This is a genomic window from Sulfurospirillum sp. (assembly GCF_036802865.1).
Taxonomy (GTDB): Bacteria; Campylobacterota; Campylobacteria; order Campylobacterales; family Sulfurospirillaceae; genus Sulfurospirillum.
Genome location: NZ_DAIRVK010000004.1, coordinates 171,589 through 282,893 on the forward strand (window position 1 = coordinate 171,589; position 111,305 = coordinate 282,893).

Genomic DNA, 111,305 nt, shown 5'->3' on the forward strand with positions numbered 1-111,305 from the left:
TAGAATTAAATAAAAATGCTACATGGCATCGTATCTTAGAAGTGGGGCAATGCCCCACCGTGTTTAGCATCACGAGTTTAGTGGATAAGGATCTTAGTCTATGATCATCAATACAGGAACCAAAACAGATATTCCCGCTTTTTTCAGTCAATGGTTTTACCGCAGAATTGAAGAGGGTTTTGTTTATGTACGCAATACCTACAATCCATCCTTGGTAAAAAAATATCTCTTGCATCCACACAGTGTTGACTGTCTGACTTTTTGTACGAAAAATCCTGCGCCCATGCTCCCAAAGCTTCATCAACTAGAACCTTTTGGTCAATTTTGGTTTGTGAGTATTACTCCTTATGGCAAAGAGATAGAACCATATGTGCCATCTGTTCATGATGTGATTGCAAGCTTTCAGTCTCTTTCAAAAAGCCTAGGCTCACACAAGGTGATTTGGCGTTATGATCCTATTTTTATCAATGACGTCTATACGGTTGAACATCATATAAAACGGTTTGATGCCATAGCGTCTTCTTTGGCAGGATATACACATACATGTGTTATTAGTTTTATTGATCTTTATGCCAAGCATATCTCCAGTGGTTTAGCTATCTCTATGGTGCATAAAAACGAACGTATCCAATTGGCGCAAGCTTTTTTTAAAATTGCTCAAAAATACGATATGTCTCTTAAAACATGTGTGGAAGGAAAAGAACTCACATTATATGGGGTTGATTGTTCGGGGTGCATGACACAAAGTGTGATTGAAAAAGCCATTGGGCAGGCCATGAGTATTCCTAAAAAATCTACTTCCAGAAAAGGGTGTTCATGCGTGCTTGAAAATGATATTGGCATGTATAATTCGTGTTTACACGGATGTGTTTATTGTTATGCCAATACATCACTCAACGCAGTCAGAAATAATGTCAAACTTCACAATCCTGCATCACCGCTCTTATTAGGCGAGCTCTTACCTACCGATACGCTGCAAGAGGTTTCCCAAATGAGTTATAAAAGTAGGCAAGCTCGTCTGTTTGATTGAAAAAGCTTATACGATAAGCGTTGCTTTGGTAATGGATAGGGTCGCTGTATTTTCGAGGACTTTAACAACATGTTGTAAATAAGGCATGCTAAATGGTGTTCAAGTGCCTCTTCACTCTCCCATGTTTCGATAAGAATAAATGTATGGTTTTGATGTCAGCCTTATTATGAATACAAAGTGTTGCGATAATTTTTAATGCCATAGGTCTTATCCTATTAGCGCACAAAGAAATCAGTGTAAATGGGCGTCATTATTACTTTGCTTATGCTAAAGAGTTATTGGATGATTAAGAGTGATGTTTTGTAAAGGAGTAAGATAGAGTCTGTCTTATTTCTTTACAAGCCCCTGACGCCACGCATACACAGCAACTTTGGTTCGGTCTGTTAAATAGAGTTTGCTTAAAATATTGCTGACATGTGATTTTACAGTTTTTTCTGAGATATTAAGACGCGTTGCAATATCCATATTTGACAATCCTTCTGCAATATAATGCAACACTTCCATTTCGCGACTTGTTAAATCCTCATGGAACTGTTCATCTTCCATATTTATTGAGACAACTTTTTCCAGTGCTTTAGCGACACGCGGACTTATGACACTTTCTCCTCGTGCTGCTTTTCGCACGGCACGAATAAGGTCTTCAGGCGTTGTATCTTTGAGTATATACGAAATAGCTCCTGCTTGTGTTGTTGGCACCACATATTCATCGCCTTCGTGTGAAGTTACCATGATAATCTGGCTACGAGGGCTCACTTTTTTAATCTGCCGTATTGTTTCAACGGCTGGTTTATCTGGCATAAATAGGTCAAGCAATACAACATCAGGAGCATAGTGCATCGCAGCACTCACCGCTTCCATACCAGATTCCACAACGGCCATCACTTGAATATCCTCAGCGGTGGAAAGAAAGGCCGTTAGCCCTTTGCGCACCATGGCATGGTCATCAGCAAGAATAAGTGTGATTTTTTCAGTCATGATTCATTTCTCCATGAAAGTGTGATTTGAGTTCCCACACCTACGGTACTTTGAATGTCAAGTGTTCCATCTGGAAGTTCTTGTATGCGTTCGTGCATGGAAATAAGCCCAAGTCCTCCTGTTTTTTGCTTAGTCATAAAGCCTACTCCGTTATCAGTGATTGTAAGAGTAATAGTATCGTCGTGTCTTGCACATGCAATCACGATCTTAGATGCCTTACCATGGCGCACTGCATTGATGAGTGATTCTTGAACAATGCGTAAAATATGATGCTCTATATATGCATTGCATTGAAGAAGTTCAGCATACTTTAGTTCTATGCTTATGCCGAAACGGCGCTTGAAATCTTCGGCAATCATAACGATACGTTCAGAAAATGAAGTGTTATTGCCTTCTGTGGGGTGCAGTTGCGTGATAATTTCCATGAGATCATGCTGTGCTTCACGCGTGATAGCTTCCGCCTCTAAAATATGTTCGCCAGCAAATTTCATTGCCACAGGCTTGGTTTTGATGGTTGCCAATTGTAAACCCAAAGCAAAGAGCTTCTGTTTTACCGTATCATGAAGTTCACGCGCCAGACGATTTCGCTCATCACTTATGGCAAGATTTTGTTTCAAATTCAGATACATCTCCAAATCTCGTGCCATGTTATTAAGGTGTTCACTATGCCGCATCAGGACATCATCATTTGGCAGAGAAATTTTCTTTTTAAAGTTACCTTGCCGCCAACTTTCAGTAATTTCATTCATTTTTTGTAATTGCTTCGTTACATAACGAGATGCAATGAGTCCACATACAATACCTATCGGCACCGAAAGCAATAAAACCTTACCCCATATGTGAAACAGAAAAACCATGACACTTTTAAACTGTATCCATGGATCAAACTCTGCAATATACACAATGCGTAAATGTCCAACGAGTTCTTCATTGTCATGCTTTATGAGTAGTTCCTTATCCGCTAATATAAGTCCATCTTTTGCTAGCCATTGAACACTGTTTTTTACTGCGTACTGACTTTTTATTTTACTAAGATAAGGTGATATTTTGTTTGAAAAATTATCAAAATCCGACAATACGAGAGAACCATTTTTATCGATAATCTCGATATAAACTTCAGGAGAACTAGAGCTCGTAATACGATAAATTGAAGAACCGCTACCCTGCTCCAAGTTTATCAATTTTTCACGGATATTATTGCGCGCTTTGTTCAACCATTCGACGTTATTTGTATCAAGGATTGCTTGTGTAACAATAAGCTCTTCACTGTCTATTATCTTTTCAATATTTTCAAGCGTAATAGTAGTATGAAAATTAGTGTAATTGTTTATGCTGTTTAGCATTATAGCAATTAAGATTATGGCAAAAAAAGAAAGCAACGCGTAGCTTATCGCAAGCTGACACCACAAACGATTCATAAAAGTCAGATAATAGTTGAATAAATTTTTCATATCTTCATTATAAAATAATTTTCAAAAAAATACATCAGTCTAAAGTCTGATGCATCATTATTGGTTGTATCTCATACTTTAGACCGATGTGCAAAATATAATAATCAGCTATATTTCCAAGTATGTAAATCACACTTAAAAGGAGCTATACTATGCCATACAATTCACGTTCAATCTCATTAAAGAGTCTGGCTATACTTACAATGTTAACCATCAATGCCTTTGGTACAAGCATTCCAAGCCGTCCTGAGCCTATACAGACAAATCAGGCTACTTCTGCACTATTTGCAGAGGAAAACTGGGCTTTTGCACTTGGTGGTGGCGTGATGTATAGAGCAAAATATGAAGGTTCGGACAATTACCATGCTGTATTTATCCCTGATATCTCAGCTCGGTATAAAGACGGTTTGATTTTTGCAAATTGGAATGGGATTGGAAGCTATCCTATTTACGGAGAAAACTATAAAATCGGTGCTTCAATAAGCCCCTCTTTTGGTAGAAAAGAAAAGGATGATAGAGAAAATCTACGAGGTATGGGCGATATTGATACGGGAATAGTAGTCAATCTTCTTGGAGAATATGATTATGGTCCTATGAAACTTTCAGGCAAAATCTCAAAGGGAGATAAAGAATATGGCACAACGGCAAAATTAGAAATAGGCAAGGTATTCGCACTGACAGAAAAGCTTAAGCTAAAGGTTGCTGCGGGTAATACATGGGCGGATGAAGAGCATATGCAAAGTTATTTTGGCGTTTCTCCAGTACAATCAATGCGTTCAGGATATACCCCATATGAGGCAAAATCAGGAATTAAATCTGCTGGAGTTTCGATCGCTACATTCTATTCAATAACTAAAAGTTGGGAAGCAAAAGTTATACTTACAGCAGATAAATTGTTAGATGATGCCGCGGATAGTCCACTCACAAAAAAAGATTTGAACACAGCTACAATGGCTACACTCAGTTATAAATTTTAACCTGAGAATAACTACGTTTTCCACTATAAAGTAGAGAACTTCTACCAAAGATATTAAGAGTAATGCTTTTTATTTTATAGTCACGATAGAAGACTTACACGGAAGTCTTCTATCTCATTGTATTAGGCAATTAAATGAGCTTTTGTAATTGAAAGTGTCGCAACACCCTCAAGTGCTTGAGCAAACTGTTTTAAATGGGGTGTTGCAAAATGAATCGCTAAAGCATCTTCATTTTCCCAAGTTTCAATCATAATCAACACATCTTCTTGTTCACTGTTTTGTAGGAGAAAATACTCCAAACAGCCTACTTCTTTGCGTGTTGGCACAATTAATTTTAATGCTTCTTGTTTAATCATTTCTATATGATCTTGTTTTATTTGTATGGTTGCAATGATTTTTAAAGCCATTGGTCCTCCTTTGTGATATTTTTATAAACTTTTGACACTTTGGCGAAATCGCCTCAGTTGACTTTCTTCTACAGTATTGATAACATTTTGAAGAACTTGAATCATTTTTTCTTTATCATTTGGAATACTCCCTGATAATGGAACAGCAATAGAAGAATGTACCGCTTGAAATATTGTCGGAATAGTCAAGGTGTTGATAAATTCTTTCATCTCTTCAAGTTTTTCAATCTCTGTTGCCTCTTCGTAATCCCCAGTTTTAGCTTGCTCAAAGAGTAAAGAGCCTGGCATAAGCGTCAAGGAGGAAGCATAGACCAATGTTGGCTTTAGCTGATTAAGAATTTTGGCTGAATCATGAGCATGTTTAAAACCATATCCATGACCACCCAATCCATTGAGAAAATTGGCAACATAGAGAAATCCTGCTTCATCCATTTTTAAACACTGTTCAAGAACCAGTGATGAAGAGTATCCTTTACCCATACGCTCCAAAATCACATCATCCCCAGACTCAATCCCAAAATAGGGATTGCTGTATCCAATATCACGCAGATCTTTCAACTGTGATACGGTTTTATTGGCCATATTATTAATGCGCGCATACCCACCAATGGACTCAACTGAGGGAAGATACGACTTGATCTGTTCGGCAATTTTCATCAATTTGTCGTAACTGAGCACAAATGGATCAGCACCTTGCAAAAAGATTCGTTTAGGAGCAATACGATAACTTCTCAGTTCGTTTAAGTCACTAAGAATTTCCTCCATTGAGGATGTTTTAAAATGACTCTCCTGATAAAAGGTACAAAATGCACACTGATTGTGTGTGCTACAGCCTGAAGTTACTTGTAAAAAAGCAGAATCTGCCTCATAAGGTGGTCGATTGATACCACTAGAAAAATGCATAGAGATGTACTCCTTATTTGAATGCGAAGAGGGATGTCCTATCATCATGATAAGACATCACAGTTATTAATTTAAAAATGTGTTTTGAAGATGTTTGAGGAAGCGTTGTTTCTCTGATTCAAGGTCTAAATCACCTTTAAAGATATCGTGAACAGAAAAGGTTGGTAAAGGTTGTGCACCACAAAACTGAAATGTCTTATGTACAGCGACATGTGTTTCATCCAGTGTCATACCTTCAAAAAATCCCTCTTTATCATTAAATTCAGATGCTGGACAATTGTAGGTTAAAGAGAGCATATACTCTTTAGCTTGCATCAAACCTCCACTACCATAATGTTTAGTTGCATCACTACGCGTACGACCATCATTTATATAGGTTACACTGCCTTGTCCCATTGAGAAAATCTCATCCATATATTTTTTTGCAAGCCATGGAACGCTCATCCAGTACACCGGATATTGAAACAAAATAATGTCTGCCCATGCAAATTTATCTACTTCGTCTTGAATAGAGTAATCACTCTCTACCACGCTGTGTTGAACACTAAATCCATTCGATTGGAAAAACTCTGTAGCCTGTTCGATATAAAATCGTGTTAAGTTGCCCTCAGCAATAGCTGGATAGCGTTGATGACCATTGATAATTAAAACATTTTTCATATTAATCCTTTAAAAGTAATTTTTTTAATGAGCGCGTACGCTGGGATTAGCGTCTTTATTGTGATTGATAAAATTCGTGAAAATTCGTGATTCGTTTTGAGGAATATTGACGCCATTATTTTTGCCTATTTCAATACACTTAAGAAGCCATGCCATATTTTTCCCTAATAAGCTGAGTGTTTGTTGTCCTTCTAAATCATATTCTAAATCTTCAGGGTGTTTTGCATAAATATTATTCCAATATTGACTAGAAACAATAGGCATATTATTGATTGTGAAATACTTATTTAGAACATCAAAACTGGAGGTTGTACCAGAACGTCGAGCAACAACGACTGCACTACCTGGCTTATAAGCAAATGCGTGGCGACCTGCAAAAAAAAGCCTATCAAGTAACGATAATATTCTTCCTGTTGGATGGGCATAATAAACAGGTGAGCCAAAAATAAACCCATCGCTCTTTTCTGCCTTATAAATAATGTCATTAATCATGTCATCTTTAAAAACGCACAGACCAGGCGTTTGAGTATAACATCCCATGCAGCCACTACAATCTCGAATTGGTGTATTACCTACTTGAATAACCTCACTCTCAATTCCTTCAGTTTTCAACGATTTTTCAACCATACTAAGGGCATTAAAAGTACTGCCTTTTTTATTGGAACTTCCATTGACTAAAAGAACTTTCATAATTTCCCTCGATATTTTTCGAAAATTATAATCGCAACACTCTTAATATATCCTTACGATACAAAAATATCGTAAGGATATATTAATCTCTATTTGTGCTATACTATAAACCAAAATAATTAGAGTTATGAAAAAAAGGCCACAAATGTATGTTGTAAATAACAAAGAGTACACCTGTGCAATCACTATTGCACAAGATATTTTCAATGATCGATGGAAATTGTGTATCATATGGCATCTTTTAGAGGGCGAAAAGCGCTACAAAGATCTTTTTGAGAGTGTGGGTGAAATTACACAAAAAACATTAACATCTAAACTGAGAGAGCTGGAAGAGAAGCATCTTATCTCTAGACAAATATTTCCTGAGATTCCTCCTAAAGTAGTATATGCACTGACCCCTATTGGGGAAAAATTACGGCCTATTTTAAATGAAATGTTTGATTGGGGCATCGATTACGTTCAAGAGCATGGGACACTCAAGGATGGTGTTGTATGTGAACCAAAATTTTCCTCAAAGATTGATAAATAGATATTAAAATTCGTATTGACTAATTTTGGCCAATATCTATTATACTCGAGCCATTGCTATGTATATTGTAGTCTCTGTTACTATAATTCACTGTTTAGTGATTTTACTAAACAGCTATTGAGCTAAACAATTTATTTAGTGAAATCACTAAAAAATAATACAAAAGGATAGCAAATGATAGATTTTATTGTACGCTTTATCGCACTTTTTAGTCTATTGACACTTGTCGTGATTATTTGTATGAAATTTATTGGGGCTATGAGAATAGAAAAAAGCAACAATAATCCGATACACTTTACCACAGAGTTAATTCATTCTGGCATTGCTAGTTTATCATTAGCGTATTGGTTGTCATTTATGCAATAATGGCTTTCATCCATTATTGCTTGAGTTAAATTGCCACTATCAAAATATAACTTTTTGATGATTTTTATCTTTTTATATCAAAAAAAGAGGTAAAATGATAAGTTTTGTACAAATTCTTATCATTTAGATGAAAAATAGTAGTTACCTACTTTAATAAAAAACGTGTTTTTGAATGGCTTTTTGTATAGCGTTTCGCAGTTGCTTATCTGTTGGAATAGTCGCAAAATGTTTATAAGTAATACTAGGTTGAACAGGTAAGGGAAGTTTTGTTAATTTACCTTTTTGTTTTGGCTTACTTGTGTCTTTTTTAACGTATTTTGAATAGTTCCCTTTATTGGATACTATAGTACACAATAAATCTAAGATAATTGTTGGAGAAAGCATTTTATCAGGAGTATTGAAAAAAAGCCTAGAAAAGCCTTCATTGTTTTTTTCTTGTATTTCAAGAAGATAAGCACTGCTATTATCTTTCAAATAAATGTGAATAATTAAAAATTTGCGAAGTATCGTTTTTTTCTCTCCGTTGATCCCTTTGATCTTCTTTAGAATATGCCATCTATTCAATACAGATTTTTGTAACAATTGACTTGATTTGATGCTACAGTATTCAGGAAAACTTGACTCTATTCCTTCTAAGGTGATATATGAGAATCCCGATACAAGATCTTCATCATTTTTCGTAAGTAAAGCTAACGCATCTTCAATAGCTTTGAAACCTTGGAATTGTGTAGGTTGATTATGCTCTATGTGTGCTTGTTTTATTTGAGCGGTTTCTTCAGAATCTTTTTGATTATTGGTTTCTCCCGATGACAAATGAAGAGGATTTTTGTCAGACTCTCCTTTTTCATAAGAGGGGCTTTCTATTTCAATAATTTTATTGTGTTCTATAATAGTAGGTGGGGTACCAATTGTTTCAACTTGTGAATATGCACGAACAAAACCGGTAGTTGTATGTGGATTATGTTTGTGCGTGATGTCTTGACCATCATCTTCATTGTCTTCTGATAACTCATGGGGACGAGGGATATATTGTACAGTTTCTTTTTTCGGCTTAATGTCGTATTTAATATCTTCTGAAATAATTTTATGGTCTATTGGTAATGATGCTTGATTAATTCGCAACATGAGAAACGTTGAGTTATCAATCCACACTCCATCTCCTACCAATGTTAAGTTAGTCGGATGATATGGTAGTACAACAGGATTCATATACCCTTTAGAATGGTCTTGTTGAATTGAGGCCCACACATGGCTTAGTCTGCTTCGAGAAGTTTGATTTAATTTTAGGTAGCTAAGAAGAATAATATTTTCGTCTGTTTTACCTTCATTGAGTTCAATCTCATAGTCGCCTGATTCATTTATAAAAGCACTTTTGATATACTTTTCTATGGCTACATCAATAGTGTCTAAAATTAATTTCGTACGAATTTGCTTATGTCCTGGAGCAATTGCACTGGTTAGAAATTCCAAAGAAGGGATATAGACAGTTATATCATTTGTTGAGATAATTTTAGTTAGGCGAGATTTGCAGAAAGCAACAAAATCATTTGAGTTTTCTGGAAATTTACCTATATCATATTTGAATTTTGAAATATGCCAATAAGTTTTATCGGGAATTTTATGGTCTAATGTCACTGATGTAGGTTGTAATCTTTGGTCTGAGAACACAAAATCGAATTGCTTATTATATGAAAAGTACTTATGGTTTTTCCAAATTGCAGATGTTGAATTCTGTCCTTTCCATATTGTACCTAGTCTAGTTTGGTCTAATTCGGCAACGGTAGCATAAAGAATATCATTGACATCAGAAAGTGTTTTACCATCTTCTAAAATTTGTTTCGCAGCAATTTTTACCAAAGGTAAAGATAAATTTTGAGTATTTTCTATAATAGGACCATACCACCAAATAACTCGTTTAATATTATCTTTTGGAAATGAAGAAATAGGATGGTTAGCTTCCATAAGAGAGCTCTTTGTTTTTGTAGCATATTTTGTTGGAATGTAGTACTTTTAATTGGAAATGACAACCCCCGCCAAAGATAGAAGGGCGAGATGAGGTGTGATGAGGCGACCTAAAAGGTCTTAGGGGGCTTAGTTCAACGTCTTCTTCTTGGAGCGATTGGTAGGCATTGGATTCGAGTATCTCTTCGATGCTTTGAGGCGGTAAAATGTAGCGAAGGCGTTTAATACTCATGCTTTTGCCACATCCAGGACTTCCTTCCATCAAAAGGTTGTGCATACCCGCTGCTGCAATGAGCATAGCTCGCTTAGCTCTTTGTTGCCCTAGTACATCGCCAAAATCAAGCGGAAAATGAGTAGTGTAAAAATAATTTTTGGCTTCAATTTCTAAGCAATTTTCACAAAAATTTTGTTTTGGAGTTGCTACTTCTGTATTAAAACGTTTTTCTTTAAAAAAAAGCAGGGCATCATGCAGTGTTTCAACCCCATATACTTCGATATTTGGGATTTGTTGCACTTTGGAAAGAAGCTCGCTGGGTACTAAGACACGAAGGTTTTTAACGTACGAAGCCAATGATAGAATGATGGGAAACATGGTGTTTGTTTTCTTGATTTTACCATCAAGCCCTAATTCTCCAAAAATGAAAAAATCATTACAGGTAAAGCGCTCTTTTTGAATAGCAATAAGTAACGCAATACCAAGATCAAAGTGGCTGCCTTCTTTTTTAAGATCAGAAGGAGAGAGGTTTATAGTGATTTTTTGAGCGGGGAATTGGAAGTTAATACTTGAAAGGGCCGATTTTATTCTCTCACGAGACTCTTGGATAGATTGATCGGCCATCCCTACAATGCTAAAGCCAGGAAGCGCTCGAACAAGTGTGGATTCTACATTGACTTCATAGGCTTTGTTGCCATATAATGTTGCACATTTGGCATGTTTAACCTTAGAAAGGGCAATAGCTTCTTCCACGGTTATTTACCTGCTTTTTGCTTTTTTTTCCACTCTTTTTCAAATTTTTTACGTTTTAGGTAAGAGAGTTTTTCGATAAATAGACGACCTTTCAGATGATCCATTTCGTGTTGTACCGCGATAGCCATCAGATCAGTAAATTCTTCTTCATGTCGGTTACCCTCTCGATCAAAATAAGCAACTTTGATATGTGCAGCGCGTTCTACTTCATCATAGTACCCAGGAACGCTCAAACAGCCCTCTTGATAAATAGTGACGCCATCTTTTTCAAGAATAACCGGATTGATTATTTCGTAGAGGTTTTCATTTTTTTGGCAACCTTCATCATCGACAAGGTTAATAATGACTACATTTAAAGGCTCACCAATTTGAACAGCAGCAAGCCCAATGCCTTCACTATGAACCATCGTATCGAACATATCTTGCAAAAGAGTATGCAGGTACGCATCAAAATGCATAACATCTTTAGACGTTTCGCGTAGAAGCTTATTGGGATAAACTAATACCTCTCTAATCATAGTTCCTCGCTTGGTAGGGAAGGCGTACAAACGATGTATGGAACATATTTTTTGCCAGTATGAGGCAACTCTTCAAGGGTTGCTGCAAGAAATTCTTCGGAATTATGATCGGGATCGAGTGCTACAATGGTGAGTTCAATATCGGTTTCAACTTCGCCCGTTCCAACAAAAAAGCTAGTTTGGTAGACAAGTTCGCTGATACGGTCACATGCTTTTTTAGCACCTACAATATCTGTATGTTTCAGAATCATTGCAAAAATACCATCACCAAAATGAGCAACAACATCACTTCTTCGAGAAGTTTTTAGAAGTAATTTGGCAATGTTACGAACAACAATATCTTTATCTTTTTTATTGACAATTTTTTCTAATGTATCTTCTTTAACGCGTGCCAAGACCAAAGAGCTTGGATGCGCATAGTTTTTAATGAGTTTAATTTCATCTTGAAGGGATTTTATCAGGTACCGACGGTTATAAACGCCATACTTGACATCAAAAATAGATTGGTTATCGACCTCTTGCAAAATAGTTGTTGTTTTTTGATAATACTCTTTTAAAAGATCAATTTGTTTGGTTGTGAGGCCAAACATTTTGTTAAGGTCTTCGCTGAGGGAAGAGATAATATTTTGAATAGATAGTGGATTTGAGTTAGTTTCTAGCTGAGCAGAACGCTTTTTAACAATCTCTTGCATCACATTAAGGTTACGGTAAACAGTAGAGACGACTTGCATGATATTTTTAATCTGCGCAAAACCCTCTTTGACTTCACGCTCAATGCGTGCATGATTTTCATCATTGTTGGTATTTTCAAGCTCTAAAAAGTCATTGATACGCTTTTTAAAAGCAGTAGGTTTGCTTTCTAAAAGCTTGTCGAAATAGATTTGAAAATTGGTAGGTGTGGGAGGGATGTTCTCATCTCCCAACACCTTAAGTACCAATGCGGCAAATTTTTCAAGCTCTTGGTTAGATGCTTGGGTTACAATAGGCTCTTTTGGAGATGGTGGCGGGGTTTGTTCGATCACATCTTCTTTAGTATCGATATTATAAACACCCGTTGCACCTTTGTCTTTATTAAAACGAACCATTGTTTGCCTTCTTTACTATCATAAATTATTTAAAACTTTTATCGAGTACTTTATCGATTAACCCGTATTCACACGACTCTTCAGCACTCATGAAAAAATCACGTTCTGTATCTTTGATGATTTTTGGAAGTTTCTGTGAACAGTTTTTTGCCAAAATTTCATTGAGTACTTGTTTCATACGTAAAATTTCTTTCGCCTGAATTTCAATATCGGTTGCTTGTCCTTGTGCACCGCCCAATGGTTGGTGAATCATAATACGTGCATTAGGAAGAGCGTAACGTTTACCTTTGGTACCAGCACTAAGTAAAAATGCTCCCATCGATGCTGCTTGACCAATACAGATGGTACTAATATCTGGTTTAATATAGTTCATAGTATCGTAAATACTAAAACCACTGGTAATAACGCCACCAGGAGAGTTAATATAAAGATAGATATCTTTTTCAGGATCTTCCGCTTCAAGGAACAGTAGCTGTGCTACAATCGAAGAAGCAACAACATCATTGATCTCACCGCTGAGCATAATGATACGATCTTTTAAAAGGCGAGAGTAGATATCGTAACTTCTCTCACCGCGACCCGTTTTTTCAATAACGACAGGAACGTAATAGCTCATTATTTACCTTTAGTAAAAAGCTTTGTGAAGAGTCTCTCTTCGATAATAGACATTTTAATCGCTGGAAGAACGCCTTGTTTCTCATAGAACTCTAGGTATTCTTTAGGGTTTGCACCTTGTTGCATTGCTTCAAAGTAGATCATTTGAAGGACTTCTTGGTCACTTACATTGATGCTCTCTTGTTTTGCTAATTCATCAACAATAAATGTGAGTTTAACACTTTTTTCTGATTCTGCTCTAAACTCTTCTCTTTTTTCTTTAATTTTATCAGGATTTCCTGCAAATTCTTTGATTTCATCTTCACTGAGTTTTCCAAAAACACTTCTCATTTGAAGGTCAATCTCTTGGTCAACGATGTTTTCTGGAAGATCAAAGGCAATTTTTTCTAAAACGTTTTCAACAAATTTAGGTTTAACTTCGTCATTGAAAAGTTTTGCTAATTTTTCATTACGAATTTCGTCTTCAATTTGACCTTCAAGCGTCTCTAGTGTTGGGTTTTCAACACCTGGAAGAAGTTTTTTGATCATCTCTTCGCTTGGTGTTTCAGGGATGTCTTTAACTTTAATCTCTTTTAGGGTTACTTTAAAGGTGGTTGGTTTTCCTGCAAGATCTTTATTACCATATGTTTCTGGGAATGTAACAGCGATCTCTTTCGCTTTATTGCTTACTTTCATACCAATAATGCCATCTTCAAATCCTGGAATAAATGAGTTACTTCCGATTTCAAGCGTATAGCCTTCTGCTTTACCGCCTTCAAAAGCAACATCTTCTAAAAAGCCTTCAAAATCGATCACAACAAAGTCGCCAGATTTAACAGCGCGTTTTTCTTCAACGGTTTTAAGATCTGCAACCAATGACAAAGTTTTCTCAAGTCTCTCAGAAATCTCTTTTTTAGCCACTTTTGGTGCTTTGTATTCAGGTACACACTCTTTGTAGCCTTCGATAATAATAGTTGGTTTGAATGAAAGTTTCATAACAAGCTCTAAACCACCATCTTTCTCTTCAAATTTTGAGAAACTAGGCTCACCGACAACGAGGTCTGCTTTGATATTGAGTTCAGCTAATGCTTTTGTGTAAAGCTCTCTAAGTGCTTCAGTTTGTGCATCTTCTTTGAGTTGTTTGCCGTAGCGTGCTTTAACGATATGTGCAGGTACTTTTCCTTTTCTAAAACCATCAACTTTCATATTTGAAGAAGCCGATGCAACCATCTTCTCTTCTTTTTTTTGTAAAAGTGCAGGTGAAATGGTTGCCTCAACTGCAGCATTAGCACTATTTGTACGGTTAACTTTAATTTGCATAAAATCCCTTTTCGATATAAAATTTTGCTCAAATATACCAAAAAATTGCTTTTAAGTCGCTTTTTATCCATTAAAAAGCAAAATAGAGATAAAATATCTCGTCTTAATTTTAACAGAAGTGAATCACAATGCAACGAAGAGAAGAGTTTGAACAAGCCGTCAAAACGATGCTTGAAATTATTGGTGAAAATACTGGGCGTGAAGGGCTTTTAAAGACACCAACACGCGTTTTTAAAGCCTATGAGCATATGACACAAGGCTATCACCAAAGTCCTAATGAAGTGCTAGGTGAAGCACTTTTTGAGAGTGACAATAATCAAATGGTACTGATTAAAGATATAGAATTTTATTCGATGTGCGAACATCACCTTTTACCGATTATTGGGCGCGCTCATGTTGCTTACATTCCGAACGGGAAAGTCGTTGGACTTTCTAAAATTCCTCGTATGGTTGATATTTTTGCACGTCGCCTTCAAATACAAGAACAACTGACCGAACAAATTGCCAAAGCGATTGATGATGTTATCGCTCCCAAAGGTGTGGGTGTGGTTATCCAAGCGCGTCACATGTGCATGGAAATGCGAGGTGTTGAAAAAACACATTCAAACACCACCACATCTTCGCTTCGTGGGCTTTTTTTAAAGGCAGATACACGAAAAGAGTTTTTTGACATCATCAACGCACCTCAGGCTAATCGCTACTAATGCCACTCGAGCGCCTCAGAAAAAAACTTCACGGTAAAAGCCTCTCTCCTATGTTTGGCACCATCACCAAAATTAGCTCTACAACCATCGAGGCGTGTGGGCTACGACCTAGCATTGGTGATATTGTCAAAATGATCTCACTCGATGGTCATAAAAGTGAACTTGGTATGATTACAGAAGTAGATCGGAATGCTTTTTTTATCTCACCGTTTGGTTTTATCGAAGGCTTTAAGATAGGCGATAAAGTTTTTATCAGTGAGCAAGGCATGATGATCCCTGTGGGGGAAGAACTTTTAGGACGCGTGGTTGATCCATTTATTCGCCCCAAAGATGGCAAAGGAACGATAGGTGCATCATCTATGGCACCGATTATGAGAGCGCCTTTGGATCCGATGAAAAGAGGACTTATCAATGAGCCATTTCGTGTAGGTGTCAAGACTATTGATGGACTTTTAACCTGCGGAAAAGGCCAGAAAATGGGCATCTTCGCAGGAAGTGGTGTTGGTAAATCAACCCTCATGGGTATGATTGTTCGTGGATCAGAAGCACCGATTAAAGTGGTTGCTCTTATTGGTGAGCGTGGTCGTGAGGTCCCTGAGTTTATTGAAAAAAACTTGGGTGGCAATCTTGACAACACAGTCATTGTTGTTGCAACCAGCGATGATTCGCCTTTGATGCGAAAATACGGGGCATTTAGTGCCATGAGTATTGCGGAGTACTTTAAAAATACAGGTAGAGATGTTCTGTTTATGATGGATTCCGTCACACGTTTTGCGATGGCACAGCGCGAGATTGGGTTAGCTTTGGGTGAGCCTCCAACATCAAAAGGCTATCCACCTTCTGTTTTGGCACTTTTACCACAGCTCATGGAGCGTGCGGGAAAAGAAGAGGGCAAAGGCTCTATTACCGCGTTCTTTACCGTACTTGTTGAAGGGGATGATCTGAGTGATCCGATTGCCGATCAATCCAGAAGTATTTTGGATGGTCACATTGTTCTAAGTCGCGAGCTTACAGACTATGGTATTTACCCTCCGATTAGTATTCAAAACAGTGCGTCAAGGGTTATGGGAGATGTTATTGAGGGTGAGCATAAAAAAGCTGCCATGCGTTTTAAACGCTTAAACTCTATTTTAAAAGAGAATGAGGTTCTCATTCGTATCGGTGCGTATGAAAAAGGTAACGATAAAGAGTTGGATATCGCTATTAGTAAAAAAGAGAAGATGAATGGCTTTTTACAGCAAGATCCCGATGAAGTTTTTGAATTTGAAGCAACGGTTGCTGAGTTAAAACAGATCATTGCCTAAATTTCTTTAGTATTTTTTAAACTAGAAAGTAATAGTATTCAAAAATTAATTAGGATAAAGTTTATCCTATATAGAATGGAGCAATAAGACGATGAGAGTCTATTTAGATAATAACGCAACAACCATAGTTGATCCTAAAGTTTTTGCTGAGATGGAACCCTACTTTTGTCAAATGTACGGTAATCCAAATTCTTTACATCAATTTGGCAGTGAAAGTCATCCAGCACTAAGAGCTGCGATGGATCAGCTTTATGCTGGTATCAATGCAAGCGATGACGATGACATTGTCATTACTTCCTGTGCGACTGAGAGCAATAACTGGGTCATTAAAAGTATTTATAATGACTATATTTTAAACGGTGATAAAGATCATATTATTACCAGTGAAGTCGAACACCCTGCTGTTGGCGCTTCGTGTAAATTTTTAGAAGGTCTTGGTGTTAAAGTAACGTACCTTCCTGTCAATACCGATGGTGTTATCAATGTGGAAGATCTGAAAAATGCCATTACGGATAAAACAGCACTGGTCTCCATTATGTGGGCAAACAACGAAACAGGTATGATTTTCCCAATCGAAGAAATTGGTGCAATTTGTAAAGAAAGAGGTGTTTTATTTCATACCGATGCTGTTCAAGCTGTGGGTAAAATTCCTGTTGATGTTAAAAAAGCCAATGTTGACTTTTTAAGCTTCTCTGCGCATAAATTCCATGGTCCAAAGGGCATTGGTGGTCTTTATATTCGTGGTGGTCAACAATTATCACCTTTCTTTCACGGTGGTGAACACATGGGTGGACGCCGTAGCGGAACGCTTAATGTTGCTGGTATTGTAGGTATGGGTAAAGCAATGGAGCTTGCCGTTGAAGCACTTGATTTTGAAAAAAACAATGTCAGACGTTTACGCGATAAATTGGAAGATGCGCTTTTACAAATTCCTGAAATGATGGTAGTCGGAACAAAAGAACAAAGAGTTCCAAATACAATTTTAGTCAGTGTAAAAGGAATTGAAGGTGAAGCGATGCTTTGGGATCTTAACCAAAGTGGGATAGGCGCTAGTACAGGAAGTGCCTGTGCAAGTGAAGCATTAGAGTCTAACCCTGTTATGGAAGCCATTGGTGCAGAAGCCGACTTGGCACACACTGCACTTCGTCTTTCACTTTCACGTTTTACAACAGAAGCTGAGATTGATTTTGCGATTGAAGTGATTCAAAAAGCGGTTGTGAGACTTCGTGCAATTTCAAGTACCTACGCATATGCGCCAGAATGGCACGTAAGTAAATTATAATTTAATAATGAATAGAGGATAAAAAAATGGCAAAAAATAGTTTAATTGGCGGCTCCATCTGGGAGGAATACAGCCAAAAAGTACAAGATTTGATGAACCATCCACAAAATATGGGTGAATTGACAGAAGAAGATGCAAAACGTGAGGGTGGAAAGCTCATTATCGCTGATTTTGGTGCTGAGAGCTGTGGCGATGCGGTAAGACTTTACTGGATCGTTGATGAAGCAACAGAAGTGATTAAAGAAGCAAAATTTAAAAGTTTTGGTTGTGGTACAGCCATCGCAAGTTCTGACACAATGGCGGAACTTTGTAAAGGTAAAACCGTTTCTGAAGCGGTAAAAATTACCAACATTGATGTTGAAAAAGCAATGCGCGATACGCCAGATACTCCTGCTGTTCCACCTCAAAAAATGCACTGTTCTGTTATGGCGTACGATGTTATTAAAGCAGCAGCAGCTTCGTTTAAAGGTGTTGATGCGGCAAGTTTTGAAGATGACATCATCGTGTGCGAATGTGCACGTGTAAGCCTTGGAACGATTAAAGAGGTCATCAAAATCAACAACCTCAAAACCGTTGAAGAGATTACGAATTACACCAAAGCAGGTGCATTTTGTAAATCCTGTATAAAACCTGGTGGTCATGAAGCACGAGAGTATTATCTTGTGGATATTTTACGTGATACCAGAGCTGAGATGGAACATGACCATTTACTGGCTATCTCTAATTCAAAAATAGATGGTAGTAACACGGTTAGTTTTGAAGAGTTGACTGTTGTTAAAAAACTCAAAGAGATTGAAGCAATTATCGATGAAAACATTCGTCCTATGCTTGTTATGGATGGCGGTAACTTGGAAATTCTAGACATTAAAGATGGCAGTGATGGCATGATTGATGTTTACATTCGTTATCTTGGCGCATGTAGTGGTTGTGCAAGTAGCTCTACAGGCACGCTTTACGCGATTGAAGCAGTTCTACAAGAGAAATTAAGTAAAAATATACGAATATTACCTATCTGATTTAATAATGTCTTTTGAGTAAAGCCCAAAAGACGTTATGAGCCACTGGAAGACTAATGCTAGCTTTATGCGCGGCAGAAGTTTTCTGATGGCTCAATCTTATATCTCATAAGGAACATTCGTGGCAAAAGTCGAATTTTTGGGACCACTCGGACGCCCAAGCATTGAAGTAGATATCTCAAATTTACAAGAACTCAAATCATTTTTCCAAGAAGATCAAGAGCTTCAAGATTGGCTCGCTATTTGCGCTGTCGCTGTGAATGACACGTTGGTATGTGAACTTAATATGCCTATTTCTAAAGAGGATAAAATCTCACTTCTCCCCCCTGTTTGCGGAGGTTGATTTATGCTTGAATTGCACGATGGACCTTTAGCGGTCAACACGATTTTAGCTTCGTGGTATGACCATGTTTGTGACAAAAATTATGGTGCATTTATTCCTTTTGTGGGTATCGTTCGTGATGAAGATGGCATTGATGGGCTTAGTTTTGACATTTATGAGCCTATCTTAAATAGCTGGTTTAACGCGTGGCAAGAAAAAGCCAGAGAGCAAAACGCCTATCTTCTTATGGCGCATTCTCGTGGTGATGTCCTCAATCACACTTCAAGTTATATTGCCGCTGTTGTTTCTCCAAAACGTAAAGTAGCCCTAAAAATGATTAACGATTTTGTTGAAGATTTCAAAGCCAATGCTCCTATTTGGAAGTATGACCTCATGGATGGCAAACGTGTCTATGCCAAAGAGCGTTCGCACGTACTGAGTGGATCAGGGCTCTTAAAGGCAGATGCATGAGCAAGACTTTCCTTCCGTTTAATGAAACCCTCGAAGCCCTTGAAAACTCTATAAAAACAGAAATTGGCATTGAAAATATTTTCATTGGTGACGCCCTTGGGCGCTTTTTGGCTGTTGACATCATAGCTTTGGAAAACAATCCAACCCATACCACTTCTTCAATGGATGGCTATGCCATTCGTTTTGAAGACCAGCAATTAGGCTCTCTTATCATTAGCGATTTTATCCCTGCAGGGACTGAAACACATGGTGTCGTACATAAAGGTGAGTGTGTGAAAACCTTTACAGGTACGCTAATGAGTGAAGGTAGCGATACGCTGATTCCCATTGAGAATGTTGACGTGAAAGAGGGAAAAATTCACATCACTTCAGCAGTTTCCAAAGGCTTTGCCGTTCGTCCTGTGGGAGAGAACTATAAAGCGGGTGAAATACTCATCAAAAAAGGCACGAAGATCGGTTTTGCCGAAATTGGTGTGATGGCAGAGGTGAGTATGGTTCAAGTCGAAGTCTTTATGAAGCCTCGTGTTGCCATTCTCTCCACAGGCAACGAAATTTTAGACTTTGGTGAGCCAAAAATTTCGAATGCCCAAATACGCAGTTCCAACCACGTCACCGTTGAAGCCATTTTACGCCAATTGGGCTGTGAATGTATGCGTTTTAAACTCATCAAAGATGATCGTGACTTAATCGAACAGCAACTCAGACAAGCGCTGATGTGGAGTGACATCGTCATCACCACGGGTGGCGGTAGTGTTGGTGACTTTGACTTTTTGCAGAGCATTCTCACCGACATGAAAATTGAAAATATTATCGATGGCTCCTACATGAAACCAGGGCGTCACATCCGTGTTGTTAAAACAGGACACAAATACATCTATGCACTCCCAGGCTTCCCGTACAGCGCTTCGGTGTGTACGTTTTTATTTATTGCACCACTTTTACGCAAGTTACGAGCACAAACGTTTGCACTTCCTAGCATTAAAGCGTTTATGGGTGAACTCTATAAAAAACGCTCCAAATTTGTAGAATTTACCGCGTGTAATCTTCGCTTTTGCGAAGGACAACTCATCGTTGACTTGGAAGGCAAAAAAGAAGGCAGTAGCGCCATCCTAAATAATCTCTTAGACAATCCTGTTCTTTTACGCGTTGAAAAAGATGTCCAAAAAATCGAAAAAGGCGAGATGGTTGAGGTGGTATTGCTGGATTTGTAAAAATCCGGCAATACCGATAAATCAAGTTTCCCCATGTAAATGTTAAAATCCGCGCAGGAGGTTGATATGTTCAACACAAAGAAAATATTTTTTATTATTCTTGCCTTGGTTGCTATGCTTTCCATGATTTATCTTACGCCTGAAATGGCAGGGTTAAATTTTAAAGGAAAAGTGGCTTTGGGTGTTGGTATATTTGCCATTATTGTCTGGATCACACAAGCCCTTGATGATGCGCAAAGTGGTTTTTTAATTATTACTTTTTTGGTTCTTTTTGGCGCAGGTAAAATCGGCGAAGCATTGATTGGATACTCTTCAACGGGTGTTTGGATTGTGGTGTTGGGTATGATTATGGCAGCGTGTATGGGCGACAGTGGACTTTCAAAAAGACTCGCTCTAATCATCGTTAGCAAAATTGGTAAATCAGCCATCAATTTATATTGGGCTATCTCGTTAGTCACGCTTTTGATGACCTTTTTTATTCCTTCTCTTGCGGCTAAAACCCTTTTGGTTTTACCGATCATTACGTCGATGGGGTTGGCTTTCGGGCGGGAAAAAGGGCAAAGTACCTTAGTTAAAGGGTTGATTTACATTGTCACCATTGCTGGAACAATGTATTGTATGGGCATTATGACCTCTCATGCTGCAAATCCTATCTCGGTAAGTCTCTTGAAAAATGCCACAGGGATTACCGTAAGTTGGATGGAATGGTTTAAAATTGGTATGCCTCCTGCTCTTGTAATGGGTCTCATTGCCACGTACATGATTATTAAAATGTTCCCACCGGATGTTAAAGACATATCGGCGGGTCGTGACATTATGAAGCAACAACTAAACGATATGGGAAAAATGAGTTCCAAAGAGATTTATGCTTTCGTCATTTTCTTAGTGACACTGCTTCTTTGGGCAACCGATAAACTTCATGGACTCGACACAGCCCTTGTCGCAATGCTTGCCGTAGCGGCTATGATCGCTCCTGTTCCTTCTCAGGTGATGACATGGAAAGAGGCTGAGAAAAAAGTGCCTTGGAATATTTTCATTGTTTACGGCGCAGGTTTGTCAATGGGCTCTTTACTTGTTAAAACGGGAGCTGCCGCATGGCTCGCAAGTACGTTTTTTCATCCGCTTCTAAACATAGATGTAAGATTGCAAGTGGTGATTTTTATTTGGCTTATGCTTGCTCTTCAGGTGTTATTTACCGGAGCAGGTCCAAAAACAACAGCACTCACACCTGTGGTGATTGCCCATGCGATTGCCGTTGCCACACTTCCTGCTAATGCTGCGATGCAAGTCAGCGCATTTGCTATTTTGGTGAGTATGAATATGTTACATCAGTATTTACTTCCTGTCTCCAATCTTCCCAACATCATCGGTCTTGCAACGGAAGAAATTACAGCACATGAATTGATTAAAGTCGGCGCTATTATGAGTCTGTTTGGTGCTGCATTTAGTACGCTTATGGTTTATACGTATTGGAGCTGGATAGGCTTATTTTGATAGGATGAAAGAGCATTATGAATAACACACTTTACGACAAAACCATCACATGCCCATACTGTTGGGAAAGCTTTTCCATAGGCATTGAGCCTAGTATTGAAGTAGGGGAGTGTTATATTGAGGACTGTTATATCTGTTGTCGACCGATAGAAATTTGTCTTGTCTCTAAAAGCGATGAGGTCGCAGATGTGCGCATCAACCGTGTCGAAGGAAATGAGTTTTAATCCGTTATGGCGATAACACTCATAGCAGCACACAAATCGCTTTATCAGGTTCTTACCGATATATCGCCTCTTTCAGAATCTCTATGGGAAGAGGCAAAAAGCTACTTTACGCTCAAAACCTTTCCAAAAGGTGCACATCTTTTTGATATTGGGGATAAGGTCAAAGATTTTTATTTTCTGATTGAAGGGCTTGCGCGTTACTACTATATCAGTGAGAGTGGCAAAGAGTTCAACAAATCGTTTGCAGAAAAACCAGGCCATCTTCTCAGTAGCATCTCTTCGGTTTCAATGCCTGATGAAGTGTCTCCTTTTTGTGTCGAAACCCTTTCTGATTTTACAGTACTGTGCATTTCGTATGAACATTTTAGAGCCCTTGGTGCAAAACATAAAGAGTGGAACGACTTGATGCTTCGTATTTACGAACGGTTGATTGTCAAAAAAGAGCGCAGGGAAGCAGACTTCTTACTGTTGAGTGCGAAAGAGCGTTATCAAAAATTTTTAAACGACTACTCGATGATCGAGCGGATGGTTGCTAATTATCATATTGCTTCGTATCTTGGTATCACCGAAGTGGCACTTTCCCGCATACGAAAAGAGATGAAATTAACCTAGGTTAATGACAGCGCGTTCATTTGCCACTATAATGTGGCATTGTTTCTAGGAGGACCCTTATGCAACTTAAACTTGCGCAGATTAGCGATATTGATGGTATTTATGCGCTTCATTCCAAGTACCAAATCGCTTCGATTCAAGAAGAAGACAAAAAAGATGGTTTTGTAACCACAGCGTTTAGTAAGGAAGAGCTCAAAGCGATTATCGAAAAAGAGCAAGGTATTTTTATCGCACAAGATGGCAATGAGGTTGTGGGTTATGTTATGTCTGCTTCGTGGCAGTACTGGTCAGCGTGGCCTATTTTTGCTGTGATGATGGAGGATTTGCCGCATTTAACTTTTCAAGGTCAACCGCTTAGTGTACACAACTCGTATCAGTACGGACCTGTCTGCATCGACAAGCGTGTGAGAGGTAGTGGAGTTTTGGAAAAACTCTTTGACTTTGCGCTTGATCGTATGGAAAAAAAATACCCCATTCTTGTCACCTTCATCAATAAAATCAATCATCGTTCCTACGCGGCACACACGCGAAAACTGGGGCTTCAAGTCATTCATGAGTTTTCGTTTAACAATAATGAGTATTTTGAATTGGTTTTTGAAACATCCAAAAGAGTGTCTCTTTCATAAATAAAAGCCTATTTATAAAGACGAAATGCCTTACATTAGAAGAGAATGCACGAGGCATTCTCTTTTTATTCTTACACTTCAGCCAGTGTTTCAAGTAAATCAAACGTAGGCACAAAAAACAAAGAACCCGTGGTAGCAGTACTAAAGTCTAAAAGTCGGTCATAATTTCCTTTTGGCTCACCGATGAACATATTTTCAAGCATCTTACGTGTAGTACTAAAGGTGCTTGCATAGCCTATAAAGTAGGTACCAAACTCATTTTTACTTGGGTTCGCAAATGGCATATTGGCACGAATGATTTTAAGTTCATTGCCTTCTTCGTCGGCAATATTTGTTACAACATTGTGTGCATTTTCTGGTTTTTCGTCATCACTCAGCTCAACATCGTTAAATTTTCGTCTGCCCACAACTTTTTCTTGCTCTTCAATCGAAAGCGCATTCCATTGTGTCATGTTATGAAGGTATTTTTGTACAAATGCGTAACTGCCCCCATTAAAAGTCTCTTCATCTGCGATGATAGCCGCTTCATCCGCTTCACGATTTTCAGGATTTTCCGTACCATCGACAAAGCCTATCATCGCTCTTCCATCAAAATAGCGAAACCCATGCACTTCATCAAGAGGCTGAACCGCCCCTTGTAGTTTTTCATTGATAATTGTAGCGATTTCTAAACATGCGGCAACTCTTTTGGCTCGAATATGAAAAAAGAGATCGCCTTTGGTCGAAACAGCGGTATGCTTGTCACCTTTGATCTCTTCAAAATTGCAAAGTTCTTTGGGTTTGTCAAAATCACTAAAAAGCATATCCCATGCATTTGAGCCAAAGCCCATAACACCGCTGATTTCAAGTTCGGGGTATCTGCCTTTCATGCTTCTCACAATGGCAGAAAAGCTACCGCATAGATCTTTTACTTTTTCAAAGCTTTCTTGCGTATCGCGTAAACCGTAGACAATAAATAATGCACTTTCACCGGGTTTGTCTGTCACGGCTTGATGATTGATTGTGTTAAAATCCATCTTTTCTCCTTAAATTTTCCATAGCGTGGATTGTACAAAAAGAAAGATAATGGAAAGTAAAAGGTAGCGGATTTGATGTGTAAGAGGTATGCCAATGCCTAAAACAAGGGTTTAAATCTTTACATAGAAAGATTTAAACATCAAATAATCGGTTGCTGTCGCTTGGTATAGTACATCGAAGGTAAAACCAGCCCAAAAGCAATGGCAAATAAAATGCTCACAGCGTGTAAGCCATTTTCGATAAAGCTTGAAAGTAGGGCATTTGTGACACCGTCTGTGTTCATGGAAACAAGGCTTATCATCATTTCGTAGGCGTATTTTCCTGGGATCATTGGGATGATGGAAGGAACCGTGTAAATGGGACGAGGCATGACGTAACGGCGTGACCAAAAGACACCGATAATGCCGATGGTTGTTGCGGCGATGAACGTGGAAAGTTCGATGGAGAGGTGCTGATACAACAAGACTTCTCTCAGCCCATAGGTCAATGCACCACCCAGTGCGCACAATGGCAAGGCGGAACGCGGAACATTAAAAATCATACCAAACCCAATAGCGGGAATCGCTGCCCACAGAGCATCCAATAAAATCGAAAACCATTCAAGCATTACCATCCTTTCACTCCTAAAAGACCAATAGCAAGCATAATCCCCAGAGAGGTCATCAGCGTAAGTAAGGTCGCTTGCGCCCAACGTCCCCACCCCATGCTGATGTAGCCTTTAAAGGCATCAAGCATGGCATTGATGTAGGGAAAACCAGGAACAAGAAGCAAGACGCTGGAAGAGAAAACGATGCTTTCCGTTTGACTCAATCCATGGTAGAGTGAAAGACTGGCGATGAGCGTACAGACAAAAGCCGTAAAAGCAAAGACAATGAGCATGGAGTACTTGCGAGAAGAGAGTTCCATGCGTACGCTCATACCCACTGCAGAAGCCAAAAAAGTGATCCAAAACCCTGCCCAGTCCGCACCGTGTAAGTGGCTAAATGCCGCACACGAAAGCCCTATAACAGGGATAAGTACCCACTTAGGGTAAGGGTTGGCATGGATGTCTCCAATTTTTCGCTCGATGAGTACGATGTCCCTCGAATTTTGTTCTGCCAAAATGCAAATGGAGACAATTTGATGGACGATGGACATGTTAATGGGCTGATCGTAAGCGCGTCTCGTGGTGGTAACAGAAGAGTCACCGATGAGTGTTGTGAGAACAATGGCCGAGGGGATGAGTGAAATTTCAATAGACGTACAGCCCATGGCTCTGCCTAAACGGGAGGAGAGTTGTTCTATCAAACGGCTTTCTGCACCGTATTCCAAAAGCATGGATGCTACACGAATGACAATGGAGGTGATTCGTGTCTGTTCTTCGCGCGAGATCGTGGGTGATCCTTTATGAGACTTTTTTCAAGGGGTCTAAAAAAAGTTTATTGATTTATGTGTAAAATCATAGTTGAAATTTGGTTAAAGTTCAAACTGAGAGGATTTTTTAACCATAATCTATGCTAAATTTTGAACAGAGTCTCTGTCAGTAAAGCGTTCAGTCCTCTTTATGCTTTTTACCATTAAATGAAAAAATCGTTTGAAGGTTGATCTTTTGTCCGCCGTGCAAAATCAAAAATTCTTCATACTCTATCATGGAAAGTTCTTGAACAACGCCCTTAATGCTGAGCTTTTGCGCATTTTCTTCGTAAACAATGGTAGAGGGAATTTTGCGTTCTATGGCGACCATCAGTTGGTCGTAAAATTCGCAAGAGATGGGCGTGTTCATACGTGCCTTTCTAAAAATATAGGAATTAGGTGATGGCTAAAAAGCCGAGATAAACAAAAACATACCGAGCCAGTTTCGCAAAACAGACGATGAGAAGAAACTTCCACCACGCATAACGCACGATGCCCGCAACAAACGTCAAAGGATCACCAATAATGGGAAGCCATGAAAAGAGTAAACTCCATGCACCGTATTTTTCAAAAAGAAGCGTTGCTTTTGTAAGGTGCTTTTCTTTCATATAGCCCTTGGATAGGGCAAAGTCAGTGGCATATTTCCCTAAAATATAATTGGTAAATGAGCCTAATGTATTGCCCAGTGTTGCGATGATAAGCAGTAAAATAGGGCTTAAATGTTCACTAAGAAGATAGACAAAAAGCGCTTCGCTTCCACCGGGTAAAAGCGTGGCAGACGCGAAGCTGGTGAGAAAAAGAGAGAGATAACTCACAGATTAGGAGATGACTGCTAAAATTGTCTCTTTGTTGGTGACATTTGAGTCGTATTTAACGACTAAAATTTGCTCACTTTCGTTGCGATACCACTCAACAACACCCATAACATGGTGCAAGTGTTCAGCCCGTGCGAGATCAAAGCTGTCGTAAGGAAGGTAGATGTTTTTATTGTGGCTAGGGTTTTTAAGGGTGGCTATAAGCAAGAGCCAGAGAATACAGGTAATAAAGATAACCCATGCAATTTCTTTAATGCCAAAGTGTTGTAAGAAGTAACCACCAAAAACACCACCGATAAAGGTACCTGCATAACCAAAGGTATTGAAAACACCCAGTGCTGCGCCTTTTTGATGCACTTTCGCGTATTTACTTGCCATGGATTGCATAAGTGGTTCGTGCATGTTAAAGCCGATGAAGAAGATGACCACACCCACGATAAACCATGGTGCAGCATGCGCATAGCCCATCATAACGTAGCTAATCGCAAAGAGCGACACACCGATCATCAACATCTCTTTGGAGCGGTGTTTTTTCTCACCCAAGATCGCAGAAGGTCCCATAGCAAGCACACCACAAATCATCGCTGGCAGATAAACCATCCAAAGCTCTTTCTTGGCAAAACCAAACTCTTGAACCATGATGATAGGAATAACCATAAAAGCGAGTGTCATCATCCCTTTTTGAAGCATGTTGGTGATGTTCATATTCATAAGATTTTTGTCTTTTAAAATATGTCTCAGTTCTGTTTCATCCGCACCGTAATGGTGAACGATTTTTGGAGGATTAGGTACTTTTGTGTAGAGCACGATGATAGCAAAGATGGAGAGTGCTGCAGTGATGAAAAAGAGTTTATCTACACCATAATAACCACCGATTACAGAGCCTAACATCATGGAAATGGCAAAACTCGCAGCAATACAGCCACCCATAATCGCCATAGCATGACCTCGTACCTCTTCTTTAACCATATCGCTGATCATGGCAGTTCCAACAGCACCAATAGCCGCAGCACCTTGTAAGAATCGACCAATCATCAAGCCATAAATGGTTTCACTGTACGCACAGACGAGCGAGCCAATTAAAAAGATAACCAAACCAATAAAAATAGTGATCTTGCGCCCAATTTTATCGGACATGATACCAAAAGGAATTTGGAGTAGCATCTGTGTTGCAGCGTATCCACCGATGGTAATACCTACGAGTAATTCGTTTGAACCCTCCAGATGAAGCGCGTAAACAGAGAGGACAGGTAAGACGATAAAGAGACCTAAAAAGCGAAGCGAAATAATAAGGCTAAGGGGAAAAATAGTTTTAAACATGGAAATGACATTCCTCGAAATTTAATCAGGACAAATTTTACCCTTGTTAAACTTTGAAAATTCTATAGATTTTCTAGGGTGAATTTAGCCCAAGGTTGTTTTATGTTATAATTTTTACATACTTTATTGAGTTTAATGCGCTGCAAGCGACTTTCTCTAAGCTCAAAAATGTTGAATAAATGCTGAGATACCTTTGGGTAGCTCTTTTAATGGATCATAATGCGCTATAGTCTCTCTCTCCTTATCTGTCTCTTGTTTGTGTTGAGTGGTTGTACTTCTAAGTCCGCTCTTTCTCCTTCCGATGAATCTTTTGTAACATCGCTTAAACAACATAATGAACGTTTTGAAGCGGTGAGTCAAAACGAGAATTTTGATGAGTTACTCTTTTTGTTTAAACAAAATTGTACCGCTCCTCAAACGAAAAAAGTGTATGCCAATGTGTGTGAACAATCGTTACATGTCAAAGATGCCAAAGCCTTTTTTCTCAATTCGTTTGAGCTTAAAAAAATTGAACCTAACGAGCAACGCTCAATGCTTACGGGCTACTATGAACCATTACTTCATGGAAGTTTGAAAAAAACGGATCGCTTTAAGTATCCGGTTTACGCTAAGCCAAAAGATCTTTTGATGATTGTGGGCGAAAATGACAAAAAAATGCGTGGACGTTCTGTAAAAGGCAAAATGGTTCCTTACTACACACGTGAAGAGATTAGCAAGCGAAAGCTTAATGCTGAAGTCCTTTGTTACGTTGATGATAAAATCGATCTTTTCTTTATGGAAGTACAAGGCTCAGGCAGGGTAGAACTGAGCGATGGCAGAGTCCTTTTTATAGGCTATTCCGATGCGAATGGACACGCGTACAAATCTCTAGGGCGTGAGATGATGAACCGTGGTATTTTTGCAAGTGTTGAAGAAATTTCATTGCAGAGTATTAGAGCGTGGTTAGTTGCACACCCCAATCAAATCGACACCCTTCTTAATACCAACCCAAGCTACGTCTTTTTCCGCAAAATGGAACAAAAAGCAACGGGAAGTTTAGGGCTGGTTTTGACGCCTGAGCGTTCTGTGGCGGTTGATAGAAGTTATATTCCTCTGGGTTCACTTTTAGCGGTTAAAAGCGAATCTGCTAACTATAAAGTTGAGAAATTTGTTTTTGCGCAAGATACGGGTGGTGCGATTAAAGGACCGAATAGAGCTGATATGTTTATGGGCTATGGTGAGCGGGCACAGTGGATAGCAGGTGAGCTTAAAGCGCCTCTTGAAGTATGGATAATGCAACCGAAGTTTTAAACAAAACTAGGTAAAATAAAAGATTCATTTGAGTTAGGGGAGTAACGTTTGAGAATAGTTCTAGCCACATCGAATCAAGGCAAAGTGAAAGAGTTCCAATCGTGGATCAGCGAGTATGAAGTGGTTGCTTACAGCGACATAATGGAGCCTTTTGAAATTGATGAAACAGGGACAACATTTAAAGAAAACGCCCTTATTAAGGCACGTGCTGTCTATGAAAAATTAGACACTAAAAACGACATTGTCCTTAGTGATGATAGCGGTATCAGCGTGCCCCTTTTAGGCGGAGCGCCTGGCATTTACAGTGCGCGCTATGCAGGTGTCAATGCAAATGCAAAAGACAATTTACATAAACTCATTGCGGCACTCAAAGAAAAAAATGTGCAAAGAACACCCGCATTTTACACGGCGGCAATAGCACTTGTTTGTCAAAAGGGTGAATTTTGTGTTCACGGCTGGATGCATGGTGAAGCCATTGCGGAAGAGCGAGGAAACAATGGTTTTGGGTATGATCCGATGTTTATTCCGTGTGGGTATAACCAAACATTGGGTGAACTGAATGAGAGTGTGAAAAAGGTTTTTTCACACCGAGCACGTGCGTTGGAACTCGCGTACATCGTCATCAACAGCTTGAAATAAAAACGTAATCAAAACAGATTAAAATGTAGACTAGGCTTTTTTGATAATGGCTATGGTGCATAGCGCTTATTAAAGAAGCCTCATTATGAAACCTTAAAGGATAGAAATGGCAACAGTATTAATTATTGGTGCGGGTGGCGTCAGTCGTGTGGTCACCAAAAAATGTGCGATGAATAAAGAAGTGTTTTCACATATTGTTTTGGCAAGCCGTACAAAATCAAAATGCGATCAAATCGCAAGCGAGATTAAAGAGTCTTTAGGTATTACCATCGATACAGCTTCTATTGATGCAGACAACGTCGATGCGCTTGTGGCGTTAATTCAAAAAGTAAAACCAGCGTTAGTCATGAACATTGCGCTTCCATACCAAGATTTAACCATTATGGATGCCTGTGTGAAAACCAATGTTCCTTACCTTGATACCGCAAATTATGAGCATCCTGACCTCGCAAAATTTGAGTACAAAGAGCAATGGGCACGCGATAAAGCGTTTAAAGATGCCGGAATTATGGCGCTTTTAGGTAGCGGATTTGACCCAGGTGTTACCAATGTTTTTTGTGCGTATGCACAACAATACCTCTTTGATGAGATCAATTCTATCGACATTTTAGACTGTAATGCTGGCGATCATGGTTATGCGTTTGCAACCAACTTTAACCCAGAGATCAACCTTCGTGAAGTAAGCTCCAAAGGACGTTACTGGGAAGAGGGCAAGTGGATAGAGACTGAGCCAGTGTCTGTAAAAATGGTATGGGATTACCCCGAAGTTGGTCCAAAAGACAGCTACCTTCTTTACCATGAAGAGTTAGAATCACTTGTTCAAAACATCAAAGGGCTTAAACGTATTCGTTTCTTTATGACCTTTGGTCAAAGCTACCTAACACACATGAAATGTTTGGAAAACGTGGGTATGCTTCGCATCGATGAGGTTGAAGTGGATGGCGTGAAAATCGTGCCGATTCAGCTTTTAAAAGCACTGCTTCCAGATCCTGCAAGCTTGGGACCAAGAACGGTTGGCTTTACCAACATCGGTTGTGTGTTTGAAGGTCTTAAAGATGGTCAAAAACGTAAAGTCTACATCTACAATGTCTGCGATCACCAAGAGTGTTTCCGTGAGACGGGTGCGCAAGCGGTTAGTTATACCACGGGTGTGCCTGCGATGATCGGAGCAAAGATGATGTTAGAGGGTAAATGGTCTGGTAAGGGTGTGTTCAATATGGAACAATTCGATGCAAAACCCTTTATGGACGAGCTAAACACACAAGGGCTTCCTTGGAAAATCATCGAAATGAAACCAGACGAGACTTACGAAGTTAAATAATGCCTATTTTGGGGCTTTGCATGCAAAGCCCCAACTCCTCTTTTCTTTACATGTAAAGGATTACTATGACAAAAAAAGCAAAAATTTTATGGACAACCGACAATAAAGAAACCGCATTACATATGGTATGCCTCTATGCGCACAATGCCCTATTGAAGGGCTGGATGGATGAAGTTGAAGTACTCGTTTGGGGTGCGTCACAACGTTTGATCGCAGAAGATGCAGACGTGAGAGCTAAAGTCGAAGCGATGATAAGAGATGGCGTCAAAGTGGTGGCATGTCTAAAATGTGCCGACACGATGGACATTACCAAACCTTTGCAAACGTGTGGCATCGATGTTCATTATACGGGTGAGTTACTCAGTTCGTGGATCAACTCTGGTGAGACTGTCATTAGCGTATGAAAACAGTTCTTATCACAGGGTGTTCTTCGGGCATTGGTTATACCTGCGCGCATGGACTTGCAAAACAAGGTTATAGCGTTTTTGCAACCTGTCGCAATGATGCCGATGTCAAACGTTTGCAAGATGAAGGCTTAAATGCTTTTAAGCTCGATTTGTGCGATAGTGCAAGCCTACATGTAGCCCTTGCATGGATGCTCTCGCAAACAGAAGGTCGTATTGATGTGCTTTTTAACAATGCCGCCTATGGACAACCTGGTGCGGTGGAAGATCTCAAACGAAATGTTCTTAGAGAACAGTTTGAGACCAATGTTTTTGGCACACAAGAGCTTACCAACCTCGTACTTCCTTACATGCGCAAACAAAAAAGTGGAAAAATTATCTACAATAGCTCCATCTTAGGCTTTGTGGCGATGAGTTACCGAGGAGCGTACAACGCTTCAAAATTTGCCATCGAAGGACTCGCCGATACTTTGCGACTGGAGCTTCACGACACGGGAATTGATGTTGTTTTGATAGAGCCAGGACCCATTCGAAGCAATTTTCGTAAAAATGCCCTTGCAAAATTTTTAACCAACATCGACCAAGAGCGCTCAGCGCATAAAGAAATTTATGCTAAGACATTAGAGCGACTTCAAAAAAGTGGTGATAGTGCTTTTACGTTGGGTGCTGAGGCTGTTTTGGAGGTTTTGGTTCATGCTATTGAGGTAAAAAAGCCAAAGTTTCGTTATCCTGTTACATTTCCAACGAAGTTATTTGTGTGGTTAAAACGTATGCTCCCCACTTCATGGATGGATACGATTGCACGAAAAGCAGGAGATTAAAACTTAATGCTTTATTGACAAAATATTTTTTGTTAACTATAATGACAAAAAATTTATTGTCAAAGGCTTTTAATGAAAAATGTCGTTGGTCAAGCAGTACGTGGTAAGGATTTTTGGGATAGAAAAAGTGAACTAGCCAAGATTTGGCAAGCCATTGAAAATGGCACGCATCCTTTACTTGTAGCGCCTCGACGTGTGGGTAAAACCTCTATTATGTATAAAATTTTAGATGAGCCAAAAGACGACTATGCAGTTGTGTATGTTAATACTGAGTCCGCTGACAGTGAAAATGATTTTTGGCATAAACTTTTTAATGCGTTAATGGATGAAGAGTTTAAGAACAAGAATAAGCTCGTACTAAAATCTTTTTATGCTCGTATTAAGACTATTTCGATTAAAAAAATTAGCACATCTGGTATCGAATTTGATGATGGAAAAGTATTAGATTATGCAGAAGCTTTTGAAGAGTTAATTAAAGAGATAGACAGCGATAAAAAGCTCATTATTATGATGGATGAGTTTGCCCAAACGATTGAAAATATCATAAAATATGCAAGTATTCGCGAAGCAGAATCTCTGTTAAAAACACATCGCTCCCTTCGTCAAAACCCTAAAATAAGCTCTAAAGTTACTTTTATTTATGCAGGCTCGATTGGTTTGGAAAGCGTTGTTGCAAAATTAGATGCGATGAAGTTTATTAACGACTTAAATTCCATTAAAGTAACGCCTTTATCGAAAGATGAAGCCGTAGAGTTTTCTCGTTCTTTGTATCCTTCAATAGGAGATGATGAGGTTTCTTATCTTCTTGGGTGCATAGAGTGGCTTATTCCCTTTTATATTCAACTTATTATTCAAGAGATTCACACTATCTGCCTTGAAAAATCTTTACATGGAATCTCCAAAGAGACTATTGATCAAGCGATAGAACGAGCCCTTGATCATCGAAATCACTTTGAACATTGGCTAGCACGCATTAAAAGTGCTTTTGAAAAAGATGAGTTTAAATTTGCGAAGGAAATTCTAAATAGTCTTAGTGATCAAGGCACATTAGAGTCTAAAGAGATTAGTAATCTTGCTGTAAAACATGCACTTGAAGATGATCAAGCCAAAGAGATTATCCATGCGCTAGTGTATGATGGCTACATCAACAATGATCATAACCCTAAAATTTATCGCTTTAACTCTCCTATCTTAAAACTATGGTGGTATAAAAATGTCGCAAATTAACTATTCACGGTATAAATACACCCCCGACGAGATGAACGCAGAGGAGTTTTTAGCACGATTTGCCGTGCGCAATGAGATTGTAGAAACTATATTTAACGACCTTAAAACATCTGATTATAGCGTTGCCAATCAGAATTATCTGATCATCGGTCAACGAGGGCAAGGAAAGACAACATTGCTTCGCAAACTTCAACTCGATGTTAAAAACGATGTATTTCTTTCAACATTTTTACTACCTGTAAAATTTGCCGAAGAACAGTACCAGATTCGCTCTTTGTGTCGGTTGTGGGAAGAGGTGGCGGAGTACCTGCAAGTCATTTACCCAGAGATTTTCCCTACCATTTCGGATGATATGGAAGTACATTACGACGATGACGATTATGAACTCAAATGTTTTGATCTTATAGATAAAGCCATCAGAGCGCAATCCAAAAAGCTTCTTTTGCTCATCGATAACATCGATGAACTGCTTGAAAAACTGAGCAAAAAAGAGCAACACAGACTTAGAGAAATTTTGCTCAGTTCTTCAACGCTTCGCATTATCGGTGGATCGACGAAGATGATCGAGCAGCATTTTGACTATAGCTCACCCTTTTACCAATTTTTTAAGATCATCAAATTAAAGGGATTGAGCTTTGAAGAGAGTAAGCACTTTTTGCTTGCCATTGCCAAAGAAAATCAAAAAGAGAGAATCACAGCAGTTTTGGAAAAAACACCCGAACGACTGGAGACGCTGAGACGATTGACAGGAGGTGTGCCTCGAACACTCGTGATGCTTTTTGATATTTTTTTAGATGAAGAGGGCAATGCTTTTGAAGACCTTTTAAAAATTCTTGATGAGGCAACCCCACTTTACAAGCACCGAATGGATGACTTGCCTGCACAACTTCAAGACATCGTTCATACTATAGCGATGAATTGGGATGGTATGTTCACGAATGAAATTGCCAAAAAAACAAAGCTAGAGAGCAAAGCCGTCTCGTCTCAGCTCAAACAGCTTGAAAAGTACGAAATTGTCGAGTCAGAATCCGCAGGCAAAAATAAAATCTACAAAATCAGAGAGCGCTTTTTTAACATCTGGTATTTGATGCGTTATGGTCGTAAAAAAGATAGACAACGAGTTGAGTGGTTAGTCAAGTTTTTTGTTTCGTGGTATAGCCAGGAAGAGTTGGAAAATAGAGCTCATAGCTTTATTGAAAATATGGAGATCGGGAATGTGAAAGCACCTTTTGCACATCTTATGACAGAGGCATTGAGTTATGCAGGACTAGAATTGGAAACGGAGTATAGACTCAAACAAACGGCTAAAGAGTGTTTGGAAAAACAAAATTCTGAACTTAGTAAAGAGCTATCAGAATCTGATGCAGAGATACTATATAGAGCGATGGATTTCAAAAGCAAAAATAATATAAAAAAAGCTTTAGAACTTCTTTTACAATCCAATAAAGAAAGTAAAATGATTTTGGCTTCTATCGCTAATTTTTATGCTTTATTAGGTGACAAAAAGAATACAGAAATATACCATATGAAAGCAGCAAATAAAGGTTCTTTTATAAGTTGCTATGCATTAGCTTTTAGTTACTTTATAGATTGTAAAAAAATAAAAGATGCTACAAAATATGCATACAAAAGTTATGAAATTGAACAAAATCCTTTGACTTCTTATACATTAGCACTTGTTCTTTTATGGTCAGAAGAATTTCAAAAAAGTTATGAAAAATTTATAGAATATCTATCGTATAGTGAAGTAAGTTTTTCTATAGAAGGCCATGAAATAGGATGGTATTTTAGACTTCTTATGGCGAAAGGGCAGCTATACCAAACAAAAAAATTTATGGAGATGCCAGAGTATAATCTAAAAGAGCGATTTAAACCACTTTGGTATGCTTTGATGAAACTGATGGCAAAAGAGTTTCCTTATGAGTATGAAAAAATGGGAAGTGAACTTACCGAAAGTGTCGAAGAGGTTTTAGCTCAAATTGAATTGGATAAAAAGAAATACAAAATAGATTAAATAAAGCCCTTAAATAGGGCTTTATCTTATGTTCTAAATTTATTTAAAATCGCGTTTAATTTTTCAGTAAGTGTGTTAAGATGCTCACTGGCTCCTGCTATCTCTTCGATACTTCTGGTATTGTGTGTTGAGAGTGTATTGATCTCTTCAATTTTACCGACAATTTCTTCGATTTTTGAGCCAGTATTAATGTAATCGGTCACTGTTTTATCGTTTAAATTTGTTGCAATATCCATAATCTCAACGGTTGAATGAATCTTTTTGCCAACATCTTCAGCAACGACAGCGAGTTCTTGAACCTCTTTGGAGTTTTTATTCATCTGCTCACTGCTGTCGGTAATAGCTTGGACGATGACATTGATGGTAGCATGAATCTCTACTAAGCTTTTTTGTGTGCGCTCTGCCAAGGTGCGTACTTCATCGGCAACAACGGCAAATCCACGCCCGTGTTCACCTGCACGCGCTGCTTCAATGGCAGCATTAAGTGCTAGAAGATTGGTTTGATCGGCAATATCACTGATGACAGTGAGGACATTTTTCACTTGGTCGGCATCGGAACTAAGTTGTTGAATTTTTTGAGCCAATTCAAGCTCGGTATGTGCACTGTTTTGGACGCGCTCACCGAGCTGTTGAACAAATCCGTGAGCAGATCTAAGCTCTTGATTGGCTTTGATAATCTCTTCTTTAGACTCTTTCGCCTTGGCAACCGAAGCACTAATCTCTTGTTTAATGACATTTGACATTTGGGTGGTTTGGTTAATGATATGGGTTGAGTCTTCCACACGCTTTCCTACTTGCAAGGTTGTCGCTGAAAGCTCGTGTGCAATAGATGCGTTTTCGCTACTGGTATCTTTCGCCAGTGCAATGGTTGAGCGCACTTTTTCGATAAAATTATTGATCTCTTTAGACGCGCCACCAATTTCGTCGTTGTTTTTAATATCAAGTTGCTTGGTAAGATCGCCATCGCCAACGGCCAAATTGTGTGCAGTTGATTGAAGATTTAAAAGTGGTTTTGCAATAAGATTGTTGATAAGCAAGTAAATCGCAAAGATAGCTATAAGCGCAAAAATTGTTCCTACTATCATTGTTCCCGCAATCATACCCTCGATATTGGAGGAAATTTTTTGACCTTGGGCTTCCATATGGGTATCAATGCTATCAATATAAACACCTGAGACAATAATCCAATCCCACTCTTTAAAGTATTTTGAATAGGCTATTTTTGGGGCATCTTTTTTTGTTACAGGGTGCTCAAAATTAAATGTCACAAAGGTTCCCTCTTTGATATTGTTTGTCGCTCCATCAATCATCTGTTTTCGGTAAGGATGTGCATCGTCTAGTTTAAGCTCTTTGCCTATCCATGAAGGGTTTATGCCATGAAAAGCGTATACATAGCCTCCTTTGCCATCTTTTTTAAGTGCGTAAAAATAACCATCATCGGAGTAACGAAGTTTTTCTAAAATCTTAATAGCTTCATTTTGGAAATGTGCTTTGATGCTTGAAGCATAATCACCCGTACCAATCACAAGATCTAAAGGTTCATAGTAAAAGTTATAGGAGAGTTTAGGTTCATCTTTTTTGGTGACAGGATGTGGCCAAATAAACTTGGTGACACCGGTACCATTTTTGGCTGCTTGAATAAGATCTTTAATAACAAAATTGCCTTCTTTGTCTTTCATATCGATAAGGTTTTTACCGACAAGTGCCTTATTGATAGGGTGTACGACGTTGACACCTTCTTCATTGTAGGCATAAAAATAGCCAATGTCATTGTTATAGCGGTAACCATTGATAAGCCCTAAGAGCATTGTCCTCAGTTCGGCTTGAGAGAGTTTGTCTTTGTTGTTTTGGTAGACATCGTCCAAGGTTTTTTTCAAACTCATGGCATCCACTTTAATTTTCTGTGCGATGTTTGCTTCCGAAGAAGAGGCTTCATAGAATGCACTAATCGCTTTCTCTGCCATCATTGTATAGGCTTTGAGTTCGTTCTTGTTCATCTCCATGATAAGCTCTTTGGTGTCATTGACTTGTGTTTTTCCAAATTCATTCGACTTGTAAAACGTTACGCCTAAAGAACTTGCCGCGACAAAGAAAATAGCGGATATAAATAGAATAAGCGCTTTAAATTTTATGCTTACAGCTTGCATATACTCTCCTAATATTTACACTAATTCCTAATAGTATCGGAATCTTGAATAAAAAATGTAGTGAAAGAGCAAAATTTATGATTATTAAGAGGAAAAATGCTACATTTCGTGTGTAATTTTGGGAGAAAATCATGTTAAAAATCAGCCGTATTGAAACCGTATTAGAAGATATTCAAACCCCTGTTTATGTTTGTGAAGAGACTCTTTTGGAGCAAAATTTAGCTCTTTTAAAAGAGGTGAGTGAGCGCTCTAGCGCTACTGTTTTACTTGCTCTTAAAGGCTTTGCATTCAAAGCACTTGCCCCTTTGGTTGACAAATACCTTAGCGGTTGTACGTGTAGCGGACTGCATGAAGCTAAATTTGCGAACGAATATTTTAAAGGCACGATTCATACCTACTCTCCTGCGTACAAAGAGGAAGATATTGATGAGGTCATAGCACTGAGCGATCATCTTATTTTTAATTCGTTCAATCAATGGGAAAAATACAAAGATAAAGCCATAGGAAAAACAAGTTGTGGGCTAAGACTCAATCCTGAAGTCTCTTCCAGTCCGGTTGATCTATACAACCCTTGTGGGCTTTACAGCCGCCTTGGCATCACCAAAGAAAATATGCAGTATGACAAGCTAAAAGGCATTGAAGGGCTTCATTTTCATGCCCTTTGTGAGCAAGATGCGTCTGCTTTAGAAGAGGTCTTAAAAGGATTTGAAAAACGCTTTGGAGATTTGATTCCTCGTATGAAGTGGGTCAATTTTGGAGGAGGGCATCACATCACGCGTGAGGGGTATGATGTTGAAAAACTCATCAAAATCATTAACGATTTTAGAGCGCGATACGATGGTATCAAAGTTTATTTAGAACCAGGAGAAGCAGTGGGTTGGCAAACAGGACCACTTGTGGCAAGCGTACTGGACATCGTGCATAACGGCATGGACATTGCCATCCTTGACATCTCCGCTGAAGCGCATATGCCTGACACGCTTGCGATGCCGTATCGTGCGGTCATTCGAGGTGCTGGAGATGTGGGTGAAAAACCACATGTATATCGCTTAGGTGGACCTACGTGCTTAGCCGGTGACATCATGGGAGATTACAGTTTTGATGCACCACTCAAGATCGGTGATAAGCTCATTTTTGAAGATATGATCCACTATACGATTGTTAAAAATACCACGTTTAATGGTGTGAAATTACCAGATTTAGCGGTATTGCATCGCGATGGAAGCTACGAAGTGACCAGTCAGTTTGGGTATGAAGAGTATAAAAGACGTAATTAAAAGAGGCGCATTTATGCGCCTCTTTTAGATTTTTGACACGCCTTAGAAGCAACGCTTCCAAGACGACGTTCACACTGTGTTCTTCTCGGCGGAGTGCCCCAGCCGAGCACCATTGGTGTTTCTCGTTAGTTTAAAACGCGTTTTGTAGCGCAGATAAGAACTTCTTTCCCTTGCTCCATCGCATTTTTGTTAAACTTCATGCTAGGATTGTGCAGTCCTGGGGTAAGGTCGCAGCCTAACCCGAAGTAGCCCGCTTTGATGGATGGGCGCTCTTTGATGTAGTAGTGAAAATCTTCTCCACCCACCGTTTTAATCTCAGGAGCTAATCCCTCTTCTCCGTACACATCAACAATTGCTTTGGAAAGTACTTCAATCGCCTCTTTAGAGTAGTGTGCCGCTGGAATGTAGGAGTAGGTACTAATCTCCGCTGTTGCGCCTACTGTGGCTGCTCCAGCACTTATAGCTGATTTGGCTCGTTCTAGTAAAAGATCCATGGTATCGTTAAGCTCAGATCTTACGTCCCAAATGACCGTTGCTTCATCAGGAATGGCATTGGTGACACCTGCATCGGCAATCATCTTGGTTGCTTTGATGCTGTAAGAGTCTGACGGGTTTAAATGAATAGCATTGACTGCGGTAATCGCAGCAACAGCCGCATCAATAGCATTAACCCCTAAATGTGGACGTGCACCGTGTGCAGCAACGCCTCTAAAAATGGCTTTGAGACGATTCGATGCCCCATGGTAGAGAGCAGGCGTTGATTTGCCCATCGGCACTTCTGAGAGAGGGCGAAGGTGAAGTCCTAAAATCATATCGACATCATCAATGCCACCAGCGTTAATCACGGCAAGTGCTCCCGTTCCAGGCTCTTCGGCAGGTTGAAAAAGGATTTTGAGTTTGCCTTTTGAGATAAGTTTTTGAGCGATAATCTCTTCAGCAGCAGTAAGTACCATCGACGTATGTGCGTCATGTCCACACGTGTGCAGAGCACAAAGCTTGCCATCGATAAAATGACCCAGTGCGTCAATATCGGCTCGAAGGGCAAGTGTTGGGCCTGCAACACCGCTATCGTACACACCAATAACCCCTGTACCACCCACACCTGTCGTGACACTATAACCAGCCTTTTTTAGGGCATTGGCTAAAAATTCTGCGGTTTTAACCTCTTCAAATCCAAGCTCTGGCATGGCATGCAATGTATCGTATAACTCAATAACTCGTGACATTGTTATTCCTTTAATATTATTTGATTCATCAAAACAAATTGCTATAAGCACTAAAATTATTTGTTCAAAGGATGTCTGATATTTGCTTATCTTTTGCTTATTTTTATCGATTCTATAGTGTTTTATGAAGATTTTAACAAGGACGATATCTTGCACAAAAATGATACAATTGACCTCATTTATTTCTCATTTATTTTTGGTAAACTATAATAAGAATAGCATTGAATAATATTAATTATTATTTTATATATATAAAATCTTATTTTTTGGGAGGGTGTAAGTGGGAGTAGAAAATCAATCACCAGATGAATGGAAAGTAGGTGTTGGTGCATATATCGCGCTGATATTTGCGGTGCTGTTTTTCTCGGGTCTGTTTATGAAAGTCGATGGAATGGAGTGGTTAGGTGCGCTTGATTTTACAACGTTATCTGGAAAATTTGGAACGCTTCAAGATGGAAAAAGTACTTTTGTAGGCAATGGTGGTGTGAGTGCGAAAGCGGGCTTTTTATTTGCGCTCTCTTTGGTTCCAACGGTGATGTTAGCACTGGGTATGTTAGAGATTTTTAGCCATTATGGTGCGATTCGTGCGGCACATAAATTATTAACACCTTTGCTACGACCATTGCTTGGAATTCCAGGTCTTACAGGTCTTGCGATGATTACGGATTTGCAAAGTACCGATGCAGGGGCTGCTTTAACCAAAGAGCTTTACGATGAAAAACAGATTACCAAAAAAGAACTTGTCATTATGTCTGCATGGCAGTACTCAGGTGCTGGAATGATTAACAACTACTTTGCCATTGGCTCTGCGGTTTTTTCAACATTGACCGTACCTGTTTTAGTGCCGTTGTTGTTGGTGTTTGTGTTTAAATTTATCGGTGCAATTGGTGCACGCTTTGTTCTCAATAGTGCTTATAAAAAGGATTTTATCAATGAGTAGCCCAACAACTCCAACTACAAATAACCCCTTTGATATTTTTGTCATTGGTGCTCGCAAGGGCTTTAATATGGCCATCAATAACTTGATGCCCAATGTTTTGATGGCGTATGTTATTGCTGAAATCTTAAATGTGACAGGTGCAATGAAAGCTATTGGTACGCTCTTTGCGCCAGCGATGGCCATTTTTGGATTACCTGGTGAAGCTGTTACGGTGCTTATCTCAACATGGCTTTCATGTTCTGCAGGTGTGGGTATGGCTTTGAGTCTTTTTACCAAAGGGGTATTAACCGGTACGCATGTGAGTATTTTGATGCCAGCGCTCTTTTTGATGGCATCTCAAATTCAGTATATGGGACGACTCTTAGGTGTTGCCGATGTTCCTAAAAAATATTGGCCACTGTTGATGGTAATTAGTATCCTCAATAGTTGTCTAGCAATGCTGATTATGCGTTTTGTTGTGTAAGCGATTTATATGTAAAGAGTGGGATGGTTGGTTGTATAGTTATAGCTCCCCATCTCACTCGATTTTATTCACAATGTGTCTATGTGTAAATATTTTTTAACACATCTTTATAGTTTTCTTTATACAAAGAGACAAACTTATAATTTTTATCTAAACAACCCCAAGCATCACCAATGGGCTTTTTGATTTGTTCGTATTCACGGATATAAACAGCGCCTTTATATTCAGCAACTACAGTTTTGCCATTGTCAAAATTGATAATAAAATCAGGATAAAACTTACCCTCAACTGTTTGTAGCCAAAAAGAGTTTGCATAGTCTTTCTCGATGTTTCTTATCCAACTCACTACATTTGGTAATTTATCGATATATACTGCGACTTCATACTCTTCTTCGCTATCCAACTTATGCACATATTCGTATTTATGTTTTTTGAAATTACCGCTTCTGCTATCAGGATTTGGCACATAATTTTGGGCACCAAAACAGACACAATTATTCATATCTAAACTCAAATCATTTTCTTTAAAAAGCGTTTTAAAACTCAACGTTTTTGCATGAGAAATAATCGAAATGAGTTTTTTAAGAATGGCTTTTTTGAGTTGATATTTTTTGCTAATCAACAAAGTCAAATCAATATTTTCTCTTGTTTTGATCAAATCAACAGCAACCAAAACGATGAACTCTTTAAGTTGTCTAGAATCCAGTCCTCTTAAAATCATATCGTTTTCTTCAACGATGATTTTTGCGATAGTCCCTGCTAATTTACCGATTTCTCCAGCTTCAACACCCAATTTATTGGCATTTAAAATGGTTCTCATCTCTTCATGTTCACTCTCAAAATACGGTAAGGCTTCTTGCGTTGTTATCTCTTTTTTGATGATTCTGTTTTGATTAACATCGATAATGCCTACATGTTCATTGAGGGCAATATCAAATTCATCAAGGCTTAGATGAGAATTTTGGATTAACTCTTTTTGTGTAATCTCCACATAATCCCAAACAATACTCTCTTCAAAATCATAATGATCGCCATCGATTTCTATCATTAGTTTTGGAAGTTCTATATCACTTAGCTTTGCAAAATCATTATCTTTGATGGTGTTCAAGCTATTTTGTATTTCCTCTATTTTTGTATGCACTTCTTTAGGAGATATTTTTTTCACTTCTTCAAAAAATTTATCTCTTTTTGATTTGGTAGGGAAAGTGACGATAGTTACCGTATTGGTTTGTGTATTGACATTGATATAAGGCGCTAAAGATGGCTTTGTAAAATCTTCAATATTCACGTTGTCTATTTTAAATTGCCTCTCTTCATAGAGTGTTTCTTGAAATAAACCACCAAGAACAATATCGCTATTGGTGTTAAATCCCCGCTCAATGCTGATTTTAGCTTCCATCTCTTCAAAACCGTTATTGACTAAGGTTTTACCTATATTGGTTGCCACTTCTTCAAAGTTGTTAGTTGCCACATACACATAGCTGTACTCCAACTCTTTTTTCTCTTTTGGTTCGATGTAAGGCATGCGTAAAACCCTACCGATAAGTTGCTCTATGGCTGTGGTTGATTGCATATTAGAAACAACGCTAAGCACATACGCAAACGGGCAGTCCCAGCCTTCTTGCAGTGCACTTACGGTTATGATGTAGCGTATTTCACAGTCACGACTGAGTAGATCCACTCCGTCAAGTTCTTTTTTATTATCGGTGTGAACGGCGATTTGTTTTTCATCGATTTTAAAATCTTCAATGAGCATCGTTTTGATTTTATCGTATGTCAGATACTCATCCCCTCTATTCTCATCGGCTCGTATAAGATTGATAGGGCGAATGTATCGAGACGTGGTTGCTTCTTCCAAAATGGCTAATTTTTCCAAGTATTCTCGTTTTTCGATGCCTTCTTGAAGTATCTTCATGCTATCGTCGATGGTTTTAAGCATAATGGGAAGTTTGACCATATTCTCTTTTTTAAGCTCAGTAGCAGTCACGCTGTACAAGATATTACTTGCATACATCTCTTTTGCTGTGATGGTTTTTGTAATGGGCGTGGCTGTGAGTTCAAGTATAAAAGAAGGCTCAAGTTCCAACAAGCTTTTTAAAGAGAGTCCCGTACTTGATTTGTGGGCTTCATCTAAGATGATGATGGGTTTAAAAAGTTTCATGACATTTTCTAAAGAGGGTGTCATGTCAAGGGCTTTTAGCATCTCATAGTAGGTGCTATTTTCATCAAAAAACTTTCTGCCGTCTTTATTGGTTGTTCTAAAACTTTGTATGGTTCCTACGATGATGACAAGTTCTTCTTTAGGATCAAACGTCTGTTTAAACGCTTCTTGTACGCTTAAAACATTGACATTATCAAACTCATGGTCTAAGATTTTTCGGTAAAAATGTTGTTTGTTCTTGAGGGCTTTGAGGGTTTGACTGACGATGGCATCTGTGGGAGCTAGCCAAAAGACCAAAGAGTAATCTTTGTTGAGATACTCATTGGTAAGTACACGTATGCTTTTAGCGGCGATAAGTGTTTTACCACCACCTGTGGGGATTCGGATGCAGACATAAGGATTTGAAAATCCATCAATTTCAAGGTATTGGTTTTGCGTAAGGCTTTTAAAACTCTCACCGATACTTTTGACATTTATCTCATTGCAAAACAGATCCAATCGTTTTATAGCCTCTTCTTGATAGTTCTTTAACATTAATTTTCCTTGATGTCATAAGGGATGTATCGCACTAAAATATTCAGTTTTTTAAGCTCATCTCTGCTGATACTCGTTTTTTTGGTATAGATGATAATCTCTTTATAATCGCTATGCGCTTGGACGATTTTTTTCACATCGGATGTTTTGACATTTTTTTCAAAAAAGTAAATGTGACGATTTTCAAAACTTCCCACATAAGGCTCGTTTATGGCATCTTTTTGGATAGGTTTTTTAAACTCGACAAAATAGAGATGCTTTGCGATGTGCTGAAAGGCTAAAGAGGGGTTGAGTTCTCCAAATTCATCAAAAATATCACTTCCTAGTTCACAATATTTAAAGCCTCCGCCAATGCCCTCTTTAAAGCTTTTCACCTCTTTAATGCCTTCTAGCTTTAAGGTATTGTCACTGAAAGTTTTTTCTATCTTGTCAAAATTCGCACCGTTTTCTTCGATGATTTGAGAGGCTTCATCGCTGATGCTTTGCATCTTCTTTGGATTTAAGATGTCGGTTGTAGAGAGTTTTTTCTCAAAAAGGGCTGTTTTATCTTTGCCCGTAAAAGGATACCCCTCTATCACTCGTTTAACTCTCTCCGCTGTAATATCTTTCGCATAGTCCATGGTTTCGATAAGGATAAATTTGCGATTTCCGCCATCACGTCTGTTTTGCTCTAACACTGCATGAGCGGTTGTCCCACTGCCTGCAAAAGAGTCTAGGATAATGTCGTTTTTAGAAGTTGAAAGTTGGATAATTCTTTGAATTAGTCGTGTTGGTTTTGGGGTTTCAAACAGTGTTTTGCCATATAAAATTTGGTTACTCTCTTGTTTTGCTTCTTGGTTGTGTCCCACTTCATCATAATACCAAATAGTCATGGGCACAATTCCTTCTTGTACTTCTGAAAGAAATTTTTTCAATCTTGGTATATTGCTACCATCTTTTCCAAACCAAAGCCTATTATCACTGATTAACTTTTGCATATTGGTTTTTGAAGTCATCCAACATCTCCCACTGGTTGGTTTAATAGCTTTACCAGATGGAGTGGTTATTTCATAATCATATTCCAAACTATAAGTTTTAACGGTCAAATCACTTGATGTCCACTTACCTCTTGAATCATTATCAGGATTTTTATATCTTGCAATAGCTTCATCGCTTCGTTGTAATTGAAATGGTCGCCAAATTTTTTTACTTTTAGCATAGACTAAAATATGGTCATGATTATCACTGAGCCATTTAGCATCATTTTGTGGAGAAAACTTCTTTTCCCAGATAACGTTAGCTACAAAATTATCATTTCCAAAAATATCATCGCATATCATTCTAAGATGCGCAACTTCGGCATCATCGATGCTGATAAAAATCACCCCGTCTTCTTTGAGCAGTTCTCGTAAAAGTTTAAGGCGTGGGTACATCATGCACAGCCATTTATCGCTACGGCTCAAATCTTCTGCATTGACGGTTTTTTCAAGCCATTTTTTAATGAGTGGGCTGTCCATATTGTCATTGTAAACCCAAGAGGTATTGCCCGTGTTGTACGGTGGATCGATGTAGATCATCTTGATACTACTGGCATAATAAGGAAGTAAGGATTTGAGGGCTAGTAAATTATCGCCTTTGATAATCATATTTTGCGTATTTTTTTCACCTATCTCTTCTTGGCACTCTATGGTTTTATACGGTATTTTTTTATGATGATGAATAACATCTTTTTTCCCAAGCCAATCAATATATGCCATTGCGTTTTACTTCCTTCAACTTCTTTTATGTCTGATATGCAGTGTATTAAGGGTTAGAAGTATTATAACACGTTGCACTTTAATCACTAAATAGGTGAAATTTTACCATTGTTACTCACTGTTTACTGCTTTAGCGTTAGGATTGCTACTGGGAAATCCCCAAGCCAAACAAAGGAGGAGAAAATGACCGTAAGTTCAAATTCTCTTTACGGAACGTCATCGTACGCGACGTATGGCAGCAGTACCAACAGTACCAGCTCGTTAAGTTCAAAATTCGCAGAAGCGTTGCTTACTTCTTTGGATAGTGACTCGAGTGGTTCGGTTGACAGTACTGAGTTTAGCAGTGCTGCTCTAAAGCTAGCAAATGCGGATGAAAGCGCTATTAATAACGCTTTTAAAGCACTTGATAGTAATGGAGATGGCAGTGTTAGCATAGATGAAATGACATCTATGTTATCAGCGCAGCAGTCTACGGCAGCGTCAGGAAGTATGCCCCCACCTCCTATGCGACCGTCTTCATCTACGCAAGAAGATTCAGGCTATACCAAAGATGAACTTACTTCTATGGCAAGTGAAGTTTCATCAACCGACAGTAACCTTGCTTCACTGCTTTCTTCAGTAGCTGAAAATTTTTCAGCGGCTGACACAAACGGTGATGGCAAAGTGACGTCTGCTGAAGCTATGGCCTATCAGCAATCAACGCAAGACACGACCAATGGAACCGATGCAAGCAAAGTAGCAGCGTCAGGAAGTATGCCCCCACCTCCTCCGCCACCGTCCTCTTCTACACAAGAAGATACGGGCTATACGAAAGATGAGCTTACTGCTATGGCAAGTGACAGTTCATCGACCGATAGTAAACTTGCTTCACTTTTTGAAACATTGTCTCAAAATTTCGATGCGGCTGATGCAGATGGTGATGGCAAAGTGACTTCTTCGGAAGCAAAAGCGTATCAAGATTCTACGAAAGCTGAAAGTATGGGTGTTGCAAGCAATGCCACAAAAGGGACTGACGAAAATTCATTGATGAAAGCGCTTTTAGCGCAAATCATCTCGAATTACGCCACTCAAAATACAATTTCAGGTAGTTCTGTTAGCTTTAGTGCCTAAGCTTCAAACCACGCTCTAAGCAAGGCGTGGTTTTGTTACTTTCCGTTTACTTTATCTTCGTTATAATCAAGGCATGATTAAAATTTTAATGATCGAAGATGATGTTGAATTAGCACAACTTCTTCAAGAATCTCTTGCAAAAGACGATATCGAAACGATATTAGCCTTTACGCCTTTGGATGGATTAACGGCATTGCAACACGATACCTTTGATGCACTTGTACTTGACCTTTCTCTGCCTCAAATTGATGGTTTAGAGATTTGTCGCATCGTCCACGCGTCCATTCCTACCCTTCCTATTATTATCTCTTCCGCACGTTCTGATATGAGTGACAAAGTCATGGGGTTTGAAAGGGGTGCAGACGACTTTCTTCCCAAACCGTATGATCCAAGGGAGCTTGCTTACAGGCTTCGTGCTATTTTAAGAAGAGGTTCAACACTTAATGAACTGCCTTACCATAGTTTTTATATTGATGAAGAGCGGCATTTGATTAAACAGGGTAAAAATGAAGTGAGGTTGACAATGGCAGAGTATGACATCGTCTCCTATATGCTTAAAAAAGAGGGCTTTGTGATCTCAAGGGAAGAGCTTTTACTCAATATTGGTTCTATCAAGTACGAAAGTAGTCTTAAAAGTATTGATGTCATTATGGGACGTATTCGGCAAAAGATAGGTGATGACCCTAAAAAACCTCGCTATATTCTCTCCGTTCGAGGGGTTGGTTATAAATTTGTTAATGCGTAAAATTTCCATTGTTACCCTTGTTTCGATCTTTTTTGCTCTGACATTGGTGGTCATCAACATCGCTTTTGTGATTGAATACAAAAGACAGATAAGCGACCGTCAATTTTTTACGTTTCAACGTTTTATGATGGCAATGAAAATGATGCACCATAATGAAACTGACCAAGAAGCGATGCTTTCAAAATTAGGCGTTCGCATTAGCCTCCATGATAAAAATAGTATTGTCACCGAGGGTGAAAAACTTTTAGAAGATCCTTTTTCTGACATGATTTTGTATGAGAATAAGCTCTACTTTGTGCCAAGACCTCCACCACCTCGCTCGCATCCACCAGAAGAGATGTTTGACAAAGGGTTCCCCCCACCGCCACCCTTTTCGATGAAAAAGAAATTTGAACCACCACTTTTAGAAAATATTGAAGAGTTTTCGCTCTATCGGCTCTGGATATTGGGTGGTGTTATCAATGTCCTTTTGCTTCTTTTCTTTAGCATTGTTTTGCGTAAACTTTTACGTCTTCGTAATCTAAAAAGTGCCATTCGTACGTTTGGTGATACGAAAAGATTTCAGCCAATTGATGTGGAAAGTGAGGATGAACTGGGCGAAATTGCTTCAGAGTTTAATCTTGCAATGCAAAAAATTCATCTTCTCAAAGAAGCACGAACACTTTTTTTACGCAATATCTTGCATGAGCTTAAAACGCCCATTATGAAGGGTAAAATTCTTTCCAATTCGTTAGACAATATAAAACAGCAAACGCAATTGGAACGTATATTTGAACGTCTTGAAACATTGCTTGGAGAGATGGTAAAAGTAGAAAAACTGAGCTCCAATGAGTGGGTTTTAGAAGCCAAAGAGTACCGCGTAGTGGATGTATTAGATCATGCGATGGATTTGCTACTTTTAAGTGACACCAAACGCATTCACATTTCACCCCAAGAGATGGCGCCATTGGTCAAGGTTGATTTCGAGCTTTTTGCTACAGCGATTAAAAATATATTGGATAATGCACTCAAACACTCCACTGAAGCCGTAGCTGTTGATATTGGTCTTGAGAGCATGAGTATATGCAGTTTTGGTGAGAAGATTCCGAGTGAACGACTTGATTTTTCGCGTGCATTTAACCGTGCCGTTGAAGGCTCAAGCAGTGGGTTAGGTCTTGGGCTTTATATCGCTAATGCAATTATTGCAAAGCATGGGTTTTATTTGAGTTATTTGCATGTAGAAGGGCAAAATCATTTTACGATTCATTTTAGAGAAAAAGAAGTGGAGAAAAATTCTCCACGTTAGATAATGTCTTTGAGCTTTTCGCGAAGGACATATGCTGTAAAAGGTTTAACGATGTAGTTGTTAACGCCTTCTTTTATAGCCGTAATAACCTCATGCTTGCCACCCTCAGTTGTAACCATGATGATGGGCGTATGTTTGTATTCTTCCATGGCTCGAAGGCTTCTTACAAGCTCCAATCCATTCATTTTAGGCATATTCCAGTCTGTCATGATCGCATCAAATTTTTGATCTTTGATCTTTTTAAGCGCGTCTAGTCCATCTTCTGCCTCAGTCGTACTGTAACCAATAGTGCCTAAAGTGTTGCACAGAATTCTGCGCATCGTTGAGCTATCATCAACAACTAAAAAATGCATGTTCGATCCTTTTAAAAATTCTTATTTATCCATAAGCAAAAAGTGTTCACTTTTGGTATATTATGGAAAATTTGAGGAATAGATGTGAATGATAGAGGTCACACACAAAGCTTGTCCTTCGTATTTAAGATGGCTAAATCGCCATTTATAGAAAAAACTTTACCTCAAAATGATCCAAAGTATAGAAGAATATTCAAATAGCATTCTAAATAAAACCTATTAAAATATAAAGTTAAAGCATTATATTGAGAAGTATTTTGATATTTTGGAAAAAATTTAGATTGTACATAGTACAATAGCACTTTTATTTTTACGAAAGGAGAAAATCATGTTTAAACGTTTAACGTTATTAATGGCAATGGTTGCGTTTTTATCAACATCAGTATTTGCGCAAAGCTATCTTTCATCAGAAGATGCGGCACCAAAACATAAAACTGCAAAAACAAAAACCGTCAAAAAAACTACTAAAAAAAGTACTTCTAAACAACATACAGCGGCTAAAAAAAGCAAGAAAAAAGCGTCTAAAGTTGCTGCATAAGACTTAAGAGAGTTTTGATGGTTTCGCACTATCAAAACCCTTAGGTTTATTTTTAAGCAAATCCACTGTAAAATCCTTTTAATGTACGATGTCTAAGGCTTAGACAAACATAAATGTAATAATAATTCATACTCCTACTTTTATGTTTTCTCCTCTTCGTACCACTTTACAGGCAAGGATTTTTTATGCAAAGAAGAGCGTTTATTAAAGGGTGTGTTGCACTAAGTGCCAGTTCTGTCATTCTTCCTCAGGTTTCGATTTTAGAAGCCAGTGAACCAAAATCAAAAACACGTATTTTTTTCGTCAAAAATAGCTATAACCTCAAACACGAAAACAAAAATGGATTGACCAAACTTTGGGTTCCACTTCCTCAGGAAACAAGCTATCAAAAAGTGAGCGATTTTAAATTTAGCTCAAACGCAACCAATGCGTATGTGACTGACAAAAACAGCTATAAAGCCAGAACGCTTTATGCTGAGTGGAAAAATGGTGGTGAAAAAGTACTTGAAGTGACCTACACGATCACTACATACGAGCGCAATTCAGACCTTTCAAAAGCAACCGCTTCAACCAAATACCCAAAAGACGTTGCACACTACCTCAAACCAACCGCGCATATTCCAACGAGTGGAAAAGTGAAAGAGTTGGCGCTTAAAATCACTGAAAATGCTAAAACACCTCTTGAAAAAGCTAAAGCGATTTACGCGTGGGTCACTGAAAACATGTACCGCGACAACGCTGTTGTAGGTTGTGGTGTGGGTGATGCGGGTAAAGCGATTGAGCAAAACATCATGGGTGGAAAATGTACCGACATTAGCTCTGTTTTTGTTGCGCTTTTAAGAAGTGTCGGGGTTCCTGCGCGTGAGATTTTCGGTATCCGTTTAGGCAGTTCTCGCTACTCCAAAGCGTGCGGAAGCAGTGATGAAAAAGGGTTGGCAAAAATCACGGGAGGCGAGCATTGTAGAGCTGAGCTTTACCTTGATGGCGCAGGCTGGGTTCCATGCGATCCTGCGGATGTCGCTAAAGTCATCTTAACCGAGAAAATGACATTGAACGATCCTCTCGTTAAAGAGGTCCGTGAGTATTTCTTCGGCAACTGGGAGATGAACTGGATGGGCTACAACACCGCGCGTGACTTTGTACTTACCCCAACACCAGCGCAAAAACCACTCAATATGTTTGGTTATCCGTACGGCGAAGTCGAAGATGAAGTGCTAGACTATTACGCTCCAGCAGCTTTCAGTTATAGCTTTGTCTCTCAAGAAAAACTTTAACGTATGAAAAAAGAGATTCTAAGTTTACTCACAGCATTGCTCTCAGCCTTTGCCGCAACGGCATGTTGTCTGCCACCACTGCTGTTTTTACTCTTTGGAATCTCTTTTGGATTTTTAAGTTTTTTAGAAACACTTACCCCGTTTCGCATACCACTCTCCTTATTGTCGCTTTTTGTTTTGTGGCTTTCATGGCGAAGTTATGCTCATCATACCTTTACATGTAATCCTCAGAAGAAAAAGCGTTATGTGTGGTTTTATTCGATTGTTTTAGGGCTGATTGTCGTGATATTGCTCTATCCTGAATGGGCAAATTTTTTGATAGGAAATGATGAATGAAAAAATGGTTGATACTCCTTTTACCGTTGATGCTCTTTGCCAAAGAAGAAGTGGTCATAAAAGTGGCTGAGATGCACTGCCCTATGTGTACAACGGCGGTCAAAAAAGCACTCAAAAGTGTTGAAGGTGTTGAGTCCTCCAAAGTGACACTGGAGACAAAATTAGCGGTAGTCATTGCCAAAGATGGTGTTGAAGATAAGACGTTTTTAGAAGCGGTGAAAACGACGGGGTATGAGGGTGTGATTGTTTCACGTCATCGTTTGAAAGAGTAGGCTACGAATTAGTTCATAAAGAGTTTAGCACTAAATACTAAAAGATATATTATATTCCAATCTATTAATTGTCTATATTACAAATTACATTGTAATCTTCAAAATTGTCAAAGATATTTTTAACCATTGTATTGTCATCAATAAAATTAAACTCAAAATTGATGTTTGCTCCAAATTCTTTGATTGTTTTTTGTCTATCTTTTTGGTGAGAACTTTTAGTCGTTGCTTCATCTAATATTATATATAGTTCATATAAAAAATCATATTTTTTTGTATAAACCATTAATCTATCAATAATTCCTGAGTTAACACCATTATTTTGCAATGATCGTCTAAAAAACCAACTTAGCTCACCTATGGAATATTGCTTTAATACTTGGATAAATTTTAAATCTCTACTGATCATTTTTTTCCTTTCATAATATCTAAATGAATTTAGATATTATGGTAGCAAAAATAAGTTAAAACTTGTAATCATAGACTGATTATTATGTGAGAAAAGATAAAAAGTGGAATATATCGAAAGTGTTGAAGGATTATAGAGCAGTAAGAGGATGGCGTGAGTGTCTCACGCCATCCTCTTAAAAATTAGTCTTTTTTGTAAGCGTTACGAGGAGCGGCTTTTGGCGCGCGACCTGCATCACTGCGTGGTGCGCTTGGTCTATCTGCTCTTGGAGCGCGTGGTGGTCTGCTATCGCCACTGTCACGTGTGCCTTTGTATCCGCCTTCGCGTGGTGCTGAACTGCTTCCCTCTTTTGCAAATGGGTTACGACTCTCGCCTCTGCTGTCACTTCTTGGAACGCCGTCACCTCTTGGAGGACGTGCATCTCTACTTCCAGCATCACTACGTGGGTTTGAACCTTTGTATCCACCGCCGTCGCGTGATCCGCTACTTGAGTTTCCTCTGTATCCACCGCCGTCACGTGAACCGCCTGAGTTTCCTCTATAGCCGCCACCTTCGCGTGATCCACCAGAATTGCCTCTGTATCCGCCGCCAGAGTTTCCTCTATAACCGCCACGTCCACCACGTCCACCATCACGCTCTTCGATGTTTTTAACAACATTTTCCAATGTTTTTTTATCTAAACCGATTTTGTCTGGACCAACTGGTGTATTTTCTTTCAAGAGATTTGAGAGAAGTTTAAGTGCGATTTGAGACATATCCATCTCTTCTTCTAAAATAGCAAGAAGTTTTGCAGCATTTTCATTCAGTTCTGCATTTTTAATATCTTCTGCAATCTTAATCAGTTTGTTCTCTTTAACGTCTCGTAAACTTGGAACAATTCTGTGTTCAATTTTAGAGCCTACTTTTTTACTGATTCTTTGCATAGAGTGAAATTCGATAGGTGTTACAAGGGTAATCGCTGTACCTTTTTTACCCGCACGACCCGTTCTACCGATACGGTGAACGTAACTCTCTGGATCAAATGGCATATGGTAGTTAAATACGTGGCTGATGTCAGCAACGTTTAGACCACGTGCTGCAACATCCGTTGCTACAAGGATCTCAATTTGTGAACTACGGAAAGCCTTAATAACGCTCTCACGTTGATTTTGCTCCATATCACCGTGTAAGCCTTTTGCTGCGTAACCAACTGCCATCAGTTGAGTAGAAAGTCTGTCAACCTCTTTTTTGGTACGGCAGAAAACGATTGATTTCTCAGGCTCAAGAGCATCAAGTAGACGAATCATTGCATCATCTCTCTCATATTCGTTGATAACGTAGTAAAGTTGTTCAATATCATCATTTGTTGTGTGATCTTTTGGTGTGACACTGACAAATTTTGGGTCATTTAAAATTTTGCTTGCAAGACGTTTGATAGGATCTGGCATTGTTGCTGAGAAAAGAAGTGTTTGACGCTCTTTTGGAAGGTAGGTAAAGATCTCTTCGATGTCTTCTAAGAAGCCCATATCTAGCATCTCATCCGCTTCATCCAAAACAACCATTTTAGGTGAAAAGCCTGGAAGTCTACCGTTTTTAAGAAGGTCTAACATACGACCCGGAGTTGCAACGATAACGCTTGCACCTTTTTCGATAAGACCAATTTGACGTGAATAAGAGCTACCACCGTAAATGGTTACTGTTTTAACGCCACGAAAACGTCCGAGTGAGTAAAGCTCATCACTGACTTGTGTTGCAAGCTCACGTGTTGGAGTAATAACTAAAAGTTGTACTTTATTAAGATGAGGATCAATCATACTCATTGTTGAAAGACCAAATGCTGCAGTTTTACCTGTACCTGTTTGTGCTTGAGCAACGATATCGTTACCTGCTAATACTAAAGGGATTGATTCTGCTTGTACAGGACTTGGTTCAGTAAAACCAGCCTCTACGACGGCTTTAAGAATCTCTGGGTGTAAGCCAAACGATTCAAATGTTGGTGTTGTTGGTGTTGTGTTTTCCATGTATTTTCCATAGTTTTTGATTTTCCAAAACAATACTAACGTGCGGCTAGGGCACAAAACTCATGTACATAAAAATTTTAATGGGGAACAAACCCGTCAATATCGTATGCAAAAACCTACATACTCACTGAGGATTTCTCAAATCTGGTAGGTTTTAGGTGAAGTTCTTTGTTTTTTAATGAAGTTCTGAAATTACGGGCATTATAGTGGAATTAGTTTAAAATAATATTAAGGTTTAAACTTATAGCGCTATTGAAGCACAATTTTCTGTCCAATCAAACTCCATTTGCTTAGCAGTTTTAATGGCTAAGTCTCGACCCATAAGGCGTTCTAAAAGGTGTAGACTCATGTCGATGCCAGCAGAAATGCCTGCGGATGTGACGATTTCTCCTTCATCAACCCAGCGCATCTGCTCTTTTACATCTAAGGTTGGAAACATCACACGAAGATCGTTTATATCTTCCCAGTGTGTGGTTGCAGACTTGCCTTCAAACAGTCCCGCTTTTGCTAGTAAAAAGGCACCTGTGCAGATAGAAGCTGTGAGTTGTGCTTGTTTGGAAGTCGTCGTTATCCAATTAATTATGGATGCGTCTTTAAGTACTTCGGTAACAACGCCGCCAGGGATAAGTAAAACATCGATTTTTGGGTGTGCTTTAAAGTCAAAATCAGGGTCGATTTTGAGTCCTGCGCGTGCGCGAACAGACTCTTTTGTTTGCCCAATGGTAAAAACTTCAAAAGGCGTTACGGAAGAGAGTAGATTTTGTTTTCCATAAACGCGTGATGCTGTGGTAAACACTTCATAAGGACCTGCGAAGTCGAGTACTTCGACATTGTCAAAGACAAAAATACCAACAGAATATGTCATAAAATATCTCCCTATATAGTTTATAAATAAATCACAAAATGGTTCATTTCACCTTCACGTTTATACTGCAGTCTCATACCATGCAAACGAATGACATGCCATGTGATGAACAGCCCAAACCCAAGACCACGTGAGCTTTTTTGTTTTTTACCTTCCAAAAAGTAGGGTTCTGCGTAGCGCTCAATGGGAAATTCTAGTGCAGGTGCATGGTTAGAAATTGTAATGGTTTTTGCATCATTGCTGAGTGTAACACGGTGGTCATGGGAGTAGTTAACGCCATTGTCCAATAGGTTTTTAAGCACAACTCCAAAAAGCTCAAAGTCGACATTGAGCTCAACGGGGGTGAGATTACAGGTAATGTTCTCATGTTTATCATCTAAAATATCAAGGGCAAAATCGACAATATCTTCGATGTGATAGCGTTTTATGTCGAGTTTGAGCTCATCGGCACTGAGTTTTTCAATGCGCGAAAACTCTACTAAAAGTGCCTCTTGGCGTTTGAAAACATTTTGAAGAATGTTGGTATAGGTTGCATCTTCGATCATTTCAGCAGCGAGTTTTCCTTTGGTAATCGGTGTTTTAAGCTCGTGCATGATGTTGCGCAAAAAGAGTTGCCTTGAGTCTCGAAGCGATTTTATTTTAAAAACAGCGCTGTCAAATTCATTGGCGAGGGCGGCGATTTCATCTTTATTGGTACTTTTACAGGTGATGTCATAATTTCCATTAGCAAAGTGTTTGATTTTTTCACGTAACGTTTTAAGCGGAAGAATACTGCGAATAATGCCAATATAAAGCATAATGACAAAAGCAAACGTTAAAAAAGGGAAGAGAATTTGTGGAAAAAGTTCTTTTTCAAAAGGAACTTGCAATATAACAGGCTCATCCTCTTTTTTTTGTAAAACAGCATAGATATGAATACCGTGAGGAACGACATACAGTCCAAATCGAAATTTTTCTTCCATGCGTTTCATAGGAAAGGGTTGAGGTGGTTTTGGAAGTGATAGAATTTTTTCTTTGAGTCTTCGATCGTCAATGAGCGTAAAACCCATATCATCCAATTTGTTAAAATCGAGCTGTTTTATACTTGGATCAAAAGCGGAACGAACTGCTATATGCGTGTAATCATGCATGCGTCTCAGGTTATTTTCACGATCATGTATAGAGAGTGAAAAAAAGATGGCACTAATACCTAAAAGAGCTAATGCAAAGATAAGCGTGATGCGTGTGATGATTGAGTGGTACCACCTCATGCTTGAAGCCTATAGCCGATACCTCGCACAGAATGGATAAGATGAGGCTCTTTGGAACTTTCACCTAATTTAGTTCTAATGCGACTGATAAGCACATCTAAGCTTCTGCTTTCGTTCTCTTCGTTGAGGCTTGGCGTGCTGTTGAGTAGCTCCGTCCGTGAAACGACGCAGTTGTTTTTTTTGATGAGGTGTGCTAATACGTCGTATTCCGCAGGTGTAAGTGTCAAAGGTACATTGTTAAAAAAAATCGTGTGGCTCTCTTCTTTAAGAATGAGTGTAGAAGCAGACGTTTCTTCTTGTGGAGAATTACTTTTTTTGTAACGTCTTAGTACGCTCATAATACGGGCATACAGCTCTTTAGGCTCGTAAGGTTTCGGCAAGTAGTCATCAGCTCCAAGTTCTAATCCTACGATTTTATCTTCCAGATCACTACGTGCAGAAGAGATAATGATAGGAATATCACTTTTAGCGCGTACTTCTTTACAGATTTCAAGACCATCCATGCCAGGAAGGGAGAGATCGAGGATCAGAAGGTCATATTTAGTAAGGCTAAGAGCGCTGATGCCCAGATAGGGGTCATCATAATTGGTCACGGTGATGTTATAGCGTTTTAAAAAGTTACATAAAATTTCGGCTAGTTCGACATCATCTTCGATCATTAAAAGATTGGGTTGCATAGGAGTTTCCTTAGAATTTGTCTTAAACAATCATACACCTACTCTTTGAACGGTTTGTTAATAGTAAAGAAGTCTAATATAGCAGATTTTTCTTGAAGGGAAAAGAAGTTATCCCGCCTAGAGATGGCGGGATAAACGTGAAGACTATTTTAAAAGCTCTTTTTCTTTGACGATAAATGGTACACCTTTGATGCCAGCACCAAAGTATTTGAGTTTGAGTTCATCAATATGAGCAACTTCAGCATCACTGATTTTTTGGTCATATTTGACGTTTTCATCGTAGTATTTTTTCAAAATTTTGATTTTATCTGCATCGCTTTTTGCTTTAGATGTTTCAGTATAAATCAAAACAGATTTTTCTAAAGAACTTCTCTCATGAACCGGTGTAAAAATGAGTTTGAGGTTATTTGTTGTAAGGCGTTGCTCAATTTGAGCAAGCTCTTGTCTGCAGTAAGGGCATTCAGGATCGGTAAAAACAACTAAAGTGTCTTTTTTAGGGTCATTTCCTAAGACAACAATGTTTTTCTTCTCCTCTTTTTTGTAGATTGCTGAAAGCTTTTTCTGAAGCTCTGCCATCTCCATCATCTCTTTGATGCTTCCACCTTGTTTGATGCTGATAACATCAGGGAAGATCAAATCATCTTTGGTAAAGATGCTGAGTTTTTGTGAACGTGCACCATCGCTAAGATTTAAAGTCACGAAATCCATTCCATCAATGCCATCAACGCCTTTGCGTGAGACTACTTCGATGTTAATATTTGGCACTTGAATTGTTGATTTAAAATGTTCAACAATCTGTGCATCCGTTGCTGCAAAAAGAGTGCTAGAAATAAGCGCAACAATCCATAAAAGTTGTTTTTTCATTCATTTTCCTTGTAAGTTGCAGAATATAATCTGCATGAAATGTAAGGTATTATACAATAAAACCAATCATAGTTTGTTAATGAAAGGTCAACAGATGCCAGAGAATGCCGATAAAATGGCACTTATAGAAGAAATTGAAAAGCTGATAGAATCCGACCCAAATGCTCCTATTTCTTCATTTTCTATGTTAGAGTTTTTAGAACTGGATGATTTAGTCTCTGTTCGAGAAACGCTTTTATACTCTAAAGCAAATCGCTCAGCCGAGAACGATAAATGGTTCGATGAGCTTTGTAAAAAGTCTTAAAATCTTTACATGTAAAGGTCAAGTATGAGTGATAAGTGGGCATATTTAAATGATATTGAGGGATGTGAGGTCGTCGCACTTTACACCCTTCACTCCCTTATTGAAATAGTCTATTTGAAAGAGGGAAAAGAGCGAAGCCTTACCCTAAACTTTCATGTAGCAGGCGGTGCAATGGGCTATATTGAGTTTTTTCAGCTCGATTCCATTCCTCTACCACCTGTAAAAGTCAAACATGTGCTGAGTGATACGATAACAAAAATTTTGCAAGTACATCTTTATGCTGAAATCAATGAGCATGAGCACTATGAAGAGTTAGAACTGGTGTGTGATAATGGCAGTTACCTGCTTTATTTCAGTGAAAATGATGAAGAGGAATCCTATGCAAAAATCGAAAAAGATAAAACACCAAGCTTGCCAAAAGTAACCAATACAAAGGCTATGTTGCCTAAAGAGCTTTTTAATGTAGAGTTTTTCAAAGAAAATCTCGCGTTTGCGCTTGTGGCACATGGTGAGCAGAAAACACCCCATGGGCTACCTTATGCAATGCATCTTCTTAGTGTTGCAAGTGAGGTTATAAATGCATTGAGTATAGAGCCTTTGAGTTATGATGAGCATAATGTTGCCATTGCATGTGCGCTTTTACATGATGTTAATGAAGATACTCTTACAAAGATTACAAAAGAGACCCTTTTAGCAGGCAATACAGAGGTGATCGCCAAAGGTGTGCAGGCACTCACGAAAGATAAAAGCCTGCCTTCTAAAGAGGCGCAAATGAAAGACAGCCTTGAACGACTTAAAAAGCGTCAAAACTGTGTTGTGCTTGTAAAACTCGCCGATCGTATTACCAATTTAGGGGTTCCCCCCAAACATTGGGATGGTGCAAAAAAAGAAAAATATTGTGAAGAAGCCAAGCTAATTTTGAGCGAACTTGGTTATGCCCATGGTTATTTAGCAAGTAAGCTTGCGGAAAAAATTAAAGCGTATGAAGTTTATATCTGATGTTTGTAGTGTGGAATTAAAAATGCTTAGGGTGTGACATAACAACAAAAGGATGAATCATGCGTGTTTGGATTAGTTATGTCAAATACACTCCTGAGGTCGTCGCCTTTGTCGCAACCTGTGTTGTTTTAGCGCGATAATTGATCAAGGGAATACGTCTTCAAAGCAAAGCTCTAAAGACTACGTTAACACTGGGCTCTCAAAGACGGAGAGCCCATACACCTTTGGTGCTTTAAGCTCTTAAAAGTTAATTTTTTGAGATGACTAGTATTTTTTTCCTTCGCAAGGAATCAACTCTTTGTCACTAATCTCTTCAACCAATGCTTTCATGCTTTTGATCGTAAACAGTTTTAGATCGTCGCCTTTAAGCGCTTTAAGCTCGGATGTAAAACCACTTTTTGAAAAAATAACAAACAAATCAGGCTCAAATTCTGCTTTGGCACACTGCTCTTTGAGTTTGGAAAGTTCGGTTTTTTTCACTTTGGTATTTTTATATTTGGTGCTTCCAGCAATGAGTTTACCCGATTGTGTCTTAGCCAAAATATCAATCTCCGCGTTTTTATCCCAATAACTTCCCACCTCTACGATCGGATCTTCAATCATGAGTTTGCGCAACAGTTCAAAGGAGAGTTTTTTAAAGATAAGCTCATAAAATTCTTGTTCACGCGATGCGAATGATTTTTCAACTTCGCTGTAATCACCCTCTTTGATGGTTTTATAAAACGGAGAAACAAAGGCAAACCAAAAGCGCATAAAAGGGGTCATGAAGCTTAGTTTATCGGAGTTGTCATCGTCTATATTCACAGGGCGTTCTAACGAATATTCAAAGCGAATAAGAGCACTGTCTAAAAGTGTATCAAGGGCAGATTCACCTTCTTCTCGGCTAATGTGCGCTCGCTTAAAGGTAGAATGCACACGACGATCGCCCGTTGCCATAGCACTTAAAAGAGCGTGACTGAGCTTATTACTAAAAGTTACTTTGGCGATGTCACTATGAATGTAAGGATAATTTTTAAAAATTTTAGTTTCCATAAGCTCTAAAAGGGGCTTGTTTAGGTCGACTTTCCAGCTGGTGCCTCCAAAAACAGAAAAGTACTCAAGCGCTTTTTCAATATCATCGGCATGATTTTGAAGGTAAAAAGAGCGGAACTGGTGTAAAAGAGTAGGATGTTTTGGCATGAAAAAATACCTTTGATTGTTTTTTAACAATTATACACGAATAAAAGGATTTTAAAAGGGGCAGAAAAAGAGAGTAGTCAAAGAAGGTTTTGACTACTCCTACAGATAATAGTGTTATTTAGCGTGACTTCCATCACAAAAAGGAGCATTAGCGCTCTTTTTACAGGCGCAAAGGTAGTACTCTTTACTCTCTGTTACAGAAAACTCTTTAGGCGTAAAGACTGAACCTTTATGGCTACCATCACATAAAACAGTGCTGGCACTTTTTCCACAGGTACAGAAGTGGTAACTTTTATTGGCTTCGAGTGACATTTTTACAGGAGTTGACATTGTTTTTCCTTGGTTGATTTAGTGCATTGGCACATCAAATACCAAAACCCAAGAGGGTTTCAACGCTTTTAGTTCATAGGCTTTTTCTTCGGTGATTTGTACTTCATCTCTTTGTTCAAGTACGATACCATCAATTTCAATTTGACCTTCGACAACGAGTAAGAGTTTACCACGATTTGTGATAGAAGGCGCTATGGAAATGGTTTTACCCTCATCCAATTCAGTTGTAGTGATAAACGCCTCTTGTTTGATCGCAATAGAGTTGCCTCTGCCATCTGGAGAGATAAGCGTTACCCATTGATTGCTTTTGGTCACATCTCTAAAATCACGTTGATTGTAGAGGGGTTTCCCACCTTTTTCATTAGGATGTATCCAGATTTGAAACAGAGCAACAGATTCATTTTTTGAAGCAAATTCGGAGTGCATAACACCATCCCCTGCGCTCATGTATTGTATTTCACCTGCGTGAACTTCTCCATGATTGCCAAAAGAGTCTGTGTGAATGACTGCACCTTTTGTAACGATAGTGATGATCTCCATGTCACGGTGCGGGTGCATCCCAAAACCTTCTCCTGCTTCTACGATGTCATCGTTAATAACACGAAGCGCTCCAAAACCCATACGTTCTTTGTTGTAGTACTCCGCAAAGGAGAAGCTAAAATGGCTATGAAGCCAACCGTGTTCTGCAACACCTCTTTGGTTTGCTTTATGAATGTTCAATGCCATTGCTTTTTCCTTTACGTGTAAACTATTTTGACACGCTTGCAAAGCAAAGCTCTGCAAGCTATGTTAACACTAGGTTCTCTTCGTCAGAGAGCCCACTCATTTTTCAGTGCTTTGATTTATTTTTGTAAAATACCTTCAAGTGCTACGTCAATTTTAACCTCTTCACCAACAATTACACCACCTGTTTCAAGGGCTTTGTTCCATGAAATACCAAAATCATTACGGTTGATCTTTCCAGTCAGTCCAAGACCTACACGCTTGTTACCATATGGATCAGTAGCACTTCCGCCGTTCTCGTAAGCTAAAACAACCGGTTTGGTCACACCTTTCATGGTGAGTTTTCCGTAGGCTTTGTCACCTTTGATTTCATCAAGTACAAATGTGATAGTTGGGTACTTTGCAACATCAAAAAGATCTGCTGAGCGTAAGTGCTCATCTCTGTCTTTAATACCTGTATCGATGGTTGTCGCTTGAATCGTTCCAGTGAGAGATTTAAGCGTTTTGGTTGCTTCATCGTATACAAAACTTCCGTTAAATGTTGAAAAATTCCCTTTTACGGTTGAAATCATGGCGTGTTTGACGCTAAAATCTGCACTAGAGTGTGAAGGATCAACGTTGTAATTTCCAGCGAATAGGGCAGTTCCTGCCAACAAAGATGTTGCGAGTAATGTTTTGATTTTCATAATATTTCCTTTTTTACTAATTAGTAGTATTTGAGCAAAAAAAAGCTTGCTTACACGAAGCCTATTGCGCTTTTTGCAATTTTCGTAACAGGTCGTACATGACCACCATTTCTTCATCGGATAACATGTCAAAATAACTCTTTAGATTGGCTGCGTGTTGTCCAAACATACTGCTGATAAGCGTTTTGCCAACTTCAGTAATGCTTACGATACGCACACGGCTATCTTCAGGCGATGGAAGTGTTTGCACTAAACCATCTCTGACGAGATTTTTGACAACCACTGTGACATTGCCAGGAGTGCTCATAATAAGCTTTGTAATCTCTCCTACTTGCAAATCACCACGATGGTAAAGGACTTCTAGGACTACAAACTGGTTCATTGTTAAACCGCATTCATTGATGTATTTCAACTCTTTGTTGCGGATTTTAGTAAAGGCTCTAACAATTTGTATCCATGTTTGCATACTCTTATCAGTTCGTTCACCGTAACTTTTAACTTCAGATCTCAGTTTCATTTTTTCCTTCCTTTGCCGAAATTATATTACTAATTAGTAGTAATGTCAAGAGTAAAATTCATTTTTTCTTTAAAAGAGACAAAAATGTCATTTTTTAGAGTGGATAAAACATTGCTTTTACTTTGTTTGTTATATAATTGCGCGCCTATTTTAGGGCATTACGAATTATGGAGAAGAGTATGGAGAATGATATAAAAAGTAAATTGGAAGAGAATCTATTAACGAAGGTTTCAACCTTTAATCAATTTTTGGAGCAAAAGGTCGAGAGTATGTTGCTGAAACTGCTCAATATTGCTCGGTATATTTTTATTGTTATGATGATTGTGTACTTGGGGCAGTGTTTTGTAAGTTTAGGTTATAAAATGGTCTCTTTTACCCTTTTACAGGGCGCACTTAATTTTGATTCGATTAAGATCATTTTGACCGATAGCTTGTTTGTGTTGATTGTATTAGCGATTGTGAAAACGCTTTTTATTCAAGATGGATTTGACTATGCGGTGACTTTTCTTGAAATTTCATTTGTTGTATTGGTGCGAAAACTAATCTTGTTGGAGACTGATCCTTCTGAGACACTTCTGTTGTTAGTGCTTGGTATAACATCAGCACTTTTCTTTATTTTGATCGTCTATATCAAAGGGATGAAACATAAATGGGAAAGAGAGAAGTGCGAGCAATGCATTAAAGCAAAATAAAACGAAACTTATGTATATAAACTGTTATTATAATACTCTGTGATTTTACAGTGCTCAAAATCCCTATTTATGAGCACTGTAATACCTTTTCTAGAAATTTTAAATAAATACAAATTTCCCTTTATTAAAATCCCATTTTTATCCCAAGCTATATGTTAAAATTCAACTGAAAATAATGTTTACATTCGTGAAAGCTTATTTGATGATGGAAATAGCGTACTTCACACGTAAGGTGTGTGGTCAAGGCTATGATTTTGGGTGACGCGAGCAAAAGCGTTAACGTTGAGAGATAAATGGGATACTCATGGAAGCACTAAGCCTTTTGATTGTCAAAAGAGCTTTTGTGTCACAAAAAGTATGACACTTATCTTGCACTATCTATAACTACAGAGGAAATCTTATGACTGAACAGTTTACCCGCAGAGAATTTCTGCAGTCGGCCTGTATTACCATGGGTGCATTAATGGTGAGTACGGGTGGTGTTGAGAGCGCATATGCTGCTTCAACTACTACAGCAACATCTGATACAAAAATGCCATCATGCGATATTTTGATTATTGGTTCTGGCGGCGCAGGTCTTAGAGCTGCTGTTGCTGCAATGAAAAAAAATCCAAAACTAAGCGTGGTTGTTGTGAGCAAAACAATGCCATCACGTAGTGCAACGACGATGGCAGAGGGTGGCATCAACGGTGTTATCGATTTTAGTAAGGGTGATTCGTATGAATTACACGCTTACGATACCGTTAAAGGTGGTGATTTTCTTGTTGATCAAGACTCTTCAATCAAATTTTGTAAAGCAGCCGGTGAGGCTATTAATGAGTTAGACTATTTAGGCATGCCTTTTTCTCGTACAAAAGAAGGCAAAGTAAAAGCAAGACCTTTTGGTGGTGCTTCGAAAGTTCGTTGTAACTTCTCTTCTGATAAAACAGGACACATTGTTGCGCACACCTGTTTAGATGACGCGATCAGCAGTGGTGTTAAATTTTTAATGGATCACGAACTTCTTGATATTGGCGTTGATAACGGTAATTGTGAAGGTGCTGTACTTCGTAACATTCGTACCGGTGACATTGCTCCTGTTCGTGCAAAATCCGTGATTTTGGCAACCGGAGGCTATACACGCATTTTTTGGAATCGTACTTCTACTCCTTACATCTCTACAGGTGATGGTGTTGCAGCAGCCCTTCGTGCAGGTGTTGCATTTAAAGATCCTGAGATGGTTCAGTTCCATCCAACCGGTGTTGTTCACGGTGGTACGCTCATTACCGAAGCAGCGCGTGGCGAGGGTGGTTATTTGCTCAATAATCTAGGTGAACGTTTTATGAAACGCTATGCACCGAGCAAAATGGAACTAGGACCACGTGATATCGTTGCACGTGCGATTGAAACTGAAATCCGTGAAGGAAGAGCTTTTGGTCATGGACTTGAAGCATATGTTCTACTCGATGTTAGACATTTAGGTAAAGAAAAAATTATTAAAGATTTACCACAAATTCGTCACGTGGGTAAGCTTTTTGAGAACATCGACCTTGTCGATCAACCGATGATTATTCGTCCAACAGCACACTACTCTATGGGTGGTATTGATGTTGCGAAATTTGATGATATGTCAACACCAGTTCCAGGACTATTTACAGCGGGTGAAGCATCATGTGTTTCTATCCACGGTGCAAACCGTTTGGGTGGTAACTCACTTTCAGATGCGGTTGTAACAGGTAAAATTGCAGGCGATGGCGCAGCTGCTTATGCTAGCAAAGCAGATTTCAGTGCGGGTAAACGTCTTCATGATTTGGCATCACAATGGAATAGCCGTTTCAAAGAAGTCACCAGTGGTAGTGGCGATGCAAAACAGATGTATGCTATTCGTGAGGAACTTGGTGCACAGAACTGGGATAATATGGGTATTTTCCGTACACAATCTAAACTAACCTCTTTAGGTGGTAGTTTAGAAGAACTTCAAGCGCGTTACAATGCTTTACGTATTCCAAACCCAAATCCAGTGTATAACACAGCTTTCACAGAGTATGTTGAACTAGGTAATTTATTGCTTCTTTCTCAAGCGGCGTGTTTGGCTGCGAGTGAGCGTAAAGAGTCTCGTGGTGCACACACCAGAGAAGACTTCGCTAAGCGTGATGATGCAAACTTCCTAAAACACTCTATGGTGACAATGAATGCGAGCGGTAAATTGCAAATGGGCTGGAAAGATGTTGAAATCACCCAGTTTAAAGTTGAGGAGAGGAAATACTAATGAAATTTATTATTGATCGCTTTGATGGCAAAAAAAGCTATGAGCAAACCTATACGGTGGAAAAAAAGGATATTGAAGCATTAACTTTATTAGGTGTATTGCTTTTAATTAAACAGAAACAAGATGTAACACTCAACTTTACCGCATCTTGCCGTTGTGCGATTTGTGGAGCCTGTGGTGTACGTGTTAATGGACATGCTTACATCGCGTGCGATAGTAAGATGACAGAGCTTTTTGAAGAGTATGGTGAAGCTGATGCATTCCGTATCTCTCCTTTGGCAAATTTCAAAGTCATTTCTGATCTTGTGGTTGATTGGGAACCTGCGATGGAAAACCTACGCAAAATCAAACCAGCACTCGTGGCAAAAGCTGAATTCTCAGAGAAAGAGGGCTGTCGTCAAAATCAAGAAGAGTTTGATCGCATTATTAAACAATGGGATTGTATTCTTTGTGGATGTTGTGCTTCAGAGTGTAATAAACTCACAGCAGATCATGCTGATTATATGGAACCGTTTGTCTTTACCCATGCATGGCGTGCAGCGAACGATTCACGTTCAAAAGACCCAATGATTCATGCAAAACCAGCCGTAACCAATGGTTTATGGAACTGTGTACACTGTCAAGAGTGTGCAAACCGTTGTCCAAAAGGTATCAGTTCAGCGGATGATATCGCAGGCTTACGTGCGATGGTCTTGAAAAAAGGGCTTAACTCAGGCGTTGGTCCAGCACACGCAAAATCATTCTACACAGACTTAGTCGAAGACTCAGGTCGCTTGAATGAGATTCGTCTTGCTCTTAGAACAGAAGGTGTGAGTACTGCGCTTCGTGCGGGAACTGCCATCACACTTATGCGTGCAGGTAAAATGAACCCACTGGAAGTATTTGGTGGACATACGATTGAAGGTCATAAAGACTTAGTAAAAATGATTGAAGCAGCTAAAGCTGCAACGAAGGAGTAACGTATGCAAAAAGAATTCGCTTTTTTCCCTGGTTGCGTGCTTACTCAAGCTGCAATTGAAGCCAAAATGGCTATAGAGGCTATTGCCCCAATTTTGGGAATCACACTTAAAGAGATTACTGGATGGAGCTGTTGTGGTGCTTCTCAAGCACAAGATGTTGATCCATTAGCAACGCTAGTCGCTAATGCTCGTAACCTTGCACTTGCTGAGAAAATGAATTTGCCACTTCTGACAACATGCAGTACCTGTTTGTTGATGCTAACCCGTGCAAAAACACAATTGGATAACGGTCAAAAAGAGCGTATTAACACGTTTCTTGCTAAAGGAAACATGGACTATAAAGGAACCAGTGAAGTGACAAGTCTTCTTTGGTTGCTTGCTCAAAATGCTGAAGAGATTAAAGCAAAAGTGAAAAAACCACTCTCTAATCTTAAAGTGGCTGTTTTTTACGGTTGCCACAGTGTAAGACCTGAAAAAGATCTTGGTTTTGAAAGCTCAGTGAATCCAACAAGCTTTGAAACGGTTGTAAAAGCTTTAGGTGCTGAGGTTGTACCTTTTACAAAGCGCCTTGATTGTTGTGGTTTCCACGCTGTTTATCCAGCGGAGAAGTCAGTTATGAAAATGACCAGTGGCATTGTCAACAGTGCGGCTGAGTCAAAAGCGGATTGTGTTGTCACACCATGTCCTCTTTGCCAAATGCAATTAGACATCTACCAAGATGACGCACAAGCAACAACAAAATCAAAAGCGCGCGTACCGGTTATTCACTTATCTCAATTGGTAGGTCTAGCTCTTGGTATTGATGCGAAGAAACTTGGACTTGATTATAACGTCATTGATGCGAGTAAATTAGCATAATGATTTAATAAGAGATGACGTCCTATGACGTCATCTCTTGCCTTTTTTTCTATGTTAAATAAACAGATTTCTCACGCACCTTTGGTGTTTTCCTGTTAGACTAAAACTCTTCTATTTTCTTCTTTTTTCACATCATCAAAATTGTCGAGGTAGTCAAGGTACGCGACTAGGTATTTTCGGCTTATGTCAAAATGCTCTTTAAAAGCTTTTATGTCGATGCCTTCTTCTTTGCGCATAATGTCTCTTAAATGCGCCATCATAGCACTTAATGCGGTGCTTGTGACAAAGAGGTTGTGCTCTAAGCGTACGACTTTTTTAGCACGTGTGAGGCTTTTCAGTGCGTCATCGCCCATTTTTCGGTCAATGTCAAGCTCATCGTAGATGTTGTAAGGTGCATCGGGAGTAAATTCGGCTTCCAGTAAAATAGTGTAGAGTTTATCTTCAATAAGCGTTTCAATATTCTCAATGTCGATTTGCGCGTTTTTATAGATACCATTTATGAAGTCTAATATGCCTTCATCGCAAAGCTTTTGCAGAACGCTTTCCACTAAAGCGACACTTGCCCATTTGAGTTTTAACGAGAGAGAATTAGCCGAAAGTAGGGCATACGCATTTTTAGCATAAATCGCTTGAACGATGCGCGTTAACTCCTCTTTCATGCTTATGGGGTAAAGTACCAAGCCTTTTTCATCGACAAAAACATCGCTTATTTCATTGGCAATAATGATGGCTTCTTCATGGTTCAGACCAAAGCGCTGGTTGGAAGAGATAAGCCCAAAACCGTGTTTATGCATCTCGACTAAAATGGTAAAAGCGCTCTTAAAATCTTTGCTATCCAATGCTTTAAGAAGTTCTAACTTCACCTTTTTTTTCATCGGGTCATTGATGGGGTTTAGGATGCGTCCACCACCGATGGTGCGACCACTAGAGCAGATGATGAAAGGTTCATCATGGACTAAAAAGAGTTTGTGGTTAAACTGTAATTTGGCATAACCTTTGTCTGCTTTGTCTTCATTTTCATAAAATAAAATGCGCGATTCGACTTGTTTGGTTCCGACATAAAGAATAACTTTACTGTTATGTTTAAGGGTATGTCCGCCAATACTCTCAACCCAAACATCCGCAACATCAAAGCCACGAATAAACCCTTTTTTGCACAGCAATGCCCCTTTTTCAAAAGAGGTTTTTTGCGCATTTTGAAGGTTGATGGCGGTGCGTTGAGACGAAACAGCCGTTTCAACATCGTGGTCATGGACTTGAAGGTTGCGAATCACAAACTCTTTTTCTAATTCAGGTGCAAAAAGTTTTTCACCGATTTTAATCGTTCCATCTAAAACCGTTCCTGTAACAACGGTACCCGCACCTGCAATGGAGAAAGAGCGATCGACGTAGTAGCGAAAAAGACCGTTACTTTTTTTAGGGATAGCAGGTAGGGCAAAAAGGGCATTTTTGAGTATTTGAATGCTTTGTGGCTCATACACACTTACGGGAATAATTTCGGATAAGTGAAGGTTTTTAAGTGTCTTAAAATGCTCAGTAATTTCATACTTACGCCCTTCAATGACAGTTTCTGTTGCGAGGTCTTTTTTGGTGAGCGCAACGATAATATTTTTGACATGTAAAAGGTTTAATATCTCTAAATGCTCTTTGGTTTGAGGCATAATGCCTTCATTGGCATCAACGACAACCAAACTTGCATCAAAACCAAACGCACCTGAGATCATGTTTTTTAAGAGTTTTTCATGCCCTGGAACGTCAATAAAGGCAACATTTTTTGCCTCATTTTGCATACTGGAAAAACTGAGGTTTATGGTGATTCCTCGGCGTTTTTCTTCTTCTAAACTGTCCCCCTCAAAGCCTGTGAGTGCTGTGATAAGAGCGGTCTTTCCATGGTCAACATGACCTGCGGTTCCAACGATAATATATTCCATTATTTCTTGCCTACAATAGTTTCTATGATGTGAACGAGTTTCTCTTCTACACTGGGAAGAATCGTGCGAAAATCGAGTAAAAATTGGTCATTTTCGATGCGTCCAATGACGTGCGATTCTCGAAATTTCTTCTCCAAAAGGGTTGCTTTTCCTTTGATGTGTAACGTGACAGTGGGAAAGCGTCGATTAGGAAGGGTGCCACCACCCATATAGGTTTCGCTTGGTACAATTTCACATGCCCCAGCACCGATTTTTTCTTTGACCCTTGCAGCGCGTTTTGTCAGTTCTTCGACACTTCTAAAAAGAAGCCAAAGGGTAGGAATCTGTTCCCACTCCTCTTTGAGGTAGGCTTTAATACTCTCTTCAAGAAGGCTAAGGGTGATTTTATCGACTCGCAGCATTCGAAGCAACTGGTTCTTTTTAAGCTTGGCGATCAAGTCTGCGCGTCCTGCGATAATACCCGCTTGAACACTTCCAAAGAGTTTGTCGCCGCTAAAGCTAATCAAGGACGGAGAACACGCCAAAATCTCTTCAAGTGAGTGTTCACGGTTGCCTAAGTTGTAGGGTAGTTTTGGTACATAACCGCTACCAAGGTCGTAGTAGTCCAAAAGGTTGTTTTGACTGGCTACTTCTTTGAGCTTTTCATAAGGTACATCTTCGCTAAAACCTTCAATGGAGAAGTTGGATTGATGCACTTTCATGAGCATTGCCGTATTTTCGTTGATGGCACCCTCGTAGTCGTTTATTTTTGTTTTATTGGTGGCGCCTACTTCGCACAAAAGAGCTCCGCTTTGCTTCATTACCTCAGGGATACGAAAACTTCCACCAATTTCGACCAATTCGCCACGAGAAACAACGACTTCTTGGTTCTTAGCAAAGGTATTGAGGATTAAAAAAACGGCGGAGGCGTTGTTATTGACGACCAACACATCTTCAACATTGAGAAGCTCTTTGAGGTGCGTACTCACATGTTCATAGCGCTCCCCGCGACTGCCCATCTCTAGGTTATACTCTAGATTTGAGTAGTTGCAGATAACCTCACTGGCACGATCCAATAAGGTTTTGGAGATGAGGCTTCTGCCCATATTGGTATGTAAAATAACACCTGTTGCGTTGATAAGGGGTTTGAGCGAAGCCTGAAATAGGGCATCATAGGCTTTTTTGATTTCACGCATCAAAGCTTCTTCATCAAAACTCTCCATCTCATGGCTTAAAAGTGTTTGGCGAACTTCTTCGATTTTTGTGCGAGCGATTTTCATCACTAAAGTTGCATTACAGCCTTCAAGAAGAGGATGTGTAAGGCATTTGTCAACTTTTGGGAGTGATCTTAATGTGTTCATGCGTTCTCCGGAAGCGGAAGTTTTGTCTCGTCAAAAAGGTATTTTTTGTTTTGGATCTTTGTGAGAATGCCTTGATCTCCTAGCTGTTTGAAAAGCTTGATGACGGTAGGTTTACTGACATCGACTTGTTCCATAATCTCACTGTAAGAGTAGTTAAGCATGTTCTCATTGTCTAAGTTTTTGATAATAAAACGAATAATTTCCACTTGCTTACTGTCCGTTACTGCCGAGATAGTTTTAATAATGTTGTAAGAACGCTCAATCTCTTTGGCTTGTATTTTTGGGAGTAAGACATCATGCAGTGAGTTTAAAAGCTCTTTGATGTTAACAGGTTTGATGATGTAGTTATCGACATGCAGTTTAATGGCATCAAGCAAATATTCTGTATCGGTGAAAGCCGTTGTCACAATGGACGGTATTTCAAGCTCAAGGTTGTTCTTAACCGTGCGTAGGAAATCGAGTCCATTGCTGTATTTGAGGTGAATGTCGGCGATAATGACATCAATTTTTTCATTTTGGATGATTTGCATGGCTTCATCAATGGTTTGCACCGGATAGATCTTTTTTACAAAGTCTTCTAACACCGAGGTCGTGTGTTTCAGTAGATCTGCCTCATCTTCGATGTAAAGAATCGTAAAACTACCGAGTAATTCAAAATTGCGCTTGTTCATCGTCATCACCCTCATTGGTATTAATGTAATTTTTTGGTATTTCTATCGTAAACATGGTACATGCCCAAAAAAGTTTAGTGCTTAATTTATGGCGAATATTTTTACAGGTTATCTTTCCATGCATATGTTTTTCAACCATCTGTTTAGACATATATAGCCCAATTCCAGTACCTACACTCTTATGTTTCGTCGTAAAATAGGGGTCGAAAACTTTGGGTATTATATCACTTTTTATACCGCCACCATTGTCGATGACATTGATAAAAATGCTCTTCTCATTTTGCTTGGCAATAATGTGAATAATCTTGTTTATCTGGTCTGTTTTACTCGCCAAAATATCTTTAGAATTACCAATGAGGTTAAGCAACACGTGAATAAGCTCATTTTTGAATCCAAAGACTTCAAGATCATCTTTGATGAAAAGCTCCAATATAATCTCTTCTTTTTCAAGCTGGTACTTGGAAAGATCGACTGCTTTTTGAATGACCTCTTTGATACGGAAGGCTTTTTTACTTTTGTTGGGGTTGAAGAAGGTTCTAAAATCTTCCAAGGTATCGGACATATTGGAAGAGAGCAGTTGCGCATCTTTGACACGTGAAGAGATGAACGCTTCATCGAGTTTTTTAGCTAAGAATTTACTTTCAAAACTTTGAATAATCATCATTAAAGAGCCAAGCGGTTGCCGCCATTGGTGTGCGATGTTTTGAAGCATCTCACCAAGACTTGCAAGCCTTGCTTGTTGGAACATGATGTTGTCTTTTTTACGGCTGTTCTCAACTTCACGCCTGATGCGAAGTTCCAGCGAGTCATTGAGATCGCGTAGTTCTTTGGTTTTGATTAAAATATTTTCTTCAAGGTAATTATGCAAATTTTTAAAATGGTTGATGATGATGAGTAGTACCATGGTGATAAAAAAGAAAATGAGACCTATGAGAAGAATGAGCATGACGGTACTGGTTTGAAAAAGGCTGTCATTCACCTGTTTTTCGGTAATAGCTTGTTTGAGATGCGTGGTGATGAGGCTTGAAAGGTAGATGTTCAGGGAGTTGGCTTCCAGTATAATATCATCAATTAAAAACGTGGCTTCTTCTGTTTTGGAGTATTTTAGAAGATCCAGCATAATGTTGATTTTTGTGTCAATGCTTTGCATTTTCACACTTATTTTTTCCACAATACCCTTCTGGAAGATCGTTTTTTCGGGAATTTCAGGCGTAACTAAAAAAAGACTAAGCCAGCGACTTGCAAAATAGGGAAGCCCCCCAATCTGTCGATTGGTTGCAAACTGATAGCTGTTCCATTGTTTGTGAATAATCTGCTGTGTCAGAAAGATGACCTCTATAGCATCGTTATTACTGATCTGTTTTTCATGTATATCGCGCAAGGTTTCTGCAATATTGACACGGTAGTTATCTTTAATCTCTTCTAAATCAACTTGAGGTTGCGTGTGTTTCTGGAACAGGGTTTCATAGTCATATTTGAGCGCAAAGATGGAGACAAACATCAAAAAGCCAATGGTCATGGTTCCACTGAGAATGATAAAAATGAGAATCTTCGTTTTATTGGAAAACTTGATGGTTTCGAGTTTTTGGTTAATAAATTGAACAAATGTCATCTTAATACTCATACTTTTGAATAATCTCAAATTTGCCATTGACGTAGTTTGAGAGATAGACTTGGTTTAAAAGTTGTGCATTGTGGTAAACGAGGGGAATGTTATCCAACGTTTGAGGTGCTATATGCTTGAGTTTGTCCAAAAATTTACTGGGTGTAATGATTCCATTAATCGCTTTAAGTGCCGTTACAACTGTTTTTGCGGCAAGATATGCTTCATAAGAGACCAAAGAAGGTTTCTCTTCAGGATAGTAAAAAGCAAGATTTTTAAGATACTCGGTTGCTTCTTTGGAATAAAAATCATCATAAGAAGGGACGGTTTGTGAAAACAAGATGTTATCGCCTTTCCCATGTAATTCACCCATTAAGGCATCTGCATTCACAAAAGAGATAGGACAGAAAATCATTTTTGAAGGAATTTGTTCTTTCACTTTTTCAATAAAGCGTGCCGTGGGTTTGTAAGAGCCTACTAAGATGATAGCCTCGGGTTTTGCTGTCTCAATTTCATGGATGGCATGACGAATAGAGAGGGTATTGCGTTTGTATGTACCTTCTGCACTTAAGGTTAGGTTGCGTTTTGAAAGCGCATTTGAGAGTGCGATATAGCCCTCTTCACCGTAATCATCGTTTTGGTAGAAAATGGCAAAACGGCTAATATTTTTTTGTTTGGTAAGATACTCAACTAATGCATCGAGTTCTTCAGTATAGGAACTTCTAAAATTGATAATATTGGGTGTGTCTTTTGTACGAAGAAAAGAAGCCCCCGTGTAAGGTGCAATGAAAGGTATATTGCTTTCCGCAATAAGAGGCATAACACGTTTGACTGTGGGTGTTCCAACAAAACCAAAAAGTGCGAAAACGTCATCTTTGGTGATGAGCTTGATGGTATTGCTAAAAGTGTTTTCTGGTTCATATTTATCGTCATATTGAATAAACTCTATCTTTTTACCTTGCACACCACCTCGGGCATTGGTGTGACTAAAATAGGTATTAGCACCCACTACAACATCCTTACCTAAGTGGCTATTGATACCTGTAAGCGGTAAAGAAGCTCCTAAGATAATCGAGTTTTTTTCCATACTTTTGTAAGAAGCGGTAAAGAAAAAGAAGATTACCGACATGCATAGGGCTAAAAAGCTCACAATAAGAAAGTTTTTGTTTACCAAAATGAATGACCTTCACTAGTTGATGATAGTTATTATAGCCTAAGAAGATTAACGCAAGCTATAGTGATAAAAGAGCCTTGTCAAGCATTGTATATTAATGTATATAACGCTTGACAAGCGGATAAATTTACTCTTGTTAAGAGCCATTTAATCCAATTCATTTTACAATATCGGTAAATACTTATTTACCACTTAATGGATGTAAAATGCAAAAAGAGTACGTTTTCTACGATACCGTTGGTATTGATTTCCCTCTTAACGAAGCGATAGAATTGGTTAAAAGCCCATGTTCTGGTGACTTTTTGGTCTCAAACCACCCTGATGCAGCAGCAATTATTTATGCTCCTGAGATCAATTTCTACCTTCAACAATCTCGTGATAGTATCGCTCAAAAGATCACTAATATAACAAAACTCTATGCTATTCGTGCCCTTGGATTTGATTTTGCGCAAGATATGGACTATTCTCAAGAAGTGGGGGGCAAAGTTTTAATCGTCACTGACGATGAAAACCACGAAGCCCTTAAAGAAGAGTTGAGAGATGAAGATTTTACGGTCATGTTACTTTCTCCTTCAATGATTTTAGATGTCAATGGACACATTGGAAATTTACATGTAACGCTCAAAAAAGAGGGTGAACTCCTTGATCTTGAGTGCGACCAGATTATTTGGTGGAATGCTCCCCTCTTTGCGATGAAACAAAGTGGTGTGTATGACGCTTCATTGATTGGGCTAGACGGTGCACTAAAAAAACTTCGTGACAACAGAGGCGAATACCACTATAAAAACTTTATTAACTACGATCCTTCCATCTGTCAGTACCATGAAAGACGCGTTGAAATTTGTGGTAAATGTGCTGAGGTTTGCCCAACGGTCGCTATCTTAAAAGAAGATGAAGAGAAGCATTTGGCTTTTTCGCACATTGACTGTCATGGTTGTGGTGGTTGTATCAGCGTTTGTCCTAGTGGAGCGCTTGATTATACACAGATGCCACGCATTGCTTTTTCGCATTTGAGTGAGTATTTTAAAGGCGCTGTTTCATTGATTATTCCACATAAAATGGATTTAGGGTTGATTGATATTCCTTTAAAAGAGGGTGTGCTTCCTTTGATGATTGAAGGTGAAAAATACCTCCATGAAGCCCATCTTTTAAATCTGCTTCAAACCAGTGGCAATCCGATTATTTTTTATACGGATTTTATCTCTAAAGGTACGGGCGATGTTATTCGCATTATCAATGAAATTTTTGAGAAAAAATACCACAAAAAAGCGATTTATGTCTGTGAAGATAGTGCTGATTTAGCGCGTATTTTTGAAAGCTTAGAGAGTTTATCTGAATGTATGTACGGTATCAATGAAGAGGGGCTTCGCAAACGTGAGATATTCTCGGCACGCCTTTCTCATTTGGTAGGTGACGAAGATTTGGGCATGGTTAAAGCGGGTGAGCATGTGCATTACGGTGATATCAAAATCGATGAGAGTAAATGTACATTGTGCCTTAGCTGTGTGGGTGCGTGTAACGTACGTGCTTTGACCGCTCATCCAGAAGACAATTCGCTTCGTTTTAATGCTTCTATTTGTACAAATTGTACCTATTGTGAAGTGACTTGTCCTGAAAAAGATTGTTTAATTGTCGTGCGAGATGAAATTAGCTTGAAACCGAGTTGGTTTTCTCAACGCATTATGGCAAAAGATGAACTTTTTACCTGTGTTGAGTGTGGAACGCCATTTGCGACCGTTAAAGCGGTTGAAAAAATTGCAACGATGATGAAACCGTTGTTTGGAAATGATGACGTAAAACTACGAACACTGTACTGCTGTGCAGCGTGTAAACCCAAAGTAATGTTTAAAGCTCACATGGAAAATGAAAACAAAGGACTCAGCCTATGAATAAAGAGGCAATTAATAAAGCAAGAGCCGTTTATTACGGGCTCTTTGCCTCACTTTTAACGTTTTTTGATAACGCAAACGATCTTAACGTCATTCAGAAGACGATTGATGTATTAGCACAAAACCCTTTGGACGAAGAGAGTAAAGTTGCGTTTAGTAATATGCAAAATTTGCTTATTGAAGGAGGCTATAATCTTCTTAAAGAGGAGAGCGATACAGTCTTTTTTAGCCCCTATTCAGCGTATATTCCCGTCACAGCTTCCTTTTTTGTTGAAAATAGGGATGATGGTAAAATGCGTTTGGAGATGGTCAATTATGTGTTCAGTTCCAACTACAGACGTGACAGTGATAAGTTCAAAGAACTTGAAGATCACATCGGTTTCATTGTACTTTTTATGCAAAAGATGATCGAAGAAGAGTTGAGTGGTAATGAAAAGAGTGCTCAGCTTGTACGTGAGGTTTTTGTTAACATTCTGAACCCTTTTGTGGATGATTTTATTGCTGCATTGTATGCCCATGAAGATAGCCACTTTTATCAAAATTTAGCTGTGATTATGCAGTCTTTCATGGCGCTTGAGCGACTCTATTTGGATGTAAAAAAACCAGTCAAAACCAACGAAGATGAAGCGCCTAAAATCTTTACCAAAGAGCTTAAAAAAACACGTAAACCGATTACTCCAAGACCAAAGAAAAATATGGAAGAGTTCGTACTTTAATCTTTACGCCTTTACAGCAAAGCTTTAAAAGCTACGCTAACACTGGGTTTTCCAAGACGGAAAGCCCATGCACCTTTAGTGCTTTAAGTTCTATTAATATGCTAATTTTGCATAATTAAAATCTTTACATTTAAAGAGGTTGAGCTAAGAAAATCACGGTTTCTTTAGCTCTCTCTTTGGTGTCCAAAGAGAAATTCTGCAAGGAGAAAATGACCATGCAAGATCAAAGAAGGAGTTTTCTTAAAAAAACTCTGGGCGTAAGTGCAGTCGTAGCCACTGTTGGTGTTAGCGCAATTGCTAGCGACAAAGGTGCTGCAACAGCAGGGAGTAACGGTGTTGTTAAGGGAAAATCGAAGAAAAAAGAGATTCTCTATAAAAAAACAGCCAATTGGGACGCGTATTATCACGCGGCAGTCTAAGGAGATTAGATGAGTAAAGAGATGTTAAAAGACGCCTCTTTGCACATGGGACGACGATCATTTCTAAAAATGGCGGCGATCGGAGCGAGTTTTGGAGCAACCAGTGCGTTTGCAACCAGCGACTCAATCAGACCAGCTACTGAAGAAGAAGTGAAAAATCCATTCCCAGGTTCAAAGAAAGTCAAAACCATTTGTAGTATTTGTTCAGCAGGATGCGGAATCATCGCTGAAGTTCAAAACGGTGTTTGGGTACGCCAAGATGTAGCACAAGATCACCCAATCAGCGAAGGTAGCCATTGTTGTAAGGGCATTGACCAAATTGATTTGGTTAAGAGTTCACAACGTATTAAGTATCCTCTCAAAAAAGTCGATGGAAAATGGCAACGTATCAGTTGGGATCAAGCCGTTAACGAAATTTCAGACAAGATGCTTAAAATGCGCGCCGAAAATGGTCCAGATATCGTAGAATTTTTAGGTTCTGCAAAATTCAGCTTGCAACAGGCTTTCTATTTTAGAAAATTTGCTGCAATGTGGGGAACAAACAATATTGACCACGTAGCTAGAATTTGACATAGTGCTTCCGTCGCAGGTGCTGCGAATACATTTGGATACGGTGCTATGACACAACAATTTGGTGATGCGGTTAATGCAAAAGTCATTATGATGATTGGTGCAAACTCAGCCGTTGCAAACCCTATTGGATTTAAACACTTCTTACAAGCAAAAGACAGAGCTGGAACTAAATTGATCGTTGTTGATCCAATTTACACCAGAAGTGCTGCAAAAGCGGATCTCTACCTACGTATTCGTTCAGGTACAGACATTGCCTTTGTTTACGGTATGCTTCACATCATCTTTAAAAATGGTTGGGAAGATAAAGAATTTATCGACACACGCTCTTATGCAATGGATCAAATCCGCGCAGAAGCTGCCAAATGGACACCAGAACTCACTTCTGATGTTACAGGCATCCCAGTCGATCAAATCATTCAAGCAACAACACTGTTTGCTAAAAATACTCCAAGCGCTATTGCATGGTCATTGGGTATTACACAACACTCTGTAGGTTCTTCTAACACCAGAATCCTTCCCGTTTTACAAATTGCTCTTGGCAATATGGGTAAAAAAGGTGGCGGACTTTACATCATTCGTGGACACGATAACGTTCAAGGTGCAACCGATATGGGTAACCTTGCAGACTCGCTCTCAGGCTATTATGGCTTGGCTGATCCTGCTTGGAAATACTTTGCGGAGTCATGGGGCGTGGATTATGAATGGCTTAAAGGCAGATTTTTTGATAAAAAATGGATGAATGAACCAGGCTTCTCATTAGCAAAATGGTGGCAAGGTGTTCTCCAAGAAGAAAAAACATATTCATCAAGTCCGATTCGTGCTGTGTGGATTCAAGGAACGGGAATTACCTCTATGTCGCAACAAGCGAAGATTAAAGAGGCTCTCGATAAAGTTGATTTAGTGGTCATTGCAGAACCATTTGTCAACGAAGCAGCTGTTCTTACAAGTCGAAAAGACGGCATTTACATTCTTCCTGTTGCTACACAGTTTGAAAGTGAAGGAACGGTAACTGCTACGAATCGTTCATCTCAATGGAGAAGCAAAGTTGTTGAGCCTCTTTATGAGAGCAAAAGTGATGAAGAAGTCATGTTTGCTTTCGCGAAGAAATTTGGTTTTTATGACCAATTTGTTCAGGGTATGAAAATGGATATACGAGAAGGCAAAGTCGTTCAAGTTAAAAATGACTTTAAATGGCCAGATGATGCGGTTCGTGAGATTGCTCGAACGATCAAATCCATTGGTCTTAGTGGTTGGACTCCTGAGCGATTACGAAGCCATCAAGAGAACTGGCATATGTTTGATCCTGTTACCCTAGAGGGAAAAGGACCGATGAAAGGTCAGTATTACGGTCTTCCATGGCCATGTTGGGATGATAAACATCCGGGTTCTCCGATTCTTTACCGTCGTGATGTACCTGTCGCTGAAGGCGGTATGGGCTTTAGAAATCGCTTCGGTTTAGAGCACAACGGTGTCAGTCAACTTGCGGATAAGAGCGTTACTGTTGCGGGTTCAAAAGTGGAGGGTGGTTATCCACAACTTACCAAAGAGAACATCGAAAAAGTCCTTGGCATTACGTTAAGTGAAGACGAAAAAGCGAAAATGGGTGTGAATTGGTTGATGGACTTTAGCGGTCTTATTCAGCAAAAAGCCCGTGAAGCAGGTGTTTGTGTGTATGGTAATGCAAAAGCACGTACGATTGTTTGGGAATTCCCAGATCCTGTGCCATTGCACCGCGAACCACTTCACTCACCACGTTGGGATTTGGTTGCGAAATATCCGACCTATGAAGATCAACCGAAAAATTTCCGTGTTGAAGTTAAGTTCAAATCAGAACAACAAAAACAAGACTGGTCAAAAGAGTTTCCAACCATGTTAGTTAGCATGAGGGTTGTAAACCTCTCCGGTGCTGGTATGCTTGAGCGAACGAGCAAATACCTCTCTGCAATTACGCCAGAGATGTTCTGTAACATTCACCCAGACTTGGCACTTAAACATGGCATTAAAGATCGTGATATGATGTGGATTCATGCCCCTCATGGCACAAAAATTAAGGTTAAAGCGTACCACAATCACAGTGTTACGGCAGATCGTATTTGTATGCCGTATAACTTTGCGGGTGTATTCCAAGGTATTGATTTGAGTGCAAATTACCCAGAAGGTACGAAACCGTATGCGATTGGTGAGAGTTCAAATACCATTACAAACTATGGTTTTGACGTGATCACACAAATTTCAGAGTTCAACGCTGGTCTATGCCGCGTAGAGAAAGCATAGGGGGGTGGCCAATGAGTAATGAAATGTCAAGAATGAAATTTTACTGTGATGATCACAGATGTATTGAGTGTTTTGCGTGTTCAGTCGCATGTGCTGAGGCGCATGAACTGCCAACAGGTATTAGTCGTCGTAAGGTTATTACATTGCATGATGGTGTAGAGGGTAAAGAAGTCTCTACTTCAATTGCATGTATGCACTGTACAGACGCACCATGTGAGCAAGTATGCCCCGTAGATTGTTTCTATATTCGTGAAGATGGAATTGTTCTTCATGATAAAAATAAATGTATCGGTTGTGGTTACTGCTTGTACGCTTGCCCATTCGGTGCTCCACAGTTTCCAAGAGATGGTGCTTTTGGCGCTAAGGGAGCAATGGATAAATGTACCATGTGTGCCGGTGGTCCTTTAGAGACTAACTCTGAAAAAGAGAGACATCTTTACGGTCAAAACAGAATCGCTGAGGGAAAAGTGCCTATGTGTGCGGCGGTTTGTTCAACCAATGCACTCCTTGTCGGTGATGCTGAGAGTGTCTCAAACATTTACCGTAAAAGGGTAGCAGGTCGAGGTAAAGGTGCATAAAGGAGCAGCAATGAAAAAGTTTATAACCATGTTCATTGCACTTCTTGGTTTGGCAACAGTGGCATACGCCACTGATAGCCAAATCTGGGGCGAGATGCGCATACAAAATATCCTAGGATATGGACAAGAAGAGTCATGGAAATTAGGACCCTTGTTCACCATGTTACAGCATAAATACTTTGCATGGATATTTCTAGGTGTGTTAATAGGTGTACCTACAGTCTTTTTTCTTCATTATAAGTTTGTAGGACCCAAAGTATTTCCACACAGCCATAATAAGCATTATGCTTTTAACCTGTTCCATAGAACCGTTCACCAAATAGCAGCGGTAAGCTTTTTAGTGATAATTCCAACAGGATTTATCATCGTTTTTGGTGACTTCTTTGGTGGTGGTACTTTGGTAAGAATGGCGAAAAACCTTCATGGTTTCTTTACCATTCCTTTCTCCATTGTGGTAATCCCAATGGCGCTCATGTGGCTGAAAGAGGCACTTTTTAACTTAGAGGATGTGAAATGGTTTCTAATTCTAGGTGGGTATCTTTCTAAAGAGAAACAGATCATCAATGCAACCCAATTTAACGCAGGTCAAAAGATGTGGTATTGGGTAGCTATACTAGGCGGCATTACGATGATTTTAAGCGGTGCTTTCATGTTCTTCTTGGATTTCAAGATGGAAATGTTGCATAATTTAACAGGAATGAGTCAAATCGACCTTTTAAGAGCCGCTGCCATTTTACATAACGTGATGGGCTTTGCCGTTGTCGCACTCTTTATTACCCATGTGTATATGTCTATGTTTGCGATTAAAGGTGCGGTGCATAGTATTATTACGGGTTATGTTGAAGAAGAAGAAGTCAAGTTCCTTCACAATGCGTGGTATAAAAAGCTCAAAGATCAAGGTAAGTTTTGATGTCTATCTTTATGTACTTTCCAAGCTAAGCTTGAAAAGTTACGTTGAATAAGGCACTGAATTACCTCTTTGATTAAAGATATAAGCCCTAAAAAAGGGCTTATATTCTTTTTTACACAAAATTCTTTCTAAATTGAATGGGAGAAAATCCCGTTTCTCGCTTAAAAAAACGGCTAAAGTATGCTGCGTCATCAAATCCTAATGCTGCAGCGATTTCATTGGAATTCATACCTGTAAAACAGAGCATCCTCTTGGCTTCTACAATTGTTTTAGACCGAATATACTCACCACAGGGAATTCCTGTATACTCTTTTACGGCGAGATTGAGTGTTTTGATAGGCACTTTGAGTTTTTTTGCATAGTAGATTGGTGTGTTAACATGGTAATGACTCTCTTCTAAAAGGGCATTGAGTGCTCCAAAAAGAGTTGTTTGGGTATTTTCATTGATAACGTTAGGAAGCAGTCTCTGGACTTGAATTAAAAAAAGTTTGAGTAAGTTATTTATAGTACATTGTTTAAGTGTTTTTTGACTATCAAATTCTTCGCATAAACTAAAGAGTAATTCTTCAAATAAATGATAAGAAGGCTCTTCAATCAACATATAATCGAAATTGAAGATAGAAAGATTTTCAAAAAAAGTTTTTTCTGCAAAAATAGAAAGATCAAATCGCAATAAGAAACCATGAAATTCTTCTGTCATAATAGGAAGATGAATTTGCGAGGGAGAAAACATATAAAGAGATCCTTTTTGAATAGGATTGTCTTTAAAGTCCACTCTCATAATACCATTGCCCTGTGTCACAAAAATAATTTCATAAAATGGGTGCCTGTGAGGCAGTGGTAGTGGAGTGTCTTTGGGGAGCGCATGATGGCTAATTTGACCAATATAAAAATTTTTTTCTTCATTGGGGCTTTTAGGGTCTATATCGTGAAAAAGTTTAACTTCGGTAGTCATTTATATTTCCTAATTGTACACACAAAAGCAAAAACGATACATCTATATTACATTAGTGTATGATTTAACTAAGGTGTAATTTTTGATCTAAGCTATATTTACCAGCACCTAAAAACACAATGCTAAGTGAAACTAAAAGATAGAGTAACGGAAGTTCAATTAAAGGACCTCCTGTTTTAGCATCGAGCATTAAAAATTTATCTTCAAAGCCAAGATAAATGGCAACAATCATTGTTGTACTTAATATAAGCGCACTGATACGAGTAAAAAGTCCAGCAATAAGTAAAAAAGGGATAATAAGTTCTCCCATATAAACCCCATAAGCCAAGAATTCTGGTAGCCCAGCTTTGAGTACAAGTGCTTTAGCACCACTAATGCCATAGTTAAATTTTTTAAATCCATGAAACAATATTAAAATAGCCACACTAAGACGCAAAATAAATTTTCCCTTTTCTTCTGTCAAATGCTTCGCAAATTTTTTTCTATACCCAACATTATTTAATCCTTACATACTGTATGTAAGAAGTACAGCTACTTTGGATCAACATAAAAATAGACTTTTATATCATATTATTGTACTTTTAAGATTTAAATTAGTCTAATAGTACAATAATATGATCAAATTATAGTGCGATCATATGATAAATCCTTGACTATAAAATAAAATATAGCCATGGGTTTATCGAGTATTCAAGGAGACAGAAGAGAGGGGGCTTGGCGGTAAAAACCTCTCTTCTTAAGATAATGGGTATATGAACTTACTTTTTGATGTCGTACTTAACGGTTACTTCATCACCTGATTTGATAGCACCAAACATGACAGACGGAATTTCAAGTCCAAATTCTGTCATTTTCACTTTAAAACTACCCGAAACATGATCAAGTGTCAAAACTTCAGGTTTTAAAGTTTGTGTTCGTTCTTTATCGAGTACTTTAAAAATACCTTTGATAGTACCAGCAGCTAAATCAGCTTCGAGTAGCTTAAAAGTAATCACATTGTTTTTATCAATTTTCAATGTCTCATAAGCTTTCTCATCTAAACCCTCATCGCCACTTTTCAGTGTTTTTATTTGAACAGCGACAGTTAGTTTTGTGATTTGACTGCCATCATTTTCAAATGCAACATCGGTTTTGTTAGAAACCATTTTCCAATCATGAAGCGTAGATGTTCCATGAATCTCAATATTTTCAGCGTATACTAAGCCTGATAAAAGCAAAAGGCTACAAATCAATTTTTTCACATTAAATCCTTATAAAAAATTAGAAGCTAAGAGATGCATTGACCATAAAGCCACTAAAATCAGCTTTACCATCTTTATAGATAGAGAATTTTTCACGCTCTTGTTTGATATACTCAAGCTTTGCAACGGCATTTTTTGAGAGGAACCAACCAAGTGAAGCTTGATATTGTGTTAACTCAGCATCTCCAAGATCATTATAACTATCTTTGTAATCTTGAACAGCATTTTCATAACGAACTGCTGCCCAGAATTTATCGTTGCAGAAACGTTGAACAAGATCAACTGCATAGTGATTAACTTTGATAGATTTATCCATAGTATCACTCGCATCAATTATTTCGTACATTCCGTATAATTCTGTGTCTTTATATTTTATAAAAAGATTGGTTTTCGAAGAGAGAACGTCTGGAGCAGATGTATATTGTTGTGTACCTTTATAGTTGACATAGTTTCTCGTAGGATCCCAACCAGATGAAAGTACGTTTGTATTAGTAGTACCATAAACGTTTCTAATAACATTGCCCGCTTTATCACCCATGTATAAATCTTGTCTATTCACCCCTGAAACACTGTAAACTGATTCTGTAATTCTAAGTCTTAGATCATCAGTATATTCGTGATCAAAACCAATTTTTCCATATACAGCGTAAGTATTACTTGTCGTACCAAAGCTATCTGTTTCTGACGTATCTTGTGGATTAGCTTGACCATTTGTGATACCTGCCACTACAAAAGAGCTAATCGCAGGAATACGATAAAGAACCTCAATATGTGTACCTTGATCAGCAGCATCAACGGCTAAGTTATTGATAAAAGGATTTCTCATGACATTGGCATTATCAGTTCTTCGGTATTGATCGTCACCATAGTTAATATCATTGACACCGATTTTAATCGTTGCATCTTTCATAAATCCAGAGAGAAATCCTGGAGCAATAAAATCAAGGTTATCAATAGTTGCGTAACCACCTTTGACATAGGTTTCATTATGATGGTGAGATGCAAGCATAGTTTGCAATTTAACATTAAAACCGCTCATCACTTTAGCATTAATATCTAGATTTGCAGCAGGTAAACTTAATGCTGATTCTGTATCACCAGTTGATTTAGATACAGCATCTGTTGATGTTGTACTAAATGCATTACCATCAACGTGGCTTGCAAATTTAGAGGGACTCCATGGTTGATCTATCCCTTGATAGTAAAAAGACAAGTCAACGGCAAAACTGACTTCAGGTTTACCACTAAACGCAGAAGTATCTTTTTCTGGTTCAAATTGTTGATTAAGTTTAGCACTCGCCAAAGTGCCACAAACGACTGTACTCAAAAGTACGACAGCGAATTTATTCATAATATAATTCCTCCGAAAGTTAAATTTCAGATAAATTATAACGGTTAATATTTATTTTTAAAATGGATTTTCATTATTAAAAATTGTACTTTGCTTCCAATTGATTACGGAAATTTTTTGGAGAAACGCCAACCTCGCGCTTAAAGAAACGACTAAAATAAGCTGGGTCAATAAAGCCTAAATGGTCAGCAATTTCATTGCACGACATGGTGTCATACTTAAGAAGTCTTTTGGCTTCTTGGATTGTTTTGGAACGAATAAGTTCACTGCAATTGAATCCTGAAATTTCTTTAATGGCTTGATTCAACAGCTTCTCACTCATTTTTAATTTTTTTGCATAGTACGTTACAGGGGTTAGCTGGTAATTGTTTTCATGCATAAGGTCATTCAGTTTTGTAAATACTATATTGGTGATGTGCGATGCTTGTTTTGCAGGTAATGCTCGCTTTACGTAGATAAGTAAAATTTGAAGGAGGTTGCTTATCGTAGACTCTTTAAATGATTTTGTCATTTTAAATTCTACATGTAAGTTTTGTAGTACAGCTTCAAACATCAAAAATTCCGATTCACTTACATTAACAGTATCAAAACGAAAGATCGAAAGGTATTCAATAAAAGATTTTTCCGCAAAAAATGACATATCAAATTTAAGTAGATAGCCTTGAAGATTACATGTTTGCTCCCATCCATGAATTTGATTGGGTGAAACTAAGAAAAATGAATTTTTATGTACTTCATAACTTTGACAGTCAACATAGAATGTTCCCTCTCCTTGAGCGATGAAAAAAAGCTCATAACAAGAGTGTTTATGTCGTGGAACAGGGCTTAGATAGTCTATTTTTTCTATTCTAAAATGTTCTTCTGCAAAATTATAAATTGGAGCGGTCATAATCATTCCTTCTTAAAGTAATTCATACTAAATGCCAAAAAAGAGTTTTAATATTTTTCGCCATATCGTTCATTTAAATTTGAATGAAATGGAAGTTATAAAACCTTAAAAAATTCATATTTTGAGAAAGTATATCAGATAGTTCAGGTGTATATAAATGGATTTTATGGATAAATGATTGTACTTTTAAGCCAATAAATGGATTAAAAGTGTCTTCTAAGTTACATAAAACTTCATTATTGAGCCATTTTTTGGTGTTTTAGTGCATTATTCTACATTGGTTATCATGTGATAAAGTATTTTATATTACAAAAGTAAAATTTTTTTATGAAGTTATAGTTTACCGAATTCATAAAGTATGGTAAGAGCAAGAATAAATAATTTTTTAATATTATTATTTATTTTTTCGTCATTGTCAAAATCTTACAAAGAGACGTGGCATTTAAAAGAAGAGCAAAAAATATTCAGGTAGAAGATATAGCATAAAAAGTCGTGCATTTTGTCACTAAATATTTATCCTATTCAAAGTGTGCCGTACTCAATAGCTATTTTGGTATAAAACAGTCCGAGTTTTTCTTCTTTTAGAACTTTGAAGAGTTTTTCGCATGCTTCTTCATCGACATTCATAATGATTTCAAGTGGTTCATCGGCAAGTTCAAAAAAAGTAGAAGAGTGTAGTTTGCCATCTCTCCCAATACCTTGTGATGCTTGCAGAACCGTTACACCTTTAATTCCAATCTTCTCGGCAATATCCATAAGCCACTGGCTGATATGATCACCGTTTGCGTGTTTACGACTTTGAAGAGTTGAAAAAACAAGTTGAAAACCTTTCATAACGATCCTTTTTGAAGTAGGGTATAACTAGCAATGCCTAGAAGTGTCATCAGGATGGAGCCAATAACATGCAGAAGAGCTGCAACGATGCTCATACTAAAGCGTCCTTCTTGAATGAGCGTGACGATCTCCGCACTAAAAGTGCTAAATGTGGTCAGTCCACCCAAAAATCCAGTGATGATAAACAAGCGCCATTCTGGTGCAAGAGCGGTATTGGAAGCAAAAAAAGCAATAAACAATCCAATGAGATAACCACCTAGAAGATTGGCACTTAAAGTTCCAAGAGGAATAGTGGGATAAAGCGCATTGAGCTTTGTACCTAAAACCCAACGTAAAAGAGCACCAAATCCAGCACCTGAAAAAATGGCTACAACGGTATAAAACATCCCAAAAACCTTGTGTGGAATTTGTTGAGATTATAACATAACTCATTCAAAAGAGAGACAGGAGATGCTCATATACTACTAAATCGCTTGGTATTCTTGACAATAAAAAAAGAATCTGCTATTATTTCGTCAATTTAAAACAAGGAGGTAAACCATGAACTCTAATGATTCCCTTATTCATGGAAAGAGTACTCGTGTTTTTTGTCTGATGTGTTGCTAAAAAAACGTCTTATATCACCAATAAAATATTTTAAGTCAACAACACATAAGGAAACAAAAATGAAAAGTTTAAAATCAAACCTCTTTGGGGTAACCATAGCAGTTTTGGCGCTTGTAGCGCCTTTTATTCACGCCGCAGACATCTCTTTACTCAACGTTTCATACGACCCAACCAGAGAGTTTTATAAAGAGTACAACCAAGCCTTTGCTAAACACTGGAAAGAACTCAAAGGCGATAACGTCACCATTCGTCAATCTCATGGAGGCTCAGGTGCACAAGCTAGAAGTGTGATCGACGGACTAGATGCTGATGTCGTCACTTTAGCACTTGCTTATGATGTTGATGCCATTGCAGAAAAAGCCAAAGCGATTGATCCTAATTGGCAAAAAAGATTGACCCATAACAGCGCACCGTATACTTCTACCATTGTATTTTTAGTGCGTAAAGGCAATCCAAAAGGAATTCGTGACTGGGATGATTTAGCAAAACCCGATGTGAAAGTCATCACGCCAAACCCAAAAACTTCAGGAGGTGCTAGATGGAACCATTTAGCGGCTTGGGGCTATGGGCTTGAAAAATACGGTAGTGAAGATAAAGCCAGAGAATTCGTCTCTAAAATCTATGCCAATGTTCCCGTACTAGACTCAGGTGCCAGAGGCGCTACCAACACCTTTGTTCAAAGAGGTTTAGGTGATGTCTTAATTGCTTGGGAGAATGAAGCAATCTTGTCGATTAAAGAATTAGGCCCTGATAAATTTGACATAGTCGTTCCTAGTATCAGCATTCTTGCAGAACCAAGTGTTAGCATTGTCGATAAAAACGTAGTAAAAAAAGGAACCAAAGAGGTAGCTATTGCTTACTTAGAGTACTTGTACTCGAAAGAGGGACAAAGAATTGCTGCCAAAAATTACTATCGTCCAACGGATGTTGAAATTGCAAAAGAGACTGAGTCAACGTTTCCTAAACTTAAACTCTTTACGATCGATGCGGTTTTTAACGGATGGGGCGAAGCTCAGAAAAAACACTTTGCAGATGGTGGCGAGTTTGACAAAATCTTCGCTTCTATTAAACGATGAAATGGCACTTTAGAAAACCAAGTGTTTTGCCAGGCTTTGGCTTGACGCTTGGCTTTAGCCTGACCTACGTCACCCTTCTAGTGCTCATACCACTAGGGGGTTTGCTGCTTTATACAACGAAGCTCTCTTGGAGTGAGTTTGGAGCCGTTATCAGCGATCCTAGAGTCGTGGCTTCGTTTAAACTTAGTTTTGGCGCAAGCTTGATTGCCGCAGTGATCAACCTCGTTTTTGGACTCATCGTTGCGTGGACATTGGCGCGTTACGACTTTTTTGGTAAAAAAATTGTCGATGCATTGGTGGATTTGCCGTTTGCTCTTCCTACTGCGGTTGCAGGTATTGCCCTTGCGGCTATCTTTGCGTCCAATGGTTGGATAGGCTCACTTTTAGAGCCATTTGGCATTCAAATTGCCTATTCTAGGGCAGGTGTTGTGGTAGCTCTTGTTTTCATCGGGCTTCCTTTTGTGGTGCGTACGGTTCAGCCTGTCATCGAAGAGTTTGAAAAAGAGTTTGAAGAAGCATCCACAAGCCTAGGCGCTTCGTGGTGGCAGACGTTTAGCAGAGTCATTTTACCCTCGTTAATGCCAGCCCTTTTAACAGGGTTTGCTCTTTCGTTTGCACGAGCACTTGGTGAGTATGGTTCTATTATTTTCATCTCGAGCAATATGCCCTTTGTGAGTGAAATCGTGCCACTTATCATCGTGACCAAACTTTCGCAGTTTGATTATGTGGGTGCAACAGCGGTTGGAACGGTGATGTTACTTGCAACGTTCGTTATTTTGTTTTTGATTAATGCCATTCAGATTTACAGTCGCGAAAAAAGTTTATAGGAGAGGACGATGCAAAATGCTCACCCTTTAGAGCCAAAATGGCTTAAACCCCTTTTACTGGGTACAACGCTTCTTTTCCTAGCCATTTTTTTAGCGCTTCCTTTAGGAGTAGTTTTTAGCGAAGCCTTGGCAAAAGGGTGGAAAGTGTATTGGGCTTCTATCAGCGAGCCAGACGCTATTGCTGCGATTAAACTGACACTGTTAGTGGTGCTTGTTACGGTTCCTCTCAATACTGTTTTTGGCGTTGCCACTGCTTGGTTGATTGCTAAGTTTGAATTTCGAGGTAAAGGGCTTCTTATTACCTTAATTGACCTTCCATTTGCGGTTTCGCCTGTTATCGCAGGTTTGATTTTCGTGCTTTTATTTGGAAGTCAAGGTTGGTTTGGCGCGTGGCTGAGTTCGCATGATATACGCATTGTATTTGCCACACCAGGAATTATCCTTGCAACGCTTTTTATCACCTCCCCCTTCGTAGCGCGGGAGATCATTCCTTTGATGCAAGAGCAAGGAACGGATGAAGAAGAGTCCGCCTTAACACTTGGTGCCTCTGGGTGGCAGACCTTTTGGAAAGTGACCCTTCCTAACATCAAATGGGGGTTGCTTTACGGTGTCATTCTCAGCAACGCCCGAGTGATGGGCGAGTTTGGTGCGGTTGCCGTTGTTTCAGGTCACATCAGGGGAATGACTACCACAATGCCTTTACATGTAGAGATTTTATACGGCGAGTACCTTTTCACCGCGGCCTTTGCGGTTGCTTCACTTTTGACCCTTTTAGCACTGGTAACGTTGGTGTTAAAAAGTTTCATTGAGTGGCGCATCGGTAAAAAACGCTCACTTGCGCATTAAGGATAAACCATGAGTATTCAGATATCACATATTAACAAACGTTTTGATAACTTTACCGCCCTTGATAACATCAATCTTACCATCCCTGATGGTGAACTCGTAGCTCTTTTGGGACCTTCAGGTTCAGGTAAAACGACCTTACTTCGCATCATTGCAGGACTGGAAGAAGCCGATAGCGGAACAATTTATTTTAATGGCGAAGATACCACCGCAACGCACGTACGCGACCGAGGGGTTGGTTTTGTGTTTCAGCACTACGCGCTATTTCGCCACATGAGTGTGTTTGAAAACGTCGCCTTTGGACTTCGTGTGAGACCCAAAGAGACACGCCCGAGCGAAGAGGAGATTAAAGAGCGTGTGCATAGACTGCTTCAGCTCATTCAACTCGACTGGATTGCCAATCGTTACCCATCACAACTCTCTGGCGGTCAACGCCAACGTGTAGCACTTGCGCGTGCCCTTGCCGTTGAGCCAAAAGTATTGTTACTCGATGAGCCTTTTGGAGCATTGGATGCCAAAGTGCGTCAAGAACTTCGCCAATGGCTAAGAAGCTTGCACGATGAAATTCACATCACCAGTGTATTTGTAACCCACGACCAAGAAGAAGCACTCGAAGTCTCCGATAAAATCGTCGTCATGAACCAAGGGAAAATCGAGCAAATCGGTACTCCCGAAGAGGTGTACGACAGACCTGCCAATCCATTTGTCTATAGCTTTTTGGGCAATGTCAATCTCTTTCATGCCCGCGTGGAGCAAGGCTCTTTGCATCTTGAAAACACAGAACTTAACACACCAGATCTAGGAAGCTCTAAAGAAGCATCACTCTTTGTTCGTCCGCATGAGATCAACATTAGCATCGACAATGTCCTTGGTGGCGGTATTGAAGCAAAGCTCATCGGATGGAGATTGGTAGGCCCTCGTGTACGTGTTGAGCTTGAGACACTACACGCACATCAAAGAGTTGAGGCGGAGATTTCTAAAGTTGAGTGGCAGACGATTAAAGCGCATGAAAACGATACTTTATTTGTTCATTTTTCCAATGCACGCATCTATACGAATGAGGCTTCATGGAATGATTATGTCATCTAAAAGCGTTCGGAATTGACAGACTATAAGGCTTTGGAGTAGCATTTTGCTATCTTTAATTCCAAGGAGCTTTACCATGAAATACGGCGCTAGAAATGAGATTACTGCAACGGTTACAAAGATTAAAAAAGGTGAAGTAATGTGCCAAGTCGATGTGGGTGAGATCATCGCTAACAAAATGAGCTCTGTTATGACTATGGAATCTATCGAAGAGATGGGACTCAAAGAAGGCGATAAAGTAAAAGTGGTTGTTAAAGCGGTAAGTGTTTTACTTATCAAAGAATAAAACAAAGAAGAAATGCCCTAAAGTAGGGCATTTTATTTTAAGCGACGTTCCACAAAACCATCCCTTTTTCGGCTTCTGTGGTTACGTGTACTTTATCGTCCTTTAGAAACGATACTAAAATAGATTCGACAATCTCTTCATTTGGTGATATCTCTTTGCGTTTTAGCTGATCATAGGCATACTCTTTTGCCTCATCAAAAGTGTAGGTATCGATCCATGAAGTTTCAAAAAAATCGCTCTCAAATGGAATGTTTTTCTCTTTTAAAATCTCAATAAATTGATTAGCTTTGATACAGCCTGCGGATGCACAATCCTCTTCTTCAAGTGTATGTGCTTTTACCAGTGCTTCAACCAGTTTATTGATACGGTATTTTCCCCAGCCGACATAAATACCTAATCCCGTAGTTGCTCCAAGCATTTTTTCAATTTTTTGTAGATCACTAATAGCAGGTGTCATTGAAGCGATAACAATGTCATATTTTTGGTTTAATGGAAATGAATCCCAATCGCTTTGGTGTGTAGAAACCTTAGCACTAAGTCCGTGCTCTTTGGCATCTTCATTAAGAGCTGCTAGCATACCCTCTGAGATATCCATAGCAGTTACTTGTGCACCCTTTAGTGCCAAAGGAATGGCGATAGTTCCCGTTCCTGCACCAATATCCAAAATAGAAGCACCCTCAAAGGAAACATTTTTATTTTGGCACCAGTTTAAGATGTGATTGACATCTTTGCTCATTGTTGTATCGTTAAAGCGTGGGTAACGCTTCGCCATATTGTCCCAAAAGTTAAAAGTAGGTTCCATTGAAGTATCCTTTAAATCGTTATATACATGAAACTATAACGAAATTTAACCACATATACAAGAGAGCGTTGGTTAAATTTGAATCATTGTATGGTATTGGCTTGGTTTTGCAAAGGAGCGGTTAATAGAAGCAATATTTAATTCGCTCTCATAAAACTCCTGATAGAAACATTTTGCTTCGTGTAAAACATCAAAATGATACAGCTCAGGATGCAGCATGTTTGCAATGTGCATTAAACCTAAAATCCATCTTGGGCTCCCAAAATCAAAGCAAGGTGCAAGGTGCGTATAGATGCGTTTATGTGCAATTGCATTGACAACAATGCCTTGCTCTTCACAAAAGGTGTAAAACTCATCCAACGGGCAATCCAAAAATGACGAAATAAAAATAACATCTGGATTGAGTTCGTTGAGTGTTTGAACCGAAATTTTTCGCCCTGGTCTTCCTTTGAGATTCAGGGTTTTGTTGATACTCATACCACCAGCCATCTCGACCAATTGATTTTCAAGGCGCTCATCTTCAAGGGCAAACAAGGGCTTACCCATGACATAATATACCCGTGGTTTGGTCTGAATCTTTGGCAACTCTTGTGTAATGATGGCAATTTTTTCTCGCATATAAGCCAGTAGTTTTTCAGCCGTATGTTCTTGATGTGTCATTTTGGCAAGATACTCAATGGTACGTGCATAATCGTCAAAGTTTTGAATGCTTACATGTAACTTTTTCAAACCATCATTTTTTAAAAGTTCTTCCCAACAAGCGGTGACATCCTTTTGCTCTTTGACGCCAAGCGTTGCGAGTGTGCCTTCGACAATCTCCAAAGCTCTGGTAAGTGGGTAACCGCCTTCAAAACCATCTTCATCAAACATTTTCGTGCGAGGCTCTCCTACAATAGGGAGTAAATGATGGCAGTGTGAGCAAGTATTATTCTGATAATTGTGGCTAATCGTTCTTAATTTTGAGCCCATAGGACCGTAGAAATCTCGCTCAAAAATGAGTGCTCCACACTCGGGGCAGTAGGTGTTCAGGCACTCTGAGCCTGGTGAGTTGAAAAGATAGACATAATCAAGATGCGATACGAGCTTTTTATAAAGCTTCTCAGAGGCTAAAATGGAAGGCTCAAGGCTAATGCTGGCATCGTCAATAGGAATAAACCGCATGATTTGAAGAGGAATCTCTTTAGAGATATGCGCCAAAGTCTCAGCGATCGCTAAGACCTCTTCTTCGTTGTCTTTTTTATGAATACAGGCTACTTCAACGTGAACGCCTTTACGGTAAAACAGTTCGATATTGCGTAAAACGGGTTTGTAACTGTTCGCACCACAACTACGGTAAACATCATTGCACAACCCTTTGAGCCCAATGTTGACAAAGTCTAAATGAGGGGCGAGCAGATCAAGAGATTCGGGCGTAAAATAACCATTGGTCGAACAGCCAGTAAGCAGCCCGCACTCTTTGGCAAGCGTGCAAATTTCAAGAAAGGTGTAAAAGGAGGCGAGGGGGTCGTTCATTAAAAAAGCGATGCCATTGCACTTTTGCTCTAAAGCTTTGTTGATAATCTGCCTAGGCGATAATTTTTTAAGTGCACTGCTTTGGACATCCATCTCTTTAGCGACAACTGTTGAGATACAGCCTAAACAGTCAAAATTGCACCCAGTGGTACTAATCTGTAAAAATTTGGCGCGTGGATGAAAATGAAGTACGGGCATCGTTTCAGCCGAAATGGGTGCGACAACAAGATAGGTATTTGGAAAACGCTCAACCATCGTTTGCTCTTGGCAGGCATAGCGTCCACAAGCACCTATGCCTTTTTCTTCAACACTGCATCTTCTCTCGCAAATTGGGCAAATCATAACAATTCCTTTCCTATATATAAAAGCACCAAAGGTGCGCGGGCGCTCTGCCAAAGAGAACTTAGCATTAGCGTAGCTTTTTTAGAGCTTTGCTCTAAAAGCGTGTCTAAAACTCTAATGAAAAATAAGTTTTTAGATCCTCGTCACTGAGTACGACACCAAAAAAGAGTTGGTAAAACGCTCTTACTTTTTCTTGAATCTTATATGGATAGCGTGTCGGATAAAGCTTACTTGCAATCCAATGTGCCCCAATAATACGCATAAAAGAAGGCGGCCTGTCCGTCCAGTTAAAAGGCGATTTTGGGACTAAGTAAACTCTTTTGTTTTGAACCGCTTTGAGCATTGCCCATTTTTTATCTTCAAAAACTATTTTATAAAAGGTAGGATTTTGAACGATAATAACATCAGGATTGTAGGTTATGACTTGCTCAAAGCTTACTTCTTGAAGCCCGATAATGCTGTTTTGAACACATTTGTGGACTAAGTTTCCCCCCGCGAGCGTTAAAGGCTCAGAGTGAAACGAGATGTCACACTCCGTTTGAAGCCCAAAATCACCCTCTGCGTAATAGACTTTCGTGCGCTCTTTCTCAGGAATGCTTGCTACAAAATTTTTGAGCTCATCTAAATAGTTTTGTGCCATAGTCGCGAGTTGATTAGCACGCTCCTCTTTATGCATCACTTTACCAAGATAGCGAAACACCTCTGGGTAATTGCGCGAATCATCAATGTTTACTTTAAGAGCAGGGATGTTAATGCGTGCTAAATCTTTAGCGGTTTTTTCATTGAGAAGTGCGGTGTCCCATGTGACAATCACTTCAGGTTTAGCACTTAATATTGCCTCTAAATTAGGGATATTGTTGCCATGCCAACCACCTAAAATGGGGAGACTCATAAAATGTTTTGTTAAAAATTTGTCGCCGTTGGCGTTGTCTTGATTGGTTTGTGGAAAATTCACACCGATAAGTTTTGTATCATCAATGACATAGAGCATAAAACTAATCGGTGGAGCCGAGCCATAAATACGAGTGATATTTTCAGGAAGAACAACAGGCTTATTGTTAATGTCCAAAAATGTTCGTGACTCATTTGCACAAAGTGAGCTAAAGAGAAATAAAAAAAGAATCCAAGAGTGGCGCATCATATCTCCTTTTAAAAGTTTGCTTTGAGAGAAAGTACACCATTGATACCAGGATTGTCAGGTAAATACCATGCTGTTGAAGAGACTTTATCAAGATGCTCTCGGTATGATTTATCAAAAATATTATTCAATTCAAAGCTGAGTACAGCATTTTTCAAAACGCCCACTTTTGAGAAGCCATAGCTAATCGAAGCATTGGTAAGAGAATATCCCGGTGTTGCTATTTCACCATTAACGATAGAGACACGGCTTTGATCGTCAACAAATACCTCTTCGACTCTCCAACTTAACCCTTTATTACGCTTTTGTGCTAACGATAGAGTCAATTTTTGAGGGGCAATAAAAGCGAGTGGTGTGTTGGCGTCTTCATTTTGTCCATAAGTGTAGAGATAAGAGGCTTCGGCAAAAAGATCATTGCCAAGACCATACCCTAGCATTGCTTCTGCACCATATATGTAGGCATCATCAAGATTGGTGTATTGTTTAATTGGACGAGATGGAACTACTTTTGTTTTGTAAGCTGTTTGAATCAGTTCAATATAGTTCGAGTAACGTTGATAATAAAGCGCAGAGGTGTAGTAAAAGCGATCATATTTACCATCTAGCCCTACATCTATACCCCATACTTTTTCATTTTCCAACGTTTGGTTAGGAATTTGTGTACCATTGCTTGGGTTGTTGCCATATGCTTCATTGAAATAAGGGGTTCGTTCTGCATTGGAAAGTTTAATGTACGGTATGAAGGCAGGTGAAATTTCATAACCCGCTTTAGCACTAAATGAGAGAAGATTGTCACGTTCATCTGTGTTTATTTTTTGAATAGTATCGGAAAGTGCGCTAGGAATATAGGCTGTTAAAGCGGTTGTATTTACATTCGATGCAACATTACGTTTAACATTATCGTAGCCAACAGCAAGGGTATAGAATGCTTTATCGTATTTAATATCATCCGACAATTGTATGCCAAGATCGGTGTAATCGCCACCTTTAATACCAAAGGCATTCATCCAGCTACCCCACGCAGAACCAGACCAATTTCGCACACCATTGGTAATTTCCATTTTTGAGTAGGTTGTTGTAAGTGAGAGTGTTTGGTGTTCATCTAGCTCTTTTTTGGCAGAAAGTTTAGCCCCTTTGGTATTGCTTTCTCTAAAAAGCTCTTGATTATTGGGGGTATTCGCTTCTTTATTGGTATTGACATTGTAATGCAGATCGTTTTTAAAGATTTGAAAATCAATGTCACTCAAACCATACCATTCACCTTTTTTAAAGCCTACAAAATAGCTTTTTGCATCATCATTAGGATGATCGGTATAGTACCAGATACCACTTTGTTGATAGCGAGAAAGGGGATCGCCTGAACTACTTTTATCGCGCATAAAACGACCATAAATATAGCTATCATCGCCTGTTTTGACAGCTGTAGCAATATTGTAATGTTTACTATCGGAATCAGAGTGTAGTACTTCATCCCCTGCGCCATTTTTGTAGTTATTGTTCTCGTTGACACTGCCACTTACTGAGAGGTTGATGAATTGATTATAAAGGGTCGTTCCAATAGCCGTGGTATAGCCTGTTTCAGAAAAAAGCGATGTTTTTGCACTGATGAAACTTGATGCTTGGAATTCATCTGTAGCACTAAATTTTGGTTCTTTAAATTTGACAACAACAGCACCGTTCATTGCTCCCATGCCAACATTTGCTCCATTGGCACCTCTGTAAACATCAACTTCTTCCGCATCTATCATATTAAAAATGCTCGTAGAATCTGGATGTGCTGCATTGATGCGCATCCCTTCTAAATAAATTGGTACACCATTAACACCTCGCCCTCTAATGTAAGGTTCGGAATTGTAGTCACCTGCTTTTTTGTAGCTTATAAAAAACTCGTTTTTAAGCGCTTCATTGAGCGTTGTAGGCTGACTTGCACTCTCTTCTACTTTAATAGGAGTCTTTGTATCACGCAGAGTGAGTGGAGTTGAAGGCTCTTTCTCTCCTTCAACAGCAACAGGTTCTAAGAGAATACTTTGCGCTGCGAAGGCAGAAACAGAGCAAAAACTGATGGTGGCGATCCATGAAAGCGGGGTATTCTTCATTCTAAATTCCTTTGGGATTTGTTGTTACATGTAAAGATAGTTATGCATCAAAATAGTGTTGAATACTCTCGTAAGGATAACGTTTGAGCATTTCCATACTGGTTCGTCTATTGACCATACGCATTGAGATAGACTCAACCCAGTTCCAAATTTCGGGTAAGAGCTCTTTGGAAATATGTGTCTGTTTGAGTGCTTTTTTAAAACACATGAGCCAGATGTCACGTCCTGTTTCATTGACTTCAAATGGGAAGTGGCGATCTCTCAGTTTTGGGTGACCTTGTTTGGAAGTGTAAAGATTAGCTCCTCCTAGCATTTGCACAAAAAAGTCTTCGATTTTGGTTGTAGCTGCGATAAAAGTGGCATCATCTTGTGGGTAGAGATGACCAATTTTGCTTTTACGTACGAGATCATGGTGAATTTTAACCACTTCACGAATTTTGGCTTCGCCTATGGCCAGATAGGTTTTGTTGGAAGGGAAAAAGACTTCTGGATAGATTATGTCTATCTTTGGAGGAGTACGCCTTGGGTTCTCATCTGTTTGAGGAAACGGGGCATTTGGATCACATTCACTAAACAGTTGTACTTTAACACCATCAATCACTACGGGCATATTGTCTCCTTGTACTATTAAAATATGTAATAATTTTTAAATTAATACATTATATAAATAAAAATATAATGGTAGCAGGAAAAATAGTGCTTTTCAAGAGTAAAAGAGCATGAAATGAGTTTTCAGGATGTTTTTTATTCAAATAAATGGCTAATATTTAATCAAAATTTGACATATGGATGCGTTGAATGAGGTGGATATGACAATGAGGGAAGGCTGTTAAATGTACATTAAACGCCTAAAATAACATTCGATGCTTTGAAAAAAGCATAGGCTTCTTCATTGATTTTTAATCCTAAAGGCTCAAAAGATTCATTGGCAATCGTAGCCGTGATGGTACTTTTACTTTCAAGTTCCAAGGTGACTTCGGTGTTTGATGTATCACTTAGAATTTGGATAATTTTACCTTTTAAGAGGTTTTCACAGGCAACAGTAGGTTTTGTTTTGGAGAGTAAAACAGAGCTGGCTTTGATGATAGAAATTGCGCTCTCACCAAGGCGAAGTCCTAGTTCTTGGTAGCTGCTTTTTGTGATGCTTGAGTAAATTTTATCAGCTGCTTTTATCGTCAGTTCAATTGAAACATTAACGGCATCTTCACTAATAGCGCTGATAGTTCCTATGAGTTGATTGCGAGCACTGAGTTTTAAAGAGAGACGACTGAGTGTTTGAACAATCGTGAGAAGATCGTCACTGTTTGCAAAAAGATCTAAAAATTGTTGGTGCTTTGCTTGTAAGTTATGAAATGCTTTAATAACCTCTTCACCTTTAGCAGTTAATAAAGTTCCTCCCCCACCTTTTCCACCGTTTTTTTTCTCGACCAACGGTATATCTGAGAGGTTGTTCATGGCATCAACAGAGTCCCAAGCAGCTTTATAGCTCATCTTCATTGCTTTGGCTGCAGCGTGGATAGAGCCATACTGACGAATGTGCTCTAAAAGCTCAATGCGCCCTTTACCAAGATAGTTTTTATCGCTTTTTTTCATCCAAAGTCGTGCTTCTAACATACTTTTCCTATGTGTTTAATATGGAATAATTGAAAATAAGTATAGCACAAAAGCCGTATGAAGTATTTTTTGAATGGGGGGGCAAGAAAATACAGTGCCTATTTTTTAAACATAAAAGTAAGCTAAGGCACATATTTTACGTTGTATTTATAAATATATTGCGATATAATGCTTTTTGTTTCTTGTTGTCTGCTCTTTTTAGCTCAGTCGTTATGTATGTGCAGTATATATCGATTGAGCAAGAGGGGTTTATTGTTTTGCTATTTAAGGAGAAAAAATGCTCAGTGAAAAACTTTTATCGTTTGCTCTTCTAGGGATTGATCCCGTACTTTGGGTATTGGTTACTATGAGTGTGATAGCGGTTGGAGTGATGATCGAGCGAGCATTTGTTTTTGCACAGATTGGAACAACCTATAAAACGATGGATTATTATACATTGCGTTTAAGCTTAGAGGCACGCCTTGGTATTTTAGCAACGTTTGGAAACAATGCTCCTTTTATAGGGCTTTTTGGAACCGTTTTGGGTATTATTCAAGCATTTCACACAATAGGCTCTAGTAACGCATTTGATGTTCAGCCTATTATGCAAGGTATATCTGAAGCGTTGATTGCAACGGCTACTGGATTGTTTGTAGCTATTCCCTGTGTCATTGCCTACAACTATTTCCTCAGACGTCTCAAAGTCATATTAACGCTGAAAGAGGCACTTTTAGATGAGGCGTAACCCTACGTATGAAAGTGATATTGCCGAGATCAACATGACCCCTTTTGTAGATATTATCTTGGTAATTTTGGTCATTTTTATGGTAACCGCCACATTTGTAACGCAAGGTAAAATTCCGCTCAATCTACCACAAGCAACTTCTTCTGAGAATCGTAAAGATGATGTTAAACCTATCACTCTTTCACTGAGTGAATCGGGTGAGCTCTATTATGACGATGTCATTATTTCAATGGAAGATTTAGATACTAAGGTTGCACAGATTAATCAGAGTGATCCTCATATAGTAATTCGCAGTGACGCTAAAACACCGTTTGAATATGTAGTCAAAGTAATTGATATCTGTAAAAAGAATCACATCAGTACCTTTGCCATTCAAACAGCAAGAGTGACCCCATGAAAACATCTCATTTTGCATTTGCCACACTGGGTAGCCTTTCTTTGCATGTACTGATTGCGTATGCTCTTTTTATGGGAAGTATGGCGATTCCAAAACCTGCCTTGCGCGAGTTTGTGGTAACACAGGTAAGCTTTTTAGATGAGCCAAAACCTATGCCTCTTACGAATGAAGTAAAACCTGAAGTCCCTCTTAAATCTGAACCTATCGTAGAGAAAAAACCTGAAAAAAAAGTGCAAAAAGAGTTCGTTAAAGCTAACCCCATTCAAAAGTCCATAAAAGAGCCTAGCACGACACCATCACCAACAACCAGTGAGTCTTTTACAGAACAAACAGTAGACATTCCTTCATCCACTCAAGTCCAAGAAAAAGCTTCTGTGCCGTCTTCTCGTCAAAGCGATGATTTACTCTCTTCGTATCTTGCCAAAGTGAGGCACAAAATTCAAGAGAGCTTACATTACCCCTCTATGGCTAAAAAAATGGGATTGGAAGGTGAGGCAGTGGTGCAGTTTTTAATCCATGCAAATGGTATGGTAGATGCCTCTTCTATTAAGATTGCAAAGTCAAGTGGAAAAGTCGTTTTGGATCGCAATGCCATTGATGCCGTCTTAGAAGCTTTGCCCTTTGACTTGCCTCCTAAAGAGAATTTAGAGATTGTGATACCCGTTGTTTTTAAGCTTAAATCGTAAGGAAATTTCATGTATAATGGTCACCATTTTCTGCATAAACCCGTTGCTATCAAAAAGAATGAAAGCCTAAAATGGAGCAATTTCAATCTCAAAACACCCCTTCCTCCGATTATATTTCCATCGTCTAATTTTTTAGCAAAAGTGGGCATTGATACAATCGCTAAAATTGTTTTGCATCACCATCGTCTGTTGCAAAAAAGCAGTATAGCGCATATGTATCCAACGGATGAATCTCATTTTTTAGAGGGTGTTTCTAAAGCGAGCCATTTTATGATTGAGGCACTTGGTGGGGAAAAAGTCTACACATTTAGTTATGGTCCGCCAGCACTATGTCGCACACACGCTCCTTTTGTGATTGATGATGAGGCAAGAGCTGTGTGGCTTATGGCATACAAACAAACCCTGCACGACCTTTATTTTCCCAAAGCATTGATCAAGGAGTTTTGGAACTGGATAGAGCCTTTCTCTCTGCGCATGATCAATAAACAAAGCCATAGCACTCCTGCAAAACGCTTTTTGTATGAAGATATGAAAAAGGAGTTTGGCATCGTATGAAATGGGGAATATTTTGCCTCTTTGAGCGCTTCAATATTAATGCCAACCAAGCGATTGAAAATCAGCTCAAACTGATTGAACATGTAGATGCCATGCATTTTGATGAAGTTTGGATAGGTGAACATCACTTTAATGACTTTAGTATCTGTTCCTCTCCTACTCTGCTTCTAGCGTATGCCAGTGCTAGAACAAAGCATGTCAGAATTGGATGCGCAGGATTTTTAGCTCCTTTTTACGATGCAATTCGCCTAGCCGAAGAGGTAGCTATGCTTGATATTTTAAGTAAAGGTAGGGTGAATTTAGGCTTTGCAAAAGGCGCTTTTGCACCTGATTCAAAGCATTTTAATGTCACGGTAGAACACCTCCGTCCGATGATGTTCGAGTGTGTGGATGCTGTTACTCAGCTTTTACATGTAAAGAATCCGCCCGTTGGTTTTAAGGGTGATTACATTGATTTTTCTGAGGTAGATATTGAACCAAAACCTTTACAAGCCAATATACCAACGTTTATTGCAACCTTTGCATCGGATGAAACGATAGCCTTTGCTGCAAAAAGAGGTTTTGGATTAATGCTCTCACAAGGCGTGGATTTGGATGAGTGTGAGCGTGTGAGTCATGCGTATGAAGCCATTGCTGGCGTTAAACCCCAGATTGTCCTTTTGCGTACTTTTTATGTTGCTAAGAGTAATGATGAAGCCTATGTTAAGGCACGTCCTGCGATAGACCATTTTGCGAAGTCAATGCGCGCAGCCTCATCATTTCACAAATCACCCCATTTTGATAAAAGCAAATATGAACAACTTATCGCCGAGCGAAACACCTTTTTTGATGGGCAGAAATTTTTTGACTGTGGCATTATTGGCGATGAAAAAACATGTATAGATAAGATCAAAGAGATTGAAAAACGTCTTTGTAATGTCACCATAACGCTTAAATTATTAGGCGTTGATCTACTTGAAAATAGAGCACTTTTAGACGCGTTTAATGAAAAAATACGTCCTTATTGTGAAAAGAAAAAGGAATTGGTATGAAAAAAATAATATGTGTGCTTTTGTGTTTACTCGCAACGCTTTATGCCCGCGAGATTGTAGATATGAGCGGTAAAAAGGTTGAAATTCCTGAGCATATCACCAAAGTGTTTGGCACGTCACCTCCCTCAACGTATATGCTTTACACGATTGATCCATCTTTAATTGTAGGGCTTAACTTTAACCATGCTCGTGGTAATAATGAGTCTTCCAATATGCTTGATCAAAAATTTATGGCACTCCCTATTGTCGGTGGACTTCAAGGGGGAGGGAACAGCATGAACCGCGAAACACTGCTTTCGTTGCATCCTGATGTCGTCTTTTTGTGGAATAACGACGCTTCCGTTGGACTTGCGGAGTATCTGTTTGAGAGTAGCAAAATTCCTAGCATCAGTGTTGATCTTGAAAGTGTCGAGAGTTTGCCAAAAGCGTATCTCTTCTTTGGCGATATTTTAGGAAAACAGCCTCGCGCTAAAATTCTCTCAGCCTATGCAACCGCTGCGCTTGAGAAGACACAAGCGATTGTCAAAACAGTTGCCAATAAACGCTCCGTTGTTTACTACGCAGAGGGTGCAGATGGGTTAGCGACTGAGTGTGACCAGTCCTTTCACTATGAAGCGATCAAATTTGCGGGTGGTATCAACCCTCATTTATGCTCGACAAAAAGCGGACTTGGGCTTGAAAAAGTCTCTTTAGAGCAGGTGATTTTGTACAACCCTGATGTCATCATTGCACAAGAGAAAGAGTTTTTTGACAAAGTGAAAAGTGACTCTCGGTGGAACTCTATTAAAGCAGTTCGTGAGGGAAAGATTTTTTTAGTGCCTAAAGTGCCGTTTAATTGGATTGACAGGCCTCCTTCGTTTATGAGACTCTTAGGTGTGCGTTGGCTCACTCATGTCCTTTACAATGCGCCTGATGCAAACCAATTTACCCAAGAGATGAAGGAGTTTTACAAACTCTTTTTAAACATTGATCTCACCGAGCAACAGATTAACCACATTTTAGGTCGTGTATGAAAAATTCGTTTCTTTTTGGGGTTATTATCATCGCTCTTGCAGCAAGCTCGCTGATCTCTTTAGCTCTTGGTCGCTATGAGATTGATCTTAGCACCTTGACGCAGTTACTGTTATGGAAAGCCCTAAACATCGGCACTGCACCACACGATGTTACTCTTCTTTCAAACATCGTTTTTGACATTCGCTTGCCACGCATCTTAGCTGTTGTCCTTGTGGGAGCGGCACTTTCTGTTTCAGGAGGAGCCTTTCAAGCGATGTTTGTAAACCCCTTGGTCTCTCCCGGAATTTTGGGGGTTCTAGCAGGTGCCTCTTTTGGGGCAGCACTGGGCATTATGATCTCCAAAAATTGGCTAGGGGTGCAACTCTTGGCTTTTTCTTTTGGCTTTGTAGCAGTTTTGGTGGCTCTTGGCGTCGCCAAAATTTACGGACGAAATGGCTCACAGACCATTCTTTTGGTTTTAGGGGGCGTCATCTCTAGCTCACTCTTTTCAGCACTGCTCTCCGTTGTCAAATTTGTCGCCGATCCGTACAACAAACTTCCGACCATTGTCTACTGGTTGATGGGCTCTTTTAGTTCGGTCGATATGAAGATGGTTGCGAGTGTTGCGTTACCGCTACTTGTAAGCACGGTGGTATTGTCTCTCATGGGTAAATATCTTAATGTCTTAAGCCTTGGGGATGAAGATGCCAAAGCTTTAGGAGTTCGTGTCGCTTGGGTGCGCAACAGTGCCATTTTACTGGCAACATTGCTTAGTACGCTCACCGTTGTTGTTGCGGGGATGATCGGTTGGGTAGGGCTCATCATACCGCATATTGCACGCTTTTTAGTGGGAGCCGATAACCGTGTTCTCCTTCCCATGTGCGCTCTTTTAGGGGCTACATTTTTAATCATCGTCGATACGTTATGCCGTACGTCTATGAGCATTGAAATTCCTATAGGTATTGCGACATCACTGATTGGTATTCCCATCTTTGTATTTGCACTTCGCAATGCGAAAAAAGGGTTCGCATGAGTTTTTACAGCGCTCAAAATCTTCATTTTTCCTACGACAATACGCCCATTTTGCAAGGCATTAACATTACGATTGAAGAGGGAAGTATCGTTTCACTTTTAGGAGCGAATGGAACGGGTAAAAGTACGCTTATGAAACTTTTTTTAGGACTTTTAAGCCCTAAAAGTGGTGAAGTGATTTTAAAAGGAAAGCCCTTACAGAGTTATTCTATGAAAGAGCGTGCTTTGCAGGTAAGTTATGTGCCGCAAAGCACGCAAGTTGCATTTGCATTTTGTGCACTGGATATTGTGGTGATGGGGCGTATTGCTTTTGAGTCATGGTTTCAAAAGCCAAACCAAAAAGATAGAGACTTAGCACGTGCAGCGATGGAACGTCTGGGCATTGTGCATTTAGAAAAACGTACCTTTCAAACACTTAGTGGTGGTGAAAAACAGTTGGTTTTAATCGCAAGGTCTTTAGCACAAGGTGCGAAGATCTTGGTCATGGATGAGCCTGTTTCAGGGTTAGACTATGGCAATCAGCTTCGTCTTTTAGAGACGATTATGACACTTTCCAACGAAGGCTACACGTTTTTAAAATCAACCCATTTTCCTGAGCACGCTTTGATGCTGGGAGGTTACACCTATGCACTGAAAGAGGGTCAAGTTTTGGCGCATGGAATGACACATCAAACCATTACCGAAGAGTTGATTAATGAGCTTTACCATACGACTATCAGACTCAAACAGACGACATGTGGTTATCCTGTGTGTATTCCATCGTTTGTTCATACTAAATATTAGGAGGTCGTGGCATCTGTTTTGGGTAGGGCATATTCATCGTTATATAAAATAAAACACAATGATTTGGGCAAACATTTAAAAGGAGAAAAAGAATGAAACAGAAGGTTAGCTTTGGCTTGGCACTCTCATTGATTACTGCATCCGTGTTGATGGGTGAGACATTTGAGTTAGGAAAAATTGAGGTAAGTGAATCAAAAGATATTAGTGCAAATCATACGACACAATCTGTTGATGCGCAAACAATCAAAGATACAGAGAGCAAAACTGTTGCACAAGCTTTAGAGAGTATTCCTGGTACATATATAGAGCAAACAGGTGCAAGAAATGATACTGGAGTACGTATACGTGGCTTTAAACAAAGTCGTGTACCTGTTTATGTGGATGGTATACCAGTTTATGTACCGTACGATAAAACAACGGACTTAAGTCGTTTTACAACATATGATATAAGTGAAATTGAGGTTTCAAAAGGCTATGTTTCACCGATGTATGGAGCAAATACAATGGGTGGAGCTGTAAACCTTATTACAAAAAAACCTACCAAAGAGTTTGAAGGTGAAATAGGCGCAGGTGTTTTTAGTGGCAATGGTCAAGAAGAGTACTTGACGATGGCGACCAATCAGGGTAAATACTATGGATTAATCTCAGTTTCTAATTATGAAAGAGATTATTTTAAGCTCTCTAATGACTATACCGCAGCAGGTAATGAAAATGGTGGTAAACGCGAAAATTCAGATTCTAAAGATAAAAAAATAAATATCAAAGTAGGCTATACTCCAAACGACACAGACGAATATGCATTTAATTATATTGCGCAACGTGGTGAAAAAGGGCAACCTTATTTTGCTGATGCGGCAACACCTTTTTATCCAAGTAATAAAAGCCCATATACACGTCATTGGTCTTGGCCAGATTGGGATAAAACAAGTTATTATTTTTTAACGAAGACAGCGATTAATGATGCAATTATGGTCAAATCGCGTTGGTATAGGGATGAGTTTAACAATAAAATCAATTGGTATAATGATTTACCTTCGACAAGTACTGCAATAACAACCGTGTCCGAATACGATGATTATACATTAGGTGGAAATATTGAGTTAGATTTGAAATTGACAGATGCTCAAATGTTAAAATTATCTGTCACTGAAAAAAAAGATTATCATAAAGACATTGATTCTGGCTATCCTGGAGTTGATATTAAGGCAGAAGGAACCACCATATCTTATGGATTAGAGTATTCATTAAAAGTTACAGATCAGATCACATGGATAGTAGGAGCGTCTTATGATAAAAATAAAATTGATGAAGCTCAATATCGAAATAGCAATGCATCTGGCTTACCAATTAAAGAATTTCCTCATTATGACACTGATGCATTCAACCCAGAAACAGCTCTTTACTATAAACTAAGTGATGCAACAACCTTATATGGCAGTATTGCGAAAAAAAGTAATATACCTACATTAAAAGATAGATACTCAACAAAAATGGGTAATTATGTTCCTAATCCAGAGTTAAAAACAGAACACTCTATAAATTATGAACTGGGTGTTGACCAAAAATTAGGTGATACCCAAGTCGCTCATGTAGCTTTTTTTCTATCAGAATCGGATGATTATATTGCATCCGTAAGCGTTCCAAATGTTGCGGGTGTTTGCACAAGCGGCAAATGTAGCCAAAGTCAAAATATTGGAAAAGAAGAACATAAAGGTATAGAAGTATCGTTAGATTCGTATTGGGCTGAATCTTTAACAAGTAGCCTTTCATACACTTATATTGATGCAGATATTAAGGATAATCCAGTCAATCCCTATGTTACAGATATTCCAAAACACAGTGTTGTTGGACGTCTGAAATATTCACCGATTGCAACAGTTGATATTATTCCACAGTTTCGTTACGAAAGTGAGCGATATATGAGAGGCGAAGCTATTTATAGCCAATATCAAAGTCCAGATTTTTTCTTAATGGATTTAAAAGTAGCCTATCGACCAGTTAAAGCACTGGAATTAGCTGTTGGCGTGAAAAATATGTTTGATAAAGACTACTACTATAGCTACGGCTATCCTCAAGAGGGTCGAAGTTATTACGCTAATGCGCGTTATAGTTTCTAAAATACTTTAGAGGCAAACGTGTTCAAAGAGTTTGTATAGCTCTTTGAACACCCCTTCTGAGCTTCTTCACCTTCAAGCGATATGCTTAATTTGCATATTTAAGTGATTTTTAAGTTTATAAACTACATTTTTCCTTATACAAATAAATTAATATTTCTATGTTACATTTTCATAGTTTGGTAAACCATCGTTTACTAAATGGTAATTTATAACGTGTTGTTCATGATATGTGCTTACGTGTTAAGCATACATACGTATCGATGAAGGCCTATAATAACGCATATTTCGCGTTCCTTCTTTTATACCTCTGTGTTTCCCCCTTTATCATTAACGTCACTCTTAGGTGCATTTTCAATGACCGAAAGAGATTTGGAATGCTTAATTTTTTACATGTAAACTATATTTAGATGTAAAACATACGATCCAAGGAGGAGTGTATGACAAAGATGCGTCGCAGTTTCCTCAAAACTGCTGTGCTAGGTTCAGCTGTTGCAGCTATAGGTGTTTCACCATTGGCTTCAGCTGAAAAAATGCCCGTCGTTTCAGGTGGTGTTGTCGTAGGTAAATCTAAAAAAAGAGAGATTACTTACAAAAAAACGCAAGTCTGGGAAGACTATTATAAGTCTGCTCTGTAGTAAAGGAGGAATGAATGAGTGAAATAATAACTGCATTAAATGCAAAAGTAGGAAGAAGAAGTTTCCTTAAAATGGCAGCGATCGCTGGTGCTTTTGGCGCAACGGCTGGATTTGCCAGTGAGCAAGTAACACGCGCGGCCACAGAGGAAGAGGTTAAAAACCCATTTCCTGGTTCAAAATTGGTCAAAACAATTTGTAATGTCTGTTCAGTCGGTTGTGGCGTTGTAGCAGAAGTACATAATGGTGTTTGGGTTCGTCAAGAAGTGGCTGGGGATCACCCACTTAGTCTTGGTGGACATTGCTGTAAGGGCGCAGGCATGATCGATATGATCCGCTCTGATGTACGCCTAAAATACCCAATGGAAAAAGTGAATGGTCTGTGGAAACGTATCTCATGGGAAGATGCATACACTAAAATTGGTACACAACTTAAAGCCATTCGTGAAAAACATGGCCCCGATGCGTCTATGTTCTTAGGTTCGGCTAAAATGAGCAACGAGCAAGCGTACTATCTTCGTAAATTTGCTGCATTTTACGGTACAAACAACATCGATCACCAAGCAAGGCTTTGTCACAGTTCAACCGTAACAGGTGTTGCGAATACCTTTGGTTATGGTGCGATGACAAACCAACTCGGTGACATTCAAAACTCTAAAGCAGTACTTATCATGGGTGCAAACCCTGCAGTTGCGCATCCTGTTGGTTTTCAACACTTTTTAAAAGCGAAAGAGCGTAACAACACAAAGTTGATTGTCGTTGAACCTCGCTTTACAAAAACAGCGGCGAAAGCGGACATGTACGTACGTTTACGTTCAGGTACCGACATTGCGTTTATTTACGGAATGATTCATTTGATTTTGAAAAACGGTTGGGAAGATAAAAAATATTTACAAGACCGCGTTTATGGCTATGAAGATATTTTCAAAGAGTCTGAAAAATGGACGCCTGATGTCGTTTCAAAAGTGACAGGTGTGAGTGAAGAAGAGCTTTACCAAGTGACCAAAAGTTTTGCAAGTACAAAACCGGGATGTTTAGTGTGGACAATGGGTTGGACACAACACAGTATTGGTACAAGTAACACTCGCGTTGGACCAATTTTACAGATGATTCTTGGCAATATGGGTGTTGAAGGTGGCGGTTGTAACATTCTACGAGGTCATGATAACGTTCAAGGTGCTTCTGATATGGGCTGTTCTTCTGAAACACTTCCTGGCTATTATGGTTTGGAAAATCCAGCATGGGCACATTTCTCACGTGTTTGGAAAGTTGAACCTGATTACATCAAAAACCGTTTCAAAGCGCCAGAGATGATGAATAAGTCAGGCTTTACATTGGCTCGTTGGTCTTCAGGTGTGACTCAAAATGAGCAGACGTATAATGCTGGAACAGACCTAAAAGCCCTTGTCGTTATGGGGTGTGGTATTACGTCTACCGCGCAACTTCAAGAGGTCAAAAAAGGACTTGATAAAGTTGAGCTTCTTGTCATTACAGACCCATTCATCAATGATGCCGCTATTTTGACCGATCGTAAAGATAACCTCTTTATCCTTCCGGTTGCGACTCAGTTTGAAACCAGTGGTTCGGTAACAGCAACAGGCCGTAACGTTCAATGGAGAAGCAAAGTTGTTGAACCTCAATACGAGTGTAAAACAGACCACGATATTATGTTCGAATTGGCAAAACGTTTAGGTTTCTACGATGAGTACACCAAAGCATTAGGCGATGGTAACGGTAAATTTGAATGGCCAGAAGATGCGACACGTGAAATTGCACGTGGTATTCGCTCTATCGGTATGGGTGGACATACACCAGAACGTCTTAAAAAACATCAAGAAAATTGGCATATGTTTGAAGAGGTCAGTATCGCTGGAATGGGACCGATGAAAGGCGAATACTATGGACTTCCATGGCCATGTTGGAATGAAACCCACAGCGGTAGCCCAATTTTGTATAACGTCAATAAACCAGTCAGTGATGGCGGTATGGGCTTTAGACTTAACTGGGGACTTGAAAAAGATGGCGTCAGCCTTCTAGCGGGTGAGGGCAGTGCACCAATAGGTTCTGCTATTGCAAAAGGTTACGGACCATTGACGCTTGAAATGCTTGAAAAAGCAGGTGCAACATTTAGCGAAGAAGAAAAAGTGATTGTTGCAGGTAAAAACTTTGCGACCGATTTAAGTGGAATTCTCATCAAAAAAGGTCTTGCTTTAGGATTGACTCCGTATGGTAATGGTAAAGCGAGAGCCAAAGCGTGGAATTTCCCAGATCAAATTCCTATGCACAGAGAGCCTATTCATTCCTATAGTCCTGAGATGGCAAAAGCGTATCCAACGTATCCTGATAAAAAAGATCACTTTAGGGTTGATACGCAGTATATCTCCGCACAAACCAGACAAGATTACACGAAAGAGTTCCCACTCATTATGATTACAGGTCGTTTGGTAACGCACAGTGGAGCGGGTGCAGAGACGAGAGCTTCTAAGCATCTTGCAAAGCTTAACCCCGATATGTTCGTAGACATTCATCCAAATACAGCGTTAAGCCTTGGCATTCGCGATGGAGAGATGGTTTGGGTTTATGGTGTTGAGGGAACGCGTATTCACGTGAAAGCAAAATTCTCACGTACCGTGGATGAAAAAACGGTCTTCTTACCATTCCACTATATGGGTAAATTCCAAGGTAAAGATTTAAGTGCAAACTATCCAATAGGTACAAAACCTTACGCAACAGGTGAGTCGGCTAACACAGTGGTTGGTTACGGCTATGACATTATGACGCAAATTCCAGAGACAAAAACTGGTCTATGCCGCATCGAAAAAGCGTAGGGGGGGTGAGAGATGGATTATGCAAGAATGAAAT

The 111,305-nt window shown here is 39.1% G+C and carries 112 protein-coding genes; 60 read left to right on the top strand and 52 right to left on the bottom strand.

All coding sequences use genetic code 11. From position 1 onward, the window contains the following. Positions 1-100: 100 nt before the first annotated feature. Complete coding sequence (locus V7Q04_RS10065) at positions 101-1,030, top strand: DUF1848 domain-containing protein (protein ID WP_333804923.1); 930 nt, start codon at positions 101-103, stop codon at positions 1,028-1,030. A 327-nt stretch (positions 1,031-1,357) separates the two neighbouring features. On the opposite strand, the gene V7Q04_RS10070 is transcribed toward V7Q04_RS10065, so the two are convergent. Both V7Q04_RS10070 and V7Q04_RS10075 read right to left on the bottom strand, forming a co-directional pair. Then, entirely contained in the window at positions 1,358-2,005 is a 648-nt protein-coding gene (locus V7Q04_RS10070) for a response regulator transcription factor (RefSeq protein WP_333804924.1), read from the bottom strand. Beyond that, positions 2,002-3,348 (bottom strand): sensor histidine kinase, encoded by a 1,347-nt coding sequence (locus tag V7Q04_RS10075; RefSeq protein ID WP_333804925.1) that lies wholly within the window; start codon positions 3,346-3,348, stop codon positions 2,002-2,004. The genes V7Q04_RS10070 and V7Q04_RS10075 overlap by 4 nt, the downstream gene beginning before the upstream one ends. Positions 3,349-3,608: 260 nt before the next feature. Between V7Q04_RS10075 and V7Q04_RS10080 the strand changes: the two genes are divergently transcribed. After that, positions 3,609-4,433: a MipA/OmpV family protein gene (locus tag V7Q04_RS10080; RefSeq protein WP_333804927.1), complete on the top strand. Its 825-nt coding sequence runs from the start codon at positions 3,609-3,611 to the stop codon at positions 4,431-4,433. A gap of 122 nt (positions 4,434-4,555) precedes the next feature. On the opposite strand, the gene V7Q04_RS10085 is transcribed toward V7Q04_RS10080, so the two are convergent. The 4 genes from V7Q04_RS10085 to V7Q04_RS10100 form a co-directional block, all read right to left on the bottom strand. Further along, entirely contained in the window at positions 4,556-4,840 is a 285-nt protein-coding gene (locus V7Q04_RS10085) for a putative quinol monooxygenase (RefSeq protein WP_333804928.1), read from the bottom strand. A gap of 21 nt (positions 4,841-4,861) precedes the next feature. Further along, the gene (locus V7Q04_RS10090; RefSeq protein WP_333804929.1) at positions 4,862-5,743 is read right to left on the bottom strand and encodes a radical SAM protein; all 882 of its coding nucleotides are present in this window, start codon (positions 5,741-5,743) and stop codon (positions 4,862-4,864) included. A 66-nt stretch (positions 5,744-5,809) separates the two neighbouring features. Continuing rightward, entirely contained in the window at positions 5,810-6,403 is a 594-nt protein-coding gene (locus tag V7Q04_RS10095; protein WP_333804930.1) for an NAD(P)H-dependent oxidoreductase, read from the bottom strand. 24 nt (positions 6,404-6,427) lie between these two features. Next, positions 6,428-7,093: a flavodoxin family protein gene (locus V7Q04_RS10100; protein WP_333804932.1), complete on the bottom strand. Its 666-nt coding sequence runs from the start codon at positions 7,091-7,093 to the stop codon at positions 6,428-6,430. Positions 7,094-7,238: 145 nt separating this feature from the next. Between V7Q04_RS10100 and V7Q04_RS10105 the strand changes: the two genes are divergently transcribed. Continuing rightward, positions 7,239-7,622, top strand: coding sequence for a winged helix-turn-helix transcriptional regulator (locus tag V7Q04_RS10105; RefSeq protein WP_333804933.1), 384 nt, complete (start codon positions 7,239-7,241; stop codon positions 7,620-7,622). Between the two features lie 174 nt (positions 7,623-7,796). After that, positions 7,797-7,988: a hypothetical protein gene (locus V7Q04_RS10110; protein WP_333804935.1), complete on the top strand. Its 192-nt coding sequence runs from the start codon at positions 7,797-7,799 to the stop codon at positions 7,986-7,988. 150 nt (positions 7,989-8,138) lie between these two features. On the opposite strand, the gene V7Q04_RS10115 is transcribed toward V7Q04_RS10110, so the two are convergent. Genes V7Q04_RS10115 through tig form a run of 6 tightly spaced genes read right to left on the bottom strand, consistent with a single transcriptional unit; the run spans position 8,139 to position 14,434 of the window. Continuing rightward, positions 8,139-9,950: a hypothetical protein gene (locus tag V7Q04_RS10115; protein ID WP_333804936.1), complete on the bottom strand. Its 1,812-nt coding sequence runs from the start codon at positions 9,948-9,950 to the stop codon at positions 8,139-8,141. Then, complete coding sequence (locus tag V7Q04_RS10120) at positions 9,940-10,917, bottom strand: magnesium chelatase domain-containing protein (RefSeq protein WP_333804937.1); 978 nt, start codon at positions 10,915-10,917, stop codon at positions 9,940-9,942. The genes V7Q04_RS10115 and V7Q04_RS10120 overlap by 11 nt, the downstream gene beginning before the upstream one ends. Positions 10,918-10,919: 2 nt before the next feature. After that, positions 10,920-11,435 carry a peptide deformylase gene (gene def / locus V7Q04_RS10125; RefSeq protein WP_333804938.1) on the bottom strand — a complete coding sequence of 172 codons (516 nt, stop codon included), beginning with the start codon at positions 11,433-11,435 and terminating at the stop codon, positions 10,920-10,922. Next, entirely contained in the window at positions 11,432-12,520 is a 1,089-nt protein-coding gene (locus V7Q04_RS10130) for a diguanylate cyclase (RefSeq protein ID WP_333804939.1), read from the bottom strand. Before V7Q04_RS10130 ends, def begins: the two co-directional genes overlap by 4 nt. Positions 12,521-12,545: 25 nt before the next feature. Further along, the gene (gene clpP, locus V7Q04_RS10135) at positions 12,546-13,136 is read right to left on the bottom strand and encodes an ATP-dependent Clp endopeptidase proteolytic subunit ClpP (RefSeq protein WP_333804940.1); all 591 of its coding nucleotides are present in this window, start codon (positions 13,134-13,136) and stop codon (positions 12,546-12,548) included. After that, a complete protein-coding gene (gene tig, locus V7Q04_RS10140) occupies positions 13,136-14,434 on the bottom strand; it encodes a trigger factor (RefSeq protein WP_333804941.1) in 1,299 nt (432 codons plus the stop codon). Before tig ends, clpP begins: the two co-directional genes overlap by 1 nt. A 128-nt stretch (positions 14,435-14,562) precedes the next feature. Between tig and folE the strand changes: the two genes are divergently transcribed. The 11 genes from folE (at position 14,563) to V7Q04_RS10195 (ending at position 23,700) form a co-directional block, all read left to right on the top strand. Next, positions 14,563-15,138, top strand: a complete 576-nt coding sequence (folE, locus tag V7Q04_RS10145; protein ID WP_333804942.1) for a GTP cyclohydrolase I FolE — start codon at positions 14,563-14,565, stop codon at positions 15,136-15,138. Then, positions 15,138-16,442: a flagellar protein export ATPase FliI gene (gene fliI, locus V7Q04_RS10150; protein ID WP_333804943.1), complete on the top strand. Its 1,305-nt coding sequence runs from the start codon at positions 15,138-15,140 to the stop codon at positions 16,440-16,442. Before folE ends, fliI begins: the two co-directional genes overlap by 1 nt. Before the next feature lie 91 nt (positions 16,443-16,533). Continuing rightward, positions 16,534-17,724 carry a NifS family cysteine desulfurase gene (locus V7Q04_RS10155; protein ID WP_333804944.1) on the top strand — a complete coding sequence of 397 codons (1,191 nt, stop codon included), beginning with the start codon at positions 16,534-16,536 and terminating at the stop codon, positions 17,722-17,724. 26 nt (positions 17,725-17,750) lie between these two features. Next, positions 17,751-18,740 carry an iron-sulfur cluster assembly scaffold protein gene (locus tag V7Q04_RS10160; protein ID WP_333804945.1) on the top strand — a complete coding sequence of 330 codons (990 nt, stop codon included), beginning with the start codon at positions 17,751-17,753 and terminating at the stop codon, positions 18,738-18,740. A 121-nt stretch (positions 18,741-18,861) separates the two neighbouring features. Next, positions 18,862-19,083 carry a MoaD/ThiS family protein gene (locus tag V7Q04_RS10165; RefSeq protein ID WP_333804946.1) on the top strand — a complete coding sequence of 74 codons (222 nt, stop codon included), beginning with the start codon at positions 18,862-18,864 and terminating at the stop codon, positions 19,081-19,083. 3 nt (positions 19,084-19,086) lie between these two features. Next, complete coding sequence (locus V7Q04_RS10170) at positions 19,087-19,533, top strand: molybdopterin synthase catalytic subunit (protein ID WP_333804947.1); 447 nt, start codon at positions 19,087-19,089, stop codon at positions 19,531-19,533. After that, the gene (locus V7Q04_RS10175; protein ID WP_333804948.1) at positions 19,530-20,744 is read left to right on the top strand and encodes a molybdopterin molybdotransferase MoeA; all 1,215 of its coding nucleotides are present in this window, start codon (positions 19,530-19,532) and stop codon (positions 20,742-20,744) included. Before V7Q04_RS10170 ends, V7Q04_RS10175 begins: the two co-directional genes overlap by 4 nt. 66 nt (positions 20,745-20,810) lie before the next feature. Continuing rightward, entirely contained in the window at positions 20,811-22,238 is a 1,428-nt protein-coding gene (locus V7Q04_RS10180) for an SLC13 family permease (RefSeq protein ID WP_333804950.1), read from the top strand. A 17-nt stretch (positions 22,239-22,255) separates the two neighbouring features. Beyond that, the gene (locus tag V7Q04_RS10185) at positions 22,256-22,462 is read left to right on the top strand and encodes a CPXCG motif-containing cysteine-rich protein (protein WP_333804951.1); all 207 of its coding nucleotides are present in this window, start codon (positions 22,256-22,258) and stop codon (positions 22,460-22,462) included. Between the two features lie 6 nt (positions 22,463-22,468). Further along, the gene (locus tag V7Q04_RS10190) at positions 22,469-23,074 is read left to right on the top strand and encodes a Crp/Fnr family transcriptional regulator (RefSeq protein ID WP_333804952.1); all 606 of its coding nucleotides are present in this window, start codon (positions 22,469-22,471) and stop codon (positions 23,072-23,074) included. Between the two features lie 59 nt (positions 23,075-23,133). Then, the gene (locus tag V7Q04_RS10195) at positions 23,134-23,700 is read left to right on the top strand and encodes a GNAT family N-acetyltransferase (protein WP_333804953.1); all 567 of its coding nucleotides are present in this window, start codon (positions 23,134-23,136) and stop codon (positions 23,698-23,700) included. Positions 23,701-23,771: 71 nt separating this feature from the next. Here the strand turns inward: V7Q04_RS10195 and V7Q04_RS10200 are convergent, their stop codons facing one another. The 6 genes from V7Q04_RS10200 to V7Q04_RS10225 all read right to left on the bottom strand — a co-directional run bounded on the left by V7Q04_RS10200 (position 23,772) and on the right by V7Q04_RS10225 (position 28,244). After that, positions 23,772-24,716 (bottom strand): Dyp-type peroxidase, encoded by a 945-nt coding sequence (locus V7Q04_RS10200; protein ID WP_333804955.1) that lies wholly within the window; start codon positions 24,714-24,716, stop codon positions 23,772-23,774. 140 nt (positions 24,717-24,856) lie between these two features. Next, positions 24,857-25,324, bottom strand: a complete 468-nt coding sequence (locus V7Q04_RS10205; protein WP_333804956.1) for a threonine/serine exporter family protein — start codon at positions 25,322-25,324, stop codon at positions 24,857-24,859. Further along, positions 25,324-26,088: a threonine/serine ThrE exporter family protein gene (locus V7Q04_RS10210; protein WP_333805062.1), complete on the bottom strand. Its 765-nt coding sequence runs from the start codon at positions 26,086-26,088 to the stop codon at positions 25,324-25,326. The genes V7Q04_RS10205 and V7Q04_RS10210 overlap by 1 nt, the downstream gene beginning before the upstream one ends. Positions 26,089-26,248: 160 nt before the next feature. Beyond that, positions 26,249-26,479 (bottom strand): transcriptional antiterminator Rof, encoded by a 231-nt coding sequence (locus V7Q04_RS10215; RefSeq protein WP_333804957.1) that lies wholly within the window; start codon positions 26,477-26,479, stop codon positions 26,249-26,251. 25 nt (positions 26,480-26,504) lie between these two features. Continuing rightward, complete coding sequence (locus tag V7Q04_RS10220; protein ID WP_333804958.1) at positions 26,505-26,924, bottom strand: YqaA family protein; 420 nt, start codon at positions 26,922-26,924, stop codon at positions 26,505-26,507. Positions 26,925-26,927: 3 nt separating this feature from the next. After that, positions 26,928-28,244 carry an MFS transporter gene (locus tag V7Q04_RS10225; RefSeq protein ID WP_333804959.1) on the bottom strand — a complete coding sequence of 439 codons (1,317 nt, stop codon included), beginning with the start codon at positions 28,242-28,244 and terminating at the stop codon, positions 26,928-26,930. A 219-nt stretch (positions 28,245-28,463) separates the two neighbouring features. On the opposite strand from V7Q04_RS10225, the gene mltA reads away from it, so the two are divergent. The 7 genes from mltA to V7Q04_RS10260 all read left to right on the top strand — a co-directional run bounded on the left by mltA (position 28,464) and on the right by V7Q04_RS10260 (position 35,960). Beyond that, the gene (gene mltA, locus V7Q04_RS10230; RefSeq protein ID WP_333804960.1) at positions 28,464-29,534 is read left to right on the top strand and encodes a murein transglycosylase A; all 1,071 of its coding nucleotides are present in this window, start codon (positions 28,464-28,466) and stop codon (positions 29,532-29,534) included. Between the two features lie 48 nt (positions 29,535-29,582). Further along, a complete protein-coding gene (gene rdgB, locus V7Q04_RS10235; protein ID WP_333804961.1) occupies positions 29,583-30,173 on the top strand; it encodes an RdgB/HAM1 family non-canonical purine NTP pyrophosphatase in 591 nt (196 codons plus the stop codon). Positions 30,174-30,279: 106 nt separating this feature from the next. Beyond that, a complete protein-coding gene (locus V7Q04_RS10240; RefSeq protein WP_333804963.1) occupies positions 30,280-31,494 on the top strand; it encodes a saccharopine dehydrogenase family protein in 1,215 nt (404 codons plus the stop codon). A gap of 65 nt (positions 31,495-31,559) precedes the next feature. Beyond that, positions 31,560-31,898, top strand: coding sequence for a hypothetical protein (locus tag V7Q04_RS10245; RefSeq protein ID WP_333804964.1), 339 nt, complete (start codon positions 31,560-31,562; stop codon positions 31,896-31,898). Continuing rightward, positions 31,895-32,719, top strand: coding sequence for an SDR family oxidoreductase (locus V7Q04_RS10250; protein ID WP_333804965.1), 825 nt, complete (start codon positions 31,895-31,897; stop codon positions 32,717-32,719). Before V7Q04_RS10245 ends, V7Q04_RS10250 begins: the two co-directional genes overlap by 4 nt. Positions 32,720-32,791: 72 nt before the next feature. Then, complete coding sequence (locus V7Q04_RS10255; RefSeq protein WP_333804966.1) at positions 32,792-33,946, top strand: ATP-binding protein; 1,155 nt, start codon at positions 32,792-32,794, stop codon at positions 33,944-33,946. Then, positions 33,933-35,960 (top strand): AAA family ATPase, encoded by a 2,028-nt coding sequence (locus tag V7Q04_RS10260; RefSeq protein WP_333804967.1) that lies wholly within the window; start codon positions 33,933-33,935, stop codon positions 35,958-35,960. The genes V7Q04_RS10255 and V7Q04_RS10260 overlap by 14 nt, the downstream gene beginning before the upstream one ends. 26 nt (positions 35,961-35,986) lie before the next feature. On the opposite strand, the gene V7Q04_RS10265 is transcribed toward V7Q04_RS10260, so the two are convergent. Next, the gene (locus V7Q04_RS10265; protein ID WP_333804969.1) at positions 35,987-38,107 is read right to left on the bottom strand and encodes a methyl-accepting chemotaxis protein; all 2,121 of its coding nucleotides are present in this window, start codon (positions 38,105-38,107) and stop codon (positions 35,987-35,989) included. 131 nt (positions 38,108-38,238) lie between these two features. Here V7Q04_RS10265 and nspC point away from each other — a divergent pair, with 131 nt between their 5' ends. Next, a complete protein-coding gene (gene nspC / locus V7Q04_RS10270; protein ID WP_333804970.1) occupies positions 38,239-39,384 on the top strand; it encodes a carboxynorspermidine decarboxylase in 1,146 nt (381 codons plus the stop codon). Positions 39,385-39,509: 125 nt separating this feature from the next. Here nspC and V7Q04_RS10275 read toward each other — a convergent pair whose 3' ends face one another. Next, complete coding sequence (locus V7Q04_RS10275; protein WP_333804971.1) at positions 39,510-40,610, bottom strand: amidohydrolase; 1,101 nt, start codon at positions 40,608-40,610, stop codon at positions 39,510-39,512. 280 nt (positions 40,611-40,890) lie between these two features. On the opposite strand from V7Q04_RS10275, the gene V7Q04_RS10280 reads away from it, so the two are divergent. Then, positions 40,891-41,550 (top strand): nucleoside recognition domain-containing protein, encoded by a 660-nt coding sequence (locus tag V7Q04_RS10280; protein WP_333804972.1) that lies wholly within the window; start codon positions 40,891-40,893, stop codon positions 41,548-41,550. Beyond that, positions 41,543-42,013: a YjiG family protein gene (locus V7Q04_RS10285; protein ID WP_333804975.1), complete on the top strand. Its 471-nt coding sequence runs from the start codon at positions 41,543-41,545 to the stop codon at positions 42,011-42,013. The genes V7Q04_RS10280 and V7Q04_RS10285 overlap by 8 nt, the downstream gene beginning before the upstream one ends. Positions 42,014-42,092: 79 nt before the next feature. On the opposite strand, the gene V7Q04_RS10290 is transcribed toward V7Q04_RS10285, so the two are convergent. Further along, complete coding sequence (locus tag V7Q04_RS10290; RefSeq protein WP_333804976.1) at positions 42,093-44,708, bottom strand: DEAD/DEAH box helicase; 2,616 nt, start codon at positions 44,706-44,708, stop codon at positions 42,093-42,095. Beyond that, positions 44,708-46,444, bottom strand: coding sequence for a site-specific DNA-methyltransferase (locus V7Q04_RS10295; RefSeq protein WP_333804977.1), 1,737 nt, complete (start codon positions 46,442-46,444; stop codon positions 44,708-44,710). The genes V7Q04_RS10290 and V7Q04_RS10295 overlap by 1 nt, the downstream gene beginning before the upstream one ends. A 183-nt stretch (positions 46,445-46,627) precedes the next feature. Between V7Q04_RS10295 and V7Q04_RS10300 the strand changes: the two genes are divergently transcribed. The 3 genes from V7Q04_RS10300 (at position 46,628) to V7Q04_RS10310 (ending at position 49,584) form a co-directional block, all read left to right on the top strand. Then, positions 46,628-47,554, top strand: a complete 927-nt coding sequence (locus V7Q04_RS10300; protein ID WP_333804978.1) for an EF-hand domain-containing protein — start codon at positions 46,628-46,630, stop codon at positions 47,552-47,554. A 73-nt stretch (positions 47,555-47,627) separates the two neighbouring features. Further along, complete coding sequence (locus V7Q04_RS10305) at positions 47,628-48,299, top strand: response regulator transcription factor (protein ID WP_333804979.1); 672 nt, start codon at positions 47,628-47,630, stop codon at positions 48,297-48,299. Continuing rightward, complete coding sequence (locus V7Q04_RS10310; protein ID WP_333804980.1) at positions 48,292-49,584, top strand: ArsS family sensor histidine kinase; 1,293 nt, start codon at positions 48,292-48,294, stop codon at positions 49,582-49,584. The genes V7Q04_RS10305 and V7Q04_RS10310 overlap by 8 nt, the downstream gene beginning before the upstream one ends. Here the strand turns inward: V7Q04_RS10310 and V7Q04_RS10315 are convergent. Beyond that, on the bottom strand, positions 49,581-49,937 hold the full coding sequence (locus V7Q04_RS10315) for a response regulator (RefSeq protein ID WP_041958791.1): 357 nt from the start codon (positions 49,935-49,937) through the stop codon (positions 49,581-49,583). The two genes, V7Q04_RS10310 and V7Q04_RS10315, sit on opposite strands and share 4 nt — an antisense overlap. Positions 49,938-50,265: 328 nt before the next feature. On the opposite strand from V7Q04_RS10315, the gene V7Q04_RS10320 reads away from it, so the two are divergent. From V7Q04_RS10320 to V7Q04_RS10335, 4 genes are all read left to right on the top strand, one after another. Beyond that, complete coding sequence (locus V7Q04_RS10320; protein WP_333804982.1) at positions 50,266-50,475, top strand: hypothetical protein; 210 nt, start codon at positions 50,266-50,268, stop codon at positions 50,473-50,475. Positions 50,476-50,660: 185 nt separating this feature from the next. Next, complete coding sequence (locus V7Q04_RS10325) at positions 50,661-51,749, top strand: transglutaminase domain-containing protein (protein ID WP_333804984.1); 1,089 nt, start codon at positions 50,661-50,663, stop codon at positions 51,747-51,749. A gap of 3 nt (positions 51,750-51,752) precedes the next feature. Further along, positions 51,753-52,085: a mercuric transporter MerT family protein gene (locus V7Q04_RS10330; protein ID WP_333804986.1), complete on the top strand. Its 333-nt coding sequence runs from the start codon at positions 51,753-51,755 to the stop codon at positions 52,083-52,085. Continuing rightward, entirely contained in the window at positions 52,082-52,357 is a 276-nt protein-coding gene (locus V7Q04_RS10335) for a heavy-metal-associated domain-containing protein (RefSeq protein ID WP_333804987.1), read from the top strand. The genes V7Q04_RS10330 and V7Q04_RS10335 overlap by 4 nt, the downstream gene beginning before the upstream one ends. A 64-nt stretch (positions 52,358-52,421) precedes the next feature. Here V7Q04_RS10335 and V7Q04_RS10340 read toward each other — a convergent pair whose 3' ends face one another. From V7Q04_RS10340 to V7Q04_RS10365, 6 genes are all read right to left on the bottom strand, one after another. Next, positions 52,422-52,763 carry a hypothetical protein gene (locus V7Q04_RS10340; protein WP_333804989.1) on the bottom strand — a complete coding sequence of 114 codons (342 nt, stop codon included), beginning with the start codon at positions 52,761-52,763 and terminating at the stop codon, positions 52,422-52,424. A 182-nt stretch (positions 52,764-52,945) separates the two neighbouring features. Continuing rightward, positions 52,946-54,763, bottom strand: coding sequence for a DEAD/DEAH box helicase (locus V7Q04_RS10345; protein ID WP_333804990.1), 1,818 nt, complete (start codon positions 54,761-54,763; stop codon positions 52,946-52,948). Between the two features lie 241 nt (positions 54,764-55,004). Beyond that, positions 55,005-55,628, bottom strand: coding sequence for a DJ-1/PfpI family protein (locus V7Q04_RS10350; protein ID WP_333804991.1), 624 nt, complete (start codon positions 55,626-55,628; stop codon positions 55,005-55,007). A gap of 20 nt (positions 55,629-55,648) precedes the next feature. Beyond that, positions 55,649-56,878, bottom strand: a complete 1,230-nt coding sequence (locus V7Q04_RS10355; RefSeq protein WP_333804993.1) for an ArsS family sensor histidine kinase — start codon at positions 56,876-56,878, stop codon at positions 55,649-55,651. Further along, on the bottom strand, positions 56,875-57,555 hold the full coding sequence (locus V7Q04_RS10360; protein WP_333804995.1) for a response regulator transcription factor: 681 nt from the start codon (positions 57,553-57,555) through the stop codon (positions 56,875-56,877). The genes V7Q04_RS10355 and V7Q04_RS10360 overlap by 4 nt, the downstream gene beginning before the upstream one ends. Before the next feature lie 144 nt (positions 57,556-57,699). After that, the gene (locus tag V7Q04_RS10365) at positions 57,700-58,419 is read right to left on the bottom strand and encodes a thioredoxin domain-containing protein (RefSeq protein WP_333804997.1); all 720 of its coding nucleotides are present in this window, start codon (positions 58,417-58,419) and stop codon (positions 57,700-57,702) included. 94 nt (positions 58,420-58,513) lie between these two features. Between V7Q04_RS10365 and V7Q04_RS10370 the strand changes: the two genes are divergently transcribed. Together V7Q04_RS10370 and V7Q04_RS10375 are read left to right on the top strand one after the other, a co-directional pair. After that, positions 58,514-58,723 (top strand): hypothetical protein, encoded by a 210-nt coding sequence (locus V7Q04_RS10370; protein ID WP_333804999.1) that lies wholly within the window; start codon positions 58,514-58,516, stop codon positions 58,721-58,723. Positions 58,724-58,747: 24 nt separating this feature from the next. Beyond that, positions 58,748-59,722: an HD domain-containing protein gene (locus V7Q04_RS10375; protein ID WP_333805000.1), complete on the top strand. Its 975-nt coding sequence runs from the start codon at positions 58,748-58,750 to the stop codon at positions 59,720-59,722. A gap of 264 nt (positions 59,723-59,986) precedes the next feature. On the opposite strand, the gene V7Q04_RS10380 is transcribed toward V7Q04_RS10375, so the two are convergent. The 5 genes from V7Q04_RS10380 to V7Q04_RS10400 all read right to left on the bottom strand — a co-directional run bounded on the left by V7Q04_RS10380 (position 59,987) and on the right by V7Q04_RS10400 (position 63,157). Continuing rightward, the gene (locus V7Q04_RS10380; protein ID WP_333805001.1) at positions 59,987-60,901 is read right to left on the bottom strand and encodes a DUF234 domain-containing protein; all 915 of its coding nucleotides are present in this window, start codon (positions 60,899-60,901) and stop codon (positions 59,987-59,989) included. A gap of 114 nt (positions 60,902-61,015) precedes the next feature. Continuing rightward, positions 61,016-61,231 carry a CDGSH iron-sulfur domain-containing protein gene (locus V7Q04_RS10385; RefSeq protein WP_333805002.1) on the bottom strand — a complete coding sequence of 72 codons (216 nt, stop codon included), beginning with the start codon at positions 61,229-61,231 and terminating at the stop codon, positions 61,016-61,018. An 18-nt stretch (positions 61,232-61,249) separates the two neighbouring features. Further along, entirely contained in the window at positions 61,250-61,957 is a 708-nt protein-coding gene (locus V7Q04_RS10390; protein WP_333805004.1) for a pirin family protein, read from the bottom strand. Positions 61,958-62,073: 116 nt separating this feature from the next. Then, the gene (locus V7Q04_RS10395; protein ID WP_333805005.1) at positions 62,074-62,640 is read right to left on the bottom strand and encodes a YceI family protein; all 567 of its coding nucleotides are present in this window, start codon (positions 62,638-62,640) and stop codon (positions 62,074-62,076) included. A gap of 61 nt (positions 62,641-62,701) precedes the next feature. Beyond that, entirely contained in the window at positions 62,702-63,157 is a 456-nt protein-coding gene (locus V7Q04_RS10400) for a MarR family winged helix-turn-helix transcriptional regulator (protein WP_333805006.1), read from the bottom strand. A 179-nt stretch (positions 63,158-63,336) separates the two neighbouring features. Here V7Q04_RS10400 and V7Q04_RS10405 point away from each other — a divergent pair, with 179 nt between their 5' ends. From V7Q04_RS10405 to sdhE, 4 genes are all read left to right on the top strand, one after another. Then, positions 63,337-63,849, top strand: a complete 513-nt coding sequence (locus V7Q04_RS10405; RefSeq protein ID WP_333805007.1) for a hypothetical protein — start codon at positions 63,337-63,339, stop codon at positions 63,847-63,849. 400 nt (positions 63,850-64,249) lie between these two features. Continuing rightward, complete coding sequence (gene sdhA / locus V7Q04_RS10410) at positions 64,250-66,097, top strand: 8-methylmenaquinol:fumarate reductase flavoprotein subunit (protein ID WP_333805008.1); 1,848 nt, start codon at positions 64,250-64,252, stop codon at positions 66,095-66,097. After that, entirely contained in the window at positions 66,097-67,056 is a 960-nt protein-coding gene (gene sdhB, locus V7Q04_RS10415) for an 8-methylmenaquinol:fumarate reductase iron-sulfur subunit (protein ID WP_333805009.1), read from the top strand. Before sdhA ends, sdhB begins: the two co-directional genes overlap by 1 nt. Before the next feature lie 3 nt (positions 67,057-67,059). Next, complete coding sequence (sdhE, locus tag V7Q04_RS10420; RefSeq protein WP_333805010.1) at positions 67,060-67,914, top strand: 8-methylmenaquinol:fumarate reductase membrane anchor subunit; 855 nt, start codon at positions 67,060-67,062, stop codon at positions 67,912-67,914. A gap of 95 nt (positions 67,915-68,009) precedes the next feature. Here the strand turns inward: sdhE and selB are convergent, their stop codons facing one another. Genes selB through V7Q04_RS10445 form a run of 5 tightly spaced genes read right to left on the bottom strand, consistent with a single transcriptional unit; the run spans position 68,010 to position 74,588 of the window. Then, on the bottom strand, positions 68,010-69,845 hold the full coding sequence (gene selB / locus V7Q04_RS10425; RefSeq protein WP_333805012.1) for a selenocysteine-specific translation elongation factor: 1,836 nt from the start codon (positions 69,843-69,845) through the stop codon (positions 68,010-68,012). Then, the gene (gene selA / locus V7Q04_RS10430; RefSeq protein ID WP_333805013.1) at positions 69,845-71,185 is read right to left on the bottom strand and encodes an L-seryl-tRNA(Sec) selenium transferase; all 1,341 of its coding nucleotides are present in this window, start codon (positions 71,183-71,185) and stop codon (positions 69,845-69,847) included. Before selA ends, selB begins: the two co-directional genes overlap by 1 nt. Beyond that, a complete protein-coding gene (locus V7Q04_RS10435) occupies positions 71,182-71,856 on the bottom strand; it encodes a response regulator (protein ID WP_333805014.1) in 675 nt (224 codons plus the stop codon). The genes selA and V7Q04_RS10435 overlap by 4 nt, the downstream gene beginning before the upstream one ends. Further along, entirely contained in the window at positions 71,837-73,468 is a 1,632-nt protein-coding gene (locus V7Q04_RS10440) for a sensor histidine kinase (RefSeq protein ID WP_333805015.1), read from the bottom strand. The genes V7Q04_RS10435 and V7Q04_RS10440 overlap by 20 nt, the downstream gene beginning before the upstream one ends. 1 nt (position 73,469) lies before the next feature. Beyond that, a complete protein-coding gene (locus V7Q04_RS10445) occupies positions 73,470-74,588 on the bottom strand; it encodes an ABC transporter substrate-binding protein (protein WP_333805016.1) in 1,119 nt (372 codons plus the stop codon). Between the two features lie 251 nt (positions 74,589-74,839). Here V7Q04_RS10445 and V7Q04_RS10450 point away from each other — a divergent pair, with 251 nt between their 5' ends. The 6 genes from V7Q04_RS10450 (at position 74,840) to V7Q04_RS10475 (ending at position 81,992) form a co-directional block, all read left to right on the top strand. Continuing rightward, on the top strand, positions 74,840-76,522 hold the full coding sequence (locus V7Q04_RS10450; protein ID WP_333805017.1) for a 4Fe-4S dicluster domain-containing protein: 1,683 nt from the start codon (positions 74,840-74,842) through the stop codon (positions 76,520-76,522). Then, on the top strand, positions 76,519-77,238 hold the full coding sequence (locus tag V7Q04_RS10455) for a TorD/DmsD family molecular chaperone (protein ID WP_333805019.1): 720 nt from the start codon (positions 76,519-76,521) through the stop codon (positions 77,236-77,238). Before V7Q04_RS10450 ends, V7Q04_RS10455 begins: the two co-directional genes overlap by 4 nt. Before the next feature lie 215 nt (positions 77,239-77,453). Then, a complete protein-coding gene (locus tag V7Q04_RS10460; RefSeq protein ID WP_333805021.1) occupies positions 77,454-77,657 on the top strand; it encodes a Tat pathway signal protein in 204 nt (67 codons plus the stop codon). 21 nt (positions 77,658-77,678) lie between these two features. After that, positions 77,679-80,504: a formate dehydrogenase subunit alpha gene (locus V7Q04_RS10465; protein WP_443070041.1), complete on the top strand. Its 2,826-nt coding sequence runs from the start codon at positions 77,679-77,681 to the stop codon at positions 80,502-80,504. Positions 80,505-80,527: 23 nt separating this feature from the next. Next, positions 80,528-81,082: a formate dehydrogenase FDH3 subunit beta gene (gene fdh3B, locus V7Q04_RS10470; protein ID WP_333805065.1), complete on the top strand. Its 555-nt coding sequence runs from the start codon at positions 80,528-80,530 to the stop codon at positions 81,080-81,082. 10 nt (positions 81,083-81,092) lie between these two features. After that, complete coding sequence (locus tag V7Q04_RS10475) at positions 81,093-81,992, top strand: formate dehydrogenase subunit gamma (protein ID WP_333805022.1); 900 nt, start codon at positions 81,093-81,095, stop codon at positions 81,990-81,992. Between the two features lie 112 nt (positions 81,993-82,104). Here V7Q04_RS10475 and V7Q04_RS10480 read toward each other — a convergent pair whose 3' ends face one another. From V7Q04_RS10480 to crcB, 7 genes are all read right to left on the bottom strand, one after another. Further along, positions 82,105-82,947, bottom strand: a complete 843-nt coding sequence (locus V7Q04_RS10480; protein ID WP_333805023.1) for a helix-turn-helix domain-containing protein — start codon at positions 82,945-82,947, stop codon at positions 82,105-82,107. A gap of 64 nt (positions 82,948-83,011) precedes the next feature. Continuing rightward, the gene (locus V7Q04_RS10485; RefSeq protein ID WP_333805024.1) at positions 83,012-83,383 is read right to left on the bottom strand and encodes a DoxX family protein; all 372 of its coding nucleotides are present in this window, start codon (positions 83,381-83,383) and stop codon (positions 83,012-83,014) included. Positions 83,384-83,705: 322 nt separating this feature from the next. Continuing rightward, positions 83,706-84,188, bottom strand: a complete 483-nt coding sequence (locus V7Q04_RS10490; protein WP_333805025.1) for a YceI family protein — start codon at positions 84,186-84,188, stop codon at positions 83,706-83,708. Positions 84,189-84,207: 19 nt separating this feature from the next. Continuing rightward, complete coding sequence (locus tag V7Q04_RS10495; protein ID WP_333805026.1) at positions 84,208-85,539, bottom strand: hypothetical protein; 1,332 nt, start codon at positions 85,537-85,539, stop codon at positions 84,208-84,210. Between the two features lie 76 nt (positions 85,540-85,615). Next, positions 85,616-86,428 (bottom strand): helix-turn-helix domain-containing protein, encoded by an 813-nt coding sequence (locus V7Q04_RS10500; RefSeq protein ID WP_333805027.1) that lies wholly within the window; start codon positions 86,426-86,428, stop codon positions 85,616-85,618. Positions 86,429-86,950: 522 nt separating this feature from the next. Then, positions 86,951-87,262: a DUF190 domain-containing protein gene (locus V7Q04_RS10505; RefSeq protein ID WP_333805029.1), complete on the bottom strand. Its 312-nt coding sequence runs from the start codon at positions 87,260-87,262 to the stop codon at positions 86,951-86,953. After that, complete coding sequence (gene crcB / locus V7Q04_RS10510; protein ID WP_333805031.1) at positions 87,259-87,648, bottom strand: fluoride efflux transporter CrcB; 390 nt, start codon at positions 87,646-87,648, stop codon at positions 87,259-87,261. The genes V7Q04_RS10505 and crcB overlap by 4 nt, the downstream gene beginning before the upstream one ends. 279 nt (positions 87,649-87,927) lie before the next feature. On the opposite strand from crcB, the gene V7Q04_RS10515 reads away from it, so the two are divergent. The 5 genes from V7Q04_RS10515 (at position 87,928) to V7Q04_RS10535 (ending at position 91,989) form a co-directional block, all read left to right on the top strand. Further along, complete coding sequence (locus tag V7Q04_RS10515) at positions 87,928-88,944, top strand: sulfate ABC transporter substrate-binding protein (RefSeq protein WP_333805033.1); 1,017 nt, start codon at positions 87,928-87,930, stop codon at positions 88,942-88,944. Then, on the top strand, positions 88,941-89,771 hold the full coding sequence (gene cysT, locus V7Q04_RS10520; protein WP_333805034.1) for a sulfate ABC transporter permease subunit CysT: 831 nt from the start codon (positions 88,941-88,943) through the stop codon (positions 89,769-89,771). The genes V7Q04_RS10515 and cysT overlap by 4 nt, the downstream gene beginning before the upstream one ends. A gap of 9 nt (positions 89,772-89,780) precedes the next feature. After that, a complete protein-coding gene (gene cysW, locus V7Q04_RS10525) occupies positions 89,781-90,617 on the top strand; it encodes a sulfate ABC transporter permease subunit CysW (RefSeq protein WP_333805035.1) in 837 nt (278 codons plus the stop codon). Positions 90,618-90,626: 9 nt separating this feature from the next. Continuing rightward, positions 90,627-91,706, top strand: a complete 1,080-nt coding sequence (locus V7Q04_RS10530) for a sulfate/molybdate ABC transporter ATP-binding protein (protein WP_333805036.1) — start codon at positions 90,627-90,629, stop codon at positions 91,704-91,706. A 73-nt stretch (positions 91,707-91,779) separates the two neighbouring features. Beyond that, the gene (locus V7Q04_RS10535) at positions 91,780-91,989 is read left to right on the top strand and encodes a TOBE domain-containing protein (protein WP_333805037.1); all 210 of its coding nucleotides are present in this window, start codon (positions 91,780-91,782) and stop codon (positions 91,987-91,989) included. Between the two features lie 37 nt (positions 91,990-92,026). Here the strand turns inward: V7Q04_RS10535 and V7Q04_RS10540 are convergent, their stop codons facing one another. The 6 genes from V7Q04_RS10540 to V7Q04_RS10565 all read right to left on the bottom strand — a co-directional run bounded on the left by V7Q04_RS10540 (position 92,027) and on the right by V7Q04_RS10565 (position 99,493). Next, complete coding sequence (locus V7Q04_RS10540) at positions 92,027-92,791, bottom strand: class I SAM-dependent methyltransferase (RefSeq protein ID WP_333805038.1); 765 nt, start codon at positions 92,789-92,791, stop codon at positions 92,027-92,029. A 72-nt stretch (positions 92,792-92,863) separates the two neighbouring features. After that, positions 92,864-94,645, bottom strand: a complete 1,782-nt coding sequence (locus tag V7Q04_RS10545; protein ID WP_333805039.1) for a radical SAM protein — start codon at positions 94,643-94,645, stop codon at positions 92,864-92,866. Positions 94,646-94,751: 106 nt separating this feature from the next. Further along, positions 94,752-95,783, bottom strand: coding sequence for an ABC transporter substrate-binding protein (locus V7Q04_RS10550; RefSeq protein ID WP_333805040.1), 1,032 nt, complete (start codon positions 95,781-95,783; stop codon positions 94,752-94,754). Positions 95,784-95,794: 11 nt separating this feature from the next. Continuing rightward, positions 95,795-97,879, bottom strand: a complete 2,085-nt coding sequence (locus V7Q04_RS10555; RefSeq protein WP_333805042.1) for a TonB-dependent receptor — start codon at positions 97,877-97,879, stop codon at positions 95,795-95,797. A 40-nt stretch (positions 97,880-97,919) separates the two neighbouring features. Next, positions 97,920-98,489 carry a globin domain-containing protein gene (locus tag V7Q04_RS10560; protein ID WP_333805044.1) on the bottom strand — a complete coding sequence of 190 codons (570 nt, stop codon included), beginning with the start codon at positions 98,487-98,489 and terminating at the stop codon, positions 97,920-97,922. Between the two features lie 230 nt (positions 98,490-98,719). Continuing rightward, positions 98,720-99,493: a TOBE domain-containing protein gene (locus V7Q04_RS10565; protein WP_333805046.1), complete on the bottom strand. Its 774-nt coding sequence runs from the start codon at positions 99,491-99,493 to the stop codon at positions 98,720-98,722. Between the two features lie 277 nt (positions 99,494-99,770). Between V7Q04_RS10565 and V7Q04_RS10570 the strand changes: the two genes are divergently transcribed. From V7Q04_RS10570 to V7Q04_RS10620, 11 genes are all read left to right on the top strand, one after another. Further along, entirely contained in the window at positions 99,771-100,217 is a 447-nt protein-coding gene (locus V7Q04_RS10570) for a MotA/TolQ/ExbB proton channel family protein (protein WP_333805047.1), read from the top strand. Next, on the top strand, positions 100,207-100,614 hold the full coding sequence (locus V7Q04_RS10575; protein WP_333805048.1) for an ExbD/TolR family protein: 408 nt from the start codon (positions 100,207-100,209) through the stop codon (positions 100,612-100,614). Before V7Q04_RS10570 ends, V7Q04_RS10575 begins: the two co-directional genes overlap by 11 nt. Continuing rightward, on the top strand, positions 100,611-101,300 hold the full coding sequence (locus V7Q04_RS10580; protein ID WP_333805049.1) for an energy transducer TonB: 690 nt from the start codon (positions 100,611-100,613) through the stop codon (positions 101,298-101,300). The genes V7Q04_RS10575 and V7Q04_RS10580 overlap by 4 nt, the downstream gene beginning before the upstream one ends. Before the next feature lie 9 nt (positions 101,301-101,309). Continuing rightward, entirely contained in the window at positions 101,310-101,855 is a 546-nt protein-coding gene (locus V7Q04_RS10585) for a globin domain-containing protein (protein ID WP_333805050.1), read from the top strand. Beyond that, positions 101,852-102,886, top strand: coding sequence for an LLM class flavin-dependent oxidoreductase (locus V7Q04_RS10590; RefSeq protein WP_333805051.1), 1,035 nt, complete (start codon positions 101,852-101,854; stop codon positions 102,884-102,886). The genes V7Q04_RS10585 and V7Q04_RS10590 overlap by 4 nt, the downstream gene beginning before the upstream one ends. Beyond that, positions 102,883-103,899 carry an ABC transporter substrate-binding protein gene (locus tag V7Q04_RS10595; protein WP_333805052.1) on the top strand — a complete coding sequence of 339 codons (1,017 nt, stop codon included), beginning with the start codon at positions 102,883-102,885 and terminating at the stop codon, positions 103,897-103,899. The genes V7Q04_RS10590 and V7Q04_RS10595 overlap by 4 nt, the downstream gene beginning before the upstream one ends. After that, a complete protein-coding gene (locus V7Q04_RS10600) occupies positions 103,896-104,912 on the top strand; it encodes a FecCD family ABC transporter permease (protein ID WP_333805054.1) in 1,017 nt (338 codons plus the stop codon). The genes V7Q04_RS10595 and V7Q04_RS10600 overlap by 4 nt, the downstream gene beginning before the upstream one ends. Further along, the gene (locus V7Q04_RS10605; RefSeq protein WP_333805055.1) at positions 104,909-105,694 is read left to right on the top strand and encodes an ABC transporter ATP-binding protein; all 786 of its coding nucleotides are present in this window, start codon (positions 104,909-104,911) and stop codon (positions 105,692-105,694) included. The genes V7Q04_RS10600 and V7Q04_RS10605 overlap by 4 nt, the downstream gene beginning before the upstream one ends. 92 nt (positions 105,695-105,786) lie before the next feature. Beyond that, positions 105,787-107,811: a TonB-dependent receptor plug domain-containing protein gene (locus tag V7Q04_RS10610; protein WP_333805056.1), complete on the top strand. Its 2,025-nt coding sequence runs from the start codon at positions 105,787-105,789 to the stop codon at positions 107,809-107,811. 437 nt (positions 107,812-108,248) lie between these two features. Continuing rightward, the gene (locus V7Q04_RS10615; RefSeq protein ID WP_333805057.1) at positions 108,249-108,446 is read left to right on the top strand and encodes a Tat pathway signal protein; all 198 of its coding nucleotides are present in this window, start codon (positions 108,249-108,251) and stop codon (positions 108,444-108,446) included. 14 nt (positions 108,447-108,460) lie between these two features. Beyond that, the gene (locus tag V7Q04_RS10620; protein ID WP_333805058.1) at positions 108,461-111,271 is read left to right on the top strand and encodes a molybdopterin-dependent oxidoreductase; all 2,811 of its coding nucleotides are present in this window, start codon (positions 108,461-108,463) and stop codon (positions 111,269-111,271) included. The last annotated feature ends 34 nt before the right edge of the window (positions 111,272-111,305 follow it).

Excerpts from the sequence above, each read along its gene's own strand:
- V7Q04_RS10115 (WP_333804936.1), bottom strand. The coding sequence starts at position 9,950 with ATGGAAGCTAACCATCCTATTTCTTCATTTCCAAAAGATAATATTAAA.
- V7Q04_RS10355 (WP_333804993.1), bottom strand. The coding sequence starts at position 56,878 with ATGAGGTGGTACCACTCAATCATCACACGCATCACGCTTATCTTTGCA.
- V7Q04_RS10545 (WP_333805039.1), bottom strand. The coding sequence starts at position 94,645 with ATGATTTGCCCAATTTGCGAGAGAAGATGCAGTGTTGAAGAAAAAGGC.
- V7Q04_RS10390 (WP_333805004.1), bottom strand. The coding sequence starts at position 61,957 with ATGGCATTGAACATTCATAAAGCAAACCAAAGAGGTGTTGCAGAACAC.
- V7Q04_RS10610 (WP_333805056.1), top strand. The coding sequence starts at position 105,787 with ATGAAACAGAAGGTTAGCTTTGGCTTGGCACTCTCATTGATTACTGCA.
- V7Q04_RS10090 (WP_333804929.1), bottom strand. The coding sequence starts at position 5,743 with ATGCATTTTTCTAGTGGTATCAATCGACCACCTTATGAGGCAGATTCT.
- V7Q04_RS10325 (WP_333804984.1), top strand. The coding sequence starts at position 50,661 with ATGCAAAGAAGAGCGTTTATTAAAGGGTGTGTTGCACTAAGTGCCAGT.
- V7Q04_RS10200 (WP_333804955.1), bottom strand. The coding sequence starts at position 24,716 with ATGGATTTTAACACAATCAATCATCAAGCCGTGACAGACAAACCCGGT.
- V7Q04_RS10395 (WP_333805005.1), bottom strand. The coding sequence starts at position 62,640 with ATGAAAATCAAAACATTACTCGCAACATCTTTGTTGGCAGGAACTGCC.
- cysT (WP_333805034.1), top strand. The coding sequence starts at position 88,941 with ATGAAATGGCACTTTAGAAAACCAAGTGTTTTGCCAGGCTTTGGCTTG.
- V7Q04_RS10600 (WP_333805054.1), top strand. The coding sequence starts at position 103,896 with ATGAAAAATTCGTTTCTTTTTGGGGTTATTATCATCGCTCTTGCAGCA.
- V7Q04_RS10535 (WP_333805037.1), top strand. The coding sequence starts at position 91,780 with ATGAAATACGGCGCTAGAAATGAGATTACTGCAACGGTTACAAAGATT.
- V7Q04_RS10245 (WP_333804964.1), top strand. The coding sequence starts at position 31,560 with ATGACAAAAAAAGCAAAAATTTTATGGACAACCGACAATAAAGAAACC.
- V7Q04_RS10555 (WP_333805042.1), bottom strand. The coding sequence starts at position 97,879 with ATGAAGAATACCCCGCTTTCATGGATCGCCACCATCAGTTTTTGCTCT.
- def (WP_333804938.1), bottom strand. The coding sequence starts at position 11,435 with ATGATTAGAGAGGTATTAGTTTATCCCAATAAGCTTCTACGCGAAACG.
- V7Q04_RS10480 (WP_333805023.1), bottom strand. The coding sequence starts at position 82,947 with ATGACTACCGAAGTTAAACTTTTTCACGATATAGACCCTAAAAGCCCC.
- V7Q04_RS10180 (WP_333804950.1), top strand. The coding sequence starts at position 20,811 with ATGTTCAACACAAAGAAAATATTTTTTATTATTCTTGCCTTGGTTGCT.
- V7Q04_RS10265 (WP_333804969.1), bottom strand. The coding sequence starts at position 38,107 with ATGCAAGCTGTAAGCATAAAATTTAAAGCGCTTATTCTATTTATATCC.
- V7Q04_RS10565 (WP_333805046.1), bottom strand. The coding sequence starts at position 99,493 with ATGTTAGAAGCACGACTTTGGATGAAAAAAAGCGATAAAAACTATCTT.
- fliI (WP_333804943.1), top strand. The coding sequence starts at position 15,138 with ATGCCACTCGAGCGCCTCAGAAAAAAACTTCACGGTAAAAGCCTCTCT.
- V7Q04_RS10305 (WP_333804979.1), top strand. The coding sequence starts at position 47,628 with ATGATTAAAATTTTAATGATCGAAGATGATGTTGAATTAGCACAACTT.
- selA (WP_333805013.1), bottom strand. The coding sequence starts at position 71,185 with ATGAACACATTAAGATCACTCCCAAAAGTTGACAAATGCCTTACACAT.
- V7Q04_RS10295 (WP_333804977.1), bottom strand. The coding sequence starts at position 46,444 with ATGGCATATATTGATTGGCTTGGGAAAAAAGATGTTATTCATCATCAT.
- V7Q04_RS10595 (WP_333805052.1), top strand. The coding sequence starts at position 102,883 with ATGAAAAAAATAATATGTGTGCTTTTGTGTTTACTCGCAACGCTTTAT.
- V7Q04_RS10530 (WP_333805036.1), top strand. The coding sequence starts at position 90,627 with ATGAGTATTCAGATATCACATATTAACAAACGTTTTGATAACTTTACC.
- V7Q04_RS10170 (WP_333804947.1), top strand. The coding sequence starts at position 19,087 with ATGCTTGAATTGCACGATGGACCTTTAGCGGTCAACACGATTTTAGCT.
- clpP (WP_333804940.1), bottom strand. The coding sequence starts at position 13,136 with ATGAGCTATTACGTTCCTGTCGTTATTGAAAAAACGGGTCGCGGTGAG.
- V7Q04_RS10350 (WP_333804991.1), bottom strand. The coding sequence starts at position 55,628 with ATGACATATTCTGTTGGTATTTTTGTCTTTGACAATGTCGAAGTACTC.
- V7Q04_RS10100 (WP_333804932.1), bottom strand. The coding sequence starts at position 7,093 with ATGAAAGTTCTTTTAGTCAATGGAAGTTCCAATAAAAAAGGCAGTACT.
- V7Q04_RS10585 (WP_333805050.1), top strand. The coding sequence starts at position 101,310 with ATGTATAATGGTCACCATTTTCTGCATAAACCCGTTGCTATCAAAAAG.
- V7Q04_RS10330 (WP_333804986.1), top strand. The coding sequence starts at position 51,753 with ATGAAAAAAGAGATTCTAAGTTTACTCACAGCATTGCTCTCAGCCTTT.
- V7Q04_RS10160 (WP_333804945.1), top strand. The coding sequence starts at position 17,751 with ATGGCAAAAAATAGTTTAATTGGCGGCTCCATCTGGGAGGAATACAGC.
- V7Q04_RS10155 (WP_333804944.1), top strand. The coding sequence starts at position 16,534 with ATGAGAGTCTATTTAGATAATAACGCAACAACCATAGTTGATCCTAAA.
- sdhE (WP_333805010.1), top strand. The coding sequence starts at position 67,060 with ATGCAAAAAGAATTCGCTTTTTTCCCTGGTTGCGTGCTTACTCAAGCT.
- V7Q04_RS10225 (WP_333804959.1), bottom strand. The coding sequence starts at position 28,244 with ATGTTTAAAACTATTTTTCCCCTTAGCCTTATTATTTCGCTTCGCTTT.
- V7Q04_RS10205 (WP_333804956.1), bottom strand. The coding sequence starts at position 25,324 with ATGCTTGAATGGTTTTCGATTTTATTGGATGCTCTGTGGGCAGCGATT.
- V7Q04_RS10445 (WP_333805016.1), bottom strand. The coding sequence starts at position 74,588 with ATGTCGGTAATCTTCTTTTTCTTTACCGCTTCTTACAAAAGTATGGAA.
- V7Q04_RS10560 (WP_333805044.1), bottom strand. The coding sequence starts at position 98,489 with ATGCCCGTAGTGATTGATGGTGTTAAAGTACAACTGTTTAGTGAATGT.
- V7Q04_RS10460 (WP_333805021.1), top strand. The coding sequence starts at position 77,454 with ATGCAAGATCAAAGAAGGAGTTTTCTTAAAAAAACTCTGGGCGTAAGT.
- V7Q04_RS10405 (WP_333805007.1), top strand. The coding sequence starts at position 63,337 with ATGGAGAATGATATAAAAAGTAAATTGGAAGAGAATCTATTAACGAAG.
- V7Q04_RS10290 (WP_333804976.1), bottom strand. The coding sequence starts at position 44,708 with ATGTTAAAGAACTATCAAGAAGAGGCTATAAAACGATTGGATCTGTTT.
- V7Q04_RS10335 (WP_333804987.1), top strand. The coding sequence starts at position 52,082 with ATGAAAAAATGGTTGATACTCCTTTTACCGTTGATGCTCTTTGCCAAA.
- V7Q04_RS10095 (WP_333804930.1), bottom strand. The coding sequence starts at position 6,403 with ATGAAAAATGTTTTAATTATCAATGGTCATCAACGCTATCCAGCTATT.
- V7Q04_RS10540 (WP_333805038.1), bottom strand. The coding sequence starts at position 92,791 with ATGGAACCTACTTTTAACTTTTGGGACAATATGGCGAAGCGTTACCCA.
- V7Q04_RS10195 (WP_333804953.1), top strand. The coding sequence starts at position 23,134 with ATGCAACTTAAACTTGCGCAGATTAGCGATATTGATGGTATTTATGCG.
- V7Q04_RS10285 (WP_333804975.1), top strand. The coding sequence starts at position 41,543 with ATGAGTAGCCCAACAACTCCAACTACAAATAACCCCTTTGATATTTTT.
- V7Q04_RS10450 (WP_333805017.1), top strand. The coding sequence starts at position 74,840 with ATGCAAAAAGAGTACGTTTTCTACGATACCGTTGGTATTGATTTCCCT.
- folE (WP_333804942.1), top strand. The coding sequence starts at position 14,563 with ATGCAACGAAGAGAAGAGTTTGAACAAGCCGTCAAAACGATGCTTGAA.
- V7Q04_RS10070 (WP_333804924.1), bottom strand. The coding sequence starts at position 2,005 with ATGACTGAAAAAATCACACTTATTCTTGCTGATGACCATGCCATGGTG.
- mltA (WP_333804960.1), top strand. The coding sequence starts at position 28,464 with ATGCGCTATAGTCTCTCTCTCCTTATCTGTCTCTTGTTTGTGTTGAGT.
- fdh3B (WP_333805065.1), top strand. The coding sequence starts at position 80,528 with ATGTCAAGAATGAAATTTTACTGTGATGATCACAGATGTATTGAGTGT.
- crcB (WP_333805031.1), bottom strand. The coding sequence starts at position 87,648 with ATGTTTTATACCGTTGTAGCCATTTTTTCAGGTGCTGGATTTGGTGCT.
- V7Q04_RS10400 (WP_333805006.1), bottom strand. The coding sequence starts at position 63,157 with ATGAAACTGAGATCTGAAGTTAAAAGTTACGGTGAACGAACTGATAAG.
- V7Q04_RS10260 (WP_333804967.1), top strand. The coding sequence starts at position 33,933 with ATGTCGCAAATTAACTATTCACGGTATAAATACACCCCCGACGAGATG.
- V7Q04_RS10255 (WP_333804966.1), top strand. The coding sequence starts at position 32,792 with ATGAAAAATGTCGTTGGTCAAGCAGTACGTGGTAAGGATTTTTGGGAT.
- V7Q04_RS10340 (WP_333804989.1), bottom strand. The coding sequence starts at position 52,763 with ATGATCAGTAGAGATTTAAAATTTATCCAAGTATTAAAGCAATATTCC.
- selB (WP_333805012.1), bottom strand. The coding sequence starts at position 69,845 with ATGGAATATATTATCGTTGGAACCGCAGGTCATGTTGACCATGGAAAG.
- V7Q04_RS10620 (WP_333805058.1), top strand. The coding sequence starts at position 108,461 with ATGAGTGAAATAATAACTGCATTAAATGCAAAAGTAGGAAGAAGAAGT.
- V7Q04_RS10550 (WP_333805040.1), bottom strand. The coding sequence starts at position 95,783 with ATGCGCCACTCTTGGATTCTTTTTTTATTTCTCTTTAGCTCACTTTGT.
- V7Q04_RS10385 (WP_333805002.1), bottom strand. The coding sequence starts at position 61,231 with ATGTCAACTCCTGTAAAAATGTCACTCGAAGCCAATAAAAGTTACCAC.
- V7Q04_RS10590 (WP_333805051.1), top strand. The coding sequence starts at position 101,852 with ATGAAATGGGGAATATTTTGCCTCTTTGAGCGCTTCAATATTAATGCC.
- V7Q04_RS10105 (WP_333804933.1), top strand. The coding sequence starts at position 7,239 with ATGTATGTTGTAAATAACAAAGAGTACACCTGTGCAATCACTATTGCA.
- V7Q04_RS10605 (WP_333805055.1), top strand. The coding sequence starts at position 104,909 with ATGAGTTTTTACAGCGCTCAAAATCTTCATTTTTCCTACGACAATACG.
- V7Q04_RS10075 (WP_333804925.1), bottom strand. The coding sequence starts at position 3,348 with ATGCTAAACAGCATAAACAATTACACTAATTTTCATACTACTATTACG.
- V7Q04_RS10580 (WP_333805049.1), top strand. The coding sequence starts at position 100,611 with ATGAAAACATCTCATTTTGCATTTGCCACACTGGGTAGCCTTTCTTTG.
- V7Q04_RS10515 (WP_333805033.1), top strand. The coding sequence starts at position 87,928 with ATGAAAAGTTTAAAATCAAACCTCTTTGGGGTAACCATAGCAGTTTTG.
- V7Q04_RS10110 (WP_333804935.1), top strand. The coding sequence starts at position 7,797 with ATGATAGATTTTATTGTACGCTTTATCGCACTTTTTAGTCTATTGACA.
- V7Q04_RS10190 (WP_333804952.1), top strand. The coding sequence starts at position 22,469 with ATGGCGATAACACTCATAGCAGCACACAAATCGCTTTATCAGGTTCTT.
- V7Q04_RS10360 (WP_333804995.1), bottom strand. The coding sequence starts at position 57,555 with ATGCAACCCAATCTTTTAATGATCGAAGATGATGTCGAACTAGCCGAA.
- V7Q04_RS10275 (WP_333804971.1), bottom strand. The coding sequence starts at position 40,610 with ATGTCACGAGTTATTGAGTTATACGATACATTGCATGCCATGCCAGAG.
- V7Q04_RS10365 (WP_333804997.1), bottom strand. The coding sequence starts at position 58,419 with ATGAAAAAACAACTTTTATGGATTGTTGCGCTTATTTCTAGCACTCTT.
- V7Q04_RS10370 (WP_333804999.1), top strand. The coding sequence starts at position 58,514 with ATGCCAGAGAATGCCGATAAAATGGCACTTATAGAAGAAATTGAAAAG.
- V7Q04_RS10240 (WP_333804963.1), top strand. The coding sequence starts at position 30,280 with ATGGCAACAGTATTAATTATTGGTGCGGGTGGCGTCAGTCGTGTGGTC.
- V7Q04_RS10320 (WP_333804982.1), top strand. The coding sequence starts at position 50,266 with ATGTTTAAACGTTTAACGTTATTAATGGCAATGGTTGCGTTTTTATCA.
- V7Q04_RS10575 (WP_333805048.1), top strand. The coding sequence starts at position 100,207 with ATGAGGCGTAACCCTACGTATGAAAGTGATATTGCCGAGATCAACATG.
- V7Q04_RS10455 (WP_333805019.1), top strand. The coding sequence starts at position 76,519 with ATGAATAAAGAGGCAATTAATAAAGCAAGAGCCGTTTATTACGGGCTC.
- cysW (WP_333805035.1), top strand. The coding sequence starts at position 89,781 with ATGCAAAATGCTCACCCTTTAGAGCCAAAATGGCTTAAACCCCTTTTA.
- V7Q04_RS10065 (WP_333804923.1), top strand. The coding sequence starts at position 101 with ATGATCATCAATACAGGAACCAAAACAGATATTCCCGCTTTTTTCAGT.
- sdhA (WP_333805008.1), top strand. The coding sequence starts at position 64,250 with ATGACTGAACAGTTTACCCGCAGAGAATTTCTGCAGTCGGCCTGTATT.
- V7Q04_RS10130 (WP_333804939.1), bottom strand. The coding sequence starts at position 12,520 with ATGGTTCGTTTTAATAAAGACAAAGGTGCAACGGGTGTTTATAATATC.
- V7Q04_RS10185 (WP_333804951.1), top strand. The coding sequence starts at position 22,256 with ATGAATAACACACTTTACGACAAAACCATCACATGCCCATACTGTTGG.
- V7Q04_RS10215 (WP_333804957.1), bottom strand. The coding sequence starts at position 26,479 with ATGAACACGCCCATCTCTTGCGAATTTTACGACCAACTGATGGTCGCC.
- V7Q04_RS10380 (WP_333805001.1), bottom strand. The coding sequence starts at position 60,901 with ATGCCAAAACATCCTACTCTTTTACACCAGTTCCGCTCTTTTTACCTT.
- V7Q04_RS10250 (WP_333804965.1), top strand. The coding sequence starts at position 31,895 with ATGAAAACAGTTCTTATCACAGGGTGTTCTTCGGGCATTGGTTATACC.
- V7Q04_RS10085 (WP_333804928.1), bottom strand. The coding sequence starts at position 4,840 with ATGGCTTTAAAAATCATTGCAACCATACAAATAAAACAAGATCATATA.
- V7Q04_RS10435 (WP_333805014.1), bottom strand. The coding sequence starts at position 71,856 with ATGAACAAGCGCAATTTTGAATTACTCGGTAGTTTTACGATTCTTTAC.
- V7Q04_RS10495 (WP_333805026.1), bottom strand. The coding sequence starts at position 85,539 with ATGAATAAATTCGCTGTCGTACTTTTGAGTACAGTCGTTTGTGGCACT.
- tig (WP_333804941.1), bottom strand. The coding sequence starts at position 14,434 with ATGCAAATTAAAGTTAACCGTACAAATAGTGCTAATGCTGCAGTTGAG.
- sdhB (WP_333805009.1), top strand. The coding sequence starts at position 66,097 with ATGAAATTTATTATTGATCGCTTTGATGGCAAAAAAAGCTATGAGCAA.
- nspC (WP_333804970.1), top strand. The coding sequence starts at position 38,239 with ATGTTAAAAATCAGCCGTATTGAAACCGTATTAGAAGATATTCAAACC.
- V7Q04_RS10440 (WP_333805015.1), bottom strand. The coding sequence starts at position 73,468 with ATGACATTTGTTCAATTTATTAACCAAAAACTCGAAACCATCAAGTTT.
- V7Q04_RS10345 (WP_333804990.1), bottom strand. The coding sequence starts at position 54,763 with ATGGAAAACACAACACCAACAACACCAACATTTGAATCGTTTGGCTTA.
- V7Q04_RS10505 (WP_333805029.1), bottom strand. The coding sequence starts at position 87,262 with ATGAAAGGTTTTCAACTTGTTTTTTCAACTCTTCAAAGTCGTAAACAC.
- V7Q04_RS10080 (WP_333804927.1), top strand. The coding sequence starts at position 3,609 with ATGCCATACAATTCACGTTCAATCTCATTAAAGAGTCTGGCTATACTT.
- V7Q04_RS10475 (WP_333805022.1), top strand. The coding sequence starts at position 81,093 with ATGAAAAAGTTTATAACCATGTTCATTGCACTTCTTGGTTTGGCAACA.
- V7Q04_RS10300 (WP_333804978.1), top strand. The coding sequence starts at position 46,628 with ATGACCGTAAGTTCAAATTCTCTTTACGGAACGTCATCGTACGCGACG.
- V7Q04_RS10315 (WP_041958791.1), bottom strand. The coding sequence starts at position 49,937 with ATGCATTTTTTAGTTGTTGATGATAGCTCAACGATGCGCAGAATTCTG.
- V7Q04_RS10500 (WP_333805027.1), bottom strand. The coding sequence starts at position 86,428 with ATGACCGCTCCAATTTATAATTTTGCAGAAGAACATTTTAGAATAGAA.
- V7Q04_RS10375 (WP_333805000.1), top strand. The coding sequence starts at position 58,748 with ATGAGTGATAAGTGGGCATATTTAAATGATATTGAGGGATGTGAGGTC.
- V7Q04_RS10570 (WP_333805047.1), top strand. The coding sequence starts at position 99,771 with ATGCTCAGTGAAAAACTTTTATCGTTTGCTCTTCTAGGGATTGATCCC.
- V7Q04_RS10615 (WP_333805057.1), top strand. The coding sequence starts at position 108,249 with ATGACAAAGATGCGTCGCAGTTTCCTCAAAACTGCTGTGCTAGGTTCA.
- V7Q04_RS10310 (WP_333804980.1), top strand. The coding sequence starts at position 48,292 with ATGCGTAAAATTTCCATTGTTACCCTTGTTTCGATCTTTTTTGCTCTG.
- V7Q04_RS10175 (WP_333804948.1), top strand. The coding sequence starts at position 19,530 with ATGAGCAAGACTTTCCTTCCGTTTAATGAAACCCTCGAAGCCCTTGAA.